Origin of the sequence: Aurantimonas endophytica (assembly GCF_014196845.1) — a bacterium.
Classification (GTDB): domain Bacteria; phylum Pseudomonadota; class Alphaproteobacteria; order Rhizobiales; family Rhizobiaceae; genus Aurantimonas; species Aurantimonas endophytica.
In genome coordinates this window covers 670,983-785,458 of the sequence record NZ_JACIEM010000001.1, presented here as the reverse complement: position 1 = coordinate 785,458, position 114,476 = coordinate 670,983, and the positions used below count along the sequence as shown (strand labels likewise).

Annotated in this window: 101 protein-coding genes and 3 tRNA genes (2 of these 104 cut by a window edge); 66 read left to right on the top strand and 38 right to left on the bottom strand. The window is 66.3% G+C overall.

Annotated features, from left to right (window positions below; all coding sequences use genetic code 11):
* The 4 genes in view from secDF to GGR03_RS03890 are tightly spaced (at most 56 nt apart) and all read left to right on the top strand, a layout consistent with a single transcriptional unit that may run on beyond the window.
* A protein-coding gene (gene secDF / locus GGR03_RS03905) for a protein translocase subunit SecDF (RefSeq protein WP_183206220.1) crosses the window boundary here: on the top strand, nt 1–2,147 show its 3' portion. The gene continues 418 nt to the left of window position 1, outside the view; the window shows 2,147 of its 2,565 coding nt (coding positions 419–2,565); the start codon falls outside the window, past its left edge; its stop codon occupies nt 2,145–2,147.
* A gap of 4 nt (nt 2,148–2,151) precedes the next feature.
* A complete protein-coding gene (locus tag GGR03_RS03900) occupies nt 2,152–2,541 on the top strand; it encodes an Mth938-like domain-containing protein (RefSeq protein WP_183206219.1) in 390 nt (129 codons plus the stop codon).
* A 36-nt stretch (nt 2,542–2,577) separates the two neighbouring features.
* Nucleotides 2,578–3,411, top strand: coding sequence for a phytoene/squalene synthase family protein (locus tag GGR03_RS03895; RefSeq protein ID WP_183206218.1), 834 nt, complete (start codon nt 2,578–2,580; stop codon nt 3,409–3,411).
* Nucleotides 3,412–3,467: 56 nt separating this feature from the next.
* Nucleotides 3,468–5,276, top strand: coding sequence for a DUF4153 domain-containing protein (locus tag GGR03_RS03890; protein ID WP_183206217.1), 1,809 nt, complete (start codon nt 3,468–3,470; stop codon nt 5,274–5,276).
* A gap of 25 nt (nt 5,277–5,301) precedes the next feature.
* Here GGR03_RS03890 and trmFO read toward each other — a convergent pair whose 3' ends face one another.
* Entirely contained in the window at nt 5,302–6,723 is a 1,422-nt protein-coding gene (gene trmFO, locus GGR03_RS03885; protein ID WP_183206216.1) for a methylenetetrahydrofolate--tRNA-(uracil(54)-C(5))-methyltransferase (FADH(2)-oxidizing) TrmFO, read from the bottom strand.
* A 451-nt stretch (nt 6,724–7,174) separates the two neighbouring features.
* Entirely contained in the window at nt 7,175–7,318 is a 144-nt protein-coding gene (locus tag GGR03_RS03880; protein ID WP_183206215.1) for a DUF1127 domain-containing protein, read from the bottom strand.
* 390 nt (nt 7,319–7,708) lie between these two features.
* On the opposite strand from GGR03_RS03880, the gene GGR03_RS03875 reads away from it, so the two are divergent.
* The 7 genes from GGR03_RS03875 (at nt 7,709) to hupB (ending at nt 17,173) form a co-directional block, all read left to right on the top strand.
* A tRNA-Leu gene (locus tag GGR03_RS03875) sits at nt 7,709–7,793 on the top strand.
* Between the two features lie 77 nt (nt 7,794–7,870).
* On the top strand, nt 7,871–9,235 hold the full coding sequence (tig, locus tag GGR03_RS03870) for a trigger factor (protein WP_183206214.1): 1,365 nt from the start codon (nt 7,871–7,873) through the stop codon (nt 9,233–9,235).
* 190 nt (nt 9,236–9,425) lie between these two features.
* Nucleotides 9,426–11,792, top strand: a complete 2,367-nt coding sequence (locus tag GGR03_RS03865) for a mechanosensitive ion channel domain-containing protein (protein ID WP_183206213.1) — start codon at nt 9,426–9,428, stop codon at nt 11,790–11,792.
* Between the two features lie 171 nt (nt 11,793–11,963).
* A complete protein-coding gene (locus tag GGR03_RS03860) occupies nt 11,964–12,596 on the top strand; it encodes an ATP-dependent Clp protease proteolytic subunit (protein ID WP_163041866.1) in 633 nt (210 codons plus the stop codon).
* A gap of 219 nt (nt 12,597–12,815) precedes the next feature.
* Nucleotides 12,816–14,084 carry an ATP-dependent Clp protease ATP-binding subunit ClpX gene (gene clpX, locus GGR03_RS03855; protein ID WP_163041865.1) on the top strand — a complete coding sequence of 423 codons (1,269 nt, stop codon included), beginning with the start codon at nt 12,816–12,818 and terminating at the stop codon, nt 14,082–14,084.
* Between the two features lie 225 nt (nt 14,085–14,309).
* Nucleotides 14,310–16,730, top strand: a complete 2,421-nt coding sequence (lon, locus tag GGR03_RS03850; RefSeq protein WP_183206212.1) for an endopeptidase La — start codon at nt 14,310–14,312, stop codon at nt 16,728–16,730.
* A gap of 164 nt (nt 16,731–16,894) precedes the next feature.
* Nucleotides 16,895–17,173 (top strand): DNA-binding protein HupB, encoded by a 279-nt coding sequence (gene hupB / locus GGR03_RS03845; RefSeq protein ID WP_163041863.1) that lies wholly within the window; start codon nt 16,895–16,897, stop codon nt 17,171–17,173.
* Nucleotides 17,174–17,322: 149 nt separating this feature from the next.
* Here hupB and GGR03_RS03840 read toward each other — a convergent pair.
* Nucleotides 17,323–17,398, bottom strand: a tRNA-Val gene (locus GGR03_RS03840).
* A 288-nt stretch (nt 17,399–17,686) separates the two neighbouring features.
* Here GGR03_RS03840 and GGR03_RS03835 point away from each other — a divergent pair.
* Nucleotides 17,687–17,763, top strand: a tRNA-Asp gene (locus GGR03_RS03835).
* A 94-nt stretch (nt 17,764–17,857) separates the two neighbouring features.
* Here GGR03_RS03835 and GGR03_RS03830 read toward each other — a convergent pair.
* Entirely contained in the window at nt 17,858–18,184 is a 327-nt protein-coding gene (locus GGR03_RS03830; RefSeq protein WP_183206211.1) for a hypothetical protein, read from the bottom strand.
* A 317-nt stretch (nt 18,185–18,501) separates the two neighbouring features.
* Between GGR03_RS03830 and GGR03_RS03825 the strand changes: the two genes are divergently transcribed.
* From GGR03_RS03825 to dnaE, 24 genes are all read left to right on the top strand, one after another.
* Nucleotides 18,502–18,867 carry an NADH-quinone oxidoreductase subunit A gene (locus GGR03_RS03825; RefSeq protein ID WP_183206210.1) on the top strand — a complete coding sequence of 122 codons (366 nt, stop codon included), beginning with the start codon at nt 18,502–18,504 and terminating at the stop codon, nt 18,865–18,867.
* Entirely contained in the window at nt 18,858–19,445 is a 588-nt protein-coding gene (locus GGR03_RS03820) for a NuoB/complex I 20 kDa subunit family protein (protein WP_163041860.1), read from the top strand. The genes GGR03_RS03825 and GGR03_RS03820 overlap by 10 nt, the downstream gene beginning before the upstream one ends.
* A gap of 9 nt (nt 19,446–19,454) precedes the next feature.
* On the top strand, nt 19,455–20,060 hold the full coding sequence (locus tag GGR03_RS03815; protein ID WP_183206209.1) for an NADH-quinone oxidoreductase subunit C: 606 nt from the start codon (nt 19,455–19,457) through the stop codon (nt 20,058–20,060).
* Nucleotides 20,061–20,077: 17 nt separating this feature from the next.
* Complete coding sequence (locus GGR03_RS03810; protein WP_183206208.1) at nt 20,078–20,515, top strand: GFA family protein; 438 nt, start codon at nt 20,078–20,080, stop codon at nt 20,513–20,515.
* The gene (locus GGR03_RS03805; RefSeq protein ID WP_183206207.1) at nt 20,508–21,698 is read left to right on the top strand and encodes an NADH-quinone oxidoreductase subunit D; all 1,191 of its coding nucleotides are present in this window, start codon (nt 20,508–20,510) and stop codon (nt 21,696–21,698) included. Before GGR03_RS03810 ends, GGR03_RS03805 begins: the two co-directional genes overlap by 8 nt.
* A 232-nt stretch (nt 21,699–21,930) precedes the next feature.
* Nucleotides 21,931–23,421, top strand: a complete 1,491-nt coding sequence (gene nuoE / locus GGR03_RS03800; protein WP_183206206.1) for an NADH-quinone oxidoreductase subunit NuoE — start codon at nt 21,931–21,933, stop codon at nt 23,419–23,421.
* Between the two features lie 20 nt (nt 23,422–23,441).
* Nucleotides 23,442–24,752 (top strand): NADH-quinone oxidoreductase subunit NuoF, encoded by a 1,311-nt coding sequence (gene nuoF / locus GGR03_RS03795; protein ID WP_183206205.1) that lies wholly within the window; start codon nt 23,442–23,444, stop codon nt 24,750–24,752.
* A gap of 14 nt (nt 24,753–24,766) precedes the next feature.
* Nucleotides 24,767–26,842 (top strand): NADH-quinone oxidoreductase subunit NuoG, encoded by a 2,076-nt coding sequence (nuoG, locus tag GGR03_RS03790; protein ID WP_183206204.1) that lies wholly within the window; start codon nt 24,767–24,769, stop codon nt 26,840–26,842.
* A gap of 21 nt (nt 26,843–26,863) precedes the next feature.
* Complete coding sequence (nuoH, locus tag GGR03_RS03785) at nt 26,864–27,910, top strand: NADH-quinone oxidoreductase subunit NuoH (protein ID WP_210292032.1); 1,047 nt, start codon at nt 26,864–26,866, stop codon at nt 27,908–27,910.
* Entirely contained in the window at nt 27,907–28,128 is a 222-nt protein-coding gene (locus GGR03_RS03780) for a hypothetical protein (protein ID WP_183206202.1), read from the top strand. Before nuoH ends, GGR03_RS03780 begins: the two co-directional genes overlap by 4 nt.
* A gap of 4 nt (nt 28,129–28,132) precedes the next feature.
* Nucleotides 28,133–28,624 (top strand): NADH-quinone oxidoreductase subunit NuoI, encoded by a 492-nt coding sequence (gene nuoI, locus GGR03_RS03775; protein WP_163041851.1) that lies wholly within the window; start codon nt 28,133–28,135, stop codon nt 28,622–28,624.
* Between the two features lie 123 nt (nt 28,625–28,747).
* A complete protein-coding gene (locus GGR03_RS03770; protein ID WP_418885040.1) occupies nt 28,748–29,368 on the top strand; it encodes an NADH-quinone oxidoreductase subunit J in 621 nt (206 codons plus the stop codon).
* 19 nt (nt 29,369–29,387) lie between these two features.
* Nucleotides 29,388–29,696, top strand: a complete 309-nt coding sequence (gene nuoK / locus GGR03_RS03765) for an NADH-quinone oxidoreductase subunit NuoK (RefSeq protein ID WP_183206200.1) — start codon at nt 29,388–29,390, stop codon at nt 29,694–29,696.
* A gap of 6 nt (nt 29,697–29,702) precedes the next feature.
* A complete protein-coding gene (gene nuoL / locus GGR03_RS03760) occupies nt 29,703–31,691 on the top strand; it encodes an NADH-quinone oxidoreductase subunit L (RefSeq protein WP_183206199.1) in 1,989 nt (662 codons plus the stop codon).
* Nucleotides 31,691–33,199 carry an NADH-quinone oxidoreductase subunit M gene (locus GGR03_RS03755; protein ID WP_183206198.1) on the top strand — a complete coding sequence of 503 codons (1,509 nt, stop codon included), beginning with the start codon at nt 31,691–31,693 and terminating at the stop codon, nt 33,197–33,199. Before nuoL ends, GGR03_RS03755 begins: the two co-directional genes overlap by 1 nt.
* 19 nt (nt 33,200–33,218) lie before the next feature.
* Nucleotides 33,219–34,661 carry an NADH-quinone oxidoreductase subunit NuoN gene (nuoN, locus tag GGR03_RS03750; protein WP_183206197.1) on the top strand — a complete coding sequence of 481 codons (1,443 nt, stop codon included), beginning with the start codon at nt 33,219–33,221 and terminating at the stop codon, nt 34,659–34,661.
* A 2-nt stretch (nt 34,662–34,663) separates the two neighbouring features.
* Nucleotides 34,664–35,473: a biotin--[acetyl-CoA-carboxylase] ligase gene (locus GGR03_RS03745; RefSeq protein ID WP_183206196.1), complete on the top strand. Its 810-nt coding sequence runs from the start codon at nt 34,664–34,666 to the stop codon at nt 35,471–35,473.
* 39 nt (nt 35,474–35,512) lie between these two features.
* On the top strand, nt 35,513–37,195 hold the full coding sequence (locus tag GGR03_RS03740) for a ribonuclease J (RefSeq protein WP_183206195.1): 1,683 nt from the start codon (nt 35,513–35,515) through the stop codon (nt 37,193–37,195).
* A gap of 9 nt (nt 37,196–37,204) precedes the next feature.
* Complete coding sequence (gene mce / locus GGR03_RS03735) at nt 37,205–37,609, top strand: methylmalonyl-CoA epimerase (protein ID WP_183206194.1); 405 nt, start codon at nt 37,205–37,207, stop codon at nt 37,607–37,609.
* 2 nt (nt 37,610–37,611) lie between these two features.
* Nucleotides 37,612–37,878 carry a DUF1467 family protein gene (locus GGR03_RS03730; RefSeq protein WP_183206193.1) on the top strand — a complete coding sequence of 89 codons (267 nt, stop codon included), beginning with the start codon at nt 37,612–37,614 and terminating at the stop codon, nt 37,876–37,878.
* Nucleotides 37,879–38,288: 410 nt separating this feature from the next.
* Nucleotides 38,289–39,611 carry a proline--tRNA ligase gene (gene proS / locus GGR03_RS03725; RefSeq protein ID WP_183206192.1) on the top strand — a complete coding sequence of 441 codons (1,323 nt, stop codon included), beginning with the start codon at nt 38,289–38,291 and terminating at the stop codon, nt 39,609–39,611.
* Between the two features lie 74 nt (nt 39,612–39,685).
* Nucleotides 39,686–40,912, top strand: coding sequence for a lipoprotein-releasing ABC transporter permease subunit (locus GGR03_RS03720; protein ID WP_183207017.1), 1,227 nt, complete (start codon nt 39,686–39,688; stop codon nt 40,910–40,912).
* Nucleotides 40,912–41,604 (top strand): ABC transporter ATP-binding protein, encoded by a 693-nt coding sequence (locus GGR03_RS03715; protein WP_183206191.1) that lies wholly within the window; start codon nt 40,912–40,914, stop codon nt 41,602–41,604. The genes GGR03_RS03720 and GGR03_RS03715 overlap by 1 nt, the downstream gene beginning before the upstream one ends.
* Nucleotides 41,605–41,981: 377 nt before the next feature.
* Complete coding sequence (dnaE, locus tag GGR03_RS03710; protein ID WP_183206190.1) at nt 41,982–45,452, top strand: DNA polymerase III subunit alpha; 3,471 nt, start codon at nt 41,982–41,984, stop codon at nt 45,450–45,452.
* A gap of 49 nt (nt 45,453–45,501) precedes the next feature.
* Here dnaE and GGR03_RS03705 read toward each other — a convergent pair whose 3' ends face one another.
* From GGR03_RS03705 to GGR03_RS03695, 3 genes are all read right to left on the bottom strand, one after another.
* A complete protein-coding gene (locus tag GGR03_RS03705; RefSeq protein WP_183206189.1) occupies nt 45,502–46,848 on the bottom strand; it encodes a DNA polymerase IV in 1,347 nt (448 codons plus the stop codon).
* A 78-nt stretch (nt 46,849–46,926) separates the two neighbouring features.
* Nucleotides 46,927–47,610, bottom strand: a complete 684-nt coding sequence (locus GGR03_RS03700; RefSeq protein WP_183206188.1) for a hypothetical protein — start codon at nt 47,608–47,610, stop codon at nt 46,927–46,929.
* On the bottom strand, nt 47,607–47,885 hold the full coding sequence (locus tag GGR03_RS03695; protein ID WP_183207016.1) for a DUF3572 family protein: 279 nt from the start codon (nt 47,883–47,885) through the stop codon (nt 47,607–47,609). Before GGR03_RS03695 ends, GGR03_RS03700 begins: the two co-directional genes overlap by 4 nt.
* A gap of 144 nt (nt 47,886–48,029) precedes the next feature.
* On the opposite strand from GGR03_RS03695, the gene GGR03_RS03690 reads away from it, so the two are divergent.
* Nucleotides 48,030–48,401, top strand: a complete 372-nt coding sequence (locus GGR03_RS03690) for a response regulator (protein ID WP_163045462.1) — start codon at nt 48,030–48,032, stop codon at nt 48,399–48,401.
* Nucleotides 48,402–48,409: 8 nt separating this feature from the next.
* Nucleotides 48,410–49,777, top strand: coding sequence for a PleD family two-component system response regulator (locus tag GGR03_RS03685; protein WP_183206187.1), 1,368 nt, complete (start codon nt 48,410–48,412; stop codon nt 49,775–49,777).
* 469 nt (nt 49,778–50,246) lie between these two features.
* Here the strand turns inward: GGR03_RS03685 and rpmG are convergent, their stop codons facing one another.
* The 10 genes from rpmG to GGR03_RS03635 form a co-directional block, all read right to left on the bottom strand.
* Nucleotides 50,247–50,414 (bottom strand): 50S ribosomal protein L33, encoded by a 168-nt coding sequence (rpmG, locus tag GGR03_RS03680; protein ID WP_163045463.1) that lies wholly within the window; start codon nt 50,412–50,414, stop codon nt 50,247–50,249.
* A gap of 191 nt (nt 50,415–50,605) precedes the next feature.
* On the bottom strand, nt 50,606–51,805 hold the full coding sequence (locus tag GGR03_RS03675) for an MFS transporter (protein ID WP_183206186.1): 1,200 nt from the start codon (nt 51,803–51,805) through the stop codon (nt 50,606–50,608).
* Nucleotides 51,806–51,822: 17 nt separating this feature from the next.
* Nucleotides 51,823–52,578 carry an NUDIX hydrolase gene (locus GGR03_RS03670; RefSeq protein WP_252920099.1) on the bottom strand — a complete coding sequence of 252 codons (756 nt, stop codon included), beginning with the start codon at nt 52,576–52,578 and terminating at the stop codon, nt 51,823–51,825.
* Nucleotides 52,575–53,012: a DUF983 domain-containing protein gene (locus GGR03_RS03665; protein ID WP_246367574.1), complete on the bottom strand. Its 438-nt coding sequence runs from the start codon at nt 53,010–53,012 to the stop codon at nt 52,575–52,577. Before GGR03_RS03665 ends, GGR03_RS03670 begins: the two co-directional genes overlap by 4 nt.
* Nucleotides 53,009–55,273, bottom strand: a complete 2,265-nt coding sequence (gene rnr / locus GGR03_RS03660; RefSeq protein ID WP_183206184.1) for a ribonuclease R — start codon at nt 55,271–55,273, stop codon at nt 53,009–53,011. Before rnr ends, GGR03_RS03665 begins: the two co-directional genes overlap by 4 nt.
* Nucleotides 55,274–55,276: 3 nt before the next feature.
* Complete coding sequence (gene topA, locus GGR03_RS03655; RefSeq protein ID WP_183206183.1) at nt 55,277–58,021, bottom strand: type I DNA topoisomerase; 2,745 nt, start codon at nt 58,019–58,021, stop codon at nt 55,277–55,279.
* Nucleotides 58,022–58,431: 410 nt separating this feature from the next.
* Nucleotides 58,432–59,562: a DNA-processing protein DprA gene (dprA, locus tag GGR03_RS03650; protein WP_183206182.1), complete on the bottom strand. Its 1,131-nt coding sequence runs from the start codon at nt 59,560–59,562 to the stop codon at nt 58,432–58,434.
* Nucleotides 59,559–60,146, bottom strand: a complete 588-nt coding sequence (gene plsY, locus GGR03_RS03645) for a glycerol-3-phosphate 1-O-acyltransferase PlsY (RefSeq protein ID WP_183206181.1) — start codon at nt 60,144–60,146, stop codon at nt 59,559–59,561. The genes dprA and plsY overlap by 4 nt, the downstream gene beginning before the upstream one ends.
* A 21-nt stretch (nt 60,147–60,167) precedes the next feature.
* Nucleotides 60,168–61,469, bottom strand: a complete 1,302-nt coding sequence (locus GGR03_RS03640; protein ID WP_183206180.1) for a dihydroorotase — start codon at nt 61,467–61,469, stop codon at nt 60,168–60,170.
* A complete protein-coding gene (locus tag GGR03_RS03635; RefSeq protein ID WP_183206179.1) occupies nt 61,466–62,419 on the bottom strand; it encodes an aspartate carbamoyltransferase catalytic subunit in 954 nt (317 codons plus the stop codon). Before GGR03_RS03635 ends, GGR03_RS03640 begins: the two co-directional genes overlap by 4 nt.
* 72 nt (nt 62,420–62,491) lie before the next feature.
* On the opposite strand from GGR03_RS03635, the gene GGR03_RS03630 reads away from it, so the two are divergent.
* The 3 genes from GGR03_RS03630 (at nt 62,492) to GGR03_RS03620 (ending at nt 65,136) form a co-directional block, all read left to right on the top strand.
* Nucleotides 62,492–64,141: an acyl-CoA dehydrogenase family protein gene (locus GGR03_RS03630; RefSeq protein WP_183206178.1), complete on the top strand. Its 1,650-nt coding sequence runs from the start codon at nt 62,492–62,494 to the stop codon at nt 64,139–64,141.
* A 165-nt stretch (nt 64,142–64,306) separates the two neighbouring features.
* The gene (locus GGR03_RS03625) at nt 64,307–64,849 is read left to right on the top strand and encodes a hypothetical protein (RefSeq protein ID WP_183206177.1); all 543 of its coding nucleotides are present in this window, start codon (nt 64,307–64,309) and stop codon (nt 64,847–64,849) included.
* Nucleotides 64,849–65,136, top strand: coding sequence for a DUF6105 family protein (locus GGR03_RS03620; RefSeq protein ID WP_183206176.1), 288 nt, complete (start codon nt 64,849–64,851; stop codon nt 65,134–65,136). The genes GGR03_RS03625 and GGR03_RS03620 overlap by 1 nt, the downstream gene beginning before the upstream one ends.
* On the opposite strand, the gene ruvX is transcribed toward GGR03_RS03620, so the two are convergent.
* The gene (ruvX, locus tag GGR03_RS03615) at nt 65,133–65,603 is read right to left on the bottom strand and encodes a Holliday junction resolvase RuvX (protein ID WP_183206175.1); all 471 of its coding nucleotides are present in this window, start codon (nt 65,601–65,603) and stop codon (nt 65,133–65,135) included. The two genes, GGR03_RS03620 and ruvX, sit on opposite strands and share 4 nt — an antisense overlap.
* A gap of 142 nt (nt 65,604–65,745) precedes the next feature.
* Between ruvX and GGR03_RS03610 the strand changes: the two genes are divergently transcribed.
* The 4 genes from GGR03_RS03610 (at nt 65,746) to gatA (ending at nt 68,788) form a co-directional block, all read left to right on the top strand.
* Nucleotides 65,746–66,447, top strand: coding sequence for a metal-dependent hydrolase (locus tag GGR03_RS03610; RefSeq protein ID WP_183206174.1), 702 nt, complete (start codon nt 65,746–65,748; stop codon nt 66,445–66,447).
* A gap of 98 nt (nt 66,448–66,545) precedes the next feature.
* Nucleotides 66,546–66,833: an Asp-tRNA(Asn)/Glu-tRNA(Gln) amidotransferase subunit GatC gene (gatC, locus tag GGR03_RS03605; protein ID WP_183206173.1), complete on the top strand. Its 288-nt coding sequence runs from the start codon at nt 66,546–66,548 to the stop codon at nt 66,831–66,833.
* Nucleotides 66,834–66,839: 6 nt separating this feature from the next.
* Entirely contained in the window at nt 66,840–67,310 is a 471-nt protein-coding gene (locus GGR03_RS03600; RefSeq protein ID WP_183206172.1) for a GNAT family N-acetyltransferase, read from the top strand.
* On the top strand, nt 67,307–68,788 hold the full coding sequence (gene gatA, locus GGR03_RS03595) for an Asp-tRNA(Asn)/Glu-tRNA(Gln) amidotransferase subunit GatA (RefSeq protein ID WP_183206171.1): 1,482 nt from the start codon (nt 67,307–67,309) through the stop codon (nt 68,786–68,788). The genes GGR03_RS03600 and gatA overlap by 4 nt, the downstream gene beginning before the upstream one ends.
* Before the next feature lie 140 nt (nt 68,789–68,928).
* On the opposite strand, the gene GGR03_RS03590 is transcribed toward gatA, so the two are convergent.
* A complete protein-coding gene (locus GGR03_RS03590) occupies nt 68,929–69,207 on the bottom strand; it encodes a YjiS-like domain-containing protein (protein WP_246367572.1) in 279 nt (92 codons plus the stop codon).
* A gap of 103 nt (nt 69,208–69,310) precedes the next feature.
* Here GGR03_RS03590 and GGR03_RS03585 point away from each other — a divergent pair, with 103 nt between their 5' ends.
* From GGR03_RS03585 to GGR03_RS03565, 5 genes are all read left to right on the top strand, one after another.
* Nucleotides 69,311–70,729 carry an aminotransferase class I/II-fold pyridoxal phosphate-dependent enzyme gene (locus tag GGR03_RS03585; RefSeq protein WP_183206170.1) on the top strand — a complete coding sequence of 473 codons (1,419 nt, stop codon included), beginning with the start codon at nt 69,311–69,313 and terminating at the stop codon, nt 70,727–70,729.
* A gap of 106 nt (nt 70,730–70,835) precedes the next feature.
* Entirely contained in the window at nt 70,836–72,335 is a 1,500-nt protein-coding gene (gene gatB / locus GGR03_RS03580; RefSeq protein WP_183206169.1) for an Asp-tRNA(Asn)/Glu-tRNA(Gln) amidotransferase subunit GatB, read from the top strand.
* Complete coding sequence (locus GGR03_RS03575) at nt 72,332–72,832, top strand: GNAT family N-acetyltransferase (RefSeq protein WP_183206168.1); 501 nt, start codon at nt 72,332–72,334, stop codon at nt 72,830–72,832. The genes gatB and GGR03_RS03575 overlap by 4 nt, the downstream gene beginning before the upstream one ends.
* A 76-nt stretch (nt 72,833–72,908) precedes the next feature.
* Nucleotides 72,909–73,289, top strand: a complete 381-nt coding sequence (locus GGR03_RS03570) for an NADH:ubiquinone oxidoreductase subunit NDUFA12 (protein ID WP_163045485.1) — start codon at nt 72,909–72,911, stop codon at nt 73,287–73,289.
* 167 nt (nt 73,290–73,456) lie between these two features.
* Nucleotides 73,457–73,861, top strand: a complete 405-nt coding sequence (locus tag GGR03_RS03565; RefSeq protein ID WP_183206167.1) for a DUF2155 domain-containing protein — start codon at nt 73,457–73,459, stop codon at nt 73,859–73,861.
* Here the strand turns inward: GGR03_RS03565 and aat are convergent.
* The 6 genes from aat to GGR03_RS03535 form a co-directional block, all read right to left on the bottom strand.
* Nucleotides 73,801–74,469 carry a leucyl/phenylalanyl-tRNA--protein transferase gene (gene aat, locus GGR03_RS03560; RefSeq protein WP_183206166.1) on the bottom strand — a complete coding sequence of 223 codons (669 nt, stop codon included), beginning with the start codon at nt 74,467–74,469 and terminating at the stop codon, nt 73,801–73,803. The two genes, GGR03_RS03565 and aat, sit on opposite strands and share 61 nt — an antisense overlap.
* 2 nt (nt 74,470–74,471) lie before the next feature.
* Nucleotides 74,472–75,821: an acetyl-CoA carboxylase biotin carboxylase subunit gene (accC, locus tag GGR03_RS03555; RefSeq protein ID WP_183206165.1), complete on the bottom strand. Its 1,350-nt coding sequence runs from the start codon at nt 75,819–75,821 to the stop codon at nt 74,472–74,474.
* Nucleotides 75,822–75,831: 10 nt separating this feature from the next.
* Nucleotides 75,832–76,296, bottom strand: a complete 465-nt coding sequence (gene accB, locus GGR03_RS03550) for an acetyl-CoA carboxylase biotin carboxyl carrier protein (protein WP_183206164.1) — start codon at nt 76,294–76,296, stop codon at nt 75,832–75,834.
* 31 nt (nt 76,297–76,327) lie between these two features.
* Nucleotides 76,328–76,765: a type II 3-dehydroquinate dehydratase gene (gene aroQ, locus GGR03_RS03545; protein WP_183206163.1), complete on the bottom strand. Its 438-nt coding sequence runs from the start codon at nt 76,763–76,765 to the stop codon at nt 76,328–76,330.
* Nucleotides 76,766–76,876: 111 nt separating this feature from the next.
* Nucleotides 76,877–77,641: a DsbA family protein gene (locus GGR03_RS03540; protein ID WP_252920100.1), complete on the bottom strand. Its 765-nt coding sequence runs from the start codon at nt 77,639–77,641 to the stop codon at nt 76,877–76,879.
* Nucleotides 77,642–77,661: 20 nt separating this feature from the next.
* Nucleotides 77,662–79,041 (bottom strand): M48 family metalloprotease, encoded by a 1,380-nt coding sequence (locus GGR03_RS03535; protein ID WP_183206161.1) that lies wholly within the window; start codon nt 79,039–79,041, stop codon nt 77,662–77,664.
* A 281-nt stretch (nt 79,042–79,322) separates the two neighbouring features.
* Between GGR03_RS03535 and GGR03_RS03530 the strand changes: the two genes are divergently transcribed.
* Nucleotides 79,323–80,432 carry a pyridoxal phosphate-dependent aminotransferase gene (locus GGR03_RS03530; RefSeq protein WP_183207013.1) on the top strand — a complete coding sequence of 370 codons (1,110 nt, stop codon included), beginning with the start codon at nt 79,323–79,325 and terminating at the stop codon, nt 80,430–80,432.
* A 96-nt stretch (nt 80,433–80,528) separates the two neighbouring features.
* Here GGR03_RS03530 and GGR03_RS03525 read toward each other — a convergent pair whose 3' ends face one another.
* Complete coding sequence (locus tag GGR03_RS03525; RefSeq protein WP_183206160.1) at nt 80,529–83,315, bottom strand: Rne/Rng family ribonuclease; 2,787 nt, start codon at nt 83,313–83,315, stop codon at nt 80,529–80,531.
* 693 nt (nt 83,316–84,008) lie between these two features.
* Here GGR03_RS03525 and GGR03_RS03520 point away from each other — a divergent pair.
* The 3 genes from GGR03_RS03520 (at nt 84,009) to prfB (ending at nt 89,179) form a co-directional block, all read left to right on the top strand.
* The gene (locus tag GGR03_RS03520; protein ID WP_210291985.1) at nt 84,009–85,235 is read left to right on the top strand and encodes an N-acetylmuramoyl-L-alanine amidase; all 1,227 of its coding nucleotides are present in this window, start codon (nt 84,009–84,011) and stop codon (nt 85,233–85,235) included.
* A 236-nt stretch (nt 85,236–85,471) separates the two neighbouring features.
* Nucleotides 85,472–87,922: a penicillin-binding protein 1A gene (locus tag GGR03_RS03515; protein WP_183206159.1), complete on the top strand. Its 2,451-nt coding sequence runs from the start codon at nt 85,472–85,474 to the stop codon at nt 87,920–87,922.
* A gap of 128 nt (nt 87,923–88,050) precedes the next feature.
* Nucleotides 88,051–89,179 (top strand): peptide chain release factor 2 gene (gene prfB, locus GGR03_RS03510; protein WP_183206158.1). Its coding sequence is split into 2 segments (ribosomal slippage): nt 88,051–88,119 and nt 88,121–89,179, totalling 1,128 coding nucleotides; the frame shifts between segments, so codons are not numbered across the junction.
* Between the two features lie 38 nt (nt 89,180–89,217).
* Here the strand turns inward: prfB and GGR03_RS03505 are convergent.
* The 3 genes from GGR03_RS03505 to GGR03_RS03495 form a co-directional block, all read right to left on the bottom strand.
* Entirely contained in the window at nt 89,218–90,498 is a 1,281-nt protein-coding gene (locus tag GGR03_RS03505; protein ID WP_183206157.1) for a M23 family metallopeptidase, read from the bottom strand.
* 95 nt (nt 90,499–90,593) lie between these two features.
* Entirely contained in the window at nt 90,594–91,430 is an 837-nt protein-coding gene (locus tag GGR03_RS03500) for a ferritin-like domain-containing protein (protein ID WP_183206156.1), read from the bottom strand.
* Nucleotides 91,427–91,903, bottom strand: a complete 477-nt coding sequence (locus tag GGR03_RS03495; protein ID WP_183207011.1) for a peroxiredoxin — start codon at nt 91,901–91,903, stop codon at nt 91,427–91,429. The genes GGR03_RS03500 and GGR03_RS03495 overlap by 4 nt, the downstream gene beginning before the upstream one ends.
* A 254-nt stretch (nt 91,904–92,157) precedes the next feature.
* On the opposite strand from GGR03_RS03495, the gene GGR03_RS03490 reads away from it, so the two are divergent.
* The gene (locus GGR03_RS03490) at nt 92,158–95,409 is read left to right on the top strand and encodes a hypothetical protein (protein WP_183206155.1); all 3,252 of its coding nucleotides are present in this window, start codon (nt 92,158–92,160) and stop codon (nt 95,407–95,409) included.
* Between the two features lie 11 nt (nt 95,410–95,420).
* Here GGR03_RS03490 and tyrS read toward each other — a convergent pair whose 3' ends face one another.
* Nucleotides 95,421–96,674, bottom strand: coding sequence for a tyrosine--tRNA ligase (tyrS, locus tag GGR03_RS03485; protein ID WP_183206154.1), 1,254 nt, complete (start codon nt 96,672–96,674; stop codon nt 95,421–95,423).
* A 99-nt stretch (nt 96,675–96,773) separates the two neighbouring features.
* On the opposite strand from tyrS, the gene GGR03_RS03480 reads away from it, so the two are divergent.
* Nucleotides 96,774–97,928, top strand: coding sequence for an anhydro-N-acetylmuramic acid kinase (locus GGR03_RS03480; protein WP_281378951.1), 1,155 nt, complete (start codon nt 96,774–96,776; stop codon nt 97,926–97,928).
* 13 nt (nt 97,929–97,941) lie between these two features.
* On the opposite strand, the gene GGR03_RS03475 is transcribed toward GGR03_RS03480, so the two are convergent.
* On the bottom strand, nt 97,942–98,616 hold the full coding sequence (locus tag GGR03_RS03475; RefSeq protein ID WP_183206152.1) for an alpha/beta hydrolase: 675 nt from the start codon (nt 98,614–98,616) through the stop codon (nt 97,942–97,944).
* Nucleotides 98,617–98,817: 201 nt separating this feature from the next.
* On the opposite strand from GGR03_RS03475, the gene GGR03_RS03470 reads away from it, so the two are divergent.
* The 10 genes from GGR03_RS03470 to GGR03_RS03425 all read left to right on the top strand — a co-directional run bounded on the left by GGR03_RS03470 (nt 98,818) and on the right by GGR03_RS03425 (nt 107,122).
* Nucleotides 98,818–100,008 (top strand): cysteine desulfurase family protein, encoded by a 1,191-nt coding sequence (locus GGR03_RS03470; RefSeq protein ID WP_183206151.1) that lies wholly within the window; start codon nt 98,818–98,820, stop codon nt 100,006–100,008.
* Nucleotides 100,009–100,148: 140 nt separating this feature from the next.
* Nucleotides 100,149–101,672, top strand: coding sequence for a Fe-S cluster assembly protein SufB (gene sufB / locus GGR03_RS03465; RefSeq protein WP_183206150.1), 1,524 nt, complete (start codon nt 100,149–100,151; stop codon nt 101,670–101,672).
* On the top strand, nt 101,669–101,986 hold the full coding sequence (locus tag GGR03_RS24175; RefSeq protein ID WP_183206149.1) for an antibiotic biosynthesis monooxygenase family protein: 318 nt from the start codon (nt 101,669–101,671) through the stop codon (nt 101,984–101,986). Before sufB ends, GGR03_RS24175 begins: the two co-directional genes overlap by 4 nt.
* A 14-nt stretch (nt 101,987–102,000) precedes the next feature.
* Nucleotides 102,001–102,756, top strand: coding sequence for a Fe-S cluster assembly ATPase SufC (gene sufC, locus GGR03_RS03455; RefSeq protein ID WP_183206148.1), 756 nt, complete (start codon nt 102,001–102,003; stop codon nt 102,754–102,756).
* Nucleotides 102,757–102,758: 2 nt separating this feature from the next.
* The gene (gene sufD / locus GGR03_RS03450) at nt 102,759–104,000 is read left to right on the top strand and encodes a Fe-S cluster assembly protein SufD (RefSeq protein ID WP_183206147.1); all 1,242 of its coding nucleotides are present in this window, start codon (nt 102,759–102,761) and stop codon (nt 103,998–104,000) included.
* A 91-nt stretch (nt 104,001–104,091) separates the two neighbouring features.
* A complete protein-coding gene (locus tag GGR03_RS03445) occupies nt 104,092–105,351 on the top strand; it encodes a cysteine desulfurase (protein ID WP_183206146.1) in 1,260 nt (419 codons plus the stop codon).
* Between the two features lie 80 nt (nt 105,352–105,431).
* On the top strand, nt 105,432–105,785 hold the full coding sequence (locus tag GGR03_RS03440) for an SUF system Fe-S cluster assembly protein (RefSeq protein WP_183207010.1): 354 nt from the start codon (nt 105,432–105,434) through the stop codon (nt 105,783–105,785).
* A gap of 14 nt (nt 105,786–105,799) precedes the next feature.
* On the top strand, nt 105,800–106,216 hold the full coding sequence (locus tag GGR03_RS03435; protein WP_183206145.1) for a VOC family protein: 417 nt from the start codon (nt 105,800–105,802) through the stop codon (nt 106,214–106,216).
* A 118-nt stretch (nt 106,217–106,334) separates the two neighbouring features.
* Nucleotides 106,335–106,712, top strand: a complete 378-nt coding sequence (gene sufA, locus GGR03_RS03430) for a Fe-S cluster assembly scaffold SufA (RefSeq protein WP_183206144.1) — start codon at nt 106,335–106,337, stop codon at nt 106,710–106,712.
* Between the two features lie 32 nt (nt 106,713–106,744).
* Nucleotides 106,745–107,122, top strand: coding sequence for a TfoX/Sxy family protein (locus GGR03_RS03425; RefSeq protein ID WP_183206143.1), 378 nt, complete (start codon nt 106,745–106,747; stop codon nt 107,120–107,122).
* 8 nt (nt 107,123–107,130) lie between these two features.
* On the opposite strand, the gene mazG is transcribed toward GGR03_RS03425, so the two are convergent.
* The 7 genes from mazG to GGR03_RS03390 form a co-directional block, all read right to left on the bottom strand.
* Entirely contained in the window at nt 107,131–107,982 is an 852-nt protein-coding gene (mazG, locus tag GGR03_RS03420; protein WP_183206142.1) for a nucleoside triphosphate pyrophosphohydrolase, read from the bottom strand.
* Between the two features lie 217 nt (nt 107,983–108,199).
* Complete coding sequence (locus GGR03_RS03415; RefSeq protein ID WP_183206141.1) at nt 108,200–109,009, bottom strand: MBL fold metallo-hydrolase; 810 nt, start codon at nt 109,007–109,009, stop codon at nt 108,200–108,202.
* Between the two features lie 107 nt (nt 109,010–109,116).
* Nucleotides 109,117–109,917, bottom strand: a complete 801-nt coding sequence (locus GGR03_RS03410) for a TatD family hydrolase (RefSeq protein ID WP_183206140.1) — start codon at nt 109,915–109,917, stop codon at nt 109,117–109,119.
* Nucleotides 109,917–111,464 carry a methionine--tRNA ligase gene (gene metG, locus GGR03_RS03405; protein ID WP_183206139.1) on the bottom strand — a complete coding sequence of 516 codons (1,548 nt, stop codon included), beginning with the start codon at nt 111,462–111,464 and terminating at the stop codon, nt 109,917–109,919. Before metG ends, GGR03_RS03410 begins: the two co-directional genes overlap by 1 nt.
* A gap of 98 nt (nt 111,465–111,562) precedes the next feature.
* Nucleotides 111,563–112,624, bottom strand: coding sequence for a DNA polymerase III subunit delta' (locus GGR03_RS03400; protein ID WP_183206138.1), 1,062 nt, complete (start codon nt 112,622–112,624; stop codon nt 111,563–111,565).
* Nucleotides 112,621–113,295, bottom strand: a complete 675-nt coding sequence (gene tmk / locus GGR03_RS03395; RefSeq protein WP_183207009.1) for a dTMP kinase — start codon at nt 113,293–113,295, stop codon at nt 112,621–112,623. The genes GGR03_RS03400 and tmk overlap by 4 nt, the downstream gene beginning before the upstream one ends.
* A gap of 22 nt (nt 113,296–113,317) precedes the next feature.
* On the bottom strand, nt 113,318–114,476 hold the 3' portion of the coding sequence (locus tag GGR03_RS03390) for a D-alanyl-D-alanine carboxypeptidase family protein (RefSeq protein WP_183206137.1). The gene runs 23 nt beyond the window's last position; the window shows 1,159 of its 1,182 coding nt (coding positions 24–1,182); the start codon falls outside the window, past its right edge; the stop codon is at nt 113,318–113,320.

Sequence of the window (114,476 nt, the reverse complement as noted above, 5' to 3'; positions counted from 1 at the left end):
AGCCTCAGCCGGGCGTGATCACGCTGACGCTCACCGAAGCCGGCGTGAATTACCGGCTGACTAATGCCGTCGCCCAGTCGATCGAGGTAGTGCGGCGACGCGTCGACGAGCTCGGGACCACCGAGCCGCTCATCCAGCGCCAGGGTGACGACCGGATCATGGTCCAGGTGCCGGGTCTGGAGGATCCGCAGCGCCTGAAGTCGCTTCTGAACCAGACCGCCAAGCTGAGCTTCCGTCTCGTCGACCAGACGGCGTCCGCCGACGAGGTGGCACGCGGCACCCGGCCGCCGGCAGGCTCCGAGCTTCTCTACACCAACGACAACCCGCCTCTGCCGATCCTGGTCCAGCGCCAGATCATGGTCTCCGGCGAGAACCTGACCGACGCGCAGGCGGGTTTCGACAGCCAGACCAACCAGCCTGTCGTCAATATCCGCTTCGACAGCCAGGGCGCGCAGCGTTTCGGCGCGGTCACCCAGCAGAATGTCGGCAGTCCCTTCGCCATCGTCCTCGACGAGGAGGTTCTGTCCGCGCCGAACATCCGCGAGCCCATCCTCGGCGGCCAGGCGCAGATCAGCGGCAATTTCACCGTCCAGAGCGCCAACGACCTGTCGGTACTGCTGCGCGCCGGCGCTCTGCCTGCCACGCTCAACATCATCGAGGAGCGGACCGTCGGGCCCGGCCTTGGCGCCGACTCGATCGCAGCTGGCGAGACGGCCGGCGTCATCGGTTCGATCTTCGTCGTCCTCTTTATGCTGGCGGCCTACGGCTTCCTCGGCGTCCTGGCCAATATCGCTCTTGTCGCCAACGTCCTGATCCTCTTCGCCATCCTTACAGCCATCGGCGCGACGCTGACGTTGCCCGGCATCGCGGGCATCGTGCTGACCGTCGGCATGGCGGTCGACTCGAACGTCCTCATCTTCGAGCGCATCCGCGACGAACGACGCCAGGGCAGGTCGGTCATCCAGTCGATCGACACCGGTTTCCAAAAGGCGCTCGGCACGATCGTCGACGCCAACATCACAACGCTGATAGCGGCCGTCGTGCTGTTCTTCCTGGGCTCCGGCCCCGTCCGCGGCTTCGCGGTGACGCTGGCCATCGGTATCGTCACCACGGTCTTCACCGCCTTCACTCTGACCCGACTGCTCGCCTCGGAATGGGTTCGGCGCCGGCGGCCGAAGGAGCTGCCGCGCGGCTTCATCAAGCTCGTGCCGGACGTGACCGCGATCCGCTTCATGAAGATCCGCCTGCAGGTCTTCGCCCTGTCGATCTTCCTGTGCCTTGCATCCATCGCGATGCTGTTCACGGCCGGGCTCAATTTCGGCATCGACTTTACCGGCGGCACGGTCATCGAGGTCCAGGCGAAATCGGGTGCTGCCGATGTCGGGGACATCCGCGAGCGACTCAATGCTGTCGGGATTCAGGAAAGCCAGGTCCAGGAGTTCGGCTCCGAGAGCGAAGCGCTGATCCGGGTCGGCACGGCAGAGGGCGGTGACACCGCCCAGACCGCGATCGTTCAGTCGGCACAGCAGGCGCTTGCCGCCGACTACGACTTCCGGCGAACCGAGGTCGTCGGGCCGACAGTATCGGGCGAACTCGCCTGGGCCGCCGTCATCGGCGTCCTCGCCTCTCTGCTGGCCATCCTGATCTATGTCTGGATCCGGTTCGAGTGGCAGTTCGCCGTCGGCGCCATCATCGCGACGGTCAACGATGTGATCCTGACGCTGGGCTTCCTTGCGGTGACCCAGCTGGAGTTCAACCTGTCCACCGTCGCGGCGATCCTGACCATCGTCGGCTATTCGCTGAACGACACGGTGGTCATCTACGACCGGATTCGCGAGAATCTCCGGCGTTTCAAGAAGATGCCGATCGGCGACCTGCTCGACCTCTCCGACAACGAGATGCTGGCGCGTACCGTCATGACGACGATGACCACGCTCCTGGCACTGTTCGCGCTGTTCATCTTCGGTGGCGAGGTGATCCGTTCCTTCGTCGCGTCGATGCTGTTCGGCGTCGGTGTCGGCGCGTTGTCGACGATCTTCGTGGCCGCGCCCGTCCTGATCTTCTTCAAGCTGCGTCCCGCCGACTTCGCAGCGAAGAAGGAAGATGAGGAAGCCGAGCGCGCGGGTTCTGCGGCGGGCAAGGCCTGACCGCATGGTCAGCGGAACCGAGATCCGTGCCGCCCACTTTCCGGGGCGGGCGCCCATCGAAGCCTATGGCAATGGGGGATTTCGCTTTGCCGACATGTCGCACCGCGGCTCGATCCTCTGCCTCCCATCCGGGATCTATGGTTGGGACGCGACGGCCGAGCAGCCCTTCCACGGCGAGCGGCTGCTCAAGGTGTTCGAAGAGGCCGATGACATCCGGTTTCTGTTGTTCGGGACGGGACGCGACATCAGGCGGTTGCCGCCGGCGCTCGCCGACCGGCTGCGCCAGGCAGGCATTTCCTGCAATCCGATGTCGACGGGAGCGGCCGTGCGGACGTTCAACGTCATGCTCTCCGAGGGCCGACCGGTGGCGGCTGCGCTCGTGGCGGTCGACTGAGACTCGCCCGGCGGTAACCGCCGACGGCGACGCGGCATGAGCGCGAACGCCGCCGAGTGCCTGCGCCTCGTGGAGTTGCACGACCGCGACCGAGCGCTCTCGCTGGCTTTCGCGCCAGCGGCGGCAAAGGATGATCTCGCCGCTCTCTACGCGTTCAATTACGAAGTGGCGCGGGTGCGCGAGCAGGTCAGCCAGCCGCTACCCGGCGAGATCCGGCTGCAATGGTGGCGGGATACGATAGAAGGCGCGTCGCCGGGGGAGGCGGCGGCGAATCCGGTCGCCGCGGCGCTGCTGGAGACGATTGAGCGGCATCAGCTGCCGCGTGATGCCTTCGATCGGATGTTGGAGGCGCGGATCTTCGATCTCTACGACGACCCGATGCCGTCGCGCGATGCCTTCGAGGCCTATGCCGGCGAGACGGCGTCGACGTTGATCATGCTGGCGGGTCTGGTGCTGTCGCGTGGCGAGGCCGGCGAAGTGGCGGATGCCGCCGGGCATGCGGGTGTCGCGCAATTGGTGGCCGGGACATTGCTGCTTCTGCCGCTCCACCGCGCGCGGCAACAGGTGTTCCTGCCGGCCGACATGCTGCAGGCGGCGGGCTGCACGCCGGAAGAGCTGTTGCGGGGCGATGCCGGACCGGCGACTCGTGCGGTTTCTGCGATGGTGGCGCTTGGCCGGGAGCATCTTGTGGCGTTTCATCGCCATGCCGCGGACATGCCCCGCGCCATCCGACCGGCCTTTCTGCCGGCCACGCTCGCCGGCCGGTACCTCGACCGGGTGGAGGCGGCTGGGTCGTCGGTGCTCGACCGCCCGGTCACAATCGCGGCGCCACGCAAGAGCTTCGACTATTGGCGCTGGATGCGTCACTAGAACCGGACAGGCCGGGATCATCAGGTTCCTCGGCTCGAGGGAACAGGCATATCAGGATGGCGAGCAGGATCTTCGAGGCGGGGTCGGTAAGATTCCGGCGCGTGACGGCCGGGCTGGCCCGCGGCGCCGGAACCGCCGCTGCGCGTTTCCCTGTGACGACGCTGCTGATCGTCGCCATCTCGCTCCTGTCCAATCTCGCCGTCCGCGATTATTTCCTCCCGAACGAAGCGGATCTTCCCTGGCTGCTCGCCTCGCTCTACGGCGGAGCGGCCAGCGCCGTCGTGGTCACCCTCGCTTCGGAGGCGCGCGGTCTGGCCTCGCTCATCAGACACGGCAGCGCGCTGGCCGCGGCGCTGGCTGTCGGCCTGGCGATCTGGTTCGGACCGCGCTTCGGCGTCTATCCGCCGGCCTTGATCGCAGCGGTAACCCTCGCCGTGCCGCTGGCGCCCTTCATCCGGCGCGGCGACGGCATGCGCTTCTGGACCTACACGCTCTGGACCAATGTCGGCGTCGTCCTGGCCTTCCTGTCGGTGCTGCTGTTCACGCTCGGGCTTTCGGCAATCCTCGAGATGATCCGCTTCCTCTTCGCCGTCGGACTGTCGAACACCGCCTACGAGCACATCTTCGTCACGGCCTTCACCCTGATCGGTCCACTCTTCGCCCTAGGACGCGTGCCGGCGGGATTCGAGGAAGCGATGCCCGGGCCGGAGGATCGCCTGGTGGCCGGCGTCAGGATCATGGTCGGCTGGATCGCGGCGCCGCTCGCGCTCGTCACAGCGCTGGTGCTTCACCTCTACGCCGTGAAGATCCTGGCGACCGCCAGCCTGCCGGCCAACGAGATCGGCTGGATCGTCACCTTCTTCGCGCTGCTCGTGCTCGCGCTCCGGATCGCGATCGCGCCCTTCCTGGCAGAGGAGACCCTGCCGATACGGCTGTTCAGGCGGAGCTTCGTCGCAATACTCGTCGTACCGCTGGTGCTGTTGGCCATTGCCGCGACGATCCGCATAGCGGCGGAGGGAGTAACGCTGCCGCGCTATTATCTGGCGCTCGGCGTCCTGGCTGCCGGCGTCGTCGTCCTGATGCAGGCGGTGAAGCGGTTGCGCGGCGACATCCGCGTCATGGCATCCGTCCCGCTGCTGCTGCTCGCGCTCTCGTCGTTCGGGCCGTGGGGCGCCGCCAGCACCGTCGGCCGAAGCCAGACGGCGCTCATCGTCGCGGAGGCGGATGCGACCGGCGCCGAGGGGGATGCAACGCTCGTTGCGGCGGATCGCGGCGGCAATGCCGATCGCCGCCTGCGATCGCGGCTGTACGCGCTCGAGGATGCCGGGCAGATCCATCGTGTCCTGCCCTATCTCGATCCGGCGCTGCGCGAACGAGTGGCAGAAGCGCAGGGCAGAGACAATTCGGCATTCGACATACTGATGGCGGGGCTCGGCCTGTCTCGGCCCTCCACCTTGCAGGCGGTCCGCAGCTTCACCGCGGGTTCTACCCTCGTCGTCGACACCGATGGCTACGACCGCGCCACGACCGAACTGTCCGTTGCTGCCGGCGAGGTCGACGAAAACGCGCCCGACGCCCGATCGCCGATTCCCGTGGCCGCCCGGATCGAGGGCAATCAACTCGTCGTGCGTGTCGGTACGGCGGAGGACCAATTCGATCTCACGGCGGCCATCGCGGATCTTCCCGAAGCAGTTTTCGCCACTCCGCCGGAGCGGCTCGCGCCCCCTGTGCTGGATCTGCAGGGCGTGGGCGGGCGTCGACTGCGACTGGTGTTGCGGCAGGTCATCCAGGAGGGCGACGGCGGCGCCATCAGCGCCGCGACGATGAGCCTTCACTTCCGCGCCAGCGAATGGGATCCGGCCTAACCTGATCCTCGCATCGTCGGCAGGATCACTCCGCCGCGTCGGCGAGCGCCCGGGGCGAAAGCCATGCGGCGAAGTCCGCCAGTGCCCGTGCCGACATCGCTTTCTTGCGAGCGGCAGATTTCTCCTTGCCGCGGAAGCGTTTCATCCCTTCCGGCTTCTGGACCGCACCCGGCTCGAGCGGCGGAAACAGACCGAAATTGACGTTCATCGGCTGGAAGGAGCGCTTGCCGCCTTCCTCCTCGTGGGCGAGGTGACCACCGGTGATGTGGGCGAGCAGCGCGCCGGTCGCCGTGGTCTGCGGGGGCGGCGCGATCTCCGTACCCAGCGCCTCGGCAGCAGCGAAGCGTCCCGCGATAAGGCCGATCGACGCCGATTCGACGTAGCCCTCGCAGCCGGTGATCTGGCCGGCGAAGCGTACGTGCGGCATCGCCTTGAGCCGCAGGCGCGCATCGAGATGCACCGGCGAGTTGAGATAGGTGTTGCGGTGCAGGCCGCCCAGCCGGGCGAACTCGGCGTTTTCGAGCCCGGGGATCATCCGGAAGATCCCGGCCTGGGCGCCGTGTTTCAGCTTCGTCTGGAAGCCGACGATATTGTAGAGCGTGCCCAGCGCATTGTCCTGGCGCAGCTGCACCACGGCATAGGGCTTGATGTCCGGCTGATGCGCGTTGGTGAGGCCCATCGGCTTCATCGGCCCGTGACGCAGCGTCTCCGGCCCGCGCTCCGCCATCACCTCGATCGGCAGGCAGCCGTCGAAATAGGGCGTGCCTTCCCATTCCTTGAATTCTGTGCGGTCGCCCTCGACCAGCGCCGCGACGAAGCGCTCGTAGGTTTCCTTGTCGAGCGGACAGTTGATGTAGTCCTTGCCGGTCCCGCCCGGCCCGACCTTGTCGTAGCGCGACTGGAACCAGGCCTTGTCGAGGTCGATCGAATCGAAATGCACGATCGGCGCTATGGCGTCGAAGAACGCCAGCGCGTCGGCACCTGTAGCAGCGCGGATGGATTCCGCGAGCGCCGGAGCAGTCAGCGGCCCGGTCGCGACGATGGACGAGCCCCATTCGGCCGGAGGCAGGCCGTCGACCTCACCGCGCTCGATCCGGATCAGCGGATGCGACTCGATCGCCGCGGTGACGGAAGCGGCGAACCCGTCGCGGTCCACTGCCAGCGCGCCGCCGGCGGGCACCTGATGGGAATCGGCGGCCCGCATGATCAGCGAGCCGGCCAGTCGCATCTCGGCGTGCAGCACGCCGACGGCATTCGACTCGGCGTCGTCCGAACGAAACGAGTTGGAGCAGACGAGTTCGGCGAGATGCTCGGTCTTGTGCGCCTCGGTGCCGCGGGTGGGGCGCATCTCGTGCAGCACCACGGGCACGCCCTGTTCGGCGATCTGCCATGCGGCTTCCGAGCCGGCGAGGCCGCCGCCGACGATGTGAATGGGCTTGTTTGACATCGGCAGAGTCTAGCAGCGCGGCGCGCTTGCCGGAAGGGCCGACGGGTCGCACCAGGACACCACAAACGAAAACGCCCGTCAGGGGGAGGACCTGACGGGCGTCGCTACTGTACCTGCGCTGGGAGGAGGATGCGCAGGCCACTATCCGCTCGGGCCCGGGAGGAGGTGGGCCGTCGCGAAACCAATTTCCCGGCACGCTCGCCGGGGGGAGGACCCGGCGAGCGACCAAGAAAAACCCGCGCGCTTGGGAGGAGGATGCGCGGGTCGACATTCGCCTTAAGCCCAGGGAGGAGAGGGCTCTCGGCGAAATCTGCAATTCTGTGCGCCCGCCGGGGGGAGGACCCGGCGGGCGACTTAGGTGAGACTGCCGATTGGGAGGAGGAGTGGCAGCCCCGTATCCGCTAGGACCCGGGAGGAGGTGGGCCGTCGCGAAACTCGATGTCGTCAGGCGTCAGCCGATTGCGCGGCGAGCCAGGGAAGGGATGTCGGCACGCGAGATGCCGAGGTCGGACAACTCGCGCTGGGACAGTCGGTTCAACTCATTGACCGTCTCGCGGTAGCGCCGCCAGTTGCTGTAAGAGCGCATGATGTTCATGTCGTATCGCCTGTATGCGATTTCAATCGATTGAAGCGGTTTCGCTGATTTGGCTGCGCCGCTTCGGTGTTTGGAAGTTAGGTGGCCGGCGCCGCCGTCGCTAGACACGAATGCGCATAACAGCCTTGCGCTTGGTGCAATGCAACATAGCCTTGGTTCGCATAAGCGAATCAGCAGCTTGCGCGAATGTCGCAGGAAGCTGCCGTCGGCGGCATCCCTCGCCGGCCGCCCCCGCCGCCGCGGCGGCGGGTATTATTCGGCGCCGCCTGATCCGCAAACCGGTCTTTTTCGGCGATATCTCCCGGAATTTCCCGGGAGATTGCCCTTTCGTGCCCCGGACACGGGTGATATAGAGGCCGGCGCCTCGCGTCGCCCTTTGTCGGCGCTCCTGCGGGTGTGGCGGAATTGGCAGACGCACTTGGTTTAGGTCCAAGCGCCGAGAGGCATGGGGGTTCAAGTCCCTCCACCCGCACCAGTCTGCTGCTGACGAATTCGTGACAAGCCCGACCGCGTGACGGATCGGCTCTTATCAAGATCAAGAAGGTATCGAGAATGCAGGTAACGGAAACCAAGGCCGAGGGCCTGAAGCGCGAGATCCAGATCGTCGTGCCGGCTTCGGACCTTGAAGCGCGCCTCCAGACACGGCTCTACGAAGCCAAGGACCGGGTGCAGCTGAAGGGTTTCCGGCCGGGCAAGGTGCCGATCTCGCACATGCGCAAGATGTACGGCAAGTCGATGATGGCGGAGATCGTCAACCAGATCATCAACGAGACGCCGCGCAACGTTATCGCCGAGCGCAACGAGCGCTCCGCGATGCAGCCGGAAATCGTGATGACCGAGGACGAGGGCGAGGCCGAGAAGGTTCTCGACGGCAAGTCCGACTTCAGCTTCACGCTCTCCTACGAGACGCTGCCGACCTTCGAGCTGAAGGATACGAGCGGCATCAAGATCGAGCGGCCGATCGTCGAGATCGCCGACGAGGAAGTCGACGAGCAGGTCAAGCGCATCGCCGACAGCGCCAAGACCTACGAGCCGAAGGACGGCAAGGCCGAGACCGGCGACCGCGTGACGATGGACTTCGTCGGCAAGGTCGACGGCGAGCCCTTCGACGGCGGGACGGCGAGCGACTCCAATCTCGTGCTCGGCTCCGGCCAGTTCATCCCAGGCTTCGAGGACCAGCTGATCGGTCTTGCCGCCGGCGACGAGAAGGTCGTCGAGCTGACCTTCCCCGAGGATTACGGCGCCGCGCATCTCGCCGGCAAGGCTGCGACCTTCGACGTCACCATCAAGTCGGTGGCAGCTCCGCTCGAGACCGAGATCGACGACGAGCTGGCCAAGAAGCTCGGCATCGAATCCGTCGCGCGCCTCAAGGAAGTGGTGCGCGAGCAGATCGAGAGCCAGTACGGCGTCGCGACCCGCCAGAAGGTCAAGCGGCAGCTGCTCGACGCGCTGGACGAGACCTACGATTTCGAGCTGCCGGAGAAGCTGGTCGAGGCCGAGTTCGGCAACATCTGGACGCAGGTCCAGAACGAGCTGACGCAGGCCGGCAAGTCGTTCGAGGACGAGGACACGACCGAGGACGAGGCGCGCGCCGAATATCGCCGCCTCGCCGAGCGCCGGGTCCGTCTCGGGCTGGTGCTCTCGCAGATCGGCGAGAAGGCCAACGTCCAGATCACCGACGAGGAACTGCAGCGGGCGATGTTCGAGCAGCTTCGTCGCTATCCGGGGCAGGAGCAGCAGCTCTACGAATATTTCCAGAAGAACCCCGACGCGCTCGCCAGCCTGCGTGCGCCGATCTACGAGGAGAAGGTCGTCGACCACCTCCTGGCGGAAGCCGACGTCACCGACAAGACGGTCACCAAGGAAGAGCTGATGGCCGAGGACGAGGACGACAAGGCGCTGACCGCCGCGTCCTGATCCCTGCCACTCAAGAAATGAGCTTGAAAGGGCCGGCGCAAGTCGGCCCTTTTCGTTAGGCGCCTCAGTCTCGTCAAAGCGCCCCGAAATAGGAATGTGGCTTCCGGCGAGACCATGCCGGCGGCGGTCGGAACGGAATCTGCCGCTCCCCGCACCTCTCTGGCACCGAGGCAAATACGGTTCTTCCTGCATGACGCATCTTCGCCCTGTCGCTCTTCTCGCCGGTCTCATCGCGCTGCTCCTCTGGACGGGCGCGGTACAGGCGCAGATGCCGAGCCTGTCGCTCGGCACCGGTACGGAGGAGGCGGCTGGCGCCGACGAGCCATCGCTCGACGAGCTGATCCGGATCCTCGAGAGCGACGACACGAGAGCCCGCCTGATCGAATCGCTCAGGGCGGCTGCCTATCGCGCGCCGGCTGAGGCCGGGGCGGGGGATCCTGTCGCCGAGGCCGCGGCGTTGACGTTGCCCGGCCGGATCGCCGTCTACACCCGCGCCGTCGTCGGCAGTCTCGGGGAGACATGGACGCATCTGCGCGACAGCGGCTCGGCATCGCTCGCCATGCTCTCGGGCGCAGGGCGCATCAACATTCCGCGGATTTTCGAGGCGGTGGCGCCGGTCGGGCTGGTGGCCGTCATGGTCTTCCTGATCCTGGCGCTCGGGCGGCTTGCCAAAACGCCGATGTTCCGACGGCTGGCGCGCGGCGCCGAGCATGCCGGGCCGCTGCGGAAGCTGGCGTTGCTCGTCGTCTCGGCGCTGGCAGACGCGCTGTCGATCTTTCTCTGCTGGGCCGGCGGCTATCTCGTGGCGACGATCTTCAACGACGGCCGCCCCGGCATCAACCAGGCGCTGTTCCTCAACGCGTTCCTGCTGATCGAGATGATCAAGGTCGGCGTCGCCGCCTTCGTGTCCCCGGGCTACCCGCAGCTGCGTCTGACGCCGTTCTCCGACCGGCAGGCGCGATATTGGTATTTCTGGATATCCCGGCTGATCTCGATCCTCGGCTATACGTTCCTATTCGTGGCCCCGATCGTCCAGCAGGCCTCCAGCGACGCCGCCGCCGACGCGGTGCGCTTCGTCGTCGTGTTCGTGACGCTCGGTCTGACGATCGGGCTCATCCTGCGCAATCGCGGCGTCGTCCGCGAGCGGCTGAAGCGGGCGAAGCACCGCGGCGACAAGAGCTTCGGTGCACGCGTCAACGCCTTTCTCGGGCAGATCTGGTGGCTGCTCGCCATCGGCTTCGCGCTGACCGTGTTCATTGTCTGGCTGCGCAGCCCGGAAACGGGCCTCGCCTTCCTGGCGACGGCGTCGCTCAAGTCCGTGGCGGCGATGGCTGTCGGCGGGCTGATCGTCTCGGTGCTGTCGCGGGTGATCGCCAGCGGCATTCCTATCCCGCAGACCGCCAAGGATCGGTTGCCGCTGCTCGAGAAGCGGGTCAACTCTTTCATTCCGAACGCCCTGACGGTGATCCGGGTGATCGTGATCCTGATCGTCGTTGCGTATATTCTCGAGGCGTGGAGCCTGCTCAGCGTCAGCGGCTGGCTGGCGACGTCGCTCGGCCAGCTCTTCGTCGGCAGTATCATCGGAGCCGGGATCGTGCTGGTGCTCGGCGTCGGGGTCTACATCGCCGTCTCCTCTTGGGTCGAGTACCGGCTCAACCCGCATTACGGCACCGTCCCCACCGCGCGGGAGCGCACGCTCCTGTCGCTGTTCCGCAACGCCTTCACCATCACCATGGTGGTGGTGGTGACCATGCTGGTGCTTTCGCAGCTCGGCATCAACATCGCCCCGCTGCTCGCGGGTGCCGGCGTCGTCGGTCTCGCCGTGGGTTTCGGCGCGCAGAAATTCGTCCAGGACATCATCACCGGGGCATTCATCCAGGTTCAGAACGCGATGAACGAGGGCGATATCGTCGAGGTGAACGGCATTTCAGGAACGGTGGAGCACCTGACGGTGCGCTCGGTCGGCCTCAGGACCGTCGAGGGAACGTGGTACCTGATCCCGTTCTCGTCGGTCGACCAGGTGGCCAATTTCTCCAAGGACTTCGCCTATTACGTCGCCGACGTCGGCGTCGCCTATCGCGAGAACATCGACGACGTGAAGCAGATGATGCACGACGCCTTCGACGAGCTGAAGCAGGGCGCGGTGGGCGAGAACCTGATCAGCGAGTTCGACATGTGGGGCGTCCAGGAGCTCGGCAATTCGGCCGTGGTTATTCGTGGTCGGGTGATGACCAAGCCGGGTACCCAGTGGGGTATCGGTCGCGCCTACCGCGAGATCGTCAAGCGCATGGCGGACGAGCGCGGCATCGAGATCCCGTTCCCGCAGACGACGGTCTGGTTCGGCGAGGACCGCAAGGGCAGGGCGCCGCCGGTGCGGGTCGAGGCGCAGGACGCTCCGGAGGGTGCCCGGCCGGTCGAGAGCCTGCCGCCGGTGTTCGAACCGGGCGAGCCGGCGGAGCGCGGCGGCGGCTCGCAGCATGGTTCGGTGGACGCCGCCGGTAAGCCAATTCCGCCCGGCGAAAGCGATATCGACAGCTCGGGCGATGGGCGCGGCTGATCCCCGGCGGCATGGACGGACCGGCGACACGGCAGAGGCTAAAAGCGGCTGCTTCCAAGCCGCCTTGCACTGGCCGATTGCAAAGCCCTATCTACGGGGTCACAGGCCCAACCCGATTCTGTGGTGCCACCGTCCGGTGATCGCCATCCGACCAAGCAGCGAGACGCTTCCATGACACATCCCGTCGAAACCGCGATGAACCTCGTCCCGATGGTGGTCGAGCAGACCAACCGCGGCGAGCGCGCCTACGACATCTTCTCCCGGCTGCTCAAGGAGCGGGTGATCTTCATCACCGGTCCCATCGAGGATTCGATGGCGACGCTGGTCTGCGCCCAGCTCCTGTTCCTCGAGGCCGAGAATCCGAAGAAGGAAATCGCCCTCTACATCAACTCGCCGGGCGGCATCGTGACCAGCGGCATGGCGATCTACGACACGATGCAGTTCATCCGGCCCGCCGTGTCGACGCTGTGCATCGGCCAGGCCGCCTCGATGGGTTCGCTGCTGCTCTGCGCCGGCCACAAGGACATGCGCTTCGCCACCCCGAACGCCCGCATCATGGTGCATCAGCCGTCGGGCGGCTTCTCCGGACAGGCGTCGGACATCGAGCGCCATGCCCAGGACATCATCAAGCTGAAGCGCCGGTTGAACGAGGTCTATGTCGAGCACACCGGCCAGGATTACGAGACCATTGAACGGACGCTCGATCGCGACCACTTCATGACGGCGGAAGAAGCGCGGGAGTTCGGCATCGTCGACAAGGTCTACTCCTCGCGGGTGGCCCTCGAGACCGAGGTCAAGAGCTAGGACGCCACGTCACGGCCACACTTGCGGGCGGATAATGCCGGCCAGGGTGTTAAGCGCCACTCAAGCATTCGCCACTACGCTGTAATGTGCGACAATGTGCGGTGCGAAATCGCAGTCCTGCCCCGGCAGGTCCTATGCGAGCCGGTGAAGTGGCAGTAGGCTCGACGCGGAAGCGATAAACGGATTCCCTGGAGGGGACCGGATCGGAAGGAAAGACGAATGAGCAAAACGAGCGGCGGCGATTCCAAGAACACGCTCTATTGCTCTTTCTGCGGAAAGAGCCAGCACGAAGTCCGTAAGCTGATCGCCGGGCCGACGGTTTTCATCTGCGACGAATGCGTCGAACTCTGCATGGACATCATCCGCGAGGAAAACAAATCCTCGATGGTGAAGTCGCGCGAGGGCGTGCCGACGCCGCAGGAGATCATCGCGGTTCTCGACGACTACGTTATCGGCCAGTCCTTCGCCAAGAAGGTCCTGTCGGTCGCCGTGCACAACCACTACAAGCGTCTCGCGCACGCGGCGAAGAACAACGACGTCGAGCTTGCGAAGTCCAACATCCTGCTGATCGGTCCGACCGGCTGCGGCAAGACGCTGCTGGCCCAGACGCTGGCGCGGATCCTCGACGTGCCCTTCACGATGGCGGACGCAACGACGCTCACCGAAGCCGGCTATGTTGGCGAGGACGTCGAGAACATCATCCTGAAGCTGCTGCAGTCGGCCGACTACAACGTCGAGCGGGCGCAGCGCGGCATCGTCTATATCGACGAGATCGACAAGATCAGCCGCAAGTCCGACAACCCGTCGATCACCCGCGACGTGTCGGGCGAGGGCGTGCAGCAGGCGCTCTTGAAGATCATGGAAGGCACGGTCGCTTCCGTGCCGCCGCAGGGTGGCCGCAAGCATCCGCAGCAGGAGTTCCTGCAGGTGGATACGGCCAACATCCTGTTCATCTGCGGTGGCGCCTTTGCCGGTCTCGACAAGATCATCTCGGATCGCGGCCGCAAGACCTCGATCGGCTTCGCGGCGAACGTCGCCTCGCCGGACGAGCGGCGCACCGGCGACGTTTTCCGCCAGGTCGAGCCCGAGGATCTCCTGAAGTTTGGCCTGATCCCCGAGTTCGTCGGCCGTTTGCCGGTCCTGGCGACGCTCGAGGATCTCGACGAGCCGGCGCTGGTGCAGATTCTGGAGCAGCCGAAGAACGCGCTGGTCAAGCAGTACCAGCGGCTGTTCGAGATGGAGAATGTCGAGCTAACCTTCCATTCGGACGCGCTGACGGCGATCGCCCGCAAGGCGATCGAGCGCAAGACCGGGGCGCGTGGCCTGCGGTCGATCATGGAGGCGATGCTACTCGATACGATGTTCGACCTGCCGACGCTGGAAGGCGTGCAGGAGGTCGTTATCTCCGAGGACGTGATCGAGGGGAATGCGCGGCCGCTCTATATCTACGCGGATCGCAGCACCGAGAAGGAGAACGTCAGCGCCTGACGTTCCTCCATTTCGGGATTCTCTGAGGACGGACCGGAGCCCGTCCCGGCTTCCCGCCGGGGCGGGCTCTTTGGTGACGGTTTGATGACCGGTGCGTAGCCTGCAACCGCTTGAATGGCAGGGGGTCCCTGCCCAGATAGTGATCATTGAGGCGTTCGCCGCGGATGCTTGATGAAGGTCTGCCGCGGACGGCCTGCACGGCGTGATGCCGTAGAAAGGAACACCATGTCCCATACATCCGAACGTTCCGGCGGGGGCGAGGCCAGTCTCTACCCGGTCCTGCCTCTTCGCGACATCGTCGTGTTCCCGCACATGATCGTCCCGCTCTTCGTCGGCCGCGAAAAGTCGATCAAGGCGCTCGAGGAAGTGATGGGCGCGGACAAGCAGATCCTGCTTGCCACCCAGAAGAACGCCGGCGACGAGGATCCGGCCGCCGATGCGATCTACGAGGTCGGCACGGTGGCAAACGTCCTGCAGCTGCTCAAGCTGCCCGACGGGACCGTCAAGGTGCTTGTCGAGGGCATCGACCGCGCGCGGATCGAGAGCTTCACCGCTCGCACCGAGTGGCACGAGGCCTATGCCGACATCATCGAGGAAGCCGACGAGGATCCGGTCGAGATCGAGGCGCTGGCGCGCTCGGTGGTCTCCGAGTTCGAGAACTACGTCAAGCTGAACAAGAAGATCTCGCCGGAAGTCGTTGGTGCCGCAGGGCAGATCGACGACTATTCCAAGCTTGCCGACACGGTCGCGTCGCATCTGGCGATCAAGCTGCCCGAGAAGCAGGAAATGCTGAGTCTCGTCAGCGTGCGCGAGCGGCTGGAGCGCGCACTCGGCTTCATGGAGTCCGAGATTTCGGTTCTTCAGGTGGAGAAGCGCATCCGCTCGCGCGTCAAGCGCCAGATGGAGAAGACGCAGCGCGAGTACTACCTCAACGAGCAGATGAAGGCGATCCAGAAGGAGCTCGGCGACGGCGAGGACGGTCGCGACGAGATGGCCGAGCTGGAAGACCGCATCAAGAAGACCAAGCTCTCGAAGGAAGGCCGCGAAAAGGCCAACGCCGAGATGAAAAAGCTGCGGCAGATGTCGCCGATGTCGGCCGAGGCGACGGTGGTTCGCAACTATCTCGACTGGCTGCTCGGCCTGCCGTGGGGCAACCGCTCGCGCGTCAAGATCGACCTGAAGAAGGCCGAGGAGATCCTCGACACCGAGCATTACGGTCTGGAGAAGGTCAAGGAGCGGATCATCGAGTATCTGGCGGTGCAGAGCCGGCAGTCGAAGCTCAAGGGTCCGATCCTGTGCCTCGTCGGACCTCCCGGCGTCGGCAAGACCTCGCTGGCGAAGTCGATCGCCAAGGCGACGGGGCGCGAATATGTCCGCATGGCGCTTGGCGGCGTACGCGACGAAGCGGAGATCCGCGGTCACCGGCGGACCTATATCGGCTCGATGCCCGGCAAGGTCATCCAGTCGATGAAGAAGGCCAAGAAGACCAATCCGCTCTTCCTGCTCGACGAGATCGACAAGATGGGCCAGGACTTCCGCGGCGATCCGTCGTCGGCCCTGCTCGAGGTGCTCGATCCGGAACAGAACGCCACCTTCATGGACCACTATCTGGAGGTCGAATACGATCTGTCGGCGACGATGTTCGTGACTACCGCGAACACGCTGAACATCCCGGCGCCGCTGATGGACCGGATGGAGATCATCCGGATCGCCGGCTACACCGAGGACGAGAAGGTCGAGATCGCGCGACGGCATCTGCTGCCCAAGGCTATCAAGGACCACGCCCTGAAGCCGGAGGAGTTCTCGGTCAGCGAGGACGCCCTGCGCGAGATCGCCCAGCGGTACACCCGCGAGGCGGGGGTGCGCAGCTTCGAGCGGGAACTGACGAAGCTTGCCCGCAAGGCGGTGACGCAGATCCTCAAGGGCGAGGCGACGAAGGTCGAGGTCACGGCGGCGAACCTGTCGGACTATCTCGGGGTCACCCGCTACCGCTATGGCGAGGCGGAATCCGAGGACCAGGTCGGTGTCGTCACCGGTCTTGCCTGGACCGAGGTCGGCGGCGAGCTGCTGACGATCGAAGGCGTGATGATGCCGGGCAAGGGCAAGATGACCGTTACCGGCAACCTCAAGGAGGTGATGAAGGAGTCGATCTCCGCGGCGGCGTCCTACGTCCGCTCGCGCGCGCTCGACTACGGCATCAAGCCGCCGCTGTTCGAGAAGCGGGACATCCACGTCCACGTGCCGGAGGGCGCGACGCCGAAGGACGGTCCGTCCGCGGGCGTCGCGATGGCGACCGCCATCGTGTCGGTACTGACCGGCATTCCGGTTCGCCGGGACATCGCGATGACCGGCGAGATCACGCTGCGCGGTCGAGTCCTGCCGATCGGCGGCTTGAAGGAGAAGCTGCTGGCGGCGCTGAGGGGCGGCATCAAGACGGTGCTGATCCCCGAGGAGAACGCCAAGGATCTCGCCGAGATCCCGGACACCGTGAAGAACCGGATGGAAATCATCCCGGTCTCGCGCATGGGCGAGGTGCTCAAGCATGCCCTCACGGAGCCGCTCGTGCCGGTCGAGTGGTCCGAGAAGGAGGAGCCGATGACGGGCACTCCGCTGGTCGACGACGGCGCGACGGCTGTTGCCCACTGAGCGCATCTGGCGCTTTTATCGAAAATGCCGCCCTCCGGGGCGGCATTTTTTTTGCAAAGTCCCCGGAATCCGGCACTTTGCCGTTGCCGAAGCGTTGACGATCCGCGAAAGTCGACCACCGTGCTCACGGAGTCGTTACGACTTTCGAATCAGGAGGGTATCCAATGAACAAGAACGAACTCGTGTCTGCCGTGGCAGACAAGGCCGAGCTGTCCAAGCAGCAGGCAGGAACGGCCGTGGATGCGATCTTCGAGATCATCCAGGGTGCGATGGCCAAGGGCGACGACATCCGTCTCGTCGGCTTCGGAACGTTTTCCGTCTCGCACCGCGCAGCCTCCAAGGGCCGCAATCCTTCGACCGGCGCCGAAGTCGACATTCCGGCACGCAACGTGCCGAAATTCGCCGCCGGCAAGGGTCTGAAGGACGCCGTCAACAACAAGTAGGCGTCACCGCCTGCAGCGTCGAACGGCCGGGCTTGTCCCGGCCGTTCGCGTTTCTGGGGGTGGAAATGTCTGGAGGCGCGCAGGCCATGAGGACGTGCGTTCGCGAGCGTGCGCCGCGGGATGCGTTCTGATGGCTTCTGCGGTGGGAATGGTGGGCGATGACAGGCTCGAACTGCCGACATCCTCGGTGTAAACGAGGCGCTCTACCAACTGAGCTAATCGCCCGCCGGCTTTCGTCTAGGACTTTGCCAGCCGGCTGGCAAGAGTCGGTGGTAGCGGCGCAGGGCGGCGGAAACGCCTCCGCTCTCGGATCTGCCCTTCGTTCGGCATCGTGATTCGCGCTCGGGCGGTTAAGCCGTCTCAAGCTCGCTCGCAAAAATCGGCGCTTTTCGGCCGTTTGTGACGGGTTGGCGACGGTCTTCCAATTGTGCCGGCATTCTCGCCGGCTTTCGCTTGACAGCCCCCGGGGATGCCCGTAAACGACCGCTCACAAGCCGCCGCAAGCGGTCGAGCGCGGGTGTAGCTCAGTCGGTTAGAGTGCCGGCCTGTCACGCCGGAGGTCGCGGGTTCGAGCCCCGTCACTCGCGCCATTTCTACTTGGCCGATCGGTCATTTTCCCAAACATCATCATCGCAGAAGCGGATCGTGGCGCAGTCGTTGCCTGCGAGGCCCCGTGGCCCGGGTTCAGATGCCCGAGCCCTGCTCCTCCTCGAAGTCGCTTTCCAGCGCCGGATCCGGCCACAGCGGCGCGGCGGCGGTCCCGCGACCGGCCGGCGGCTCGGGGAAGGGCATCCATGCCAGCAGCTCGTCATCCTGATAGGCGACCGGCGAATCGGCGTCGGTGTCCGTCGCCACCCATGCCTTCTCGGGCGCGCCCCGCACGCTGGTCCAGCGCACCGTGTCGACCTCGGCGGGGCCTTGTTCGCCGGCGCGCACCGTCACGAGGATCCGCGCGCCGTCGCGCTGGACACTCGACATGGGCTGCCAGGGGCCGGGTTCATGTTCAACCATGATGCTCTCTCCTCTGCGCGACATCGGTCGCATGCCCGCGCCGCTGGCGGGCGTCCATCGCGAGCCTACCCGAGGCGGCGGCGGAGCGCGACGCCCGGGCATTCGGATGACGCGTTCCCGGCACCGTTTCGGTCTCCCGCGGCTTCTTGCTTCGCTGCGAGGAAGGGGATAGTCCTCGCCGCATTGCGGCAAGTGCCGCCGACATGCTGGTCGTGGACGATCCGAGCACTGGTAGTGATCAGTAGACATGCAAGTGAACCGCGACGATCCGCCCGTTGCGGGTGTTCAGCGGCAACCCAATATGAGGTCCCGAGGCGATGAACGAGCTTCTCGCATCCTACCTGCCGATCGTGATCTTCGTTGGGGTCGCCCTGTTCATCGGTCTGGCGCTGCTGGTCTCGCCGTTCCTGGTGGCGTTCAGGGCGCCGGACGACGAGAAGCTCTCCGCCTACGAATGCGGGTTCGACGCGTTCGACGATTCGCGGATGAAGTTCGACGTCCGGTTCTACCTGGTGTCGATCCTGTTCATCATCTTCGATCTCGAAGTGGCGTTCCTGTTTCCCTGGGCGGCGACCTTCGGGACGCTGGGCTGGTTCGGCTTCTGGTCGATGATGGTATTCCTCGGCGTGCTGACCATCGGCTTCATCTACGAATGGAAGAAAGGCGCGTTGGAATGGGATTGATCAAGGGTTCCGAGCCGCTGCTGCTGCGTTCGCCGGCCGTCGATGCCGGGGCCGCGCCGGCGCGGCCGCTGGCGCCGGCTCCTGCCGACCCCTTCGTCACCGACATCAATGACGAGCTGGCCGACAAGGGCTTCCTCGTCACCTCGACCGACGAGCTGATCCACTGGGCCCGGACTGGGTCGCTGATGTGGATGACGTTCGGTCTCGCCTGCTGCGCCGTCGAGATGATGCAGATGTCGATGCCGCGCTACGACGCCGAGCGCTTCGGCTTCGCGCCGCGCGCCTCGCCGCGCCAGTCCGACGTGATGATCGTCGCCGGCACGCTGACCAACAAGATGGCCCCGGCGCTGCGCAAGGTCTACGACCAGATGCCCGAGCCACGCTACGTCATCTCCATGGGCTCCTGCGCCAATGGCGGCGGCTACTACCACTATTCCTATTCGGTGGTGCGCGGCTGCGACCGGATCGTGCCGGTGGACATCTATGTTCCGGGCTGCCCGCCGACCGCGGAGGCGCTGCTGTATGGCGTGCTGCTGCTGCAGCGCAAGATCAGGCGCACCGGAACGATCGAACGCTGAGCGGGACCCATGCGTGAATTTGCGACCACCGATCTGGCCGACTACGTGGCCGAAACGCTCGGCGAGCACCTGATCGACCGCCGCTTCGCCTTCGGCGAACTGACGCTGACGGTCGCGCCGGAGGCCATCGTGCGGGTGCTGAGCTTCCTGCGCGACGATCCGCAGACGCAGTTCGTCAACCTCGTCGATCTGTGCGGCGTCGACTATCCGGCGCGGGAGAAGCGGTTCGAGGTGGTCTACCATCTCCTGTCGCCGCGCCAGAACCAGCGGGTCCGCGTCAAGATCTCCGCCGGCGAGGACGAGCCGGTGCCGTCGATCTGCGACGTCTATCCCGCCGCCGACTGGTACGAGCGCGAGGCCTACGATTTCTACGGCATCCTCTTCACCGGCCATCCGGACCTGCGGCGGATCCTGACCGACTACGGATTCGAGGGCTATCCGCTGCGCAAGGACTTCCCGCTGACCGGCTTCGTCGAGGTTCATTACGACGACGAGAAGAAGCAGGTGGTCTACGAACCGGTCGATCTGCGGCAGGAATTCCGCAGCTTCGACTTCCTTTCACCCTGGGAGGGGACGGAATACGTCCTTCCGGGCGACGAGAAGGCCAAGCAGTAGGACCGGAGGTGGGCGAGATGACCCGGAAGCGCTTGCAGGCCAGATGCCTCTGCGGCGGCGTCAGGATCGATGCGGATTTCGACGAGGTCGAGATCGGAGCATGCCATTGCGACTCATGCCGGCGGTGGACGGCAGGGCCGTTCCTGACCGTCGACGGAGCCAAGAACGTGGTCCCGGCAGGCGTCGACGCGCTCGGCATCTATCGATCGTCGGATTGGGGCGAGCGCGGCTTCTGCCGCAATTGCGGCACGCCGCTGTTCTGGCGGAGCGTTGACGGCGAGCATTACGCGCTGTCGGCGACTGCCATCGATAACCTCGGCGAGCCGCCTTTCGTCCGCCAGATCTTCGTCGACTCCAAGCCGCACTGGTACGCCTTCGCCAACCAGACCGAGATGATGACCGGCGCCGAATTCTTCGCAAAGGTGGCGCCCACGCAGGAAGAGCCGCATGGCTGAGATCGACGTCCGCAACTTCAACATCAATTTCGGCCCGCAGCATCCGGCCGCGCACGGCGTGCTGCGCCTTGTGCTGGAACTCGATGGCGAAGTGGTGGAGCGGGTGGACCCGCATATCGGCCTCCTGCATCGCGGCACCGAGAAGCTGATCGAGCACAAGACCTATCTGCAGGCGCTGCCGTATTTCGACCGGCTCGACTATGTCGCGCCGATGAACCAGGAGCACGCCTTCTGCCTCGCCATCGAGCGGCTGGTCGGGGTCGACGTGCCGAAGCGCGGCCAGCTGATCCGTGTCCTCTACAGCGAGATCGGGCGGATCCTGTCGCATCTGCTGAACGTGACGACCCAGGCCATGGACGTCGGCGCCCTGACGCCGCCGCTCTGGGGCTTCGAGGAGCGCGAGAAGCTGATGGGCTTTTACGAGCGGGCCTCGGGTTCGCGGCTCCACGCCGCCTATTTCCGTCCGGGCGGCGTCCATCTCGACCTGCCGCCGCAGCTGGTCGACGACATCGGCGCCTGGTGCGACCCGTTCCTCAAGACCTGCGACGACATTGAGGGGCTGCTGACCGAGAACCGCATCTTCAAGCAGCGCAATGTCGACATCGGCGTCGTTACGCTGGAGGACGCCTGGGCGATGGGATTCTCCGGCGTCATGGTGCGCGGCTCGGGCGCAGCCTGGGACTTGCGCAAGTCGCAGCCCTACGAGTGCTACGACGAGATGGATTTCGACATCCCGATCGGCAAGAACGGCGACTGCTACGATCGCTACCTCATCCGCATGGTCGAGATGCGCGAGTCGGTGAAGATCATGAAGCAGTGCGTCGAGCAGCTTCAGGGGGCGCACCGCGTCGGGCCGGTCTCGGCTTCCGAGGGCAAGGTCGTGCCGCCGAGCCGCGCCCACATGAAGCGCTCGATGGAAGCGCTGATCCACCACTTCAAGCTCTATACCGAAGGCTTCCACGTGCCGGCGGGCGAGGTCTATGCGGCCGTCGAGGCGCCGAAAGGTGAATTCGGCGTCTATCTCGTCGCCGACGGTACCAACAAGCCGCATCGCTGCAAGATCAAGGCGCCGGGTTTCGCCCATCTCCAGGCCATGGACTTCCTCTGCAAGGGGCACATGCTGGCGGACGTGTCGGCGATTCTCGGCACGCTCGACATCGTCTTCGGCGAGGTCGACCGCTAGGAGACCGGGAGACCAACTCGAGCTTTTGCGGCGCTGAAGCCGGCGCCGTTTGAAGGTCTTTCCCTGCGTTTCGGGGGGAGATCGGACTGCAACCTGCTGCCATCATCCGAACGCCGAGGCGGCAGGCCATGAGGCCTGTTCGCGCGGCTTTCGGCCACTGGCCTTTTGTCATTCATGTGATAGAACGCGCCGCAACATCGCAATGTTGAACCGGTTCTAAAGTCGAGGTCCGATGTCTGTCAGACGTCTCGCGGAAGATACCGTCCAGCCGGCCGGGTTCGCCTTCTCCGAAGCGAACGCGCGCTGGGCCGAGGCGACGCTCCGTAAATATCCCGAGGGTCGTCAGCAGTCGGCAGTGATCCCGCTCCTGATGCGCGCGCAGGATCAGGATGGCTGGGTCACCAAGGCAGCGATCGAGTACGTCGCCGACATGCTGGGGATGCCGCTGATCCGCGTTCTCGAGGTCGCGACCTTCTACACGCAGTTCCAGCTCAAGCCGGTCGGGAGGCGGGCGCACATCCAGGTTTGTGGCACCACGCCGTGCATGCTGCGCGGCGCCAACGACCTGAAGGATGTCTGCCGCAGCAAGATCCATCCCGAGCCGTTCCACACCAACGCCGACGGGACGCTTTCCTGGGAAGAGGTCGAGTGCCTCGGCGCCTGCGTCAACGCGCCGATGGTCATGGTCTTCCATGACACCTACGAAGACCTGACACCCGAGCGGCTCGAGGAGATCATCGATCTGTTCGAGGCGGGGCGCGGTGCAGAGGTTGCGCCCGGCCCGCAGAACGGCCGCCATCTTTCGGCACCGCTCGGCGGCCTGACCAGCCTCACCGGCGACTATGACGACCTCATCGCCGATGGGGCGACGGCGGGTGCGGGCGGTTCGGAAGCCATCACGCGCGGACCGGCCTCGGGCGCCGCGCCGCAGGGGAGCGGTGCCGGTTCGGCTGTGACGGAGGACGACTCCAAGGCGGGCCGTCCCGACAGCTATGCCGAAGAGACCGATCCGAGCATATCCGCACCTGGCAAGGCCGATGCAGCGAACGACTCGCAGGCTGTCGAGCAGGACGTGACGGACGAACTGGTGGACGAGGCCGGGCGACCGGGTTCCGGCCAGGAGGGCGGCACGGTCGATGCGCGCCCCAGCGACCAGGCGGGTCGCGACGCCGCCGAGGCGGACCAGGTTTCAGGCGACACGCCGGCGGCCGATGCCCCAAAGGGTGGCAATCTGCGTGCCCAGGAAGCGGATGCCGAGGACGCGACGATCGCCGGCAAGTATCGGCCCGAGAAGGCAAGCCCGTCGCGCGATCGTGGCCGCGGCGAGCCGGGGATGGTCGACGGCGTGTCGCTCGATCCTTCCGAGATCGAGGGCGACCGCACGGATACGTCCGACACCTCGCCGGGACCTGTCGCGAAGGATCACTTCGCCAGCCGGGGCGAGGGCGGTGACGCGGCGAAGGAGGCCGGGGAACGGCCCGCCGACCTCCTGCCCGAACCGCGCGGCGACAAAGACGATCTGAAGCGGATCAAGGGCATCGGCCCGGTGATCGAGAACAAGCTCAACGCGCTCGGCGTGTTCCACTACTGGCAGATCGCCGAGTGGCGCGAGGCCGAGCTGGTATGGGTCGACAACTACCTGAACTTCCGGGGCCGCGTCCTGCGCGACCGCTGGATCGACCAGGCGCGCGCGCTGCAGGGCGACGTCGCGGGCCGCGCATGACGCGGGCGAGGAGACGATAGATGCTTCAGGATAAAGACCGCATCTTCACCAACATCTACGGCCTCAGGGACAAGAGCCTGAAGGCCGCGATGAAACGCGGGCATTTCGACGGCACCGCCGATATCATCGGCAAGGGCCGCGACTGGATCATCAACGAGATGAAGGCCTCGGGCCTGCGCGGGCGCGGCGGCGCCGGCTTTCCGACCGGTCTCAAATGGTCCTTCATGCCGAAGGAGGCCGATCCCGCCCGCCCGCATTACCTCGTCATCAACGCCGACGAATCCGAACCCGGGACCTGCAAGGACCGGGAGATCATGCGCAATGACCCGTTCACGCTGATCGAGGGCTGCATCTACGCCGGTTTCTCGATGGCGGCGCACACCTGCTACATCTACGTTCGCGGCGAGTATGTGCGTGAGCGCCAGGCCCTGCAGCAGGCGATCGACGAGTGCTACGAGGCAGGCCTGCTCGGTCGCGACAACAAATGCGGCTGGGACTACGACATCATCGTGCACCACGGCGCCGGCGCCTATATCTGCGGCGAGGAGACCGCCCTTCTCGAAAGCCTCGAGGGCAAGAAGGGCCAGCCGCGGCTGAAGCCGCCGTTCCCTGCGAATGTCGGCCTCTATGGCTGCCCGACGACGGTCAACAACGTCGAATCGATCGCGGTCGCGCCGACCATCCTGCGCCGCGGCGGTGCCTGGTTCGCCGGCATCGGTCGCCAGAACAACACCGGCACCAAGCTCTTCTGCATCTCCGGCCATGTCGAGCGGCCCTGCACGGTGGAAGAGGCCATGGGCGTCTCCTTCCGCGAGCTGATCGAAAAGCATTGCGGCGGCATTCGCGGCGGCTGGGATAATCTCCTGGCGGTCATTCCCGGCGGCTCCTCGGTGCCGCTGGTGCCGGCGGCCGACATCATCGATGCACCGATGGATTTCGACGGGCTGCGTGACATCAAGACGTCGCTCGGCACCGCCGCGGTGATCGTCATGGATCAGTCGACGGACATCGTCCGGGCGATCTCGCGGCTTTCGTATTTCTACAAGCATGAGAGCTGCGGCCAGTGCACGCCGTGCCGCGAGGGCACCGGCTGGATGTGGCGGGTGATGGAGCGGCTGGCGACGGGCAACGCGCAGAAGCGCGAAATCGACATGCTGCTGGACGTGACCAAGCAGGTGGAAGGCCACACGATCTGCGCCCTCGGCGACGCGGCCGCCTGGCCGATCCAGGGCCTGGTGCGGCACTTCCGCGCCGAGATCGAGCGGCGGATCGACGAGTTCACGCGCAACGCGGATGCCGACCGCCGGCCCGTGCTCGAAGCGGCCGAATAGGCAGGATCTGGCAGATGACGAAGCTGAGAGTCGACAATATCGAGGTCGAGGTACCCGATCATTTCACGCTGCTGCAGGCTTGCGAGGCTGCCGGCGCCGAGATCCCGCGCTTCTGCTTCCACGAGCGGCTGTCGATCGCCGGCAATTGCCGGATGTGCCTCGTCGAGGTGAAGGGTGGACCGCCGAAGCCGGCGGCGTCCTGCGCCATGGGTGTGCGCGACCTGCGGCCGGGGCCGAACGGCGAGCTGCCGGAAGTCTTCACCACCACGCCGATGGTCAAGAAGGCCCGCGAGGGCGTGCTCGAGTTCCTGCTGATCAACCATCCGCTGGATTGTCCGATCTGCGACCAGGGCGGCGAGTGCGACCTGCAGGACCAGGCGATGGCGTTCGGCGTCGATCGCTCGCGCTACCAGGAGAACAAGCGCGCGGTCGAGGACAAATACATCGGTCCGCTGGTCAAGACGATCATGACCCGGTGCATCCACTGCACCCGCTGCGTGCGCTTCACTACCGAAGTCGCCGGCATTTCCGAGCTCGGCCTCGTCGGCCGCGGCGAGGACGCGGAGATCACCACCTTCCTCGAGCAGGCGATGACCTCCGAGCTGCAGGGCAACGTCATCGACCTCTGCCCGGTCGGCGCGCTGACCTCGCGGCCCTACGCCTTCCAGGCGCGGCCGTGGGAGCTGTCGAAGACCGAGACCGTCGACGTGATGGATGCGGTCGGCTCGGCGATTCGGGTGGACACGCGCGGCCGCGAGGTGATGCGGATCCTGCCGCGGACCAATGACGAGATCAACGAGGAGTGGATCTCCGACAAGACACGCTTCGTTTGGGACGGCCTGCGCACCCAGCGCCTCGACCAGCCCTACGTCCGCCAGGACGGGCGGCTGCGTCCGGCCAGCTGGGCGGAAGCGTTTGCCGCCATCAAGGCGCGGGTCGAGGGTGTCGACGGCAGCCGGATCGGTGCCATCGCCGGCGACCTCGCCGCCGTCGAGGAAATGTGGGCGCTGAAGCGGCTGATGGCCGAACTCGGCTCGACCAGCCTCGACTGCCGGCAGGACGGCGCGCAGCTCGATCCCGCCAACGGCCGCGCTTCGTATCTCTTCAACACCACCATCGCCGGCATCGAGGATGCCGATGCGCTGCTGATCATCGGCGCGAATCCACGCTTCGAAGCCTCGGTGCTCAACGCCCGGATCCGCAAGCGCTGGCGGCTGGGCGGCTTCCCGATCGGGGTGATCGGCGAGGCGATCGACCTTCGCTACGACACCACCTATCTCGGCGCTGGCAGTGACACGCTCTTAGACATCGAAGGAGCCAGCAAGGGCTTCTTCGACGCGCTGATGGCCGCCGAACGGCCGATGATCATCCTCGGCCAGGGCCCGCTCGCCGGGCGTGACGGTGCCGGCGTCCTCGCCGCGGTCGCTGCGCTCGCCCGCCAGGTCGGCGCGGTCAGTGAGGGCTGGAACGGCTTCAACGTCCTGCACACTGCGGCTTCGCGCGTCGGCGGGCTCGATATCGGCTTCGTGCCGGGCGGGGCCGGGCAGGATTTCGCCGCCATGGCGTCCGGTGGCGTCGATGTGCTGTTCAATCTGGGCGCCGACGAGGTCGACGTCTCGGCGGGACCGTTCGTCGTCTATATCGGCACACATGGCGACCGCGGCGCACACCGCGCCGACGTAATCCTGCCGGGCGCGGCCTACACGGAGAAATCCGGTACCTGGATCAACGTCGAGGGCAGGGCGCAGATCGGCAGCCGGGCGTCCTTCCCCCCGGGAGATGCGCGGGAGGACTGGGCGATCCTGCGGGCCCTGTCGGCGGTGCTGGGACGCACGCTGCCCTTCGATTCCCTTGCGGCGCTGCGGCGGGACTTGTATCAGTCGCACCCGTGGATGCAGTCCGATTTCATCGAGCCGTCGGACCCTTCGGGCATCCTGGCGCTCGCCGATCGGGCAACCACGCTCTCGGGTCTCTCCTTCTCCTCGCCCATCGGCGATTTCTACCTGACCAATCCGATCGCTCGCGCCTCGAAGGTGATGGCCGAATGTTCGCAGCTCGCGCATGACGCGCAGCTCGAAGCCGCAGAGTAAGGGACGGCGACCGTGGCAGACATGTTTTCCCTCTACGTCATCCCGGGCCTGATCATCCTGGCGCAGAGCGTCCTGTTCCTGGTCGTCCTCCTCGTCCTGATCGCCTATATCCTGCTCGCCGATCGCAAGATCTGGGCGGCGGTTCAGCTACGCCGGGGTCCCAATGTCGTCGGGCCCTGGGGCCTCTTCCAGTCCTTCGCCGACCTTCTGAAGTTCGTGCTGAAGGAGCCGGTGATCCCGGCGAGCGCCGACAAGATCGTCTTCCTGCTGGCCCCGCTGGTGGCGGTGACGCTGGCGCTGGCGACCTTCGCGGTGGTGCCGGTCGCCGACGGCTGGGTGATCGCCGACATCAATCTCGGCATCCTTTACGTCTTCGCCATCTCCTCGCTCGAGGTCTATGGCGTGATCATGGGCGGCTGGGCGTCGAACTCGAAATACGCCTTTCTCGGCGCGCTGCGCTCGGCGGCGCAGATGGTGTCCTACGAGGTCTCGATCGGCTTCGTCATCGTCACCGTGCTGCTCTGCGTCGGGTCGCTCAACCTGACCGACATCGTGCTGGCGCAGCAGACCGGCATCGGCACCATGGTCGGCCTGCCGGGCACGTTCCTCGACTGGCACTGGCTCGGCCTGTTCCCGATGTTCATCGTGTTCTTCATCTCGGCGCTGGCCGAGACGAACCGGCCGCCCTTCGACCTGCCGGAGGCCGAATCCGAGCTCGTTGCCGGCTTCATGGTCGAGTATGGCTCGACCCCGTACATGATGTTCATGCTCGGCGAGTACGCGGCCATCACCCTGATGTGCTGCCTGATGACCATCCTGTTCATGGGCGGCTGGCTTCCACCCTTCAACTTCGCACCGTTCACCTGGGTGCCGGGCGTCATCTGGTTCCTCGCCAAGGTCGCGCTGTGCTTCTTCATGTTCGCGATGGTGAAGGCCTTCGTGCCGCGCTACCGCTATGACCAGCTGATGCGGCTCGGCTGGAAGGTGTTCCTGCCCATCTCGCTGGCGATGGTGGTGATCGTCGCCTTCGTGCTGCAGTTCATGGGCTGGGGCCCGGTGGGCGCATGAGCGATCCGGCTGTCATCGGCGCATTGGTGGGTCTTGTGATCGGCGTCGCGGACTTCTTCGTCCTCGGCTACATGCGGGACATGATGGCGCGTCGGCGCTCGTCGGAGCCGGTCGGCCCCAGCCTGGCGCTGAACGTGGCGCGATATTCGCAGCTGTTACTTTTTCCCATCGTCGGCTGGTTCGTCGGACCGGTCGTTGCCTCGAGCTTGGGAGGCTAGGTTCATGAACGCCATCGCCCAGACCGTCCGGTCGTTGTTCCTCGTCGAGTTCGTGAAGGCCTTCGGCCTGTCGATGCGGTATTTCTTCGCGCCCAAGGCGACCGTGAACTACCCGTTCGAGAAGAACCCGGTCAGCCCGCGCTTTCGCGGCGAGCACGCGCTGCGGCGCTATCCGAACGGTCAGGAGCGCTGCATCGCCTGCAAGCTCTGCGAGGCGATATGCCCCGCCCAGGCGATCACCATCGAGGCCGGGCCCCGCCGCAACGACGGAACGCGCCGGACGGTGCGCTACGACATCGACATGGTGAAGTGCATCTATTGCGGCTTCTGCCAGGAGGCGTGCCCGGTCGACGCGATCGTCGAGGGGCCGAATTTCGAGTTCGCCACCGAGACCCGGGAGGAGCTCTACTACGACAAGGAACGGCTGCTCGCCAACGGCGATCGCTGGGAGCGGGAACTCGCCCGCAACATTGCGCTCGACGCGCCTTACCGCTAATCGGCGGGGGCGTTTCCGCCCCGGCCGGTCACCCGAATCTGCCTGCGGAACCCGTTTCCGCTAGCACCGACTTCCGAGAAGGCGGCCCGAGGGCGGCCTGGCAGCACCACCACAAGGAGCCCGATCATGCTGGGCCTTCCGGCACTGTTCTTCTACGTCTTCGCGCTGATCGCGATCGGTGCCGCGCTGATGGTCGTGTTCGCGCGCAATCCGGTGCACTCGGTGCTGTTCCTGATCCTCACGTTCGTCGCAGCTGCCGGCCTGTTCCTGCTCGTCGGGGCGGAGTTCCTGGCGCTGATCCTCATCGTCGTCTATGTCGGCGCCGTCGCGATCCTGTTCCTGTTCGTGGTGATGATGCTCGATCTCGATTTCGGTCGGATGAAGCAGGGTGCGCTGAAATACGCGCCGATCGGGGCGATCATCGGCATGGTGCTTCTGGCGCAGCTCATCATCGCGGTAACCGGCAGCTACTACGATCCCGCGCTCTCCGCGGCGACGGCGATGCCGATGCTGCCGGTGGCCGAGATGTCGAACATCGAGCAGATCGGGACCGTGCTCTACACGCGCTACGTGCTGTTTTTCCAGCTGGCCGGGTTGATCCTCTTCGTCGCGATGATCGGAGCTATCGTCCTGACGCTTCGCCACAAGGAAGGGCTGAAGCGCCAGTCGATCCCCACGCAGGTCGCGCGCAATCCGGCAACCGCCATCGAGATCCGCAAGGTCGAGAGCGGCGAGGGTATCTGAGAGCGAAGGAATCAGGGCAATGGAAGTCGGTCTCGGACACTATCTCACAGTCGGCGCGATCCTGTTCGTCACGGGCGTCTTCGGCATCTTCATGAACCGCAAGAACATCATCACGATCCTGATGTCGGTCGAGCTGATCCTGTTGTCGGTGAACATCAATTTCGTGGCGTTCTCCGCCTTCCTCAACGATCTCGTCGGACAGGTCTTCGCCCTCTTCGTGCTGACCGTCGCAGCCGCTGAGGCGGCGATCGGGCTTGCCATCCTCGTGGTCTTCTTCCGTATTCGCGGCTCGATCGCCGTCGACGACGTCAACACGATGAAAGGCTGATCGAGCGTGTATCAGATCATCGTCCTGCTGCCGCTCGCCGGCTTCCTGGTCGCCGGGCTGTTCGGCAACGCCATCGGGGCCAAGGCCGCCGAATACATCACCTCGGCGTTCCTGATCGTCGCGGCGGCGCTGTCCTGGTTCGCCTTCATCACCTTCGGTTTCGGCGAGGGCGAGACGCTTCGCGTCACGTTGCTGACCTGGATGCAATCCGGGGGTCTCGATATCGCCTGGTCGCTCCGTATCGACCGGCTGACGCTCGTCATGCTGGTGGTCGTGAACACCGTCTCGGCCTTGGTGCACGTCTACTCGATCGGCTACATGCACCACGACCCGCATCGGCCGCGTTTTTTCGCCTATCTGTCGCTGTTCACCTTCGCCATGCTGATGCTGGTGACGTCGAACAACCTCGTGCAGATGTTCTTCGGCTGGGAAGGCGTGGGCCTCGCGTCCTATCTGCTGATCGGCTTCTGGTACAAGAAGCCCTCGGCCAATGCCGCCGCGATGAAGGCCTTCATCGTCAACCGGGTCGGTGACTTCGGCTTCATCCTCGGCATTTTCGGCGTCTACGTCCTGTTCGGCTCGGTCAATCTCGACACGATCTTCGCGGGCGCGGCCGACCTGATGGCCCAGATGGGCGGGGAGGGTGCGGAAGCCGCCACGGCGGTCGGCGAGCCGGTGCTCAGCTTTGCCGGCTACGCGCTCGGCATGGGCGCGGCGCTGACGACCGTCTGCCTGCTGCTGTTCATGGGCGCCATGGGCAAGTCGGCGCAGCTCGGCCTCCACACCTGGCTGCCCGACGCGATGGAAGGCCCGACCCCGGTCTCGGCGCTCATCCATGCGGCGACGATGGTCACCGCCGGCGTCTTCCTCGTCGCGCGCATGTCGCCGCTGTTCGAGCTCAGCCACACGGCGCTGACCGTCGTCACCTTCGTGGGGGCCACCACGGCGATCTTCGCCGCCACCGTCGGGCTCGTGCAGAACGACATCAAGCGCGTCATTGCGTATTCGACCTGTTCGCAGCTCGGCTACATGTTCGTCGCCCTCGGTGTCGGCGCCTACAGCGTCGCGATCTTCCATCTCTTCACCCACGCTTTCTTCAAGGCGCTGCTGTTCCTCGGCGCGGGCTCGGTCATCCATGCCGTTTCCGACGAACAGGACATGCGCCGCATGGGCGGGCTGCGGAAGCACATCCCGAAGACCTACTGGATGATGGTGATCGGGACGCTGGCGCTGACGGGCTTTCCGTACACTGCGGGCTATTTCTCCAAGGACGCCGTGATCGAGGCGGCCTTCGTCGGGCATAACAGCATGGCCATGTATGGCTGGGGCCTGACCGTGCTCGCCGCGCTTCTGACCAGCTTCTATTCCTGGCGGCTTATCTTCATGACGTTCCACGGCAAGCCGCGGGCATCGGCCGACGTCATGCACCACATTCATGAATCTCCGCCGGTCATGCTTGTGCCGCTCTACGTGCTCGCCGTCGGGGCGCTCCTGGCCGGCATCGTCTTTGCCGACTTCTTCATCGATGGTGGCTACGACGCCTTCTGGCGCAGTGCCCTGTTCACCGGGCCGGAGAACCACGTTCTCCACGACATGCACGAGATCCCGTTCGCGATCGTCTTCCTGCCGACCGTGATGATGGCTCTCGGCTTCGTCCTCGCGTGGCTGTTCTACATCCGCTCGCCGGAGCGGCCGCGGCAGCTCGCTGAACGCCATCACGGCCTCTACCGGTTCCTGCTCAACAAGTGGTATTTCGACGAGCTCTACAACTTCCTGTTCGTCCGACCGGCGATCGCGTTCGGCCGTATCCTCTGGCGGGTCGGTGACGGGCGGATCATCGACGGGCTCGGGCCGGACGGCGTTTCGGCACGGGTGCTCGACGTCACCAATCGCGTGGTGCGGCTGCAGACCGGCTACCTCTACCACTATGCCTTCGCGATGCTGATCGGCGTTGCAGCGCTGGTCACCTGGACGATGCTCGGGGGAGCCAATTGATGACCGACTGGCCGATCCTCTCGACCGTCACGTTCCTGCCGCTGGTCGGGGCGCTGCTGATCCTGTTCATCCGCGACGACAATGATCTGGCGCGGCGGAACATCCGCGCGGTGGCGCTGTGGACGACCGCGTTCACCTTCATCCTGTCGCTGTGGATCTGGGTGGATTTCGACCCGACCGTCGCCGGCTTCCAGATGGTCGAGCAGGCCGACTGGCTGGGCGGCGGCATCACCTATCACATGGGCGTCGACGGCATTTCGATGCTGTTCGTCATTCTGACGACGTTCCTGATGCCGATCTGCATTCTCGCCAGCTACGAGTCGGTGCAGTTCCGGGTGAAGGAGTACATGATCGCGTTCCTCGTCCTGGAGACGCTGGTCATCGGCGTCTTCTGCGCGCTCGATCTCGTGCTGTTCTACGTCTTCTTCGAGGGCGGCCTGATCCCGATGTTCCTTATCATCGGCGTGTGGGGCGGCAAGCGGCGGATCTACGCCAGCTACAAGTTCTTCCTCTACACCTTCCTCGGCTCGGTGCTGATGCTGGTCGCCATCATGGCGATGTACTGGGATGCCGGCACAACCTCGATCCCGGATCTCCTGGCGCATGACTTCCCGGCGTCGATGCAGCCCTGGCTGTGGTTCGCCTTCTTTGCCTCCTTCGCGGTGAAGATGCCGATGTGGCCGGTGCACACCTGGCTTCCCGACGCGCACGTGGAGGCGCCGACGGCGGGTTCGGTCATCCTCGCGGGCATCCTTCTGAAGCTGGGCGGTTACGGCTTCCTGCGCTTCTCGCTGCCGATGTTCCCGCTTGCGTCCGCCGACTTCGCGCCGCTGGTGTTCACCCTGTCGGTCGTCGCGATCATCTACACCTCGCTGGTCGCGTTGGTGCAGACGGACATCAAGAAGCTCATCGCCTATTCGTCCGTCGCGCATATGGGCTTCGTGACGATGGGCATCTTCGCCGCCAACCAGCAGGGCGTCGAAGGCGCGATTTTCCAGATGCTGTCGCACGGCCTGGTCTCGGGCGCGCTGTTCCTGTGTGTCGGCGTCATCTACGACCGCATGCACACGCGGGAAATCGCCGCTTATGGCGGGCTGGTCAGCCGCATGCCGAACTACGCGGTGGTGATGCTGATCTTCACCATGGCCAATGTCGGCCTGCCGGGCACCAGCGGCTTCGTCGGCGAGTTCCTGACGCTGATCGGCGTGTTCCAGGTAAATTCCTGGGTCGCGATCTTCGCGGCGACTGGCGTGATCCTGTCGGCCGCCTACGCGCTCTGGCTCTATCGCCGGGTGATCTACGGCGTGCTCGAGAAGGAGAGCCTGCGCTCGATCCTCGACCTGTCGCGGCGCGAGAAGCTTCTCCTCTATCCGCTGGTGATCCTGATCATCTTCTTCGGCGTCTATCCGATGCCGGTCTTCAACGTGACAGCCGTCTCCGTCGAGAACCTCGTCAGCGGCTACACGGCAGCGCTCGAAGCCGCCTCGGCGGTCGCTCGGGCACAGTAACAGCGGGAACGGAACGCCTATGCTTTCGGACATGTTGGCCACGAGCCTTCCGATCGTCGCGCCCGAGCTGATCATGGCGGTCGGCGCTATGCTGCTGCTGATGTACGGCGTCTTCGCCGGAGAGCGCAGTGCCCAGACCGTCACCGGCCTTTCGGTGGCACTGATCATCATAGCCGGCCTGTGGCTGGTGCTGGTCACGCCACTCGGCACGGCGTTCGGCGGATCCTTCATCCTCGATCCGTTCGCCGTGTTCATGAAGGTGCTGGTGCTAATCGGCGCGGCGGCGGCCGTGGTGATGTCGGTGGGCTTTGCCGAGAGCGAGCGCTTCAACCGCTTCGAATTCCCGGTGCTGATCGTCCTGTCGACCACCGGCATGATGATGATGGTCTCGGCCGGGGACATGATCGGCCTCTATCTCGGGCTCGAGCTGCAGTCGCTGGCGATCTACGTGCTCGCCGCGATCAACCGCGATTCCGTCCGTTCCACGGAGGCGGGCCTCAAATATTTCGTCCTCGGCGCACTGTCCTCGGGCATGCTGCTCTACGGCGCATCGCTGATCTACGGCTTTACGGGCCAGATCGAATTCCAGGCGATCGCCGCGTCGGTCGCGCTCGGCGAACGCTCGCTCGGCGTCATCATCGGCCTGGTCTTCGTCCTCGCCGGCCTCGCCTTCAAGATCTCCGCCGTGCCGTTCCATATGTGGACCCCGGACGTCTACGAGGGTGCCCCGACGCCGATCACGGCCTTCATGGCCGGGGCGCCGAAGGTCGCCGCGATGGCCATCCTCACCCGCTTCACGGTGCAGGGCTTCCAGCCGCTTTCCGTCGACTGGCAGCAGGTGCTGGTTTTCATCTCGATCGCCTCGATGGCGTTCGGTGCGTTCGCGGCGATTGGTCAGCGCAACATCAAGCGGCTGATGGCCTATTCGTCGATCAGCCATATGGGCTACGCGCTGGTCGGCCTGTCCGCCGCGACGGCCGAGGGCGTGCGCGGCGTGCTGCTCTACATGGCTATCTACCTGGCCATGACGCTCGGCAGCTTCGCGGTCATCCTTGCCATGCGCCGCAGGGACGGCATGGTCGAGGACATCGACGACCTGGCTGGCCTGTCGAAGACCAACCCCGCCATGGCGCTGTTCCTGACCATCCTGATGCTGTCGCTCGCCGGCCTGCCGCCGCTGGCCGGATTCTTCGCCAAGTACTTCGTCTTCATGGCGGCGGTCGAGGCGGGGCTCTATGCGCTCGCCGTGATCGGTGTCCTCGCGAGCGTCGTGGGCCTCTATTACTACCTGCGGATCGTCAAGGTGATGTGGTTCGACGACGCCTCGGAGGATTTCGTCCCGATGGCGATGGAACTGCGGGTCGTGCTCGGTGTCTCGGCGCTGTTCATCTTCCCGGTCTATCTGCTCGTCGGCGGCCCGATCTTCGCGGCGGCCGAGGCCGCCGCCCGGACCTTCTTCTAGGGGTGGCCGCGGCGTCTTCAGGGCTGCGGCGGCTGGCGCTGGGCGAGGTCACCTCGACCAACAGCATCGCGCTCGAAGCGGCGCGATCAGGCGATCCCGGCCCGCTCTGGGTGACGGCGGAACGGCAATCCGCCGGGCGGGGCAGGCGGGGACGTAGCTGGGCCTCCGAAAGAGGCAACCTCTACGCCAGCCTGCTGACCATCGATCCGGCACCACTGGAGCATTTGTCCAAGCTGCCGCTCGTCGCCTCGCTCGGGATTCGCGACGGGCTGGCGCGGCTTTTGCCGGACCGGTCGGCTGTCGCGGTGAAATGGCCGAACGACGTGCTGATCGGTGGCGCCAAGGCGGTCGGTATCCTGCTGGAGAGCGAACGGCTGCCCGATGGTCGAATGGCGGTGGTGATTGGTTGCGGGGTCAACGTTTCACTGATACCCGGTGAGGCTCCCTATCCGGTCACCAGCCTGGCGCGGGAAGGGGCTCCCGATCTTGCGCTCGATACCGTCTTCGGCGCCGTGGCCGGAGGTCTCGCCGACGCGCTTTCACGCTTTGATCGCGGACGTGGCTTCGATGCCGTTCGGCGGGAATGGCTGGGTGTCGCGGTTGGCGTGGGCGCCGATTGCCGTGTCGCCATGGCGGACCGGACGCTGACTGGGCGGTTCGAGGCGCTCGACGAGGACGGACGGCTGATCCTCCTGCGCGATGATGCGACCCGCACGGCGATTTCCGCCGGCGACCTTTTCTTTCTGGAGGCAGACGCCCGAAAGGCGCCCTCCGATTTTGCGGCTCCTGCCGCCACGACGAATTTGGACTGAGAACGAAACCCATCGCGCGCGGCCTTGCCGCGCCGTGACATGACGCGAAAGAAGAAAAGTTTGAGTGAGCTACTGTTCGTGCCGCTAGGCGGCATCGGCGAGATCGGTATGAATCTCGCCCTCTACGGCTATGGTCCGGAAGAAGACCGCGAGTGGATCATGGTGGATTGCGGCGTCTCCTTCGCCGGGCCGGATTTCCCGGGCGCCGATCTGATCTTTCCCGACACGCGTTTTCTCGAGGAAGAGAAGCACGCGCTGAAGGGCATCGTCATCACCCATGCCCATGAGGACCATTACGGCGCGCTGCTCGACCTCTGGCCGCGGCTGAACAAGGTACCGGTCTATGCGACGGCCTTCACGGCAGCGCTGCTCGCGGCCAAGCGGGAAGGCGAGGCGGGGGCGCCAAAAATCCCGGTCGAGATCTTCGCGGCGGGCGACCGATTCAAGGTCGGACCATTCGAGATCGAGGCGATCAACGTCACCCACTCGATCCCCGAACCGGTCGCGCTGGCCATCCGCTCGCCCGCCGGCACGGTCGTCCACACCGGCGACTGGAAGATCGACGCGACGCCCGTCCTCGGCAAGCCGACCGACGAGAAGCGTCTGCGCGAGATCGGCGATGAGGGCGTTCTGGCGATGGTCGCCGATTCGACCAACGCCATGCGCGAAGGCATCAGCCCCAGCGAGAAGGAAGTCTCCGCTTCGCTCGGCGACATCATCCGCAGCGCCAAGGGCCGCGTCGCGGTGACCACCTTCTCCTCCAATGTCGGCCGGATCCGGTCGATCGCGGCCGCCGCGCGCGATGCGGGCCGTCAGGTGCTGCTGATGGGCCGGTCGATGCGGCGGGTGTGCGACGTCGCGGGCGAACTCGGCTATCTGGAGGGGATCCCGCCATTCCTCGGCGAGCAGGATTTCGGCTACATACCGCCGGAAAAGGCTGTGATCATCCTCACCGGCAGCCAGGGCGAGCCCCGCGCGGCATTGGCACGCCTGTCGCGCAACGAACATCCCTCGGTATCGCTCTCCAAGGGCGACCTGGTGATCTTCTCCTCCCGATCGATCCCTGGCAACGAGAAGGGCATCATCGAGATCAAGAACGCCCTGATCGAACGCGGCATCGAGGTGCTGGAGGACGGCGCCAAGCTCGTCCACGTCTCCGGCCATCCGCGCCGCAGCGAGATGCGCCAGATGTACGAATGGGTGCGTCCGAAGATCGCCATCCCCGCCCATGGCGAGGCGGCGCATCTGACGGCGCACGCGCTGCTGGCGAGCGAACTCGGCGTTCGTGAAGTCATCCCGGTGCGCAATGGCGGCGTCGTCCGTCTGTCGCCGGGGGCTGCCGCGATCATCGACGAGGTCCCGGTCGGCCGCCTCTACAAGGACGGCCGCCTGATCGGCTCGGCCGAGGAGATGGGCATCAACGAGCGCCGCCGGCTGTCGAATGTCGGCCAGGTCTCGGTGCTGGTCGAATTGACCGCCAAGCTGCAGATGCGCGAGGATCCCGATCTCGTCGCGCTGGGCATGCCGAAGGACGACGCGGGCGGCGAGGAGATCGAGGAGATCATGATCGACGCCGCCGCGGGCGCCGTCGAGAGTATCCCGCCCAACCGGCGCAAGGACCTCGACCTCGTTGCCGAAGCGGTGCGGCGTGCCGTTCGCGGCGCAGCCTTCGAGGCCTGGGGCAAGAAGCCGATCGTGACGGTGTTCGTCACCCGTTCCTGAGGACCTGCCATGCTCGGTCGCCTGAACCATGTAGCGCTCGCCGTCCCGGATCTTTCCGCGGCGGTCGAGCGCTACCAGGCTATGCTCGGTGCCGAGATTTCGGCACCGGTGGCGCTGCCGGAGCATGGCGTGACGGTGGTGTTCGTCGATCTCGGCAACACCAAGATCGAGCTGCTTGAACCCCTCGGCGACAATTCGCCGATTGCGGCTTTCCTGGCAAAGAGCCCAAAAGGCGGCATGCATCATGTGTGCTATGAAGTGAACGACATTCGCGCGGCGCGCGACCGGATCCTGGCCGCTGGTGGCCGGGTCGTCGGAGACGGGGAACCCCGGACCGGGGCCCACGGCAAGCCGGTGCTTTTCGTGCATCCGGGCGACCTGTTCGGGACACTCACCGAACTAGAGGAGGCGTGACGATGGGCTGGATCTCGGCACTCGCCGTTTATTTCATCATCTGGTGGACGTCGCTTTTCGTCATCCTGCCGCTCGGCCACCGCTCGCAGATCGAAAACGATCAGGTGACGCTCGGCACCGACCACGGGGCGCCGTCCGAGGCCCGCATGGGACGCAAGTTCGTCCAGACGACGCTGCTGGCGAGCGTGATCTTCGTCGTGTTCTATCTGGTCACCCAGGTCTGGGGACTCAGCCCCGACGACTTCCCCAACTTCATCCCGCATAGCTGAGCCCGAGGCGCTGATCGGCCGATGGCCGACCAGGAGGCGGACTTGGCAAAGCCGGGGGCAAAAAAAATGCAAGGCTTTCGCCTTGCATCATGAAGTTGCGTGCCTGGATTTCACACCGAAGACTTTGTTCGGGGCTGCAACAATATGTCGCGCCGGAAACCGCGTCCTCCCGAGACTAGACCGCAGTCGGCGCCTCACGGGCGCCTTCTTTATAGGGCCGAACGTTAGCCAGACCGCCGCGTCTTGTCACGCGAAATTTGCGGCGTTGTGAAATTTTGATGTCATGACGTCGGTCTTCGTTCCGCGCGCTCGGTGCCGGGCCATCCCGCCTTCCCATTCTCCAGTCTAACGGTTATGAGGCGGCTCCGTGGCCCCTCGTGCTGCCGACACCGACTCTGACCGGACTCATCATGCGCCTGTCGCGATATTTTCTGCCCATTCTCAAGGAAACGCCGAAGGAAGCCGAGATCGTATCGCATCGGCTGATGCTGCGGGCCGGCATGATCCGGCAGCAGGCGGCGGGGATCTATTCGTTCCTGCCGCTCGGCAAGCGGGTCCTCGACCGGGTGTGCAAGATCGTCCGCGAAGAGCAGGACCGCTCCGGCGCGATCGAACTGCTGATGCCGACCATCCAGTCGTCCGACCTGTGGCGCGAGAGCGGGCGCTACGAGGATTACGGCAAGGAGATGCTGCGCATCGAGGATCGCCACGGTCGCGACCTCCTGTTCGGGCCGACCAACGAGGAGATGGTCACCGACATCTTCCGCTCGTCCGTGCGCTCCTACAAGGACCTGCCGCTCAACCTCTACCACATCCAGTGGAAGTTCCGGGACGAGGTCCGGCCGCGCTTCGGGGTGATGCGCAGCCGCGAATTCCTCATGAAGGATGCCTACTCCTTCGACCTCGACTTCGAGTCCGCCCGCGTTTCCTATGACCGGATGTTCGTCGCCTATCTGCGGACCTTCGAGCGCTGCGGCCTGAAGGCGATCCCGATGCGTGCCGACACCGGCCCGATCGGCGGCGATCTCAGCCACGAGTTCATCATCCTCGCCGCCACCGGCGAGAGCGAAGTGTTCTGCCATCGGGACTATCTCGAACTGCCGGTTCCCGGCGCCGACGTCGATTTTTCCGATCCGGCCGCCCTGAAGGCGATCGTCGATACCTGGACGACGCCGTATGCGGCGACGGACGAGATGCACGACACCACCGCCTGGGATGCCTTGCCGGAGGACGAGCGCCTGGCCGCCCGCGGCATCGAGGTCGGCCATATTTTCCACTTCGGCACGAAATATTCCGAGCCGATGAATGCTGTCGTCACCGGCCCGGACGGGAAGGACGTTCCCGTCCACATGGGATCCTACGGAATCGGTCCGAGCCGTCTGCTCGCGGCGATCATCGAGGCCTCGCATGACGAGAACGGCATCATCTGGCCAAAGTCGGTCGCGCCCTTCGATGTCGGGCTGATCAACATGAAGCCGGGCGACGCCGACTGCGACCGCGTCTGCGACGAGCTCTACGCGCAGCTCGAGGCGGCAGGCGTCGAGGTGCTCTACGACGACCAGGAAACGCGCGCCGGCGCGAAGTTCGCGACCATGGACCTGATCGGCCTGCCGCTGCAGCTGATCGTCGGACCGCGCGGCGCCAAGGCGGGCGAGGCCGAGATCAAGAACCGGGCGACCGGCGAGCGAGAGACCCTGCCGATTGCCTCGGTCCTGGACCGGGTGCTGGCTTGACGGAAGCAACCCTCGCACCGGCGAGCTCGACACAAAAGCGCGGCTCGACGCGGCCGTTCTCGCGATTCGAGTGGATGATCGCCGGGCGTTATCTGCGCGCCCGTCGGCGGGACGCCGGCGTCTCGGTGATCGCCGGCTTCTCCTTCATTGGCATCATGCTGGGCGTTGCGGCGCTGATCATCGTCATGTCGGTGATGAACGGTTTTCGCGGCGAGCTGCTGACCCGCATCCTCGGCGTCAACGGCCACGTCATCCTCTATCCGATCGACCAGCCGCTGCGCGACTTCGACGCCGTCGCACAGCGCGTCGCGACGGTCCCGGGCGTCGATTTCGCCATGCCGCTGGTACAGGGGCAGGTGCTCGCGTCCGGTCCCGCCACCACCAGCACGGGCGCCCTGGTGAAGGGTGTGAGGGGTGACGATCTCGACGAACTGGCACCGATCTCCGAGAACATCCGCCAGGGAACGCTGGCGGATTTCGATACCGGCGGCGGCGTCGCCATCGGCATACGTCTCGCGGAGGCGCTCGGACTGCGCCTCGACGACAACATCACCCTCGTCTCGCCGGAGGGCGACGTCACGCCGCTCGGGACGACCCCGCGGGTCAAGGCCTATCCGGTCAAGGCGATCTTCGAGATCGGCCTGTCGGAATACGACGCGGCCTATGTCTACATGCCGCTTACCGAAGCCCAGCTGTTCTTCAATCAGGAAGAGCAGGCCCAGTCGATCGAGCTCTTTGTCGACGATCCCGACGCGGTGGGACTGTTGCAGCCGCAGATCGAGGCCGCGGCGCAACGACCGGCCTATACGGTCACCTGGCAAACCCAGAACGAATCGTTCTTCTCGGCGCTGCAGGTCGAGCGGAACGTGATGTTCATCATCCTGACGCTGATCATCCTCGTCGCGGCGCTGAACATCATCTCCGGTCTCTTCATGCTGGTGAAGGACAAGGGCAGGGACATCGCCATCCTGCGCACGATGGGCGCCACCAAGGGCGCGGTGATGCGGGTGTTCCTGATCACCGGCGCCTCGATCGGGCTGGCGGGCACGCTGGCCGGACTGATCCTCGGCACGGCCTTCTGCCTCAACATCGAGAACATCCGGCTGTTCTTCTCCTGGCTTTCGGGGACGACGCTGTTCAACCCGGAGTTCTATTTCCTCAGCCAGCTGCCGGCGGAGATCGACGCCTCCGAGGTCGTGCTGGTCGTCCTGATGGCCGTCGGCCTCTCCTTCGTCGCGACGATCCTGCCGTCCTGGCAGGCGTCCCGGCTCGATCCGGTCGAGGCATTACGGTACGAATGATGACGGACAACGTTGCGCTGCGGCTCGAAGCGGTCGGTCGGCATTTCAAGGAGGGCGAGGGCAAGCTCACCATCCTCGACGGCGCCGAGGTGGAGGTCCGCGCTGGCGAGATGATCGCGCTCGTCGCGCCGTCCGGCGCCGGCAAGTCGACCCTCCTGCACATTGCCGGCCTGCTCGAGCGGCCCGACACCGGCGAGGTGTATGTCGGTGGCGAGGCGTGCGGCAGTCTGGGCGATGATCGTCGGACCCAGATGCGGCGCCGGTCGATCGGCTTCGTCTACCAGTTCCACCACCTGTTGCCGGAGTTCTCAGCCATCGAGAACGTCATGCTGCCGCAGATGATTCTCGGCCTCGGTCGCAGCGACGCGCAGCTTCGGGCGCAGGAGCTCCTCGACTACATGCGGATCGGCAAGCGCGCCTTGCACCGCCCCGCCGAACTTTCCGGCGGCGAGCAGCAGCGCGTGGCGATCGCCCGGGCGGTTGCCAATTCGCCGCATGTCCTGCTCGCTGACGAGCCGACCGGCAATCTCGATCCAACGACGGCGGGCTACGTCTTCGACGCACTCACCGCGCTGGTCCGCCAGTCGGGGGTCGCGGCACTGATCGCGACCCACAACCATGAGCTGGCTGCCCGGATGGACCGCTCCATCACGATCGAGCAGGGGCGGATCGTGCCCCACCGGTTCGGCTGAAGCCTGCGTCCCCAGGCGCTGCCGGGGTTGCCGGCGCAAGAAATCCCTCGAAGAAAATCCTGCCTCTCGCCGGGCGGCGCCTTTTCGCGCCCGGCGCTTGACATTTCCGCTAGGATAGGAACAAATCACGAACATAGAACAGAGAGGGAACGAAGATGCTCGATTTCGCCAAGGATCTCCTGTCGCTGGTCGTCATGTCCGGTTTCGTGTTCAGCCTGACGCTTCTCGTCCACGCCGTCTGATCGCCGCTTTCCTGGGGACGGGTTGGCCGCCACTCTTACCGGCCGAAGGTTGAGCGGGTAGGACTGCTGACACCAATGCCGCAGCGGGCTCCTCGGTACGCCGCCGGGTAGTCTCGATGACCCAGGAGCAACCGGATGAGCGATCCCATCGGTGACGGCCCCCGCTTCATTCACCTGCGGGTGCACAGCGCCTATTCGTTGCTCGAAGGCGCGCTGAAGCTCGACCAGATCATCAAGTTCGCAATCGCCGACGAAGCGCCGGCGATCGGCATTGCCGACACGAACAATCTGTTCGGGGCATTGGAATTTTCCGAAAAGGCGGCAAAGGCCGGGCTGCAGCCGATCGTCGGCTGCCAGCTCGACGTCGATTTCGGCGATACGGTCACCGACGGTCGCGGCGGGCGGGGCGACCGCAACGCGCTGCCGATGGCGCCGCTGGTGCTGATCGCGACCAGCGAGGCCGGCTATGCCAACCTCGTCGAGATAGTGTCGCTGGCCTATCTCGGGCATCCCGATACACAGCGGCCGCACGTGCCGGTCGAGTGGATCGAGGCATATTGCGGCGACGTGATCTGCCTGACCGGCGGCCCGCTCGGGCCAATCGGTCTCGCGCTTGCCGCAGATCGCGGCCCGCTTGCCCGTGCCCGGCTCGAGCGGCTCGCTGCGTGCTTCGGCGACCGGCTCTATGTCGAGCTGCAGCGCCAGGAAGGGCGAAGCCGCCGGGTCGAGGCGGAAACGATCGAGCTCGCCTACGACATGGCGCTGCCGCTGGTCGCGACCAACGAGCCGTTCTTCTACTGTCCCGACGATTTCGACGCTCATGACGCGCTGCTCGCGGTGGCGAGCAACCGGCTGGTCAGCCAGGAGGACCGCCGCCGTCTGTCGCGCGACCACTGCCTGAAGACACAGGGCGAGATGGCGGTGCTGTTCGCCGATCTGCCGGAAGCGCTGCAGAACACGATCGAGATCGCCCGGCGTTGTTCCTACCGGCCGCGTACGCGCGCGCCGATCCTGCCGCGTTTTGCCGGCGCCGATGCGGACCCGATAGAGGCCGACGCGGCCGAGGTCGGCGAACTGCGCCGCCAGGCCTTCGAGGGGCTGGACAAGCGGCTGGCGACGCTCGGGCTTGCTCCGGGCGAGAGCGAGGAGAGCTATCGCGCCCGCCTGGACTTCGAGCTGACGATCATCGAGCGGATGAAGTTTCCGGGCTACTTCCTGATCGTCGCGGACTTCATCAAATGGGCCAAGGCGCAGGGGATCCCGGTCGGTCCCGGCCGCGGTTCGGGTGCGGGCTCGCTGGTCGCCTATTCGCTGACCATCACCGATCTCGACCCGCTGCGCTTCTCGCTGCTGTTCGAGCGCTTCCTCAACCCGGACCGCGTGTCGATGCCGGATTTCGACATCGACTTCTGCCAGGACCGGCGCGAGGAGGTCATCCGCTACGTCCAGGGCAAATACGGCCGCGACCAGGTCGGGCAGATCATCACCTTCGGAACGCTGCAGGCACGCGCCGTGCTGCGCGACGTCGGGCGCGTGCTCGAGATGTCCTACGGCCATGTCGACAAGCTCTGCAAGCTGGTGCCGCAGAACCCGGCCAACCCCGTGACGCTGGCGCAGGCGTTGGTCGAGGAGCCGCGGCTGCAGGAAGCGCGCGAGAAGGAGGAGGTCGTCGACCGGCTGATCTCGATCGCGCTGAAGCTCGAAGGGCTCTACCGCCACGCCTCGACCCACGCCGCCGGCATCGTCATCGGCGACCGGCCGCTGTCGAAGCTCGTGCCGATGTACCGCGACCCGCGCTCCGACATGCCGGTCACCCAGTACAACATGAAGTGGGTGGAACCGGCGGGCCTGGTCAAGTTCGACTTCCTCGGCCTGAAGACGCTGACGACGCTGCAGAAGGCGGTGTCGCTGATCGCCCGCCGGGGCATCGAGATCGATCTCGCCGCGATCCCGCTGGATGACGCCAAGAGCTACGAGATGCTGACCCGCGGCGAGACGGTCGGTGTGTTCCAGGTGGAATCGGTCGGCATGCGCAAGGCGCTGATCGGCATGCGGCCCGACCGCTTCGAGGACATCATCGCCCTCGTCGCGCTGTACCGGCCGGGCCCGATGGAGAACATCCCGACCTACAACGCCCGCAAGCACGGCGACGAGGAAGTCGACGTCATCCACGAGAAGATCGTGCCGATCCTCAAGGAGACGCAGGGCGTCATCATCTACCAGGAACAGGTGATGCAGATCGCCCAGGTCCTGGCCGGCTATTCGCTCGGCGAAGCCGACCTGCTGCGCCGCGCGATGGGCAAGAAGATCCGCGCCGAGATGGACCAGCAGCGCGTGCGCTTCGTCGAGGGCGCGGTCGCCAACGGGCTCGAGAAGGCCCACGCGAACATGATCTTCGATCTGCTCGCCAAGTTTGCCGACTACGGCTTCAACAAGAGCCACGCGGCGGCCTACGCGCTGATCGCCTACCAGACGGCCTATCTGAAGGCGAACTACCCGGTCGAGTTCCTTGCCGCGTCGATGACGCTCGACTGCGGCAACACCGACAAGCTCAACGATTTCCGCATGGACGCCCAGCGTCTGGGGATCAAGGTGTTCGCGCCCTCGGTGCAGACCTCGCACAAGGCGTTCGAGGTCGGGGAGAACCGGATCTTCTACGCGCTCGCCGCGATCAAGGGCATCGGCGAGCAGGCGGTCGAACACATCGTCGAGCGGCGCGGCGACGGCGAGTACGCGTCGCTGGAGGATTTCTGCGCACGTATCGACCCGAAGATCGTCAACAAGCGCACGCTGGAGTTCCTGATCGCCGCCGGCGCGCTCGACTGCTTCGGACATGACCGGGCGGTGCTGACGGCCAATATCGAGCTGATGACCTCCTATGCCCTGCGGGTCCACGAGGGCCGCACCTCCGGCCAGCACGACATGTTCGGCTCTGCGGGTGATGCGCCGGAGCCGCTGCGGCTCAACCCGGCACCGCTCTGGACATCCGCGGAAAAGCTGCTGCGCGAGTTCCAGGCGATCGGCTTCTACATCTCGGCGCATCCGCTCGACGAGTACAAGGCGACGCTGAAGCGCCTGCGCGTCCAGACCCATGCCGAGGTCACCGCTGGCGTGAAGCGCGGCGCCAGCGCCGGCAAGCTCGCCGGGACGGTCACGTCGCGCCAGGAGCGCAAGACGCGGACCGGCGGCAAGATCGGCATCGTCCAGCTCTCCGATCCGAGCGGCCAGTACGAGGTCGTCTTGTTCTCCGAAGTGCTCTACGCGTTCCGCGACATGCTGGAGCCGGGCGCCTCGGTGATCGTCACGGTCTCCGCGGAGGAACGGCCGGAAGGCATCTCGCTGCGCGTCCAGTCGGTGCAGTCGCTGGAGGACGAGGCGGTGCGCATGCAGAAGGCGCTGCGCATCTTCATGCGGGATGCCGCGCCCCTGCAACTCGTCCGCAGCCAGCTTCAGACCGATGGCGACAGCGAGGTTTCGGTGATCCTGGTGCGCGACGCCGGCGAGCGGGAGGTGGAGATCACGCTGCCCGGCCGCTACCGGGTCTCGCCGCAGATGGCGAGCGCCGTGAAGGCGGCGCCCGGCGTGCTCGACGTCGAGCTTCTGTAGGCGCAGTCATTCCGAGGACGCGGGACGGTTTGGGCCGCGCCGCCAGGCGTCAATCCACGTCGTCGTCCGGCACTTCGACGGGCTTCGAGCGATAGGTGCCCGAGGTCGCGACGTGCTTTCGTGCCGTCCGGCCGAATGTGTAGCCGGTCTCGATGGCGCTTTGGCCGAAGCGGTCGCGAAGACGGTCGAGCGCCGCTTCCGCCTTGGCGCGCTTGGCGGCGCCCGGATCGACGAGATCGTCGGGGTCGGCCATTACTGCAGGGTGGAAATCGGAGCAGCCGATGCCGATCAGCCGGAATCTGGTGCCGTCGATCTCCTTTTCCAGCAGCATCCGGCCGGTGGCGAAGATCCGGTCGGCAAGGCGGGTCGGCTGGCCGAGCTTGAAGTTGCGCGTCCGGATACGGAAGTCAGCGCTCTTCAGTTTCAGGACGATCGTCGTCGCCGAAAGGTCCGTCGCCTTCAGGCGCCGCGCCACCTTTTCGCTGAGGGCGCGCAACAGCGGCACCAGGTCGGCGGCGGCGGACAGGTCGCTGTTGAAGGTGGTCTCCGCGGAGATGCTCTTCATCTCGCTGCTCGGATCGACCTTGCGCGTGTCGATGCCGCGCGACAGCCGATACAGGCGTTGGCCCATCTGGCCGTAGCGCCGCATCAGTCCGGCCTCGTCCATGGTCTGCAACTGGCCGATGCTGGTGATGCCGTCGCCGGCGAGCGAGCGCTCCATGGCGCCGCCGACGCCCCAGATCTTCGTCACCGGCTTGTCGGCAAGGAAGGCGAGGGTCTCCTGCCGGCCGATCACCGAGAAGCCGCGCGGCTTCTCGAGATCGCTCGCGACCTTGGCGAGAAACTTGTTGTGCGAGAGGCCGATCGAGACGGTGATCCCGAGCTCTTTCTCGACGCGGGCGGCGAGGCGGGCGAGCGTCATCGCCGCGGGCTCGCCATGCAGGCGCTCCGTTCCGGACAGGTCGAGAAACGCCTCGTCGATCGACAGTGGCTCGACCAGCGGCGTGACCGCCAGCATCATCGCCCGGACTTCGCGGCCGACGCCGGCATATTTCGCCATGTCGGGCGATAGCACTACGGCGTCTGGGCAGAGCTTAAGTGCCTTGAACATCGGCATGGCGGAGCGCACGCCGCGGATGCGGGCGATGTAGCAGGCGGTCGAGACGACGCCGCGCTGGCCGCCGCCGATGATCACCGGCCGGTGCAGCAATTCCGGCCGATCGCGCTTCTCGACGCTGGCATAGAATGCGTCGCAGTCGAGATGGGCGATGGCGAGATCGGCGAGTTCCGAGTGATCCGCGACCCGCGGGCTGCCGCAGGACATGCAGCGCCTTCCGACCGCGCCCTGGCGGACGAGGCAGTCCCGGCAGAAGCGCAAGGGGGATGGGGCGGACATGGTCGACTCGGGGCGAGTTGCTGGCCGGCAGGATAGCCCAGCCGCCTCCGGAGGGAAATCGCGGCGAGGGCAGCGCTGCTATGCGGCGCCGCGGGTCCGGGCCGGTTTGCCGTCGAGGATCGCGAGGATCAACGATTCGGCCTCACCCCAGTCGGCGGCGGCGAGGGCACCGTTCGGCAGCGGCGGCAGATGCGGGCGAAAGGCTTCGTTCGCCATCAGATGGATCAGGTGGGCAGCCGGATAGCTGCGCTGCACCGAGACGAGATTGGGCGGCAGGTCGTCGGCGAAGATCAGCGGGCCGTCCCAACGCGCCCCGAGCTCGGCGACGACGGCACCCTTGGAGCGCTCCGTCGCAATCATCGGGAAGGTGAGCCCCTCGCGATCGAGCAGCGTCCGACGGCGGGGATAGAACGAGGGCGTCATGGCGGTGAGGAAGACGATGTCGGCCATGCCGGCGAGACGCCCGAGCGATTCGGCCGCGCCTTGCACGACCTTCTGGCGCGCCTCCTGGTCCTCGTAGAGCCGCATCGTGACTTGGTCGAGTTCGGAGCCACTCAGCGCCGCGCCGGTCGAGAGCGAGCGGACATTGCCGGTCAGCCGGAAGCTGTCGGCCTGCAAGCGTGCTCCATACTCGGCCAGGAGCTCCTGGAACGGCGCGATGAACTCCAGAACCACCTCGTCGATGTCGAGGACAAGCAGCGCCTTGTGTGCCTGCGAGAGCTCGTCGACTCGCGGTCCTTCCGTTACGCTGCGACGGCTCATCGGGACGGCACGCCGAAGCTGTCGGCAAGGGCCTCGCGCGCGGCGGCCACGCGGGCGGGGTCGAGCGACTGGTCGGCGGCGAACGCCATGAGCGTCGGCTCGTGCGCGAGAACGAAGTCCAGCACGCCCGCCAGGAAACCCGGAGTCGCGGCGGCGGCGCGCAGCTCGGCGACGTTGATGCCGGTCACGGCCAGGAAGCGGTCGAGCAGGGGGCGGTCCGCGGCGATGAAGCCAAGTGCCTGAACCGCAACGGAATCAGCATCCTCGCGACTAATTGAGGCTGGTCGGGAAGCGCCGCGTAACCGATTGTTATCGTTAAGAGACCGCAACCGATCGATTCCCACTTCTTAAATCAGTTTCCGCTAGAAGAGACCCTGGATAGCCGAAGACCATGTGAGGGTCGAGGCGAGGAGTGCCCGATGGCCAAGACCGTGATGATCGTCGAAGACAACGAGCTCAACATGAAGCTCTTCCGTGACCTCATCGAGGCGCACGGCTACGCGACGGTGCAGACGCGCAGCGGCCTGACCGCTGTCGACCTGGCACGGGAGCACAGGCCCGACCTGATCCTCATGGATATCCAGCTCCCCGAAATCTCGGGGCTGGATGTCACGCGCCAGCTGAAAAGCGATCCGGAGCTGTTCAAGATCCCGATCATCGCCGTCACGGCCTTCGCCATGAAGGGCGACGAGGAGCGGATCCGCCAGGGGGGCTGCGAAGCCTACATCTCCAAGCCCATCTCGGTGGTGAAGTTCATCGAGACGATCCGTTCGTTCCTGGGTGAGAGCTGAGATCTGCGATGACGGCCCGTATTCTCCTCGTCGACGACGTCGAGCTGAACCTGAAGCTCCTCGATGCGCGTCTGACGGCGGAATACTATCAGGTCGTCACCGCCACGAATGGTCCCGATGCACTGCGGATCTGCCAGACCGAAACCGTCGACCTCGTGCTCCTTGACGTGATGATGCCCGAAATGGACGGTTTCGAGGTCTGTCGCCGGCTGAAGGCCGATCCCCGCACGGCGCATCTGCCGGTCGTTCTGATCACTGCTCTCGACCAGGCATCCGACCGGCTGACCGGGCTCGAGGCAGGCGCCGACGACTTCCTGACCAAGCCGGTGCGCGACCTTGCGCTGTTCTCGCGGGTCCGCAGCCTGACGAGGCTGAAATTCGTCACCGACGAGCTGCGTCGCCGCGCCGAGACCGCGGTCAGCCTGATGGCCGCCGATACGCACTTCCGGCCCGACCTCCTTGAGCCGCCGCCGCACGTGCTGCTGTTCAGCGAATCGGCCGAGCACGGGCAGCGCGTCCGCCGGCATCTGAGGGGCGTAGCATCCGTCGGCATCATCGATGACGTCGCGGGGTTCGGCGATGCCGCCGCCGCAGGCCTGGCGGACGTTCTGCTGATCGACATGGACGGCAAGGGGGTCGATCCGCTGCGGCTGATCTCGCAGCTACGCTCCAACGAAGCCAGCCGGCTGACTCCGATCCTCGCCAGCGCGCGACCGGACGACGAGGAGAAACTGGCGCGTGCCCTCGAACTCGGCGGCAACGACTACATCCACCGGCCGATCGACCGCAACGAACTCGTCGCCCGGGTCAGGACGCAGATCCGGCGCAAGCGCTACGACGACGGGCTGCGCAACTCTGTCCAGCGGACCATCCAGCTCGCCGTGTCCGATCCGCTCACCGGTCTGCACAACCGGCGGTTCCTAGAAACCCACATGGCGCGGGCCGTGGCCGCAGCGCAGCACAACGGCGTCGGCTTTGCCCTGCTGATGGCCGATATCGACCATTTCAAGCGTATCAACGACAATTGGGGACACGACGCCGGCGACCGCGTGCTCAAGGAGTTCGCCACGCGCCTGTCGCAGTGCCTGCGCTCCAGCGACCTTGCCTGCCGCTTCGGTGGCGAAGAATTTGCCATACTGATGATCGAGGCAGACGCCAACACTGCGGTCGGCATTGCCGAGCGCATCCGCCAGAGCGTCTGCGAAAGGCCCTTCATCGTCGATGGCAAGGCGATCACGGTCACAGTCAGCGAAGGGCTGGCGGTCTTCGAGCCCGGCAGCGACGACAACCTGTCGCTGCTGAAGCGGGCGGATGCCGCGCTCTACGCCGCCAAGCGGGCAGGGCGCAACCGCGTGGAAGTCCGCGACGCCGCCTGAGCCTCACCCACGGATTGGGCGCGCTGAAACGTCCTTAACCATTAATTAAAGTTCACACGACAGAGCGACCAATCTCGTTGCATTCGATTCGGTTCTGGGCGAGTGTCACTCGAAATCGGAGGTCAAGGTCCATCCCCTGATCTTCACAGCTACCCCATGGAATGCTCAGGTCCGCCGCATCTCCTGGGTCCCGTGGGGGGCCGGTCGGCTTCATGCAATGACGGTTTCCTCGTACCGTCGCAATGAGGCCGGCCGGCCATTTCGCTCCACCCTGCTGGAGCGTGGGACTGCCTTCCCGACCAACGACGCATCGCCCTGTGCCATGGCGCCCGATGGCCACGCCCAGACCCGGTGCGTCGCCTGCTGCCGCCGAACCGGCTCAAAGGCAACGCCTGCTCCATCGTCGGCGCACGAAAAAGCGCCGCCCCGTTGCCGGAGCGGCGCCATGATCTGGCAGACGAAAGAGGCCCTACTTGATCTTGGCTTCCTTGAACTCGACGTGCTTGCGCGCGATCGGGTCGTACTTCGTCTTGGTCATCTTGTCGGTCATCGTACGGCTGTTCTTCTTCGTCACGTAGAAGAAGCCGGTGTCGGCCGTCGAGAGGAGCTTGATCTTGATCGTCGTTGCCTTGGCCATCGCCCTGTCCGTTCGCTGATGCGCGCCGCGCCGACTGGACCCCAAGGTCCCGCCCGTTTGCCGAAAGCGCGGCTGAAAACTTCTGTCGACCCGTGCGCGCGCCGCAGATACGGCGGGCGCGCCACGCGCCAATGCGCCGTCGCGACGCGCCGGCGGATTTCAGCGGGACCATAGCCACGCGCGCCGCCAAGTCAAGTGCGGTAACGGCTATTGGCGAGGCGAGCAAGCGTCAGCAGCAGGTACGCGGTGAAGAACACGGCGAGAGCCCAGGAGAAGCCGTTATTGCCGAAGAGGTCCATCGAGGAGCCGATCGCCTGGGGGCCGATCAGCATGCCCGCCGAATAGCAGAAGATGAAGGCGGCGTTGGCGGAGGCGAGTTCCGAGCCCGAGAGCTTCGAGCCGAGATGCGCCAGCCCGACCGTGTAGAGGCCGGCTACGACGCCGCCCCAGACGAACAGGACGCCCGCCATCAGCCACCAGTTTTCCGCGAGCAGCGGCAGGCAGAGCGTTCCCGCCAGTCCGACGAAGGCGAAGAGCGAAAGCAGCGTCCGCCGGTCGGCGACCTTGTCCGATACGAGACCGATCGGGATCTGCATGAGGACGTTGCCGAGGCCGATTGCCGTCAGCAGCAGTGCCGCCGACCCTTCGGTGAAGCCGATGCGCTCGCCATAGATCGGGAAGAGCGCGAATCCGCCGGCCTCGACCGCACCGAACACCAGCACGGCGCCGGTGGCGGTGGGAACGGAGAAGATGAAGCGCCAGAAGGCGCCGCTCCGGTGCTTTCCCAGAAGCGGCTGCCGATTCCAGGCGAAGAACAGCGGGATGGCCGAGGCGAAGATCACGCCGGCGCCGATCCCGAAGGGCAGGAAGCCGCTGGAGCCGACCTGCGAGAAGATCCACGGACCGGCCGCAAAGCCGAGCGAAAGGACGGTGGCGTAGATGCCGAGAATGAAACCGCGCCTGCCGGGCGGCGCGGCCGCATTGATCCAGAACTCGGACAGGACGAACAGGGCGGTGATCGAGAAGTGGAAGACCAGCCGCAGCGGGAACCACATCCAGAAAGCAGTAGCCAGATAGAAGCCGATGGCCGAGACGCCGCAGAGGACGATGGCCGCGAGCATCGCGACGCGCACGCCGATCACCCGCGCGATCGGCGTGATCAGCGGGGCCGCCAGGAGCGAGGCCGCACCAGCGACCGCCGTGTTCGCACCGATCATCGTCGCCGAGATGCCGCGTCGCTCGAGGATGACGCTGAGCAGCGGCAGGCCGAGACCGAGCGCGATACCGACAGCGCTGATCGAGGCGATCGCGGCGCCCGCCGCGATCCAGTCGATCTCGGTAATCTCCGCCTCTGCCTCGGCGACGATGTCGGCCGGCGTCCACTTGTCCATCGCCCGTGGGCCCTCGTTCAGAGCAATTCGCGGACGAACCGACCGCGCACCACACGGTAGAACGGCATTGGACGCGACGCGTCCAGCCAGGAATCGTTGGCGAGCCGTTGCTCCAGGTCGACCAGCACCCGCCGCGTGATCGTCGCGATCGGCAATTGCCTTATCTCGTCGAGTGTGAACCAGCCGACGGCCTCGAGTTCGTCGGTCGGCGGAGTCTCCGAAACAGGGCCGTGGGCGAGGGCGGTCGCATCGACGCAAAAGAAGCGGGTGTCATATCGACGCGGCGGTCCGGGAGGGGTGATCGCACGAGCCAGCGGCACCAGCATCTCCGGACTCGGCCGAATCGCACGCTCAGCGAAGGGCCGCCAGTAGCCGGATCCGATGACCAGGGATCCTGGCGCGCCCACCATCGTGCCGGTCTCCTCGAAGGTTTCCCTGATGGCCGCCAGCGCGACGGCCGTGGCGCGGCGCGGATCGAAGCGCGACGGCGGTCCGGCACAGAGGCGTCCCACGGCGTCGTCGGAGAGCGCGAACGATGCGGCAAGGCGCAGATCCGCCGGGTCGACCCCGCCGCCAGGGAAGACGTAGTGACCGGGCATGAAGACGTGACCGGGAGATCGTCTGCCCATCAGCAGGCGAGGCATCGGCCCGGTTCGGTCGACGACGATCAGCGTGCCGGCATCGCGGGGCCGCAGAAGCGGCCCGTTCGGGCGGATCAGGCTCAGGCGCGCACGCTCGGCTTCGAGCGATTCCAGCGCCGCCTCCGTGGTCACCCGACCCGGTCCGCGTCTTCCTCGCCGCCGAAGCCGCCGAGGCGCAGCGACCATTGCAGGGCGATCGTTGCGCCCTTCAGCGGCTGCATCAGGGCCAGCGACATCGCGACCGTGATCGGGACCCAGATCGCCAGCTGCGTCCACATCGACAACGCGACCGTCTCGTCCAGCGCCATGAAGCCGGCGACGACGACGTGGCCGACGATGAAGATCGTGAGGTAGGGCGGCAGGTCGTCTGCGCGGTGGTGATGGATCTCCTGCCCACACTCGGAGCAAGAATCAACGCTCTTCAGGAAGCCCTTGAAGAGCTTGCCCTTTCCACAGTTCGGGCAGCGGCTGCGAAAGCCGTTGACCAAAGCCGGCCAGAGCGGCCGCTCGCCCTCGCGGCTGTTGGCGCGCGTCTCGAAGGTGCCGGCGCTCATGGGCTGGTTCATCGTCTTTTCCTCGTCTTTGCGGCCACGTTCTTGTCGCGTCCCTTGGGGCCCCGCCGTTGGGCCTTATGGAAGGACGCGGTCGATCCCGGCAACCGGCGCGGCTCGGTGAGCATCTCGAACTGCATCGAGCCCGCCAGCGGCAGGGCGTTGACCAGCTTGATCTCGACCGCGTCGCCCAGCCGGTAGCCATGGCCGCTGCGTTCGCCGATCAGCGCATGGCCAACCTCGTCGTGGTGGAAATATTCCGCCCCAAGCGTCGATATAGGTACGAACCCGTCCGCACCGTAGGCCGGCAGCACGACAAACAGCCCGGCCCGCGTCACGCCGGTGATGCGCCCGGCAAATTCCTCGCCCAGCCGCTCGGCCAGATGATGGGCGATCAGCCGGTCGACCGTATCGCGTTCCGCCGCCATGGCGCGGCGCTCGGCGCGCGAGATCTCCTCGGCGGTCTGCTCCAGGCTCTCCTCGTCCTCGCGGCTGAGGCCGCCGTCGCCGAGGTCGAGCGCGGTGATCAGCGCCCGGTGGACGATGAGGTCGGCATAGCGGCGGATCGGCGAGGTGAAATGCGCGTAACGTACCAGGTTGAGGCCGAAATGGCCGATGTTCTGGGGTGAGTAGGCGGCCTGCGACTGCGAGCGCAGCACCACCTCGTTGACCAGGGTCTCGTGCTCGCTGGCCTTTACCTGCCGCAGGATGCTGTTGAAATGCGACGGCCGGAGCGAGCCGGCCTTGGCCAGCGAGATCTCCAGCGTCCGCAGGAAGTCCCGCAGCGCCTCGAGCTTGGACAAGGAGGGGGAGTCGTGGGCGCGGTAGATCAGCGCCTGGCGCTTCTGCTCGAGCGTCTCGGCCGCCGCGACATTGGCGAGGATCATGAACTCCTCGATCAGCCGGTGGGCGTCGAGGCGCTCCGGGACGAGAACGCGATCGACGCGGCCGTTCTCGTCGAGCTTGATCTTCTTTTCCGGCAGGTCGAGGTCGAGCGGCTGGCGACGCTCGCGCGCCCGGCCGACCAGCCCATAGGCCTTCCACAGCGGCTTCAGGACAGGCTCGAGCATCGGTGCCGCTGCGTCGCCCGGCTGACCGTCGATTGCCGCCTGGGCTTCCTCGTAGGCGAGCTTGGCGTGGCTGCGCATCATGATGCGGTGGAAGTCGTGGCTGCGCTTCTCGCCGTCCGCGCCGATCACCATCCGCACGGCCAGGGCAGGGCGATCGACGCCCTCCTTCAGCGAGCAGAGATCGTTGGAGATCCGCTCGGGCAGCATCGGGATGACGCGGTCGGGGAAATAGACCGAGTTGCCGCGCAGCCGCGCCTCGGAATCAAGCTTCGAGCCGGATCTGACATAATAGGCGACGTCGGCGATCGCCACGGTGACGATCATGCCGCCGGGATTGGCCGGGTCGGGATCGTCGGTCGCATGGACGGCGTCGTCGTGGTCCTTGGCGTCCGCCGGGTCGATTGTGATGAGCGGCAGGTCCCGCCAGTCCTCGCGCGACTGCATCGACGCGGGGCCGGCCTTGTCGGCTTCTGCCAGGACACTCTGCGGGAAAATATGGGGAATCGAATGGACGTGGAGCGCGATCGTCGAGATCGCACGCTCGGAGTTCATCGAGCCGACAACTGCGACGACGGACGCCGTCGGCAGTCCGATGCGGGTGCGCTGGCCGGGCTCGACCTCGACCAGGTCGCCGTCCTTGGCGCCTTTTTCGTCGCCTGGCGCGACGGTATATTCCGGCTGCTTGCGCTCGACCGGCTCGATCCTGCCGCCGCCGCCCGGGCGCGACCGGAACACGCCGACCGACAGCGACTTGCGGCGCTCCAGCACGCGCACGACGCGGGCGCTGCGAAGGCCGGCCTCGTCGGTCTCGATGCGCGCGAGGATGCGTTCCCCCAGACCCGCCGCGGGACCCTTGTCACGCTGCTGGATGACGGCGATGCGGGGGCGTTCGCCGTCCTGTGCTTCGTCCCAAGTCACCGGTTCGGCCAGAAGCCCGCCGTCTTCGTCGCGGCCGCGGATCTCGAGGACCGCGATGCTGGGCAACGCACCGGGGGTTATGAAGCGCTTGCGCCCGCCCGCCAGCACGCCCTCGGCCTGCAGGTCGCTGAGGAGGTTCTTCAGGAACAGCCGGTCGTCACCCTTGATGCCAAACGCCTTGGCGATATCGCGCTTGGACGCATGGCCGGGGTTCTCCGCGATGAAGCGCAGCACGGCCTCGCGGGTCAGTTCCGGCCGGGCATCGGCCCCGGGCTGTCGCCTCGCCATGGCTCAATCCGCGTCCCAGGGCACGGTGTCGCCGCCGACGGCAGCGACCTTGGCCGGCTTTTTAGCCGCACTCTTGCCGGCCGTCTTGGCAGGTGCCCTGGCCGCAGCCTTCTTCGCCGGCGCCTTGCGATCCGTCGCGGCCGCCTTCTTGGCAGGGGGCTTCTTCGCCGCAGGCTTCTTCGCGGCGGCCTTCTTGGCCGGTCCGCCCTTGCCGGTCTTCTCGGCGCGCTCGTTCAAGAGGATGATCGCTTCGGCCAGCGTGACGCTCGCCGGGTCCTTGCTCTTCGGCAGTGTCGCGTTGATCTTGCCGACATTGACGTAGGGGCCGAAGCGGCCGTCGCGGACGGTGATCTGGCCACCGAAATCCGGATGCTCGCCCAGCGTGGCCAGCGCAGCCGGGGTGCCACGCCCGCGGCCGCCCTTTTCCTTCTTCTCGGCGATCACCGTCACGGCGCGGTTGAGACCGACCTCGAATACGTCCTGGATGGTCTCGAGGTTGGCGTACATGCCGTCATGCTGCAGGAACGGACCGTAGCGGCCCAGCCCGGCGAGGATCGGCTTGCCGGATTCGGGATGCAGTCCCACCTCGCGCGGCAGCGACAGGAGCCGCAGCGCCTTCTCGAGGTCCATGTCGGCGACCTCCCAGCCCTTCGGCAGGGACGAGCGCTTGGCTTCCTTGCCCTCGCCGCGCTGGACATAGGGGCCGAACCGGCCGCTGCGCAGCGTCACCATCTCTTCGGTGGCGGGATCGGCGCCGAGTTCCTTCGGCCCGTCCGGCTGATCCTCGCCCGCCGCATCAGCGGAGAAGCTGGTGCCGAGCTGCCGGGTGAAGCCGCAATCGGGATAGTTGGAGCAGCCGACGAACGCGCCGAACTTGCCGAGTTTCAGCGACAGCTGGCCCTGGCCGCAGCGCGGGCAGGCGCGCGGATCGGTGCCGTCCTCGCGCGCCGGGAAGACCAGCGGCCCGAGTTCGACGTTCAGCGCGTCGAGGACGTTGGAGACGCGCAGTTCCTTGGTGCCGTCGACATGCGAGGAGAAGTCCAGCCAGAACTCCCGCAAGACGTCCTTCCAGGCTAGTTCACCGGCGGAGATGCGGTCGAGCTTCTCCTCGAGCCCGGCGGTGAAGTCGTACTCCACGTAGCGCTCGAAGAAATTATGCAGGAAGGCGGTGACCAGCCGGCCCTTGGCCTGGGGCAAGAGCTTCCGCTTGTCCTGGACGATGTAGTCGCGGTCCTCCAGCGTCTGCAGCGTCGCGGCATAGGTGGAAGGCCGGCCGATGCCGAGCTCCTCCATCTTCTTGATCAGCGACGCCTCCGAATAGCGCGGCGGCGGCTCGGTGAAATGCTGCGAGGCATCGACCGCGCGACGGTCGAGATCCTCCTCGGCGCGGATCTCGGGCAGCCGCGCCGACTCGTCGTCGTCCTCGCCGGCCGCCGGTGCAACGCTGTCGTCGCGATGATCGACATAGGCGCCGATGAAACCGTCGAACTTGATGACAGAACCGGTGGCGCGCAGGCGCGCGGTCTTGCCGTCACCCTCGGCGACGACCTCGGCGGTGGTGCGCTCGATCTCGGCCGCCGCCATCTGGCTCGCGATGGTGCGCTTCCAGATCAGGTCGTAGAGCCGTGCCTGGTCGCGATCGAGGAAGCGCTCGACGTCCTTCGGCGAGCGGCTGAACTCGGTCGGGCGAATCGCCTCGTGCGCCTCCTGAGCGTTCTTCGCCTTGGTGGCGTAGAAGCGCGGCTTGTCCGGGACGTAACGGGGGCCGAAGGTCGATGCGATCGCCTGGCGCGCCGACTCGATCGCCTCCGGGGCGATCTGCACGCCGTCGGTTCGCATGTAGGTGATCAGGCCGACGGTCTCGCCGCCGACATCGATGCCTTCATAGAGACGCTGCGCGACCTGCATGGTGCGGGAAGCCGAGAAGCCGAGCTTGGCGGAGGCCGCCTGCTGCAGCGTCGAGGTGGTGAAGGGCGGGCCGGGATTGCGGCGGGTGGGCTTCGCCTCGATGCTGTCGACTCGGTAGGTCGCGCCTTCCAGCATGGTGCGCATCAGCGCCGCCCGGGTCTCGTCGCCGATCGACATCTTCTGTAGCTTGTCGCCGTCGAACGCCGTCAGCCGGGCGCGGAACTCGTCGCCGCGCGGCGTCGCCAGCAGCGCGCTGAGCTGCCAGTATTCCTGCGGCTTGAAGACCTCGATCTCGGCCTCGCGGTCGCAGACGAGGCGGAGCGCCACGGACTGGACGCGGCCGGCCGAGCGCGCACCAGGCAATTTGCGCCAGAGCACGGGGGAAAGCGTGAAGCCGACGAGATAGTCGAGGGCACGGCGGGCGAGATAGGCGTCCACCAGCGGCTCGTCGATCTCCCGCGGGTTTGCCATCGCATCCAGCACCGCCTTCTTGGTGATGGCGTTGAAGACGACGCGGCTGACCGGCTTGGTGCCGATCACCTTCTTCTGGCGCAGCACCTCGAGCACGTGCCACGAGATCGCCTCGCCCTCCCTGTCAGGGTCGGTGGCGAGGACGACCCGGTCGGCCTTCTTCACCGCCTGGGCGATTTCGTTCAGCCGCTTCTGCGAGAGCTTGGCCACCTCCCAGTCCATGGCGAAATCCTCGTCCGGCCGGACGGAGCCGTCCTTGGCGGGAAGATCGCGCACGTGTCCGTAGGAAGCGAGAACCTGGAAGTTGCCGCCGAGATACTTGTTGATCGTCTTCGCTTTGGCCGGCGATTCGACGATGACGACATCCATGAGAAAACGGTCCCGAGAGCTGAGGAGGCGACGCGTGACAGCGAGCTAAGCTGCCGAATGATGGAAGGCGTGCGCCGCCCCGTCACATGGACAGTCGCGGCCGCAGGGTCAACCCCGCCGCTTGCGAGCCCCGATTCCGGTTGCAACCTAGAGGCGAATAACCTTAAGTATATAACCATGGCGCGTAATTGCGCCGCCGCAACCGGCGCACCGGGAACCCCTCGTTTCAGGAAGTTGCACCGTCCATGTCATCGAACTCCCGTGATACGCGAGCGAATCTCCAGTATGTACGCGACATGCTGGAGCAACTTCGGGTGGTATCCGGCGCCCCCGAGGGTTCGGTCCTCGGATATCTCATGGATATGGCGCGGCTGGAGGCAGAGCGACAGCTCGCTGCTCGCAGCAAACGATCAAAGCAGTAGCGAGACCTTTCCGTCGGCGTGACGTTCGAGGCGCCCTGCCAGGTCGAGTTCGAGCAGCACCAGCTGGACGGCGCCGGGCCGAGCGCCAGTATGGGCAATGATGTCGTCAACGGCGATGGGCGTGGGCCCGAGGGTCTCGACGATCCGCTCGCGCTCGCCCTGCGCCGGCTCGTCCGGCGGTTCATGACCGCCCGGCTCCTCAAGAGCCACGTCATCGCTTCGCATGCGTTCGTCGAGTGGCCGCAGAGCGGCGATGATATCGGCCGCCTCCGTGACCAGCGTGGCGCCATCCTTCAGCAGCCGGTTGGTTCCGGCGGCCCGGGGGTCGAGCGGCGATCCGGGAACGGCGAAGACCAGCCGGCCCATCTCGGCGGCGAGGCGGGCGCTGATCAGCGAGCCTGACCGCATCGCCGCCTCGACCACGACCAGACCGAGACAGAGGCCGGCGACCAGCCGGTTGCGACGCGGAAAATCGATGGCGCGCGGCTCCCACCCGAACGGCATCTCGGAGACGAGGCAGCCGCCACCGTCGACGATCCGCCGCATCAGGGGGCGGTGCTCGCTCGGATAGGGCTTGTCGAGGCCGCCGGCGAAGACGCCGATCGTGCCGGTATCGAGCGCTGCCTCGTGGGCAGCCGCGTCGATGCCGCGGGCAAGGCCCGACACCACCGCGTAGCCGGCTGCCCCGAGTTCGGATGCCAGCGTACGGGTCAGCTTGATGCCGGAGAGCGAGGCGTTGCGGGCGCCGACCATCGCCACCGCAGGAAGCTGGGCGGTCTCCAGGTCGCCCATGACGGCCAGCACCGGCGGGGCCTGATCGAATGATCGCAGCAGCGCTGGATAGTCGGGTTCGCCGAGGCATACGAAGCGTGCGCCGAGCCGCGTCGCCCGTGCGAGTTCCTCTTCGGCTGCGCCGCGGCTCGCGACGCGGACGCGCCGGCCGCCGCGCGCGGCAAGGTCGGGGAGAGCCGCCAGGGCGGCTTCGGCGCCGCCGAAGCGGTTGATCAGGGTGCGGAAGGTAACAGGGCCGACATTCTCGCTGCGGATCAATTGCAGCCATGCCAGGCGCGTCTCGTCCGGCAACCGGACGCCGCGCCGCGAGGCCGCATCCCCGCTCATCCCTTGGCCCCGATCTTGCCCTCCGTGCCGGCCAGCAGCCGACGGATGTTGGCGTGATGCTTCAGATAGACGATGAGCGTCAGGACGGCGGTGAGTACCGCTGCGGCGTTGTAGCCGAGGAGGAGGCAGGCGAGCGGCACGACCAGCGTCGCGGCAAGCGCGGCGAGCGAGGAGTAGCGCCAGATCGCGGCGACCGACAGCCAGACGGCGGCGAAGACGAGAACGCCGATCGGTGCCATGCCGAGCAGTATGCCGAGATAGGTGGCGACACCCTTGCCGCCCTTGAAGCCGAGCCAGACCGGGAAGATATGGCCGAGAAAGGCGCCCAGCCCTGCAATGGCGGCCGCCTCGTTGCCCCAGCGCGAGGCGACGAGCACGGGGACGGTGCCCTTGAGGACATCGCCGGCCAGCGTCAGCGCTGCCATCGCCTTGTTGCCGGTGCGCAGCGCGTTGGTCGCGCCGATATTGCCCGAGCCGATCTTGCGCAAATCGCCGAGGCCGAACAGCCGGGCGAAGACCAAGCCGAACGGTATCGAGCCGGAAAGGTAACCGCCGGCGAGGCACGCCAGCGCGATCAGCCACATCTGTTCCCCGCTCCCCAACGCTCAGTCCCCGCCTGTCGCGTCGAAGACTGTGCGGCCGGCGACGATCGTCCGCAAGACCCGGCCCTGGAAGCGGGCATTCTCGAACGCGGTATTCTTCGACTGCGAGCGGATGTCGGCCTTGCCGTAGATGAACGGCGCATCGAGATCGACGATCGCGATGTCGGCCGGACGACCGGGCCGCAGCGTCCCGCGATCGAGCTTGAGCAGCCGGGCCGGCGCTGCCGTCAGCGTCTCGACCACCCGCATGAGCGGCAGTGACCCGTCATGGTGCAGGCGCAGCGCCGCGGCGAAGAGTGTCTCCAGCCCGATCGCGCCGACCTCGGCCTCGGCGAAGGGATGGCGCTTGCCGTCCTCGTCATGCGGGTCGTGCGAGGAGACGATGATGTCGACGGTCCCGTCGGCGACCGCCTCGACCATGGCGACGCGGTCGTCCTCGCAGCGCAGCGGCGGCGACAGGCGGAAATAGGTGCGATACTCGCCGATGTCGTTCTCGTTCAGCGCCAGATGGTTGATCGAGACGCCGGCGGTGATGGCAAGGCCGCGCTGCTTGGCGCGCCGGATCGCATCGGCCGAGGATGCGACCGAGATTTTTGCGGCGTGGTAGCGGCAGCCGGTGAGTTCGGCGAGGCGCAGATCGCGCTCCAGCGGGATCACCTCGGCTTCGCGCGGCACGCCGGGCAGTCCGAGCCAGGAGGCGAGCAGCCCCTCGGTCATCACGCCCGCGCCGGTGAGGTCGGCATCCTGCGTCTCGTGCATGACGAGCGCGTCGAAATCGCGCGCATAGGTCATGATCCGGCGCAGCAGCGCGGGGTTGGCGATGGTCTTGCGCCCTTCCGTGAAGGCCCGGACGCCGGCAGCGCCGAGAAGCCCGATCTCGGTCATCTCCTGGCCGAGCAGGCCGCGCGTCAGCGCCGCGGCGGGAAAGACGTTGATGTCGGCGGTCTCGCGCGCCGTGCGCATGACGAATTCTGCGAGCGCGACGTGGTCGACCACGGGATCGGTGTCCGGCATGGTCAGGATCGAGGTGACGCCGCCGGCGGCGGCGGCGCGGCTCGCCGAGCGGATCGTCTCGCGGTGCTCGCCGCCGGGCTCGCCGATAAAGACGCGCGCATCGATCAGACCGGGCAGGGCGGTGAGCCGCCGCCCGTCGACGACTTCCGCTCCCTCGGGATGCCCCTGATTGAGCGCCTCGGCGCCGGCCGCCGCGATCATGCCGTCGAGGACGACGATCGTGCCGGAGGCATCGATGCCACGGTCGGGATCGACGATGCGGATGCCCTCGATGACGAGCGGGCGCGTCATGCGTTGCTCCCAAGGCCCGGCAGCAGCGCCTGGATCACCGCCATACGGACGGCGACGCCCATCTCGACCTGCTCCTCAATGACGCTCTGCGGCCCGTCGGCAACCTCGGAGGAGATCTCGACGCCGCGGTTCATCGGGCCCGGATGCATCACCAGAGCGTCCGGTCGGGCGAAGGCGAGCTTCTCGGCATCGAGGCCGAAATAATGGAAATACTCGCGCACCGAGGGCACGAAGGAACCGGCCATGCGCTCGCGCTGCAGTCGCAGCATCATCACCACGTCGGCGTCCTTCAGCCCTTCGCGCATGTCGCGAAACACCGTGACCCCCATCTGCTCGATGCCGGCCGGCAGCAGCGTCGACGGTGCGACGACGCGGACGCTGGCGCCGAGCGCGTTGAGCAGAAGGATGTTCGAGCGGGCGACGCGGCTGTGCAGCACGTCGCCGCAGATCGCCACCGTCAGGCGCGCGATCCTGCCCTTGTGGCGGCGGATCGTCAGCGCGTCGAGCAGGGCCTGGGTCGGGTGTTCATGCGCGCCATCGCCGGCATTGATGACCGAGCAACCAACCTTTTGCGCCAGCAGCGCCACGGCACCGGCGGCATGGTGGCGCACGATCAGCACGTCCGGGCGCATGGCGTTGAGCGTCATCGCCGTGTCGAGCAGGGTCTCGCCCTTCTTCACCGAAGAATTGGCGACCGACATGTTCATGACGTCGGCGCCGAGACGCTTGCCGGCGAGCTCGAACGAGGCCTGGGTGCGGGTCGAAGCCTCGAAGAAAAGGTTGATCTGCGTGCGCCCCTTGAGGACACTCTTCTTCTTGTCCTGCCGCCGGCTCACCTCCACCTCCAACTCGGCAAGATCGAGCAACTGGTCGATCTCGTGGGGCAACAGATTGGCCATGCCGAGAAGGTGGCGGTGCGGGAAGATCGGGGGGGTGTCTGGCGCGTTCATCAGAACGACGCCTATAGGCAATTGCGGGATTAGCGGCAAGGATCGCGCTGTTACATCCGAAGGGAAGAGCGCGTGGCCGAGACGGAATTCCAGACCCACAAGGTATTCAACCAGTCGTCGGACTATCCCGGCTTTAATGCCTATCGGAGCGACCCGCTGCTGCAACTGCTGACGGCGGACCTTGCGGAGCCGACGCGCCAGTCGCTGGCACAACACGGCCGCTTTTGCGGCTCCTTCGAGGCGCACGATCTGGCGCGGCTCGCCAACACCGAGATTCCGAAGCTGCGGCGATTCGACGAGAAGGGCCGGCGTCTTGAACTCGTCGACTATCACCCCGCCTACCATGCGCTGATGCGCCGCTCGATCGCCGACGGGCTGCACGCCTCGGTCTGGAGCGGACCCGAAGAGGAGGAGGGCTGCCGCCATCGTGCCCGCGCCGCCCGCTTCTACATGACTGCCGGGGTGGAATGCGGCCACCTCTGCCCGGTGACGATGACCAGCGCCTCCGTCGCCGCCATAGCCGCCACGCCGGCGGTGCGCGCCGCCTGGATGCCGGTGATCGCGACCCGGAAGTACGATCCGGGCGTGAAGCCGCCGCTGAGCAAGGCGGGCGTGACGCTCGGCATGGGCATGACCGAGAAGCAGGGCGGCACGGACGTGCGCTCGAACACCACGACGGCAGTGGCGGACGGCGACGGCCACTACCGCATAACCGGCCACAAATGGTTCACCTCCGCGCCGATGTCGGACGGCTTCCTGGTCCTGGCGCAGACCGGGGAGGGGCCGACCTGCTTCCTGATGCCGCGACGGCGGGACGACGGATCGCTCAACGGGCTGCACTTCCAGCGCCTGAAGGACAAGCTCGGCAACCGCTCCAACGCCTCCTCGGAAGTCGAGTTCGTCGATGCCGACGCGACCCGGCTCGGGGCGGAGGGCGCCGGCGTCCGGACGATCATCGAGATGGTGACCTTGACCCGCCTCGACTGCGCGTTGGCCTCGGCCGGGCTGATGCGCGGCGCGCTCAGCGAAGCGGTCCATCACTGCCGCGAGCGCAGCGTGTTCGGCAAGGTGCTCATCGACCAGCCGCAAATGACCCGCGTGCTCGCGGACATGGCGCTCGATGTCGCTGCCGCATCGGTGCTGGCGTTCCGCCTCGCCGAGGCGTTCGACGGGGCGGCGGCACGGAATGAAGCCGATGTCGCCTATGCGCGGGTCATGACCCCGGTCGCCAAATACTGGATCTGCAAGATGGCGCCGGCCCTGACCTACGAGGCGATGGAGTGCCTCGGCGGCAACGGCTATGTCGAGGACGGGCGGCTCGCCCGGGCCTATCGCGAGGCACCGGTGAACGCCATCTGGGAAGGCTCCGGCAACGTCATCGCGCTCGATCTGGCAAGGATCCTGCGGCGCGATCCCGCCGCCTTCGAGGCGGTCATCGCGACGATCGATGCGGATATGGGGGAGACGGCGGGCCAGACGCCAGGCGTGCTCAGGGCAGCCATGGCCATGGCGGCGTCGGACGAGGGTGCCTGCCGGTTGCTGGCGGAGCAGATGGCGCTGGCGGCCGCCACCGCGGCGATGCGCCGGCTGGGCCTGGGCCGAGCTGCCGAAGCCTTTGCCGAGACGCGACTTGGCGGGGTCTTCCGTCACACCTACGGCATGCTTGATCTCCGGCACGATTCCCGCGCCCTGATCGACGATCTGTTCCCGCCGATCCGCTGAGCGGCGATCGGGGAACTTTTCCGACGCAGCGGCGTCAACGACCCTGCAGATATCTCACCACGCGAAGTGGCCGTTAAGGTTAACGAAGGGTTTCGATTGCGGCCTGGCCGACTGGCGACGAGACTGTCGTTAACGGATCGGTAACCATGTCGGCAGGAGGGTCCCATGCAGCGCATGCCGTCCACCCTCGCACTCAGCGCCTGGGCGGGCTTCGGCGCGGTCAGCTCCGCGCTCCTGCTGCGCGAGGCAGGTCTCCTGGCTGAGGGTTCGGGCGGCGCTGCCGGAACGATTACCGCAGCTTTGCCGCTTCCTCTCGGGCTGGCTACGCCGGATGCCGCCGCCTTCGCGGCCATTCTCGCCGCTCTTGTGGTCGGACTGGGTGCGACCATAGCCTGGCTGCATGCCGAGTCGGGAGGGCCGGCTGGACCGGCGGAGACGGTCGCGGCAAGCCTGCTGACCGCGATATTCGGCCTCTATGTGGCCGCCTCGGTCTCCGGCTCGCCGCTTGCCAGCCTGTTCGGCGATGGCCCCGGCTTCCTGTTTGCTCTGGCGCTGAGCTTCGGCGCGCTGTTGTTCGATCATCTGGTCGCCCCTGACGACACGGGGGACCGGGAATTCGAAGCCGCCATGCGGGCGATCGAAGCCGCGCGGCGCGATGCGCTGGCGCGGCGCGAACAGCGTCACTCCAGCGAAAGCGACAAAGGCTGATGCGCACCCTCCTCGTTCTCTGGCTGGCACCGCTCGCGATCTTCTGGAGCTGGTATTTCCTCTCGCTCAACGACGCCAGCGACCTGGTCTTCTCACGAGCGCTGCATGATCACGTGTTCGGCGTCTACGGCGAGATGCTCGGCATCGACCCCGTGGCGATCCCGCCGATGATCGCCAAGGCACTCCTGGTCGACAGTCTGATCCTCGGCGCGATCATCGCGTTCCGCCGCCGCCGCCGCATCGCGGACTGGTGGCGTCAGCGCCGGTCGGCGGAGCCAGTCGCCTAGGACCTCAAGAGCGTAAGGCGGTCCAGCGCGCCCTGCAGGATGAATGCCGCCGCAGCTGAGTCGATTCGCGTCGCCCGCTTGGCGCGCGATACGTCCGCCTCCAACAGGCCGCGCTCGGCCGCCACGGTCGACAGGCGCTCGTCCCAGAACATCAGGGGCCGTTCGTCCAGCCGGACATAGTTGCGCACGAAGGCCCGCGTCGATTGCGCGCGGGGGCCTTCCGACCCATCCATGTTGAGCGGCAGACCGATGACGATGCCGGCGACGCGGTCGGCCGCGAGAGCCACCTGCAGCGCGGCGACGTCGGCGGTGAACTTCGTACGCGCGATCACCTTGCGCGGAGTGGCAAACCGCTGGCCCAGGTCGGAGATGGCGAGGCCAATTGTCTTGGTGCCGAGGTCGAATCCCGCGATCGTCCGGCCGGACGGCACGGTGGCGGCGAATTCATCGAGCGTCAGTACCGGCATGGGACGCACTGTCTCCGTCTGGTCGGCGAAGACGCCAGAACGGGCCCGTTCGCCTTGACGCCAGGCCCCTGGCGCGCACTTAGCACGCGCAGCGGCGGCTCGGACAGGGCGCCCGCCTCGACCAGCCGCAGGGAGCACCCCCATGAAGATCACCTATTTCGGCCATTCCGCCTTCCGGATCGAGGCGGGGTCTGCCGTCATCCTGATCGACCCCTTTCTCACCGGTAATCCGCATTTCAAGAGCTCGGTCGAGGAAGCGGCCCGCGGGGTCACCCACATCGTCCTCAGCCACGGCCACGCCGATCACGTCGGCGACACGGTCGACATCGCCCGGCGGCACGGCTGCAAGGTGGTGGCGACCTTCGAACTGGCGAGCTGGCTGAACGCCAAGGGCGTCGAAGCTGTCGAGCCGATGAATACCGGCGGCACCGTCAGCTTCGACGACTTCACCGTCACCCTGACGCAGGCCTTCCACTCGTCCGGAAATATCGAGGAGGATGGCAACGTCACCTATCTCGGCATGCCGAACGGCCTGGTCTTCCACTTCAATGACGCGCCGACCGTCTACCACATGGGCGACACGGACATCTTCTCCGACATGGCGCTGATCGAGGAACTGCATGCTCCGAAGATCGCCATGGTGCCTGTCGGCGACCGCTTCACCATGGGGGCGGCCGTCGCCGCGCTCGCCTGCCGCCGCTATTTCAACTTCGACACGATCATCCCGATCCACTGGGGGACGTTTCCGCCGCTCGACGCCAGTCCCGACAAGTTCGTCGAGGCGATGGAAGGCGATGCCGGCAAGGTGCGTAACCCGACGATCGGCGTTCCCTTCGAGGTCTGACGGCAGCTGCGGTGATAGCGTCCGCAGCCGGCGTTGCCTCGCCCCGGCCGCGTCGCTATAGCTCGCGCGACATCATCAGACAGTTCGCAAGGGGCGCCATGTCCGTCGATACAGCCACCGTCCGCCGGGTCGCCCGCCTGGCCCGCATCGCCGTCACCGACGAGGATGTGACGGCCATGGAGGGCGAACTCAACGCCATTCTCGGCTTCGTCGAACAGCTCGGCGAGGTCGATGTCGAGGGGGTGGAGCCGATGACGTCGGTAACCCCGATGGCGATGAAGAAGCGCCAGGACATGGTGACCGACGGCGGCAAGGCGGACGACATCGTCGCCAATGCGCCGGCGAGCGAGGATCACTTCTTCGTCGTGCCGAAGGTGGTGGAGTAGCGCCGCATGGCCGTGACCATCGCCGTCGAGACGCCCTTGCAGGACGCAATCCGGGCGCTGGTTGCCGATCTCAATGCCCATCTCGAACCGCTGTCGCCGCCGGAGTTTCAATTCCAGATGACGGCGGAACAGATGGCGGGGGATGACACGACCGTCTTCGTCGCCCGTGACGACACCCGGACCGTCGTTGGAATGGGCGCGCTGCGCCGCCACGATGCCTCGCTCGGCGAGGTCAAGCGGATGTTCTCGATCCCCGCGGCACGCGGAACGGGGATCGGCTGGCGTCTGCTGCAGGCGATCGAGGCGGAGGCAGGGCGCCAGAAGCTCGAACGACTCGTCCTGGAGACCGGCGGCACGGAGGGGTTCGAGCCCGCCTGGGCGCTTTACGAGCGTGCCGGCTTTACCCGCTGCGGGGTCGTCCTCGACTATCCCGATTCAGAATACAGTCGCTTTTACGAGATGATGCTGCCCCGATGACCGATCTGACCTCCCTGACCATCGCCGAGGCACGCGACGAGCTGAAGGCGAAAGCGTTCTCCGCGACCGAACTCACCCAGGCCTATGTCTCGGCTATCGAGGCCGCCAACGGTCAGCTCAACGCCTACGTGATGCCGACGCCCGAGAAGGCGATGGCGATGGCGGCGCAGTCCGACGCTCGTCTGGCGAAAGGCGAGGCAGGCGCTCTCGAAGGCATCCCGCTCGGCGTCAAGGATCTCTACGCCACGGAAGGCGTCCACACGCAGGCCTGCAGCAGGATCCTCGAAGGCTTCGAGCCACGCTACGAATCCACCGTGACGGCCAATCTCTGGGCGGACGGCGCGGTCATGCTCGGCAAGCTTAACATGGACGAATTCGCCATGGGCTCGTCCAACGAGAGTTCGTGCTACGGACCGGTGAAGAACCCATGGCGCCGGAAGGGCTCCAATCTCGACCTCGTGCCTGGTGGTTCTTCGGGCGGCTCGGCGGCCGCCGTCGCGGCGCATCTCGCGGCAGGCGCCACGGCCACGGACACCGGCGGGTCGATCCGCCAGCCGGCCGCCTTCACCGGCACGGTCGGCATCAAGCCGACCTACGGGCGCTGCTCGCGCTGGGGAATCGTCGCCTTTGCCTCCTCCCTCGACCAGGCGGGCCCGATCGCTCGCGACGTCCGCGACGCGGCCATCATGCTGCGCTCGATGGCCTCGGTCGACGCCAAGGATACGACCTCGGTCGATCGGCCGGTGCCGGACTACGAAGCCGCCATCGGCCGCTCGGTGAAGGGGCTGCGGATCGGCGTGCCGAAGGAGTACCGGGTCGACGGCATGCCCGGCGAGATCGAGGCGCTCTGGCAGCAGGGCATCGCCTGGCTGAAAGACGCCGGCGCCGAGATCGTCGACGTATCGCTGCCGCACACGAAATACGCGCTGCCGGCCTACTACATCGTCGCCCCGGCCGAAGCCTCGTCCAACCTCGCGCGCTACGACGGCGTGCGCTACGGCCTGCGGGTGCCCGGCAAGGACCTGACGGAGATGTACGAGCGGACGCGGGCCGAGGGCTTCGGCCGCGAGGTCAAGCGCCGCATCATGATCGGCACCTACGTCCTCTCGGCCGGCTATTACGACGCCTACTACCTGCGGGCCCAGAAGGTCCGGACGCTGATCAAGCGCGACTTCGAGACGGTCTATGCGGACGGCATCGACGCGCTGCTGACGCCGGCGACGCCCTCGGCGGCCTTCGGCATCGCCGACCAGGACATGGCGTCCGACCCGGTCAAGATGTACCTGAACGACATCTTCACCGTCACCGTGAACATGGCGGGCCTGCCCGGCATCGCGGTGCCGGCCGGGCTGACGGAGGAGGGGCTGCCGCTCGGGCTGCAGCTGATCGGCCGGCCTTTCGACGAGGAAACGCTGTTCTCGCTCGGTTCGGTCATCGAGCAGGCGGCCGGCCGGTTCGAGCCGGCCAAGTGGTGGTGAAGACGCGCGAGCGGTGCCGCTCCCGTGGAGCGGCACCGGTTCTCGTCAGCACTAATTGAGACGGGACGGCTTATCGACTGCCGCTCCTTGGGTCGTCGTCCCTCCTGAGGTTGTCGAGCTGCCGGCCGGATGGCGAGCGCTCACTTCCAGTCGCAGCGCCATTCTATGCGCTCGGCGGCTCTGAGCGCCTCGTCCCGCGTCAGCCCCAGATCCTTCAACTGGAAATCGTCCAGATCGAGAAGGTCGCGCCGCATCCTGGCGCGCCCCGATAGAGCGCGCAGGCGGAAAGCGAGCGAAGCCCTTGCCTCGCGGATCTTGCGGCCGACCGCTTCCAGCAGTTCGGCAGACGTGCGAGGCCGATCTTTCCGCCAAGGGGAGCGATCCGCGTTCTGAGCGATCTTCGAATAATGCCCTGACATGGCAACCATCCAATCTCTGTATTGTGACCGTTGATCTACTTGAACCCATGACGGGAACGGGTACAATGCAAATGAAGTGAGGGTGACAAAGGAAGGTGTCAGGGTGACATTGCAGCTGAAGATCGCGGAAGACGCCGATCTGCCGTTCTATCTGCGGCTCGCCGACGCCATCGACCGGGCTATCGTCGATGGCCACCTCGAACCGGGCGCGAAGCTGCCGCCCCAGCGGGACCTCGCCTTCGACCTGAAGGTCACCGTCGGCACGATCGGACGAGCTTACAAGATCGCCCGAGAGCGAGGCCTGACAACCGGCGAAGTCGGTCGCGGGACCTATGTCCGCCGGATCGACGGGATCACGGAAAAGGCGGGAGCTGCCGTGGCAGCCCGCGACGCCGTCGTTGATCCTCGGCCGGGCCAGGAGACGAGCGATGCCAAGCTCGATTCAACCTCTGCGGCTGACATCGGGCAGAGCGAGATCGTCTCGAAGACGTTCTCGGCCGTCATGACGGACTCGCCGGGCCGCGTGCTCGACTACGTGCGCGGCGTTCCTGCGAGCTGGCCGAAGGCCGGCGCCGAATGGCTGGCGACGGGCGGGTGGTCGCCGGATCCGAGCCACGTCGTTCCGACCCTCGGCGTCAACGCGGCCATTCAGGGCATCATCGCGGCCATGACTCATCCGGGCGATCGGATCGTCTTCGAAGCATTGTCCTATGCCGCGGTGGCGCGCGCCGCGACGATGATCGGCCGCCTGCCGTTGACGGTCGGCATGGACGAGGAGGGGATGCTGCCGGATGAACTTGATCGCTGCGCCGCCCGACAACATCCGCGGATGATCTTTCTGATGCCGGCAGTCAACAATCCGACCGGGCGCGTCATGTCGTCGAAGCGCCGGGAAGAGATTGTATCGATCGCCCGGCGGCACAATCTTCTCATCATAGAGGACAATGTCTACGGCAAGATCACGCCGAGCGACCTTGCCCCCATCGTGTCGCTTGCACCGGAGCGGACCTTCTTCCTCGGCGGGCTGTCGAAGAGCGTGGCGGCGGGATTGCGCGCCGGCTGGGCGGTCTGTCCGCGCGGCCAGGCGGTTCGCGTCACCGTCGCCCACAACCAGCTCACCGGGGGGCGGCCCTTCCTGAACATGGAAGTCGCGGCAAGGCTGGTCCTGTCGGGTGAGGCCGAACAGGTGCGACAGAAGGTGACGGCGGAAATCCAGGCGCGGATCGCCACGTTCGACCTGATCTTCGGCCTGGGCACGGCCGAGGAGCTCGCGCCGGTTCCCTATCGGTGGCTGCAACTGCCGTCGCCCTGGACTTCGCCGGCCTTCCTGCTTGCGGCACGCAACCACGGGATCCGCATCGATGGCGAGGACGAGTATCAAAGCGTCAGAAATGATCGGGCGCGTCACTGTGTCAGGATCGGCCTTTCCGCCGTTCGCGAACGCGAGACGCTCTCCAATGCCCTGACGACGCTCAAGGGCCTGATGGACAGTGGCAGCATCTCCTATGACAGCGTCGCCTGAACCGGCCGCCGTTGGGGCAGCGAGGAGACCGTCGGCCGCTTGAACCCCCCGAGGCTTTGCTCTAGCCAAACGGCAAGCCAATTTCATAGGTTTCCGGACCAAGCTCATGACCCTCGTCGATACCCGTACGCCCGAACCCAAGAACTTCATTTCCGGTGCCACCGGGGATTGGGAGATCATCGTCGGCATGGAGGTGCACGCCCAGGTCCTGTCGGAGTCCAAGCTCTTCTCCGGCGCCTCGACGAGCTTCGGTGGCGCGCCGAACGACCATGTCAGCCTCGTCGATGCGGCGATGCCCGGCATGCTGCCGGTTATCAACGAGGAATGCGTGCGCCAGGCGATCCGCACCGGCCTCGGCCTGAAGGCCGAGATCCGGCACCGCTCGCTGTTCGACCGCAAGAACTACTTCTATCCGGACCTGCCGCAGGGCTACCAGATCTCGCAGTACAAGGATCCGATCGTAGGGGAAGGGATCGTGTCCGTTGCGGTCGGCCCCGATTCCAAGGGCGAGTTCGAGACGATCGAGGTCGGGATCGAGCGGCTGCATCTCGAACAGGACGCCGGCAAGTCGCTGCACGATCAGCATCCGACCATGTCCTTCGTGGATCTCAACCGCTCCGGCGTCGCGCTGATGGAGATCGTCTCCAAGCCGGACATGCGCTCGGCCGACGAGGCCAAGGCCTTCCTCACCAAGCTGCGGACCATCCTGCGCTATCTCGGCACCTGCGACGGCAATATGGACGAAGGGTCGATGCGCGCCGACGTCAACGTGTCGGTGCGCCGTCCCGGCGGTGCCTTTGGCACGCGGTGCGAGATCAAGAACGTCAATTCGATCCGCTTCGTCGGCCAGTCGATCGAATCGGAGGCACGTCGGCAGATCGCGATCATCGAGGACGGCGGCACGATCGACCAGGAGACGCGCCTGTTCGACCCGGTGAAGGGCGAGACGCGCGCGATGCGCACCAAGGAAGACGCCCACGACTATCGCTACTTCCCCGATCCCGATCTTCTGCCGCTGGAATTCGACCAGGCCTATATCGACGCGCTGCTGAAGGAACTGCCGGAACTGCCGGACGACAAGCGAAACCGGCTGATCGCCGATGCCGGCCTGTCTCCCTACGACGCCTCAATCCTCGTTTCCGAGAAGGCGATCGCGGACTTCTTCGAGAAGGTTGCCAAGGGCCGCGATGCCAAGCAGGCGGCGAACTGGGTGATCAACGACCTGCTCGGGGCGCTCAACAAGGACGGCAAGTCGATCGAGGCGAGCCCCGTCTCCGCGGATCAGCTCGGCGCGATACTCGATCTCATCCGCGAGGACGTGATCTCCGGCAAGATCGCCAAGGAGCTGTTCGAGATCGTCTGGGCCGAAGGCGGCGACCCACGGGAAGTCGTCGAGGCGCGGGGAATGCGGCAGGTCACCGACACCGGCGCCATCGAGGCTGCGGTGGATGAAGTGATCGCCGCCAACCCGGACAAGGTCGAGCAGGCGAAGGCGAAGCCGTCGCTGGCGGGCTGGTTCGTCGGCCAGGTGATGAAGGCGACCGGTGGCAAGGCAAGCCCGGGCGCAGTCAACGCGCTGGTCAAGGCGAAGCTCGGCGTCGAATGACCTTCTACGTCCGCACCGCCGGCCTGCGCGACCTGGAAGCCGTAAGCGCGCTGCTCGGCGAGACCTGGCACGCCACCTATGACGGCATCTATGGCGCCGAGCGCGTGGCGGAGATCACCGGCTCGTGGCACTCTGTGGACGTGCTCAAGCCGCGCCTCGGCAGGCTGAACGCCGAGTTCGTCGTCGGCGACGACGGCGAGCGGATCGGCGGCATGGCATTCGCCGCGGCTGCCGGAGCCGACGGCAAGACGGTCGTGCTGCACCAGCTCTACGTCCACCCCGACTGCCAGGGCAGCGGGTTGGGCAGCGCGCTTCTCGCCGAGATCATGGAGTCGTTTCCGCAGGCGGAGCGGTTGCGGCTCGAGGTGGAGGAGGCGAACGAACCGGCGATTGCCTTCTACCGCGCCAAGGGGTTCACAAAGACCGGCTCGACGGCAAATTGCGGCGCCGCGGATTCGGGCATTCCGGCGGCGATCTACGAGAAGCCGCTCGGCTGAGGCAACGCGCCCGGCGATGGACATTTCACCGACGGGGCAGCATAAGGTCCCGGCATCGAGACGGATTGGGATCGCCATGAAAGACTGGCTGCTGCAGATCTTCACCTGGTGGAACGGTCAGACGATCGGCACGAGGTTCTACACTTGGCGGTTCGGCCGGAATGTCGGCACCGACGAGTTCGGCAACGTCTACCACGAGAATGCCGACGGCTCGAAACGCTGGGTCATCTACAACGGTCCGGCGGAGCCCTCGATGATCCCCCCCGGCTGGAACGGCTGGATGCATCACCGCGTCGACACGCCGCCGACCGTCGAAGACTATCGCCCACACGCCTGGGAGAAGCCGCATCTGCCGAACTTCACCGGCACCGGCAAGGCCTATCGGCCAAAGGGCTCGCTGCTCAACCCGGCGGATCGTCCGCGGGTCACCGGCGACTACGACGCCTGGACGCCCTGACTAGGCTGGCTGCTTTACAGAATGGACGCAGAACCCTTTTGGGCAGGGCAGCGGTTCGTTCCGGTTCGAGGCCACGCCTTCGGACTGTCCGTCCCAGCCTCCGCCGCAATTGCGTGGCACGCCCTTGACGCAGGCCTCACCGGCCCGTGCCGACTGAAGGTCATCTGATGAACCGCCGCCTATCGACCTCGATCCTCGCCGCGCTGATGGCCATGGCATGCGCCCCTGTCGGCGCGCAGCAGCGCGTCGAGAACCCCGTCGCGGTGTTCTCTGGGCTCGACAAGATCACCGGCCGGATCACCAGCTTCGACGTCTATATCGACGAGACGGTGCAGTTCGGCTCGCTGCAGGTGACGCCGAAGGTCTGCTACACCAGCGCCGAAGGCGAGGCGACCCGGACCGATGCGTTCATCGAGGTGGACGAGATCACGCTCGACCGCGAGATCCGGCAGATCTTCTCCGGCTGGATGTTCGCCGATTCCCCGGGTCTCAATGCCGTGGAGCACCCGGTCTACGACGTCTGGCTGAAGGACTGTAAGACCGATTCGGCGGTTCCCGCGCCGGAAGGGTGAAACGTCGCGTCGGCGGCGACGGCATCCTCGAGCAATAGCTGATAGTCGTCCCGGGGAATCTCGATCGCCCCGAAGCTCGCAAGGTGTTCGGTCAGGAACTGTGTGTCGAGCAGCTGGTAGCCGCCGCGCTTCAGCCGGTCGCAGAGATACGCAAGCGTGACCTTCGAGGCGTCGGTGCGGCGCGAGAACATGCTTTCCCCGAAGAACGCCGCGCCCAGCGACACGCCGTAGAGTCCGCCGACCAGATGGTCGCCCTCCCAGGCCTCGACGGAGTGCGCAAAGCCTTCCCGATAAAGAGCCAGATACAGCGAGCGGATCTGGCTGTTGATCCATGTCTGGGTTCGCCCGGGCGCGGGCTCGGCGCAGGCATCGACCACGGCGGCCAACGCCGTGTCGACCCGGATATCGAACGGCTGCCGGCGGATCGTCTTGCGCAGGCTGCGCGACAGATGGAACTGCTCGAGCGGCAGGATGCCGCGCTCCGTCGGGTCGATCCAGAAGATGCGCGGATCGTCGGCGCTTTCGGCCATCGGGAAGATGCCGCACGCATAGGCTTTCAGGAGGATGGCCGGCGTGATCTCGAACCGCTGCCCACCCCGCCGAACCATGATTACCCGGCTCCGCCTGCGGCCAGATAGTTCTCCAGCCAGTGGATGTCGTAGTCGCCGGTACCGATGTCGGGATTGTCGACGAGATCGCGGAACAGCGGCAGCGTCGTCTTGACCCCGTCGACGACGATTTCGTCGAGCGCCCGGCGCAGGCGCATCATGCACTCCGCCCGGTTGCGGCCATGCACGATCAGCTTGCCGATCAGGCTGTCGTAGAAGGGCGGGATCGCATAGCCCTGATAGACGCCCGAATCGACGCGAACGCCGAGGCCACCCGGCGTGTGGTAGTGGGTGATCGTGCCCGGCGACGGGGCGAAGGTCTTCGGATCCTCGGCATTGATCCGACACTCGATGGCGTGACCGGAAAAGACGATCTCCGACTGCGTGATCGACAGGCCCTGGCCGGCGGCGACGCGGATCTGCTCATGAACGAGATCGAGGCCGGTGATGGCTTCCGTCACCGGATGCTCGACCTGGAGCCGGGTGTTCATCTCGATGAAGAAGAACTCGCCGTTCTCGTACAGAAATTCGATCGTGCCGGCGCCGCGATAGCCGAGCTTGGCGATCGCATCGGCGCAGATCCCGCCGATCGAGGCGCGCTGCTCTTCGGTCAGGGCCGGCGAGTTGGCCTCTTCCCAGACCTTCTGGTGGCGGCGCTGCAGGGAGCAGTCGCGTTCGCCGAGATGGATCGCGTTGCCCTTGCCGTCGCCGAAGACCTGCACCTCGATATGCCGCGGCTTCTCGAGATATTTCTCGATATAGACGGCGTCGTCGCCGAAAGCGGCGCCTGCTTCGGTACGGGCGGTCGACAGCGCCACCGAGAGATCCTCGCGAGAACGGGCGACCTTCATGCCGCGGCCACCGCCGCCGGCTGATGCCTTGACGAGTACCGGGAAGCCGATCTCGTCGGCGATCCGCAGCGCCTCGTCGTCGTTGGTCACGGCACCGGGCGAGCCCGGCACGACCGGGATGCCGAGACGCATCGCCGTGCGCTTGGCCTCGATCTTGTCGCCCATGATCCGGATGTGCTCCGCGGTCGGGCCGATGAAGGTGATGTTGTGGGCGTCGAGAATGTCCGCAAAGCGGGCATTCTCCGACAGGAAGCCGTAGCCGGGATGCACCGCATCGGCGCCGGAAATTTCGCAGGCCGCCACGATCGAGGGAATGTTGAGATAGCTGTCGCGCGATGGCGGCGGGCCGATGCACACGCTCTCGTCGGCCAGGCGCACGTGCATCGCTGTGTTGTCGGCGGTGGAGTGGACCGCCACGGTGGGTATGCCGAGTTCCTTGCAGGCCCTCAGGACCCGCAGCGCGATCTCGCCGCGGTTGGCGATCAGGACCTTCTTGAACATGCCCGGTTCCTCAAGCGATCACGACGAGCGCTTCGCCGTATTCCACGGGTTGGGCATTCTCGACGCAGATGCGGGTGATCCGGCCGGCACGCGGCGCCGGGATCTGGTTCATGGTCTTCATCGCCTCGATGATCAGCAGCGTCTCGCCTTCGGCGACCTGCTGCCCGACCTCGATGAAGTTCTTGGCTCCCGGTGCGGAGGCGAGATAGACCGTGCCGACCATCGGCGAGGGGACGGTGCCGACCTCCGGACCGGCGGGCGCTGCCGGCCCTGGCAGGGGAACGGGGGCGGGAGCCGCCTGTGTCGGCGCCGGACCCTGCATGTAATGCATCGGCTGCGGATAGTCCTTCTGGCGCGACACGCGCACCCGTACCGACCCGCGCTCGATCTCGATCTCCGTCAGATCGGTGTCGTTGAGGATGGTCGCCAGCTCGCGCACCAGCGCGGGGTCGAGATTGTGATCTTCTCTGGACATCTTTTTCCTTCGGCCGCTCGGACCCGATGCTCTAGGTGAGGCGCGACTTGAGGGCGGCGATCGCGAGTTCGTAGCCAACCGGCCCGAACCCGACGATCATGCCCAGCGCGATCGGCGCGATGAGGCTCTTGTGCCGGATCTCTTCGCGCGCATGAATATTGGAGATGTGCACTTCCACGATCGGCTTGTCGAAATAACGAAGCGCGTCGTGGATGGCGAGGGACGTGTGGGTGTAGGCCGCGGCATTGATGATGATCGCCACCGCTTCCTCGCGGGCCTGCTGGATCCAGTCGACGAGTTCACCCTCGTGGTTGGACTGCCGGAAGACGATCTCGAACCCGGCAGCTTTGCCGACCTCGATGCAGCGACGCTCGACATCGGCGAGCGTGGCCGAGCCATAGATCGCAGGTTCGCGCCGGCCGAGCGTGTTGAGGTTCGGTCCGTTGAGGATGTAGATCGTCGAGGTCATCGACCCTCGTTCGGTTGCGGATCGGCCGCGCGTCGCGGACGCGCTTGCCTGTCCTATAGAGCCATAGCGGCGCTGGGGAAAGCGCCAGCTGCGGGTTTGCCGGGTCGGGCGTCAGCAGGCGGTGCTTCCGCATTCGCGGACATTGGCAATCCCGGCGGCGAGCGCATCCTTGCCGACCGCACCGGCCAGGATACCGTCAGCAACGACGTAAGTCGGCGTGCCGTTGATCGCCAACCCTTCGGCGAGTTCGTTCGATTCGGCGAGGGCTTCGGCGACGGCGGGGGAGTCCATGGCGGCACGCAAGGCGGCAGTCTCTATGCCGAGATCCTCGGCCACTCCGAGCGCGACAGCCTCGTCGGCAACGCCGCGCGATCCCAGCAGCGTGCGGTGGAACTCGGCGTAGCGATCCGGCGCCACTTCCCGGACGGCGAGGCTTACCCGCGACGCCGCCAGCGACTGCGGGCCGAGAACAGGGATTTCCTTGAGTACGAAGCGGATGTTGGGATCCGCCGCCAGAAGGGCGTCCATGTCCGCCTGAGCCTGTTTGCAGTAGCCGCAATTGTAGTCGAAGAACTCGACTAGGGTGACGTCGCCCTCGGGATTGCCGAGGACCGTTCCTTCGGGTGAGGCAAAGAGTTCGGCGCCGTGCTCCTCGATCGCGGTCTTCTGCGACGCCATCTGCTCCGTCGCGCGTTTGGCCTCCAGCGAGTCGAGCGCCTCCAGCAGCACTTCCGGGTGCTCGACCAGATATTGGTGGACGATCGATTCGATTTCCTGCGTCGCTTCGGCGTCGAACCGAGACTGGGCGGTCTGGGCCGCGGCAGGCAGGGCGAATGCGAGGCCTGCGGCGGCCGCGAGAAGGGTCTTTCGTGTCACGTGGGGTGAATTCCTTGTGGTCATGACCGCGGCTTGGTCTGGATGATGTCCTGGGCCTGGAGCCAGGAGGGCGAGCCGCGCTTGAGCTTCTGCTGCGCCCGGGTGGCGAAGATCTGTGCCTGACGGATGTTGCCGCCGTGCCAATAGCCTTCGGCCGTCGCGAGCTCGGCCTGTCCGACTTCGCCCAGGTGGCCGTACGCCATGGCGAGGAAGCGGTAGGCCGCCGCGTTGGCAGGGTCGGACTGAAGGCCGGCGCGGATCATCTCGATGGCTTTCGGCATCTGCGACCGGTCGCCGCTGGAGACGATAGCCTGGCCGACCTGCGCCTTGAGGATGCCGGAGTTGGTGCCGTCGAGCTGGACGGCCCTGGCGTAGGCGGCAGCAGCTTCCGAAGCCCTGCCAGCCGCCATCAGCGTCTCGCCGCGCATCTCGTGGAACCAGGGATTGTTCGGACGAGCCGCAATCAGCGCATCGATCTTCTGGAGACCCGAGGCGGTCGAGCCGGCAAGCTGCGTGGCGATGGCGTCGCCATAGAGCGCTGGCAATCCCCGCGGGTCGCGGGCGAACAGCCGGCGCACGTCGGCCATGCCGCCGTTGTAAGCGGCAATCTTCGCGCGGGCGAAATTGTGTCGCTCGACCAGGGCAGGCGGGTCGGCGCGGCCGAAATGCCGGCTTTCGCGGGCTGCGGCCTCCAATGCCGCAATGCGGTCCCGCGGCATCGGGTGCGAAGACAGATAGTTCGATCGCGCGGAGGCAAACAGGTTGTTGCGGTCGAGCGTCGAGAAGGTTTCGAGCAGACCTTTTCCGGACTGGCCGGTTCGGTCGAGATAGGTGAGGGCGGTGCGATCGGCAGCCGATTCCTCGCCCCGCTGGTAGCTCAGGAGGCTGCGCTGGGCCGCCGCGCTGCCGCCGGTCATCAGGCCCGCGCCGGCCTGCGCGGCGCCCCCCGCGCCGGTGCTGGCGCCCGCCACGGCGATGCCGGCACCGAGCAGGCCCGCGACGATGGCGATCGTCTGCGATCGTTCGAGCTGCTCGCGCAGCCGCTGTTGGTGCCCGCCGGCCAGATGGCCGATCTCGTGGGCGATGATGCCGATCAGCTGGTTCGGCGTCTCCGTCGCGGTGATCGCGCCGGTGTTGATGAAGATGCGGCGCCCCGCAACGAAAGCATTGAAGCCGGAGGAATTGATCAGGACGATCTGGATGCCGGATCGCGAAAGCCCCGCCGCCTGGAGTAGCGGGCGGGCATAGTCGGCGACCAGCGCCTCGATCTCGGCGTCGCGCACTACCGGCAGTCTGGTCTTTTCGCTGCGGGACTGGGCAGCAACCGGCGTCAAGGTGACCGAAAGCGCCGTGAAGAACACGGCGAGGTGCCGGCAGAGGCGAAGCAGAGGGCGTTTCATCAAAAGGACCTCGATGTCGGCCGTTTTTCGAACGACGTTTGCTGCTTGAGCACGCAGCGTCTTTCGATGTTTCGTCACGGCAATCCGGCAAATTTGAGGGGAGGCAGGGCGGATGGCGCGGTCTGTCGGCCACTACCCTAGCTGACGATGACCGATCGCGTCTATGAACTCGGCCCGTCGGCATCCGCCGCGATCGCCATCAATCCGACAGGAACCGCCCCGTGACCCCAGCCCGCGCGCTCACCGCCTCCCGCCGCTCCGAGATCGATCCATTCCGGGCGATGGACGTGCTCGCCGAGGCGAACCGGATGATCGCCCGCGGCGAGAAGGTGATCTCGCTCGCAGTCGGCCAGCCGGCCGCTCCGGCGCCGCAGGCCGCGCGCGATGCGGCGAGGCGGATGCTCGACCATGGCCGCGTCGCCTACACCGACGCGCTCGGCCGCGCGGACCTGCGCGAGCGGATCGCCCGGCATTATCGGGACGCGTACGGCCTGGGCATCGAACCCGAGCGAATCATGGTGACGACGGGTTCCTCCGCCGGCTTCAACCTGGCGTTTCTCGCGGCGTTCGATCCCGGTGACCGGATCGCCATCGCCGCGCCCGGCTATCCGGCCTACCGGAATATCCTGAAGGCGCTGGGGCTCGTTCCCGTGGAGTACGAGGTCGATGCCTCGACCGGCTACGTCTTCACCGCCGACCATTTGCGGCATCTGCACGAGGCGGGCCCCGTCGCCGGCGTGCTGGTCGCCAGCCCGGCCAATCCGACCGGTACGATGACACCGCGCGACGAACTGCGGCGGCTGGTGGACTATGCCGATGGCGCCGGCATCCGCTTCATCTCCGACGAGATCTATCACGGCCTGAGCTATGGCCAGGCGGAGGAGACGGCGTTGGCGTTCTCGGACAGCCCGTTGGTCGTCAACTCGTTCTCGAAATATTACTGCATGACCGGATGGCGCATCGGATGGCTGGTGCTGCCGCCGAGCCTTGTGCGGGCCGCCGAGCGGATCGGCCAGAGCCTCTACATCTCGGCGCCGGAGATGTCGCAGGTGGCGGCCACCGCGGCCTTCGACTCGCGCAACGAGCTCGACGCGGTCCGCGAGGGCTATGTCCGCAACCGCGATCTCCTGGCGGCACGTCTGCCGGTGCTTGGCTTTCAGGACATCGCGCCGATCGACGGCGCCTTCTACGCCTATGCGGAGATCCCCGGCGGCGCGACGAGCTCTACGGAGTTTGCCAGAGCAATCCTCGAAGGATGCCACGTCGCGATCACGCCGGGCACGGATTTCGACCAGCGCCGGGGCGAACGCTTCGTGCGGATTTCCTATGCCTGCGACCATGCAAGCCTCGGCGAGGCGCTGGACCGCATGCAGGCGATGCTGCGCGGCTGACCGGAGGCCGTGCGGGGGCCACGGCGCTCAGCGCCGACGGCGCAACGAAAAAGGGCGGCCCACGGGCCGCCCTTTTGGTTTCGATGTCCGATGCGGTCAGAAGAAGCTGCGCCGTGCCCACCAGCCGGTGCGGCGTGGCTTTTCTTCTTCCTGGCCGGGTTCGGCAGTGTTTCCGGAGGTAACGACCGGCTCCTTCGGGGTCGATGTCGGCGCGGCTTCGACGGCCGGCAGGTCATCATTGGCGGCAGTCGCATCGCCGTCATGCTCGCCGGACGGCGATGCGATCGGAGCATCTGCGCGATCGTCCTCGACGACCGGTTCAGCCGCGATCTCGGCGTGGGCTTCGTCGACCTCCTGCGTGGCTGCCGCAGGCGCGGCTTCGGCCGCCAAGGCATGAGCCGGTTCGGCTTGGCGTTCGACCGCGACCGAAGCTTCCGGGAAGAACTGGTCGGCATTGGCCCGATCTTCTGCCGCGTCCGCCACGAAGCCCGTCGCGGCTAGCGGCGTTTCGGATTCGCCCTCTTCACCGTTCTCCGGCAGATCGTCGCGGTTGCGGCGGCCGCCACGGCGCCCGCGCCGACGCCGACGCCGCCCGCGCTCGTCATCGTCGCTGCTCACCGCATGGTGCGGCTCGCCCGAGTCGGCCTCCGTCTCGTCGTCCTCTGCGAAGGAATCGCCGTTGTCGTCCGACGAGGCAGCCGCCGTCTCGGTTTTGTCGCCATCCCGCCGGCGGCCCCGGCGCCTGCGGCGCCGCGGCCTGCCGCTCTCGGCGCTGTCGGCCGATTGCTCGATCTCGCCCTCGGCTCCGGGCTCATCCGAGGCCGCGATGTCGACCGCCGCGGCGCGCGCGGCCTCTTCATCGGCGGCCTCTTCCGCGGCATCGATCGCTGCGACCGCGTCGGACCGGATCGCTTCCATGGGCATCGGCGCCCTCGGCGCCTCGGCGCCATGGTCGATCTGGATGCCCTGGCGTCCGGCGCTCTCGTCCGCCTCGATCATGATCCGCAGGCCATAGAGCCGCTCCAGCTCCTCGATGCGCTTGCGCTTCTCGTTGAGCACGTAGAGCGCCGTCGCCGTCGGAACCTTGACGATGAGGTCATGGCTGGAATGCTTCTGCAGGTGCTCCTCGATCGTGCGCAGCACGTGCAACGCCAGCGACGAGGCGGAGCGGATATGCCCCGTGCCTTCGCAGACCGGGCAGGTCTGCATGGTCGATTCGAGCACGCTGGCGCGGATGCGCTGGCGGCTCATCTCCATCAGGCCGAAATGCGAGATCCGGCCGACCTGGATGCGGGCGCGATCGCTCTTCAGGCAGTCCTTCATCTTCTTCTCGACGGCGCGGTTGTTGCGCTTTTCTTCCATGTCGATGAAGTCGATGACGATGAGGCCCGCGAGATCGCGCAGCCGCAGCTGGCGTGCGACTTCCTCCGCCGCTTCCAGATTGGTCTGGTAGGCGGTGTCCTCGATCGAGTGCTCCTTGGTGGAGCGGCCCGAGTTGACGTCGATGGCGACCAGCGCCTCGGTCTGGTTGATGATGATGTAGCCGCCGGACTTCAGCGTCACATGCGGCTGCAGCATGCGGTCGAGCTGTCCCTCGATGCCCTGGCGCGCGAAGATCGGCGTCGGGTCGCGGTAGGGCTGCACGGCCTTCGCCTGGCTCGGCATCAGCATCCGCATGAAGTCCTTGGCTTCGCGGTAGCCACCTTCGCCGGCGACGAGGATCTGGTCGATGTCCTTGTTGTACAGGTCGCGGATCGACCGCTTGATCAGGCTCCCCTCCTCGTAGACGAGGGCAGGGGCGATCGACGACAGCGTGACGTTGCGGACCGTCTCCCACAGCCGCATCAGATATTCGTAGTCGCGCTTGACCTCGGCCTTGGTGCGGTTGGCACCGGCCGTGCGCAGGATGATGCCCATGCCGCGCGGCACTTCGAGCTCGCGCACCACGTCCTTGAGGCGCTTGCGGTCGACGGCGTTGGTGATCTTGCGGGAGATGCCGCCACCGCGTGCGGTGTTCGGCATCAGCACCGAATAACGTCCGGCCAGCGACAGATAGGTGGTGAGGGCGGCGCCCTTGTTGCCGCGCTCTTCCTTGACGACCTGCACCAGCAGGATCTGGCGGCGCTTGATCACCTCCTGGATCTTGTACTGGCGGCGCGGGCGGACCTGGCGGACGGGGACTTCCTCCATCGCGTCCTCGGAGCCGACTTCGTCGATCTCCTCTTCCTCGCCGTTCTCATCGGCATGATCATCGTCGCCGTTGCGCGAACGGTTGCGACGACCGCGGCCACGCCGACGGTTGCGCTGCTCGCGTTCGCCGCCAAGGTCGCCGGATTCGGTATCGGCCTCGTTCGAGCCCGACGCTTCCTCGCCGCCGTTCTCTTCGGCGTCGCTGGAGCCCGGCTCGTGGTCCTCGCCGTCGCGATGGTCCTCGCCGGAATGGCCGGTCTCGGACGCGTTGCCGGCCTCCTCGACCTCCTCGGAGACGCTGTCGCCGTCGCTGTCATCGCGCTCGGCCGCGCGGCTGCGCGGCGGGCGCTTGTTCTGCTGGCTGCGGGCGACCTTGGCGTCCTCGGCGATCTCCTCTTCCTCGGCCCGAGCGAGGTCTTCCTCGATCAGCGCCTGCCGGTCGGCCTTGGGGATCTGGTAGTAGTCGGGATGGATCTCGTTGAAGGCGAGGAAGCCGTGGCGGTTGCCGCCATACTCGACGAAGGCGGCCTGGAGCGACGGTTCGACCCGCGTCACCTTGGCGAGGTAGATGTTTCCCTTGAGCTGCTTCTTGTGTTCCGACTCGAAGTCGAATTCCTCGATCCGGCTACCGCGTACGACGACGACGCGGGTCTCCTCCGGATGGGAAGCGTCGATCAGCATCTTGTTTGCCATGCAAATTCTCCCGGGCGCTCGCGCGGGATCGCGGGTTGGCAATGCGTGCCGGACCGTCGATCGCTGGGCGCGAGCCCGTATCGGCCGCAAGGGTCAACCGCGTCCGTCCCCGACAAGACGCGAGAACCGGCCGTGAGGTCCGGGCTGGCTGCGTCGATGGGGTTCTGGAGGCTGGCGACAAAATCACGACCTGCAACAACTGGATGGCCGCTGAAGCGGCCGACGGAACGAGCGGACCGTTGCTGTTGGCACAGTGCATGTCCGCATCGCTGAACAATCGGCTGGATGAAGGCCCCAGCATCGATCGAAAATCTTCCACGAGGCCCGATGACGTGGTCGAATGCCGCGGGGGGTCGTAGCGCCCAGAAAGTTCGCCGTCGGACAGTTGGAAATCCGTTGCGGCAGGGCCTCCGACTCGGCGACGACACATATCCGTGTCACACTAAGCCTCACTTCCGCTTTTAGGCTGCGCAGCACCAAGAGACAAGGGCGATCCCGTGACGGGGCTGGCGTGAAGGCCGGGAAGCCAAGCCCGGGGCAAGTTCCGGTGGGTACTGGCTGCCGGGGTGGCGCTCGATCCCGTTCGCTGATGCGTCGTCCGCCCCAGTCCGATCATCTTTATCGGGTTTCGGGAGATGGCCAGGCCGAGCGATTCGACGCCGGCGTCCGCGGCGATCCGACGTAATGGTGGGAATGACCTCGTATATCCGCTCCTGTGCCACCCGCTTCGGCTACGCGATCGCAATCGCGCTGGCGCTCATCGCTGCCGGTTCAGCGCCTACAACACAGGCGCACGCTGAAGAGCGGGTCATCACCCGGATCGACCAGAACGTGGATGCTTCAGGGTACATCGTGAGTTTCGACCTGAACGGGGCCGTCGAGACGCGGCTCCTCCGGCTCGTCAACCCGGATCGGGTCGCCATCGACTTCATCGACGCGCTGCCAGCCGTAGAAGTCGTCTCGCCCCCGGACAACGCCTTCGTCGATACCGTCCGTCACGGGCTGGCCGCGGCCGACCGGTACCGGTTCATCTACCGGCTGAAGCGGGACGCGGTGGGTTCCATCGAGCGGCAGGAGCGATCCGGCGGCGAGATCGTGACGCTGAAGATCGGACCCGGGGGTAGTGCCGCCCCATCGTCCGCGCCGGTTGCCGATGCCGCGCCAGAGCCTTCGCAGGATCCGCCGTCGCCGCGCCGCGACATCGACGCCGACCGGGAACTGACGATCGTCATCGATCCGGGTCATGGCGGCGTGGACAATGGCGCCGTGTCGAAGTCCGGCACCTACGAGAAAGAGATCAATCTTGCCGCGGCATTCTCCCTGCGCGACGCGCTTCTGACGCACCCAAAGGTAAGGGTCGTTCTCACCCGTGAGTCGGACGTGTTCATTCCGCTCGACGAACGGGCCGCCATCGGCAGGCGGGAGCAGGCGCATCTGTTCGTCTCCATCCATGCCGATTCGATCAGGGCTGCGGCGCTGCGCGGAGCCACGGTCTACACGCTGTCGGAAAACGCCTCGGACGAGCTCTCACGCCAGATCGCGGCGAACGAGAACGCTGCCGATCGCTTCGCGGGCGCACAGTGGCAAGGGGGTGCGCCGGACGTGGTGGACATATTGGTCGACCTGACGCGCCGCGAGACCGTGAGCTTCTCGGAGCACTTTGCCGCTTCTCTGGTCAGGGACCTGGCTCGCAACGACGTCCGGCTGATCAAGAACCCGAAACGTTCGGCGGGTTTCCAGGTGCTGAAGGCGCCGGACGTGCCTTCGGTGTTGGTCGAGATGGGGTTTCTTTCGAACCGCGAGGACGAAAAGCTGCTGACGGACGCGGCTTGGCGTGCCGATGTGTCGGCGGCGATCGCCGACGCGATCGTCGGTTTCTTTCGCGGCGAAGAGGCAGCGCGTGCTGCCGGCACAGAGTGAGCCGGTCGTGGCGGGAAGCTGTCCGTCTGTGATAAATTCATCACGATCGCAGCTTTGCGATTGCCGAACACAGTGGCATCCATGGGCTTGCCGTATTTGGCGCCCACAGGTTAGCCAACGGAGTGCATGATCCGCGTCGAGAGCGATGCCGGGTCACGGAGCAGCCGGTCGATCCCTGATGGGTCGACACGTTGGGGACCGGCAGGAGCCATCAGGCCCGACCGGACGGAGTTTCGATGATCAGACTGCTCGGCTATTTCTTCGGGATAGGCGCGGTGTTCTTCCTCCTCGTCGCCGGCGGCATCGCCTGGTACCTGGAGCGGACGGCGCAGGACCTCCCCGACTACCAGGTGCTGGCGAACTACGAGCCGCCCGTGACGACACGGGTGCATGCGTCGGACGGGTCCCTGATGGCCGAATATGCGCGCCAGCGGCGGCTGTTCCTGCCGATCCAGGCCATCCCGAATCTCGTCAAGAACGCCTTTCTCTCCGCCGAGGACAAGAATTTCTACAGCCATCCCGGGATCGACATCGAGGGTGTGGCCCGCGCCGTGCTGGTGCTGGCCAAGGGCGGCCGCATGCAGGGCGCCTCGACGATCACGCAGCAGGTCGCGAAGAACTTTCTCCTGACCAACGAGCGGACCTTCGATCGCAAGATCAAGGAGGCGATCCTGTCGCTGCGGATCGAGCAGGCCTATTCCAAGGACAAGATTCTCGAACTCTATCTCAACGAGATCTATCTCGGCCTCGGCGCCTACGGCGTCGCCGCCGCCTCGCTGGCCTATTTCGACAAGTCCGTGAACGAGCTGACCATCGAGGAGGCCGCCTATCTGGCGGCGCTCCCCAAGGCGCCCGAGAACTACAATCCGTTCCGCAATACCGACAGCGCGCTCGAGCGCCGCAACTGGGTCATCGACCAGATGACCTCGAACGGCTTCATTGAAGTGGCCGAGGCGCAGGAGGCACAGGACAAGCCGCTGGACGTCAATCCGCGTCCGACCGGCACCTATCTCGCTTCTTCGGAATTCTTCACCGAGGACGTGCGCCGGGAGATCGTCCAGCGTTACGGTGTCGACGCGCTTTACGAAGGCGGGCTCTCGGTCCGGACCACGCTCGATCCCGATCTCCAGGCACATGCCCGGACGGCTCTGCAGCACGGGCTGGTGACGTTCGACCAGGCGCGCGGTTTCCGTGGACCGGTAACGCATGTCGATGTCGGCAGCGACTGGGGCGCGGCGCTGGGCAAGGTCGAGCCGCTCGCAGACGTGCCCGAGTGGCGCCTCGCGGTGGTGCTCTCGACGGATTCGGACCGGGTCGACATCGGTCTGCAGGCCGCGCGCGGCGCGTCAGGAGCAAGAGGCTCCGAGCGCGAGATCGGCACGATCGCGCTGCCCGACATGAAATGGGCGCTCCGCCTGGACACTGAGGAGCGCAAGGGCAACGTCAGGACTGCTGCCGACGTTCTGTCGCGCGGCGACGTCGTCTACGTGGAGTCGAAAGGCGAGGGGTCGGCATGGCTGCTTCGCCAGCCGCCGAAGGTCCAGGGTGCCCTGGTGTCGATGGAGCCGAAGACCGGCCGCGTCGTCGCCATGGTCGGCGGATTCTCGTTTGCCGAGTCCGAATTCAACCGCGCTTCGCAGGCCTATCGCCAGCCGGGCTCCTCGTTCAAGCCGTTCGTCTACGCGGCGGCGCTCGACAACGGGTACACGCCGGCCTCGGTGGTGCTGGATGCACCGATCTCGCTGCCGGACGGCAATGGCGGGTTCTGGGAGCCGTCCAACTATGGCGGCGGCTCGGCCGGCCCCTCCACCCTGCGCCTCGGCATCGAGAAAAGCCGCAACCTGATGACTGTCCGCCTCGCCAAGGACATGGGCATGGATCTCGTCGCCCAGTATGCGGAGCGATTCGGCATCTACGACAAGCTCGCCCCCTATCTTCCCATGGCGCTTGGCGCCGGCGAGACGACGGTTCTACGCCTGGTTTCGGCTTACGCGGTCATCGCCAATGGCGGTCGTTCCCTGCAGCCGTCGCTCATCGACCGGGTGCAGGACCGGTACGGGCGCACCATCCTGAAGCACGACCAGCGCCAGTGCGCCGAGTGCAATGTCCGCGACTATAACGGCCAGGCGGAACCCGAGCTGGTCGACGAGCGCAACCAGGTCCTCGATCCGATGACCGCCTACCAGATCACCTCGATGATGGAAGGCGTCGTGCAGCGCGGTACCGCGACTCAGGTCAGGGACGTCGGCGTGCCGGTCGCGGGCAAGACCGGCACCACCAACGACGAGAAGGACGTCTGGTTCGTCGGCTTCACGCCCGATCTCGTCACCGGCGTCTTCATCGGCTACGACAATCCGCAGCCCATGGGTAAAGGCGCTACGGGCGGTGGCCTGGCAGCACCGGTCTTCGTCGAGTTCATGAAGCACGCCGTCGACGGCAAGACACCGGTGGAGTTCAAGGCCCCCGAGGGCATGGAACTCCTCGCCGTCAACCGCACGACCGGCATGCGCGCCGGATCAGACGGCGGACCGGACGTGATCATGGAAGCCTTCAAGCCCGGGACGGGGCCGGCCGACGATTACGAGATCATCGGCATGGACGAGGTCGCATCGGACTTCGGCACCGGCGAAGTCTCGCCGGAAGCCGAGCAGGCGATCGTCCAGGGCGGCGGCGGCGGCCTGTTCTAGCCACAGGCAGCGAACGGCGTTATAGACGCCGCCGGCGACGCGCGCTGCGGCTGGTGTCGCCGGATCGAAGCGCGGCCGCGGCACGAAGCCCGCGTCACGCCCCCACCAGAACCTTAGGAGACTGCGGCGTGCGAGCCGAGATCGAGACCATTGTCGACGAGACCAAGCAGGCCATAAGCCTGCTGAGGAGGCATCTTTGACTGGGATAGCTCCCTCAGGCGTCTCGACCATCTGAACAACAAGGCGGAGGATCCCACAATCTGGGATGATCCGGCCGAGGCGCAGGCGCTGATGCGCGAGCGCCAGCAGCTCGAGACCTCCATCGCGTCCATCCGCCGTCTCGAACAGACCATTGCCGACAGCGTCGAACTCATCGCCATGGGCGAGGAGGAGGGCGACCCGGAGATCGTCTCCGAGGCCGAGAAGGCGATCCGCGACGTCAAGGCCGAGGTCGCCAAGCGCCAGATCGAGACCCTGCTGTCCGGCGAAGCCGACGCGAACGACACCTATGTCGAAGTGCATTCCGGCGCCGGCGGGACCGAGAGCCAGGACTGGGCGGCGATGCTCGAGCGCATGTACATGCGCTGGGCCGAACGCTCCGGCATGAAGGTCGAGGTGCTGGAGGAGCATGCGGGCGAAGAAGCCGGCATCAAGTCCGCGACGCTCCTGTTCAAGGGCCACAATGCCTACGGGTGGATGAAGACCGAATCCGGCGTCCACCGGCTGGTTCGCATCTCGCCCTATGACAGCCAGGCGCGTCGCCATACCTCGTTCGCGTCGGTCTGGGTGTACCCGGTCGTCGACGACTCGATCGAGATCGACGTGTCGGAATCCGACGTGCGCATCGATACCTATCGGGCGTCGGGCTCGGGCGGGCAGCACATCAACACCACCGACTCGGCGGTGCGCATCACGCATCTGGCGACCGGCATCGCGGTCTCGTGCCAGGCCGAGCGGTCGCAGCACAAGAACAAGGCCAAGGCCTGGGAAATGCTGCGCTCACGGCTCTACGAGGAAGAGCTGAAGCGGCGCGAGGAGGCGGCGAGCGCGACCGAAGCGTCGAAGAGCGACATTGGCTGGGGTCACCAGATCCGCTCCTACGTGCTGCAGCCCTACCAGATGGTGAAGGATCTGCGGACCGGAGTGGAAAGCACCTCGCCGCAGGATGTCCTCGACGGCGAGATCGACGAGTTCATGGAAGCTGCGCTTGCGCACCGCGTCCGTGGCGGCGACGAAGCCGCCGGCGACCTCGACTGACAGACGCATCAGAAGGGGGCCGGTTTGGCCCCCTTCGTTCAGGTGAGATTGCCGATCCGGTCGCCGATGCGGAAGAAGCGCTCGGGATCGACGGCCTTGCCGCCGCGGCGGATTTCGTAGTGCAGGTGCGGACCCGTGCTGCGGCCCGTCGAGCCGACCGCTCCGATCGGCGCGCCCTTTGCCACTGACTCGCCGACCCGAACATCGATACGCGCCATGTGCCCGTAGCGGGTGGTGATGCCGCGTCCGTGGTCGATCTCGACCATGTTGCCGTAGCCACCGGCACGGCCGGCCCGAACAACCTTGCCAGGGGCAGAAGCGGTGACCGGCGTGCCTTGGGGCAAGGCATAGTCGACGCCCGCGTGCAGCGCCGTCCGCCCGAGAAAGGGATCGGGCCTGACGCCATACGTGCTGGAGACGTAGCGGCGCGCCATCGGCGGGTTGAGCGGAAGGCTGGCAGCGAGTGATCCGACCGCATGCAGCGCCGTCAGCGCCGTGTCGAGTTCGGAGACAGTTGCGTCGAAATCGAAACCGGCGGGAACCGGCTCGAAGGGGCCACCGGTCGCCGCCTCCGGTTCGCTGTCGCCGAGCGCGATGCCGGCGGTTTTGAGGACCGTCGCAATCTTCACCGTCCGTACGCGGGCTTCATCGGCAAGCCGCTGCAGCTCGGCGATCTGGCGAAACTCGACCATGTCGATGGAGCGGCCGATCTCGCGCAGCGTGGCTTCGGCGATGCGCCCCGCCAAAGGACGTTCCGTGATCGGTCCCGTGCGCAGCTGATTATCGATATCGTCGCCATGGGGCGTGGCCGCCGCGGTGTCGTCCGATACGGGGACGAGGTCAGCCGAGAGCTCCTGTTCGCCTGGCGCGGTCGGCTTTGCCGTCGGCAGCGGAATGGGCTTGGCGATCAGGCCTGTTGCCTCGGCGCGGTCGAAAAGTGGCCGCAGCGCGTCGTAGCGGGCCGCCAGTTCCTCCTGCTGTTCGAGCAGGACATCGACCTTGGTCTCCACCAGCCGTTGCGACAGGGCATGGCGGCTGGTGAGCGAATCGACCTGCGTCCGCAGGGCCGCTATCCGCTGCTCGTATTCGCGCTGCAGGACGGTCGGAGCATCGCTCTCAGGTGCGCCCTTCTGGGCCTGCAGCACATACCAGGCAGGCGTCGCGACGGCCGAGGCGGCGAGCGTCGCCGCAAGCACGATGCCCACGGCCAGACGACGCGGGGTGAGCGTGAAGTGCCGGACCTGCTCGCCGCGAGCGATGATCACGGTGTGGGGCTGCCGGAACGCGCCGAATGTCCGTTCGTGTCGTGCTGCCGCCATCGCCCAATCCAGTGTCGATGCAGGGGATAGGCCCCGCGCCTGACGGTTGGATTAGAGATTGTTAGGGTTAACAATCCGTCTGCGGGGCCGCCCGATCAGCGCGAAAGTGGCGACAGAGCACGATAGAAGGTCGGCGTCAGTCCGGCCTCGGCGCGCGCCCGGTCGTTGAACGGGGCCTTCACCTCGCCGCGGAAACAGGCGCGCACCAGCTCCTGGAATCGGTCGGCGGGATTGTGGCCCTGGCGGGCGCAGAGAAAGCGAAACCATTTGGCGCCGATGGCCACGTGCTTCTTCTCGTCCCGATAGATGATCTCGAGGATCGCCGCGGTCTCGACGTCTCCGACGGCGTGGAGCTTTTCGAGCAGCGACGGCGTCACGTCGAGACCACGCGCCTCGAGGATCAGCGGCACGACGGCCAGCCGGGCGCCGAGATCGTGCGACGTCGCCTCCACGGCCTGCCATAGGCCGTCATGGGCGGGCAGTGCGCCGTAGTGCGAATCGAGGCTCGCCAGCCGCCGGGACAGCAATCCGAAGTGCTTGGCTTCCTCCAGCGCCACCGTCATCCAGCCGTCGAAGAAGGAGCGGGGCACTTTCTCGGAGGCGAAGCGCGCGACGATGTCGAGCGCGAGGTCGATGGCGTTCAGCTCGATATGTGCCAGCGCATGGATCAGGGCGATGCGTCCCTCCGGCGTATGGACGGAACGGCGCTTGACGGTGCGGGGCGAGACGAGATGGGGCTCGGCGGGCCGTCCGGGACGGTCGGGCAGCGCCGGGTCGGACGGCGCGTGAACGCCCAGCCGCCGCCCGAACCACAGCCGGCAGGCGGTGTTGGTCCGGGCGACCTTGCGGTCGAGATCGGCCTCCTGCAGCGCCTCGATCGCCGCCTGGCGCAGCGTCGACGGCATCCGGTCGATGGCGCCGGTATCGCTCATGCGTCAGCGGCCATCTGACGCGCGGCTTCCAACACGTCCTCGGCGTGGCCCGGCACCTTCACCTTCGGCCACGAACGAACGATGACTCCGTTCGAATCGATCAGCGCCGTCGCCCGCTCGACGCCCATATACTTCCGGCCGTACATGCTCTTCTCGACCCACAGGCCGAACGCGCCGATCAGCGATTTCTCCTCGTCAGACAGGAGCCGAACCTGCAGATCATGCTTGTCGCGGAACTTGCCGTGTTTCTTGACCGGATCGGGCGACACGCCGAAGACCGGCACCCCGATCGCGTCGAATTCCTGCTTTAGGGCACCGAATTCGACAGCTTCGAGCGTGCATCCGGACGTATCGTCCTTGGGATAGAAATAGAGGACGAAGCCCTTGCCCTTCATCTGTTCGAGCGAGACGATCTCGCCGCGGTCGTCGGGCAGGGAGAAGGCGGGACAGGGATCGCCCACGGAAAGCACCATGATGTCATCCTTTCGGCATAATGGGGAACGACGGAAGGTCATGTCGGACAGATCGACCCCGATCCGCAAGTCGCGAAAGGGGCGACATGCGGTCACCGGCGTCGAAGCGACCCGTTTCACCCGGGTTCTGTCAGTTGCCGTCCGATGCCTGACGCGTTCAGGCCGGCGATGAAAGGAACTGCCGGAGTGCGGCCAAGCCTGAATACCGCGCTGCCTGCCTACGGCATCCCGTCGCCCTTGCCGGCGCAGGCCCGATGAGGCGCGCCGTCCGCCTGATGGCGGGCGTTGCCAGTTTCGGGGGCATCCTGCTCGTCGTCGCGGCAGGGGCCATCGGCCTGCTGCTCTGGACGGATACGGGCCGGGAACTGCTTGAGGCGCAGACCGAAAGGATTGTCTCGACGGCGCTCGGTCCCGATTTCATCGTCGAGATGGACCGGCAACGGGTGGGCTTCGATCCGAACGCCGGGCTCGGCTTGCGCTTCGCGGACGTCACGCTGCGCGACCGGGACAGCGGGGCGGTGATGGCCACCGCACAGCAGATCGGCGTCGGCATCGGTCTGGGCGCGATTTTCACGGATGGGCTGGTCGTCGACAGGGTCGGCGTTTCGGGCGTACGCATCGCACCGGAGGTCACCGCCAATCGCCCGTCGGGCGCGCTGCCCACTCCCGCGGCGGTCTTCGCCGCCCTCGACCGCTCGATCCGCGACATCGACCAGACGGGCCTGCGGCGGCTCCGGGTTTCCGACCTCTCTATCATCGATGCCCCGGAAGCCGGCGGGATCGTGGATCTGACGATCCGGAAAACCGCCGACGGGCACTTCACGCTGGAGACGAGCGGGACGTTTGGCGGGCAGGACGTTGCCGCGTCGGGAGAGGCGCAACTCGATGCGGCGGGCCAGTCCGTCACGGCGCTGAGTTTCGAGACATCGCGGGTGACGCTAGGCACCGCGACGCGAAAGCCGTCAGCCGAGCCACCCGGTCCAGAGCTTGATATCCCCGCGACGCTGCGCGTGACGATGCGAACCGATGCGGTGGGTCGCCAGCTCGATGCGACGATTGCCATGCGGGACGGCACGTTCACGGGTCGTCAGACGGTGCAGATCCCGTCGGGGTCGGTAACGCTCGTCATGAAGGAGAGCGGCGACGAGATCGTCCTGCAGGACGGCGCTTTCGATTTCGGCGACGCACATGCCGAATTCGGCGGGAGGATCCACCTCGTCGCCGACGAGAATGGCGCATTGCCGGTACAGGTGGCAACGACCCGGCTGACTTCGACAGTGGGCAGCGAGACGGGGGAGGTGCGATCGGCAGCGTTCGACCTTGCGGGCCGGGTGCATCCGACGACCGGCGGGATCGACCTGGAACGCCTGGCCCTCAAGGTTGGCGCCGGAGAGCTTTCGGGCCATGCCGAAGTCAGCGGTTTCGAAGCCACCGACCGGCTTGAACTCAAGATGGTCGCGCGCGACCTCACCGTCCCCGACGTCAAGGCATTCTGGCCGTTCTTCCTTGCCGACGGCGCCCGAAACTGGGTGCTGGCCCATCTCGAAGCTGACGGAACGGTGACAAGCGGTTCGGTCGGGCTTGACCTCGGCATGAAGCGGCTGGCTGCGATCATGACGCCGGACACCGGACCGACCGACGAGGAGTTCCAACTGGCGCTCGATCTCGAGGGCGTGTCCTTTCGCACCATCGGCGAGATGCCGACGGTGGAAGCTGCGTCCGGTCGCATCGAGGCCAAGGGAAGCACGACCGTCGTCAGCATCGAATCGGCGGCATTGCGCGACGAAGCCAAGGTCGCCCTCATGCCATCCTCGATCGAGTTCGGACGGACGGATGAGGGCACCGTCGCCTTGCTTTCGCTGAACCTCGCTGGCGACGCCACAGCGCTTGTGGGACTGGCAAACCGCGAACCGGTGCGGGCGCTCCGGCAACTCGACTGGCGCGCCGATGAAGTTTCCGGGCGTGCCGAACTGGGTGTCGGTGTCGCCTTTCACTTGCCGAGACCACCCTTGCGGGCCGACCTGGCCGCGCACCCGGCGCCCAGCCCGGTCAGGCTCGAAAGCTGGTCCGTCGTTGCCGATCTCGATTCCGTCGAGCTGAAGCGCAAGATTGCCGGACACGCCATTTCGGCCGTCTCCGGTATCGTCAGCCTGGCCCCGGGTTCGGCTATCGGCGAGGTCGATGCTTTGGTCGACGGCGTTCCGGCGACCATCAATTTCTCGCAGCCGTTGGCGCCGAACCCGGTGGGCGAACCCAGCCTGACCCTGACAGCCTCGCTCGAAGGCGCTGAGGTCAAAGCACTGCTGCCAAAACTCGGCGAGATGCTGGACGGACCGGTCTCGGCCCGCCTGACCAGATCCGGCGAGCGCTTCATCGGCTCGGTCGATCTCGGCTCCGCCCGTCTCTCGGTGCCGACGATCGGCTGGAGCAAGGGCCCGGGCGTGCCGGCAACGCTCGATTTCGAATTGGCGATGGAAGGCGACCGCATCGTGCTGCCGACCGCCGAACTGAAAGGCGAGGGTTTCTCCGCGCAGGGCACGGTCGAGGCGGATTCTGCCGGCCTGCGTCGACTCGACCTGAAACGCGCTTCCTTCAACCGCGACGACTCGGTGGCGGCGACGATCGAGCGCAGCGACTCTGGCTACGCGATCGCGGTGTCCGGCAGCAGCCTCGATGCCCGCGCCATGCTGGGACGCTTGAAGACGGATTGGTCGGGTTCGAGCGGCGGCGGCTCCGCCGGCAATCTGACCGTCTCGGTCAAGGTCGATCGACTTCTGGGCTTCGATGGCGAGGAGCTGCGTGACGCCGCCATCAGCTACCGTAACGGTGGCCGGGGGGGCCTCGCGGCTTCGCTGACCGGCACGACGCCGCGCGGCAACCCGGTGAACCTGACGATCGAACCCGGGGAGCAGGGCCGCGCCATCCGACTCGACGCCGGAGATGCGGGTGCCTTGCTGCGCTTCGCCGGGCTCTACAAGCGCATGGCGGGCGGCTCCCTCGGCCTCCGGCTGACGGGAAACCCGGAAGGCCGGATCAGCGGGCCGCTGCAGCTGCGCGACTTCACGCTCGTGGACGAACCCCGATTGGCCAGCCTTGTCGGGACGTCGCGCGCGGACCCCAACAGTCTGGCGGGAGCGCTGGGGCGGGACCTTGAAGTCTCGCAGGCCTATTTCGACACGGCCTCGATGGGCCTCTCCTGGGACGGCAGCCGGCTGGTCGCCTACGACGGGATCCTGCGCGGTCCGATCTTCGGCTCGAGCTTCGAAGGCGTGCTCTACGACACCGCCCGGCAGATCGACATGTCCGGCTCGTTCATGCCGGCCTATGGGGTCAACCGGCTGTTCGGCGCGATACCCTTCGTCGGCGGCATTCTCGGCAACGGCGCCGAAGGCGGGCTGATCGGGATCACCTACCGCCTCGCCGGTCCGTTCGGCGACCCGACGCTCGCCGTCAACCCGATCTCGGCGATCGCGCCGGGAATCTTCCGGCGGATCTTCGAGTACTGATCGACGGCGTCTCAGCCCGCAGGGCGGACGAGCACGTGCTTCTTGCGCCCGACCGACAGCTTGGCAACGCCGTCGTTCAGGTCGTCGGGACCAATGGTGAGACGTTCATCCGCCACCGGCTGATCGTTGAGGCGGACGGCCCCGCCCTTGATCGAGCGGCGCGCCTCGCCGTTCGATGCGGCGAGACCCGCCGAGACGATCAGCGACAAGATGCCGATGCCATTCCGCAGCTCCGCCGCATCGACCTCGATGGTCGGCAGCGTGTCGGCGACCGTGCCCTCCTCGAAGGTCTTGCGCGCGGTTTCCGACGCCTCTTGCGCGGCGGCCTCGCCATGCAGCATGGCCGTCACCTGGCTCGCCAGCACCTTTTTCGCCTCGTTGATCTCCGAGCCGCCGAGCGCCTCGAGGCGGGCGATCTCGTCCAGCGGCAGGGTGGTGTAGAGCTTGAGGAAGCGCCCGACATCGGCGTCCTCGGTGTTCCGCCAGTACTGCCAGAAATCGTACGGGCTCAGCATGTCGCCATTCAGCCAGATGGCGCCGCTGGCGGTCTTGCCCATCTTGGCGCCGGACGAGGTAGTAAGCAGCGGCGAGGTCAGGGCATAGAGCTGCGGCGTGCCCATGCGGTGGCCGAGATCGATGCCGTTGATGATGTTGCCCCACTGGTCGGAGCCGCCCATCTGCAGCCGGCAGCCAAAGCGCCGGCTCAGCTCGACGTAGTCGTAGGCCTGCAGGATCATGTAGTTGAATTCGAGGAACGACAGCGACTGCTCGCGGTCGAGCCGCAGCTTCACCGAATCGAAGGAAAGCATGCGGTTGACGGAGAAGTGCCGCCCGACGTCGCGCAGGAACGCAACGTAGTTGATGTCGAGGAGCCAGTCGGCGTTGTCGACCATCAGCGCATCCTGCGGCCCGTCGCCGAAGCGCAGGTAGCGCTCGAAGGAGCGCTTGATCCCGGCGAGATTCTCGGCGATTCCCTCCGGCGTCTGCAGCTTTCGCGCCTCGTCCTTGAAGGACGGGTCGCCGATCATACCGGTGCCGCCGCCCATCAGCGCGATCGGGCGATGGCCGGTCTTCTGCATCCAGTGCAGCATCATGATCTGCATCAGCGAGCCGACATGCAGGCTGGCGGCCGTCGGGTCGAAGCCGATATAGCCGGTCACCGTCTCGCGGGCGAAGAGGTCGTCGAGACCGGTCTCGTCGGAAGCCTGGTGGATGAAGCCACGTTCCGCGAGCGTCGCCAGGAACTCGGACTTGAAGCGGGCCATGGGATGATGATCCTGTATGGTTCACGGGAACGACTGGTTCCCTCGTCGGTCGAAGCCGTTTACCAGCCCTGAGCGACATTTCCAGATGCGGAGCCGATTTTGACCGGAACGAGACAACGCCGCGCGATCGGCCTGATGAGCGGCACGTCCCTCGACGGCATCGACGTCGCGCTGCTCGACACCGACGGCGCGGCGAGCGTGATTCGTGGGCCGGCGCGAGTCTATCCCTATGAGGCTGCCTTCCGGCGGCGGCTCGCGGCCGGGCTGGAGACGGCCAAGAGCATGACGCGCCGTGACGAACGTCCGGGCGACATGGGGCCGCTGGAAACCGAGCTCACGCTTCGCCACGCCGCCGCGGTGGAGCGGTTTCTCGCCGACCAAGCAATTGACCCCGCCACGATCGACGTCGTCGGCTTCCACGGACAGACCGTGCTGCACCGGCCGGAGCAGGCGCTGACCGTGCAGCTCGGCGACGGCGAGCTGCTGGCCGAGCGGCTCGGCCGACCCGTCGTCTATGACATGCGGGCCCGGGACATGCAGGAAGGCGGGCAGGGCGCGCCGCTGGTCCCGGCCTACCACGCGGCGCTGGCGGCGAACCGGCCGGCGACCTATGCCGCGCTGCCCGTCGTCTTCGTCAATATCGGCGGCATCTCGAACGTCACCTATCTCGACGGCGAGCATGATCCCATCGCCTTCGACTCCGGCCCCGGCAACGCGCTGCTCGACCAGTGGCTCGAGCGCGAGGCCGGCATCGCCTTCGACCAGAACGGCGCCATCGCCAGCGAGGGCGGGATCCTGCGCAAGCTCGCCGACGGCTATCTCACGGCCGATTTCTTCGACCGGAAGGTACCGAAATCGCTCGATCGCTTCGACTTCGCCGTCCCGTCGCCGGGCGCGGGGTCGCTGGAGGACGTGACGCGGACGCTCTGCTTCGTGTCGGCGCAGGCCATCCTGAAGGCTGCCGTGCATTTCCCGGAGAAGCCGAAGCTCTGGATCATCTGCGGTGGCGGGCGCCGCCATCCGGCGATCATGGCCGATCTCGCCGAGGGAGCGGGCCCCGACGCCGACGTGATCAGCGCCGAGGCTGCCGGTTTCGACGGCGACGCGATGGAGGCCGAAGCCTGGGCCTATCTGGCGGTCCGCTCGCTCGACGGGCGCCCGCTGACCTGGCCGACGACCACCGGATGCCGGGTGCCGACTTCCGGCGGCGTGCTCGCGGTGCCTGCGCCGGCACCGCGACGCGCCGCCCTTTAAGGCCGCTGCCGGGTCAGCGCAGGCGCTTCGGCCGCGGGTCCGACAGCTCGCCGGCGAGGCGCCGGTCCAGATAGTCGGAGCACTCCGCCATCAGCTGCTCGGTGTGGTCCGTGTAGAAGTGGTTGGCACCCTCCAGCGTCTTCTGGGTGATGATGATGCCCTTCTGGGTCTTCAGCTTGTCGACGAGGGTCTGCACGTCCTTCGGCGGGCCGACCTTGTCCTTGTCGCCATGGATGATCAGGCCCGAGGACGGGCAGGGCGCCAGGAACGAGAAGTCGTAGGAGTTGGGCTGCGGCGAGATCGACATGAAGCCCTCGATCTCCGGCCGGCGCATCAGAAGCTGCATGCCGATCCAGGCGCCGAACGAATAGCCGGCGACCCAGCACTGCTTGGAATCGGGATGCAGGCTCTGCACCCAGTCGAGCGCCGACGCCGCATCCGAGAGTTCGCCGCTGCCGTGGTCGAACTCGCCCTGGCTGCGGCCGATGCCGCGGAAATTGAACCGCAGCGTGGTGAAGCCGCGCTCCACGAACATGTAGAACAGCTGGTAGACGATCTGGTTGTTCATCGTCCCGCCGAACCGCGGGTGCGGATGCAGTACGATCGCGATGGGGGCGTTCTTCTCCTTGGCGGCCTGATAACGGCCTTCGAGGCGGCCGGCAGGGCCTGTGAAGATCACTTCGGGCATATTATTCTTCCTTGGCGAGCATCATTGCTCGGCGGGACGCTGCTTGACGCGGCCTAACTGGTCCCGTACAGTCCAGTTTAGAACGATTATAAACTACAGCGCGTCCTTGAAGGCGTCTTGTAGTCTGGCCGCTCGTGAAAATTCAAGAATTTTGCGCTGCTGCCTGTTGTTTCGGTTGATCAGACCCGCAAGAGAGAGCGCATGACCGCAGGTGAGCCGCGCCTCTATCTCGACTTCAATGCCGGCGCCCCGCTGCTGGCCGAAGCGCGCGCGGCCGCGATTGCGGCGCTGGATGCGGCAAACCCGTCTTCCGTCCATGTCGAAGGGCGGCGCGCACGCGCGCTCGTCGAGGACTCGCGCCGGGCCGTCGCACAGGCGGTCGGCGCGGTGCCGCGGAATGTCGTCTTCACCAGCAGTGCCACCGAGGCGGCAACGACGGCACTCTCGCCGCATTGGCTGATCGACGGGGTCGATACACGGATTTCGCAACTGGCCGTGCTGGATACCGATCATCCCTGCATCCGGGAAGGCGGGCAGTTTCCAACCGATGCCATGACGCGTCTTCCGGTCGATGCGAACGGCATCGTCGATCTCGGCGCGGTCAACGAATTCGCGGCGCGGTGCGACGCGGATCGGCCTGGACTGCTCGCTCTGACGCTGGGCAATTCCGAAACCGGCGTGATGCAGCCGATGGACGGTATTCGCGCCGCCCTTGCCGGGCAGAACGTGCGGCTCGTGGTTGATGCCGTTCAGGCACTCGGGCGGGTTCCTTTGGACATCGCCGAAACAGGCGCCGACGCGCTGCTCCTGTCGGGCCATAAGCTGGGCGCCCTGAAGGGCGTCGGGGCATTGATCCTGCAGGACGAATCGACCCGGCCGCTGCCGCTGCTGCGCGGCGGTGGCCAGGAAGGCGGCCGCCGGGCCGGCACCGAAGCGGTCACGGCGATCGTCAGTCTGGGCACCGCCATCCGGGTCGCCATGGCACGGCTCTCTGCCGAGCCCGATCGGCTGCGGGACCTGCGCGACCATCTGGAGGCGGTGATACGGCAGCGATTGCCTGATGCCTCCGTGCTGGGGGCCGGCGCCGAACGGCTGCCGAACACCGTTGGCCTGGCGTTGCCGGGGCTTCGCGCCGAGACGGCGCAGATGGCGCTCGACCTCGCCGGCATCGCGGTGTCGTCCGGTTCGGCCTGCTCCTCGGGCAAGGTCGGCCGCAGCCATGTCATCGAGGCGATGGTGGCCGGCGGCCTCGCCATCGCGGCGGACGAGGGTGCGTTGCGCGTCAGCTTCGGCTACGACACGAGCGAAGCCGAGCTCGACCGGTTCGTCGATGCCTATGTCGCTCTCGCCGGGAGACGGCGCGGGCAGGGGAGCCAGGATCGGGCGGCATGATGCCGCCAACTATGCGTGACGGTGCGACACCCTAAAAACACGGGTGCATCGTCGCTATGTACAGCGTCGCGGCGGGGCCTGCCTGGCCACGACCGCACCGACCACCGGACCTTGAATCCGGCGAGGATGGAGACTTACGAATGCCAGCAGTCCAGGAAACCATCGACCAGGTCCGACAGATCGACGTCGACCAGTACAAATACGGCTTCGAGACGCTGATCGAGATGGACGTCGCCCCGAAGGGGCTGAACGAGGACATCATCCGCCTGATCTCGGCCAAGAAGCGCGAGCCGGAATGGATGCTGGCATGGCGGCTGGAAGCCTTCGAGCGCTGGAAGACGATGGAGAGCCCGTCCTGGGCGCGCCTCGACTATCCGGAGATCGATTTCCAGGACATCCATTATTACGCGGCGCCGAAATCGATGTCCGGTCCCGCTTCGCTCGACGAGGTGGATCCCGAGATCCTGCGGACCTACGAGAAGCTCGGCATCCCGCTGCGCGAGCAGGAGATCCTTGCCGGCGTCGTAAAGGCGGCGCCTGCGCCGCGGTATGACGACGATGGCGAGCTGATGGCGCCCGTCGAGCACCGGGTCGCGGTCGACGCCGTGTTCGACTCGGTCTCCGTCGCGACGACCTTCAAGAAGGAGCTGCAGAAGGCCGGCGTGATCTTCATGCCGATCTCCGAGGCGATCCGCGAGCATCCCGAGCTGGTGAAGAAATATCTCGGCTCGGTCGTGCCGGTGTCGGACAATTTCTTCGCGACGATGAACTCGGCGGTCTTCACCGACGGGTCGTTCGTCTACGTGCCGAAGGGTGTTCGCTGCCCGATGGAGCTATCGACCTATTTCCGCATCAACGAGCGGAACACCGGCCAGTTCGAGCGGACGCTGATCATCGCCGACGAGGGGTCCTACGTCTCGTACCTAGAAGGCTGCACGGCGCCGCAGCGCGACGAGAACCAGCTGCATGCGGCGGTGGTCGAGCTGATCGCGCTGGACGACGCCGAGATCAAGTACTCGACGGTGCAGAACTGGTATCCGGGCGACAAGGAAGGCAAAGGCGGCATCTACAATTTCGTCACCAAAAGGGGTGACTGCCGCGGGAAGAACTCGCGGATCTCGTGGACGCAGGTCGAAACCGGCTCGGCGATCACGTGGAAGTACCCGTCCTGCATCCTGCGCGGCGACAATTCCCGCGGCGAGTTCTACTCGATCGCCGTATCCAACGGCCGCCAGCAGATCGACAGCGGCACCAAGATGATCCATCTCGGCAAGAACACCACCAGCCGGATCATCTCCAAGGGCATCTCGGCGGGCCAGTCGAACAACACCTATCGCGGCCAGGTCACCGCCAACCGCAAGGCCTCCAACGCCCGCAACTTCACCCAGTGCGATTCGCTGCTGATCGGCAACGACTGCGGCGCCCACACCGTGCCCTATATCGAGGCGCGCAACGCCACGGCGCAGTTCGAGCACGAGGCGACCACGTCGAAGATCTCCGACGACCAGCTGTTCTACTGCATGCAGCGGGGCATCCCGGAGGAGGAGGCGGTCGCTCTGATCGTCAACGGCTTCGTCAGGGACGTCATCCAGCAGCTGCCGATGGAGTTCGCCGTCGAGGCGCAGAAGCTGATCGGCATCAGCCTCGAGGGCTCGGTGGGATGATCAAGCGGATCTGGCATGGATATACGACGCCGGAGAACGCCGACACATACGAATCTCTCCTCCGCTCGGAGGTGATCAAAGGCATCGAAGGCAAGGCCATTCCCGGGTTCAGCCGCATCGAGGTGCTGCGTCGCCCGCTTGCCGACGAGGTCGAGTTCATCACCATCATGGAGTTCGATTCCATCGACAACGTGAAGGCCTTCGTCGGCGACGACCACGAACGCAGCTACGTCCCGGACGAGGCGAGGCGGGTCCTGAAACGGTACGACGAACGCTCCCAACACTACGAATTGCGCGATCTGCGCAGCTATTGATCGCAGGAACGAAAATGCTGGAAATCAAGAACCTTCACGCCCGCGTCGCCGACGAGGGCACCGAAATCCTCCGGGGCGTCGACCTGACGGTGGCCGCCGGCGAAGTCGCCGCGATCATGGGCCCCAACGGCTCGGGCAAGTCGACGCTCTCCTACATCATCGCCGGTCACGACGACTACGAGGTCACCGAGGGCGACATTCTCTACAACGGTCAGTCGATCCTGGAGATGGACCCGGCCGAGCGCGCCGCGACCGGCGTGTTCCTCGCCTTCCAGTATCCGCTGGAGATCCCGGGCGTGCCGACCATGACGTTCCTGAAGACCGCGCTCAACTCGCAGCGCAAGGCGCGCGGCGAGGGCGAACTGACGACCCCGGACTTCATCCGCCGGGTCAAGGCGGCCGCGGCCGAGCTTCATATCGACATGGCCATGCTGAAGCGGCCGCTGAACGTCGGCTTCTCCGGCGGCGAGAAGAAACGCGCCGAGATCCTGCAGATGGCACTGCTCGAGCCGAAGCTGAGCGTCATGGACGAGACCGATTCCGGCCTCGACATCGACGCGCTGAAGATCGTCGCCGACGGCGTCAACGCGCTGCGTTCGCCGGAGCGTGCCTTCCTGGTCATCACCCATTACCAGCGCCTGCTCGACTACATCGTGCCGGACACGGTGCACGTCCTCTACAAGGGCCGCATCATCCGCTCGGGTAGCAAGGACCTCGCACTGCAGTTGGAAAACGAAGGCTACAGCCAGATCATCGGCGAGGCTGCGTGACCATGACGGTTCATCAGCTGAGACCCCGGACAGCCGCCGAGTCGGCGCTGATCGAGAGTGCCGAAAGTGGCGCGGCCAGCGTCGCGTCGCAGGCGGCCACCGAGGCACTGCGCCGTGAAGGCCTGCCGCATCGCCGCATCGAGGCGTGGCACTATACCGACCTGCGTGGCCTGATGGGCCGGCAGGCCGAGACGGCCGTTCCGCCGGTCGCCGACGCATCGGGCGCGATCCTCGCGCCGTTGCTGGCGAACAGCCACGTCGTCGATTTCGACGCGCCGGAGGCGGGCCATGCGCTCAACGGCCTGACGGTGACCGCGTCGGCCGAGACGGCCGACTGGCAGACGACGCCGAACCATCTCGATCGCGGCCTTGACACGGTGCGGATGCTGAACGCCGCCTTCGGCGCGTCGGCAGTCGACATCTCCGTCGACAGTGGCGTGGCGCTTGCCGCGCCGGTGGAACTGCGGGCTCGGGCGGGCAGCCGCTCCCATGGCTTCGCGCGCTGCACGGTGGGTGCCGGGGCGACGGCGACGTTCGTGGAGCGGCTCGAAGGCGAGGGCGGTTCTGCGCCGTCCACCGGCGTGTCGCATCTCGAAATCCGTGCTGGTGCCCGGGTCACCTGGATCGTCGACCAGGAGAAGGGCGCAGCCGCAACCCATCTCGGCCAACTGAACGTCACTGTCGGCGAAGGCGCGCTGTTCACGCTCTTCGTCCTGAATGCCGGTGGTGCGCTGGTGCGCTACGAGGTGCATGCGGAGACGGCGGGCGAGGGCGCCGAGATCAAGATGCGCGGCATCAACCTGCTCGAGGCCGGCCAGCACATCGACGTCACCACGACGCTGCGCCACACCTTCGAGAACACCACGGCAACCGAGACCTTCCGCAACATCCTGACCGGCGGCCGCGGCGTCTTCCAGGGCATGATCAAGGTCGCCCGCGAGGCGCAGAAGACCGACGCAAAGATGGCGTGCAACACGCTGCTCCTCTCGGATGACGGCGAATTCCTGGCCAAGCCCGAGCTCGAGATCTTTGCCGACGACGTGCAGTGCGGCCACGGCGCGACGGCCGGCGAGATCAATGCCGACCACCTGTTCTACCTGATGTCGCGCGGTATCCCTGAGTCGATCGCGCGAGCGCTGCTGGTCAAGGCATTCGTCGCCGAAGTGGTGGAAGAGCTCGAGGACGAGGCGGTCGAGGATGCGCTGATGCAGCGCATCGACGCCTGGCTCGCCCGCAGTCATTGATCGGGTTACCGCCCGCGACACTGCGTGCGGGCCGCGAGGCCCCGCGCGGACTGGCGGCCAATGCCGCAGCCGCAACCGGAGTTCATCGACCATGAAGGCCGAAGCCATCGCCCGAGACAGCGCCGCCACCGTCGCCTACGACGTCGCGGCGGTGCGTCGCGACTTCCCGATCCTGTCGACGCAGGTCTACGGCAAGCCGCTCGTCTATCTCGACAGCGGCGCCTCCGCCCAGAAGCCGAAGGCAATGCTCGACGCCGTGCAGAAGGCCTATGCCGAGGATTACTCCAACGTCCATCGCGGCCTGCATTTCCTGTCGAACCGCGCCACCGAGGAATTCGAGGCGGCGCGCGGCAAGGTCGCCGCATTCCTCAACGCCCCGAGCCCGGATGAGATCGTCTTCACCCGCTCTGCGACCGAGGCGATCAATCTTGTCGCCTATGGCTATGGCATGCAGGAGATCGGCGAGGGCGACGAGATCGTGCTCACGATCATGGAGCACCACTCGAACATCATCCCGTGGCACTTCATCCGCGAGCGCAAGGGCGCCAAGCTGGTCTTCGTGCCCGTCGCCGACGACGGCTCGATCGACATCGCCGATTTCGAGCGGGCGATCACGCCGCGCACCAGGCTGATCGCCACCACCCACATGTCCAACGTGCTCGGCACGGTTGTCGACGTGAAGGCGGTCGCGGCGCTGGCGCATTCGAAGAACATCCCGGTTCTCGTCGACGGCAGCCAGGGCGCGGTGCACCTGCCGGTGGACGTCCAGGACCTCGACTGCGACTTCTACGTCTTCACCGGCCACAAGCTCTACGGGCCGACCGGCATCGGCGTGCTGTACGGCAAGCGAGAGATTCTGGATCGCATGCAGCCCTTCAATGGCGGCGGCGAGATGATCGTCGAGGTGACCGAAGAAATGGTTACCTACAACGCCCCGCCGCATCGCTTCGAGGCGGGGACGCCGCCGATCGTGCAGGCGATTGGCCTCGGCGCCTCGCTCGACTACGTCAATGGCATCGGCCGCGAGGCGATCGCCGCGCACGAGGAAAGCCTTCGCGACTATGCGCACGAACGGCTGCGGGCGGTGAACTCGCTGCGGATCTACGGCGAGGCGCCGGGGAAGGGTGCCATCGTCTCCTTCGACCTCGAAGGCATCCATGCACACGACGTGTCGATGGTGATCGATCGCGAGGGCGTCGCCGTGCGCGCCGGGACGCATTGCGCCCAGCCGCTCTTGAAGCGCTTCGGCGCGACTTCCACATGCCGGGCATCGTTTGGTATGTACAACACGCTCGACGAAATCGACCTTCTCGCCGAGGCGCTGGAGAAGGCACGGCGATTTTTCGCCTGAGGATGAATGGCATGACCGACGAAGCCGACACCAAGTTCGTAGCACCCATCGCCGAGGATACGGCCGCCGCCAACGTCGCCATGGCATCCGGCGCGCCGGCGACGGAATCCTCGATCCCGGCCGAGGAACTGACGCGGCTGACCGACGATATCGTCGGTGCGCTGAAGACGGTCTTCGACCCTGAAATTCCCGCCGACATCTACGAGCTTGGCCTAATCTACAAGATCGACATCGACGACGAGCGCAATGTCGACGTCGAGATGACCCTGACGGCCCCAGGCTGCCCGGTGGCCGGCGAAATGCCGATCTGGGTGGAGAACGCCGTCAGCTCGGTCGACGGCGTCGGACAGGTGAAGGTGGAACTGGTCTTCGACCCGCCCTGGACGCCGGAGCGCATGAGCGAGGAAGCCCAGGTCGCCGTCGGCTGGTACTGAGCCGGTCGACGACCATGGCACCGCCGCTCTCCGGGCTGCTCGAGACCTGTCTCTACGTCGACGACATGGAGCGCGCCAAGCGTTTCTACCGTGAGGTGCTGGGCCTTCCGACGCTTCTGGAGGAGGAACGTATCACCGTTTTCCGAATGCCGGACAACACGGTGCTGATCCTGTTTTCGCGCGGGTCGACGCTCGAACCAGTCGAAACGCCGGGCGGCGTCATCCCGCCGCATGACGGTAGCGGCCCCACCCATTTCGCTCTCGGCATCCCGGTTGACAGTGTCGACGCCTGGCGGCGCCACCTACGCGATTGCGAGATCGAGATCGAAAGCGAGGTCGCCTGGCCGAAGTGCAGGGGCCACAGCCTCTATTTTCGCGATCCGGACGGCCACGCGGCCGAACTGGCGACCCGCGAACTCTGGGTCCGCTGACCGCGGCACGGTCGTGTTACCCGAATCCCGAACGATCCGTCCGGCTTGCGACACCTCGCCGGACCACCCATCTTTCTGCTAACATCAGACGATCGCAGACCGCCGAAAGGATGCCGCCATGGGCCGCTTCACCGTCATGAGCATGACCGACAGTGCCGCCGACCGGGTGAAGGCGATCCTTGCTGCCCAGGGCGCGGACGCGCTCGGACTGCGCGTCGGCATCAAGAAGGGTGGCTGCGCCGGCATGGAATACACGATCGACCTCGCCAAGGAAGCCAAGCCGAACGAGGACGCGATCGAGCATGACGGTGCGCGGGTGTTCGTCGCGCCGGAGGCGGTGCTGTTCCTGCTCGGCACTGAGATGGATTACGAGGAGACGGTGCTGCGCTCCGGCTTCACCTTCCGCAACCCGAACCAGACGTCAGCCTGCGGCTGCGGCGAGTCCGTCGAACTGAAGCAGGCGGACCTCGCCGCGCTCGCCGGTCGCGGCGCCTGAGCCCCACTCGCCAGAGACGGTGACGAGGCCCGATGGACGAGGACTATCTGCACGATCTCTTCGCTTCGCTGGGCGATACCAGGATCCGGCGGATGTTCAGCGGGCAGGGCATCTATAGCGGCGAACGGATCGTGGCCATTGTCATCCGCGACGAACTTTATCTGAAGAGTGACGCGGAAACCGACGGTCTCTTCGAGGCGGTCGGGTCCGCGCGCTGGACCTATACGCGTCCCGGCCGAGCGCCCACGCGCATGCCATATTTCCGCATCCCTGACAGTGCTCTCGACGATCCCGACGAGGCGGCGCGGTGGATCGAAGTCGCCAATGCGGCTTCGCGGCGTGCGGCGGCAGCACCCAGGTCACGGTCTAAACGTGCCCGCAATGCCGTCGCAGACAGGGCTTCTTCCTAAAGCGCAGATCAGCCCGCCGTGCCGCTTGGCCGGGTCTTTGCCGCGATCCACAGTGCTTCCATTTCCTCGAGGCTCGCCGCCTGCAGCGAGCGGCCACTGGCGGCAAGCTCCGTCTCGATGAAGCCGAAGCGATCGCGGAACTTCAGCACGCAGCGGCGCAGCGCGACTTCCGGATCGATGCGGTGGAACCGGGCGAGATTGACGACGCTGAACAGGAGGTCGCCGAGCTCCGCCTCGCTGGCGTCGGCATCCCGTGCCGCGACCGCTTCGGCGAGTTCCGCCAGTTCCTCGTCGATCTTGGCGATGATCGGGCCGGCACTATCCCAGTCGAAGCCGATTTCGGCGGCCTGTTTCTGGACTTTCAGCGCCAGCGTCAGCGCCGGGAATGCCGTCGACACACCGTCGAGATGGCGGGCTCCCGTATCGGTCCCGGCATCGTTGGTAGGTGAGCCATTCGCCTGGCGAAGAGCGGCTTTCTCGGCGCGCTCTTCGGCCTTGATCCGCTCCCAATGCACCTGCGCGGATCCCGCCGAGCGCGCTTCGGCGTCGCCGAAGACCTGCGGATGGCGGCGGATCATCTTGCGCGTCACGCCGTCGACGACGTCGCCGAAATCGAAGCTGCCGGCCTCGGCGGCGAGCTGGGCGTGATAGACGACCTGCAGCAGGAGATCGCCGAGTTCCTCGCGCAGATCGACCATGTCGTCGCGCTCGATCGCGTCGGCGACCTCGTAGGCTTCCTCGACCGTGTACGGCGCGATCGTCGAGAAATCCTGCTCAAGGTCCCAGGGACAGCCGCTGGCCGGATCGCGCAACGCCGCCATGATCTCGATCAGCCGGGTGATTTCGCGAGAGGGAGTCATTCCGGGTCTCCTTGCGCCGACAGGCCGGTCTCCATAGCCCCGTTACCGGAAAGGGGGAAGGGATCGGCCGCGTAGGATCACGAGGGTGCGCCGCAGACCCGCACCAGCCACGGCCCCCACATATCAGAGTGGCATAAGATAGATTATGGAACCAATTATATTGACCAATGGGCGCAGCGGCTTGCAGCCCAGGCTTTATCCCGTCTCACCGCGGTCTTCATGCGATCATCTGCTCGATGACGAGCCCGTCATGCGCCGGACGGACATGCGGCGGAAGTTCGTCGCAGAGCGTCGCGTAGTCGAGCGGCGTGTGCATGTGGGTCAAGCTCGCCGCCTCGGCGCCGAAGCGCTCGATCCAGCCGAGGGCCTGGTCGACGGTCAGATGGCTCGGGTGCGGCTTGTACTGCAACGCGTCGATGACGATGTGCCGTACGCCCGCCAGCGCCGCGACCGCGGCGTCCGGAAAGTCGCTAACGTCACTGCAATAAGCCAGATCGCCGATCCTGAAGCCAAGTGAGTGGATCGAACCGTGCGCCATATGGATCGGCAGGACCCGCAAGGGCCCGCCGGCGCCGGTGATCTCGAACGGCCGCCCGCCTTCGATGCCAACATGATCGGCGATCGGCGGATAGTTGCTGCCGGCGGGCGTTTCGAAGCAATAGCGGAAGGCTTCGAAGACCCGGGCGTGCGTGGCTTCGTCCGAATAGACCGGAATGCGGGACCGCTGGACGAGCATGTAGCCGCGCAGATCGTCGATCCCGTGGATATGGTCGGCATGCGGATGCGTCAGCATCACGGCGTCGAGACGTGGTACGCTAGCCCGCAGCATCTGGGTCCGAAAATCCGGCCCGCAATCGATGGCGACTGTGGTTCTTCCGGTCGGGCTGATCCGCTCGATAAGCGCCGCGGCACGGCTGCGGACATTCCTGGGATTTGCCGGGTCGCAGGCGCCCCAGTCGCCATTGATGCGCGGGACACCGGGCGATGAAGCGCAGCCGAGGATCGTCAGGCGGAGAATATCGCTCAATGCTCTGATCCGGGCCTTAGGCGGCGTTCGCCAAGGCGTCGAACGGCGCCGTGGCAATCATGGCTTGAAGGCTGGTCACCACGTCCACCATCTCCCTTGATGACGGTCTATTGGCCACGCGGATCGGGTACCTTGCTGAACAGCGCGAAGAAATTGTCCGACGTCGTCCGGGCAATCTCCGCCAGGTCGACGCCCTTGGCCTGCGCCAGAACCTCGGCCGTATGCCGCACATAGGCCGGCTCGTTGCGCTTGCCGCGATACGGCGGCGGCGCGAGGTAAGGCGCATCCGTCTCCACCAGCAGGCGCTGCATCGGCACGTCCGCGGCGATCGCGCGGATCTCCTCGGAATTCTTGAAGGCGAGGATGCCGGAAAAGGAGACGTGACCGCCCAATGCGACGCCTGTTTCCGCGAGAGCCCGTCCCGCCGAGAAACAGTGCAGGATGAAGGGGAAGGCCCCCTTCCCGCTTTCATCTTCTAGGATGCGGATCATGTCGGTGTCGGCATCGCGCGAATGGATGACCAGCGGCAGGCCGGTCTCTCGGGCGGCAGTGATATGCGTGCGGAACACCTTCTCCTGCACGTCGCGCGGCGCCTTGTCGTAGAAATAGTCGAGCCCGGCCTCGCCGATCGCCACGATCTTCTCGTCCTGGCTCAGTCGCACCAGCGTCTCGACCGTCGTATCGGGCTCGATCGCGGCGTTGTGGGGATGCGTTCCGACGGACGCAAACACCTCGGCATGATCCCGGGTGATCGCCCTCAGCCGGTCGATCCGCGAGACATAGGTCGAGATTGTCACCATGAGCCCGACGCCTTCGGCGCGCGCGCGGGTCAGGACTGCGTCGCGTTCTGCCTCGAAATCCGGGAAATCCAGATGGCAGTGGCTGTCGACAAGGAACGGCAAGGCCATCACCCGGACTCTGGTTCCGGCTCGACGAAGCGCGGGAACACCGGCTGCGGCGCCGGCAACGGCATGTCGGCGCGAAGCGCCACGTCGGGAGTCAGTTCGGTGAAGCTGCGTTCATCCGCCTCGATGCCCAGGGCGTCCAGCAGCTTGCCGGCGCTCTCCGGCACGAAGGGCTGCAAGAGGATCGCAACGCGCCGGATCACCTCGGCCGTGACATAGAGCACGGTGCCCATACGGGCCGGGTCGGTCTTGCGCAGCGCCCACGGTTCCTGGCCTGCGAAATAGCGGTTGGCTTCGCTGACCACCGCGATGATCGCCGCGAGGACGGCGTGCAGTTCCTGCCGGTCGATGGCGACCCGGGCTTTCGCCAGCAGCTCCTTCGCGGCGTCGAGAATGGCGGTGTCGGCTTCGGTCAAATCACCCGGCACCGGGATCTTGCCGTCGCAGTTCTTGGCGATCATCGACAGCGACCGCTGGGCGAGATTGCCGAGATCGTTGGCGAGCTCGGAGTTGGTCCGGTTGACGATCGCCTCGTGCGAATAATTGCCGTCCTGGCCGAACGGCACCTCGCGCATCAGGAAATAGCGCAGCCGGTCGAGGCCGTAGACGTCGATCAGCGCGAACGGGTCGATGACGTTGCCGACCGATTTCGACATCTTCTCCCCGCGGTTGAACAGGAAGCCATGGGCGAAGACCCGGCGCGGCAGCGGTAGGCCTGCCGACATCAGGAACGCCGGCCAGTAGACGGTGTGGAAGCGGACGATGTCCTTGCCGATGACGTGCAGGTCGGCGGGCCAGAACGCCGAGCGCTCGCCCTCGCCGGGAAATCCCGTCGCCGTCAGATAGTTGGTGAGGGCGTCGACCCACACATACATCACATGCTTCTCGTCGCCCGGAACCGGAATGCCCCAGTCGAAGGTGGTGCGGGAGATCGACAGGTCGCGCAGGCCCGAGCGCACGAAGGAGAGCACTTCGTTGCGGCGCTCTGCGGGGCCGATGAAGTCCGGGTTGGCTTCGTAATGGGCGAGCAGCCGGTCCTGGAAGTCGGACAGCTTGAAGAAGTAGCTCTCTTCCTCGTTCCACTCGACCGGCGAGCCGAGCGGTTCGCGGCGGACGCCGTCCTCGCCTGCAATCGTCTCGGACTCATCGAAATAGGCTTCCTGGCGAACCGAGTACCAGCCCCGGTAATGGTCGAGATAAATGTCGCCGCTGGCTTCCATCCGTGCCCAGATCGCAGCCGACGCCTTCGCATGGCGCTCCTCGGTCGTACGGATGAAATCGTCGTTGGCGCAATTCAGCGCCGTCAGTAATCGCTGGAAAACTGCCGCATTCCGGTCCGCAAGCTCGAGCGGTGTGATGCCTTCCTTCTCTGCGGTCTGCTGCATCTTCTGGCCATGCTCGTCCGTCCCCGACAGGAAGAAGACGTCGTAGCCATCCAGTCGCTTGAAGCGCGCCAGGATGTCGGTCGCGATCATCGTGTAGGCATGGCCTATATGCGGCGCGCCGTTGGGATAGAAGATCGGTGTCGTCAGATAGAAGCGTTCGGCCATCGGGCTTTCAACGAATGCGGGAAAGGCAGGGTCACCCGCGGACATAGAGCATTCGGCGGGCCTGCTCAATCGGCGGCTCCCGTGCGGCGAGCGCAGGGTCAGGCGGCGTCGCTGGCCGCGCGCTCGGCATAGAAGCCGTCGAACAGCGTCAGCAGGGTCTGCTTGCGGTCGAGATTGTACGCCGCCGCCTCACGCAGGCGCGAACACTCCGCCTGCCAGAGTGCTGCCAGCAGCGCTGCGCCCTCCCCGTCGCCGGCATCGAGGCGCGCCTCGCTCGCTTGTGCGATCGATGCCAGCAGAGCAGCCAGCAGGAGGTCATACGCGGCTTCGCGACCCTTCAGCGTCAGCGCGTCGGCCATCGCGTGGATGGCGTTCCAGTCCGGCCGATCCGCCTTCAGGAGAGTCGCCAGGGTCGCATTGATCTCGATGCCGCCGCTGCCGATCAGCATCAGCGCCTGCCGCACGCTGCCTTCGGCGAGCGGCGTGGCGGCCTTGATCGCCGCGGCGTCGGTTCCCGGACGGCTGGCCTCTATGGCCAGTGCCAGATCCGGCGGCTCCAGCGGGTCGAAGCGCAGCAGCCGGCAGCGCGAGCGGATCGTCGGGAGGAGCCGTCCCGGCGCATGGCTGGTGATCAGGAAGGTCGAACGCGGCGGCGGCTCCTCCAGGATCTTCAGGAGGGCGTTCGCGGCGCTGCGGTTCATGTCGTCGGCCGGATCGATCAGCGCGACGCGCCATCCCGACCCCGAGGCGGTGGCATGGAAGAACCGGTTCAGCCGGCGCACCTCGTCGACGGTGATTTGCGTGCGGAAGCCGCCGGTGCGCTCGTTGCCCGGCCGCACGATGTGGATCAGTCCGGGATGGGTGCCCTGGGCGATCTGCCGGACCACCGGATCATCGGCGAGAAACGCAACGGTCGCGCCGTCCCGGCGCTCGGGACGTGCGCCCAGCAGGGTTCGTGCAAACGCATAGGCCGTGGTAGCCTTGCCGATGCCGACCGGCCCCTGCAGCAGCCAGGCATGGTGGAACCGCTCCCCGGCGCGCGCCGCAAGCAGTTCTTCCCAGGCCGGGTGGTGGCCAAACAGCCGCAGCGTCGAAAGCGGCCCCGTGACGCCGTCGATGTCGTCATGCGCCGCTGCCGCGCCGAGGTTCGCATCACTCATCGAACCCGCCGGCTGGCATCGAGCGACTGGCCGACGGCCTCGAAGCGCGCCGCCTCCAGGCGGTCGTCGACGATCTCGGCGACCTCGGCGGCCACGGCGTCGACCGACTGCGTGCCGTCGACGACGACGCAGCGCTCCGGCTCTTCGGCGGCGATCTTCAGGAAGGCCTGGCGCCGTCTCTCGTGCAGCGCCTCGGCCTCCTTCTCGAAACGGTCGATCGCGCCGCCGCCGCGGCGCTCGCGGGCCCGGGCAGCGCCGAGATCGGCCGGCACGTCGAGGATCAGCGTCAGGTCGGGATAGACATCGTCGAGGGTCGAGCGCTCGAGGCGCTGCATCAGGCCCTGATCCAGCGGGCTGTCGAGGAACTGGTAGACCCGCGTGGAATCGTGGAAGCGGTCGCACAGCACGATGTCGCCGCGCGCCAGCGCCGGGCGGATCACCAGCGCGATGTGATCGGCGCGGGCCGCCGAGAACAGGATCGCCTCCATCTCGGGCCCAAGCGCCTCGGCCGCGCCGGAAAGGATGACGTGGCGGATCGCGTCGGCGCCGGGCGAGCCGCCCGGCTCGCGCGTCGTCACGACCGTGTGGCCGTCACGCCGCAGATGCTCGGCCAGGCGCATGATCTGCGTGGTCTTGCCGCTGCCTTCGCCGCCTTCGAAGGTGATGAACATGCGTGTCACTGCCGCTCCGCCGTCAAAACGCCCGGACCCAGCCGAAGGCGAGCTCCTTGGCCGCCCCGAGTGCACGGTCTGTGAAGCTGCCTGCGGAAGAGTCATTTCCGGCGACGAGTTGCTGCGACAAGACAGGCTCGCCGTCCACCAGCACGTCCAGCGCCGCCACAGGGTCGCCCTTGGCGACCGGCGCGATCAGCGGGCCTTCGTAACGGATCCGGGCGCGGACGCGCTCCCCGGCCTCCACCGGCAGCAGCACGGTCACCGGCGTCTCGGCGACGGCGGGGACCCAGCCGGCAGTGCCGCCGAAGACACTCGCCGAGCCGATCATCGCGCCGGCATCGAACAACTGGACCTGCTCGAAGGAATCATGCGCCCAGCGGAGCAGCTTGGTCGCCTCCGCCGCACGCTCCCGTTCGCTTTCCAGGCCGCTCATGGCGAGAAACGTCACCCGCCCGTCCTGTTCGGTGACCCCGAGCAGCGCGTAGCCGGACGCGTCGGTATAGCCGGTGCCCAGACCGTCGGCGCCGATGCCGGCCGACAGCAGCGGGTTACGGTTGCGCTGGAAGATCTTGTTCCACTCGAAGGAGGGCTCGGCATAGATCGTGTAAAGCTCCGGATAGCTGGCGCGCAGATGCCGGGCGAGCTTGACCAGGTCCGTGACCGTCACCTGCTGGCCCTCCGCCGGCAGGCCCGTCGGATTGACGAAGCGCGAATTGTTGAGACCGAGTTCCGCCGCCCGCTCGTTCATGCGCGCCGCGAAGGCCGCTTCGGAGCCCTCCATGCCCTCGGCGAGGATGATCGCTGCGTCGTTGGCCGCCTGCACGATCGTGCCCCGGATGAGGTCCGCGACCGGCACCTGCGAGTTCAGCGCGGCGAACATCGTGGAGGTGCCGGACGGCGCGCCGCCCGTCCGCCAGGCGTGCTCGCTCACCGGAAAAGTCGTCTCGAGGCTGATCTCGCCGGCGCGGAGCGCCGCGAAGACGATCTCCATCGTCATGATCTTGGCGAGAGAGGCCGGCGGGAACGGCTCGGCCGGGTTCTTCTGGTACAGGATCGTGCCCGTCTCGCCATCGACCAGCAGGACCTCGACGGCCGTGGTCTCCACCGCGGGCGGTAGAGCCTCCTGCGCCGTCGTGGACGACGCCGGAAATACCAGCACGGTCGCGGCGGCGAGCGCC

Excerpts from the sequence above, each read along its gene's own strand:
- topA (WP_183206183.1), bottom strand. The coding sequence starts at position 58,021 with ATGGATGTCGTCATCGTCGAATCGCCGGCCAAAGCGAAGACGATCAAC.
- rpmG (WP_163045463.1), bottom strand. The coding sequence starts at position 50,414 with ATGGCCAAGGCAACGACGATCAAGATCAAGCTCCTCTCGACGGCCGAC.
- gatB (WP_183206169.1), top strand. The coding sequence starts at position 70,836 with ATGACCCTCGTCGATACCCGTACGCCCGAACCCAAGAACTTCATTTCC.
- GGR03_RS03815 (WP_183206209.1), top strand. The coding sequence starts at position 19,455 with ATGCGTGAATTTGCGACCACCGATCTGGCCGACTACGTGGCCGAAACG.
- nuoF (WP_183206205.1), top strand. The coding sequence starts at position 23,442 with ATGCTTCAGGATAAAGACCGCATCTTCACCAACATCTACGGCCTCAGG.
- nuoI (WP_163041851.1), top strand. The coding sequence starts at position 28,133 with ATGAACGCCATCGCCCAGACCGTCCGGTCGTTGTTCCTCGTCGAGTTC.
- aat (WP_183206166.1), bottom strand. The coding sequence starts at position 74,469 with ATGGTTCGGCGGGGTGGGCAGCGGTTCGAGATCACGCCGGCCATCCTC.
- GGR03_RS03500 (WP_183206156.1), bottom strand. The coding sequence starts at position 91,430 with ATGAGCGATACCGGCGCCATCGACCGGATGCCGTCGACGCTGCGCCAG.
- tig (WP_183206214.1), top strand. The coding sequence starts at position 7,871 with ATGCAGGTAACGGAAACCAAGGCCGAGGGCCTGAAGCGCGAGATCCAG.
- GGR03_RS03755 (WP_183206198.1), top strand. The coding sequence starts at position 31,691 with ATGACCGACTGGCCGATCCTCTCGACCGTCACGTTCCTGCCGCTGGTC.
- GGR03_RS03400 (WP_183206138.1), bottom strand. The coding sequence starts at position 112,624 with ATGAGTGATGCGAACCTCGGCGCGGCAGCGGCGCATGACGACATCGAC.
- GGR03_RS03830 (WP_183206211.1), bottom strand. The coding sequence starts at position 18,184 with ATGGTTGAACATGAACCCGGCCCCTGGCAGCCCATGTCGAGTGTCCAG.
- GGR03_RS03520 (WP_210291985.1), top strand. The coding sequence starts at position 84,009 with ATGACCTCGTATATCCGCTCCTGTGCCACCCGCTTCGGCTACGCGATC.
- GGR03_RS03490 (WP_183206155.1), top strand. The coding sequence starts at position 92,158 with ATGAGGCGCGCCGTCCGCCTGATGGCGGGCGTTGCCAGTTTCGGGGGC.
- sufD (WP_183206147.1), top strand. The coding sequence starts at position 102,759 with ATGACGGTTCATCAGCTGAGACCCCGGACAGCCGCCGAGTCGGCGCTG.
- GGR03_RS03820 (WP_163041860.1), top strand. The coding sequence starts at position 18,858 with ATGGGATTGATCAAGGGTTCCGAGCCGCTGCTGCTGCGTTCGCCGGCC.
- GGR03_RS03590 (WP_246367572.1), bottom strand. The coding sequence starts at position 69,207 with ATGTCAGGGCATTATTCGAAGATCGCTCAGAACGCGGATCGCTCCCCT.
- nuoE (WP_183206206.1), top strand. The coding sequence starts at position 21,931 with ATGTCTGTCAGACGTCTCGCGGAAGATACCGTCCAGCCGGCCGGGTTC.
- proS (WP_183206192.1), top strand. The coding sequence starts at position 38,289 with ATGCGCCTGTCGCGATATTTTCTGCCCATTCTCAAGGAAACGCCGAAG.
- GGR03_RS03525 (WP_183206160.1), bottom strand. The coding sequence starts at position 83,315 with ATGGCAAACAAGATGCTGATCGACGCTTCCCATCCGGAGGAGACCCGC.
- GGR03_RS03890 (WP_183206217.1), top strand. The coding sequence starts at position 3,468 with ATGGCGAGCAGGATCTTCGAGGCGGGGTCGGTAAGATTCCGGCGCGTG.
- hupB (WP_163041863.1), top strand. The coding sequence starts at position 16,895 with ATGAACAAGAACGAACTCGTGTCTGCCGTGGCAGACAAGGCCGAGCTG.
- GGR03_RS03705 (WP_183206189.1), bottom strand. The coding sequence starts at position 46,848 with ATGTCCGCCCCATCCCCCTTGCGCTTCTGCCGGGACTGCCTCGTCCGC.
- GGR03_RS03730 (WP_183206193.1), top strand. The coding sequence starts at position 37,612 with ATGGGCTGGATCTCGGCACTCGCCGTTTATTTCATCATCTGGTGGACG.
- accC (WP_183206165.1), bottom strand. The coding sequence starts at position 75,821 with ATGTTCAAGAAGGTCCTGATCGCCAACCGCGGCGAGATCGCGCTGCGG.
- tyrS (WP_183206154.1), bottom strand. The coding sequence starts at position 96,674 with ATGGCCCGCTTCAAGTCCGAGTTCCTGGCGACGCTCGCGGAACGTGGC.
- GGR03_RS03780 (WP_183206202.1), top strand. The coding sequence starts at position 27,907 with ATGAGCGATCCGGCTGTCATCGGCGCATTGGTGGGTCTTGTGATCGGC.
- lon (WP_183206212.1), top strand. The coding sequence starts at position 14,310 with ATGTCCCATACATCCGAACGTTCCGGCGGGGGCGAGGCCAGTCTCTAC.
- GGR03_RS03810 (WP_183206208.1), top strand. The coding sequence starts at position 20,078 with ATGACCCGGAAGCGCTTGCAGGCCAGATGCCTCTGCGGCGGCGTCAGG.
- tmk (WP_183207009.1), bottom strand. The coding sequence starts at position 113,295 with ATGTTCATCACCTTCGAAGGCGGCGAAGGCAGCGGCAAGACCACGCAG.
- GGR03_RS03685 (WP_183206187.1), top strand. The coding sequence starts at position 48,410 with ATGACGGCCCGTATTCTCCTCGTCGACGACGTCGAGCTGAACCTGAAG.
- GGR03_RS03700 (WP_183206188.1), bottom strand. The coding sequence starts at position 47,610 with ATGAGCCGTCGCAGCGTAACGGAAGGACCGCGAGTCGACGAGCTCTCG.
- rnr (WP_183206184.1), bottom strand. The coding sequence starts at position 55,273 with ATGGCGAGGCGACAGCCCGGGGCCGATGCCCGGCCGGAACTGACCCGC.
- GGR03_RS03690 (WP_163045462.1), top strand. The coding sequence starts at position 48,030 with ATGGCCAAGACCGTGATGATCGTCGAAGACAACGAGCTCAACATGAAG.
- GGR03_RS03665 (WP_246367574.1), bottom strand. The coding sequence starts at position 53,012 with ATGAACCAGCCCATGAGCGCCGGCACCTTCGAGACGCGCGCCAACAGC.
- GGR03_RS03475 (WP_183206152.1), bottom strand. The coding sequence starts at position 98,616 with ATGCCCGAAGTGATCTTCACAGGCCCTGCCGGCCGCCTCGAAGGCCGT.
- nuoG (WP_183206204.1), top strand. The coding sequence starts at position 24,767 with ATGACGAAGCTGAGAGTCGACAATATCGAGGTCGAGGTACCCGATCAT.
- nuoK (WP_183206200.1), top strand. The coding sequence starts at position 29,388 with ATGGAAGTCGGTCTCGGACACTATCTCACAGTCGGCGCGATCCTGTTC.
- GGR03_RS03530 (WP_183207013.1), top strand. The coding sequence starts at position 79,323 with ATGGACGTGCTCGCCGAGGCGAACCGGATGATCGCCCGCGGCGAGAAG.
- metG (WP_183206139.1), bottom strand. The coding sequence starts at position 111,464 with ATGGCCGAACGCTTCTATCTGACGACACCGATCTTCTATCCCAACGGC.
- GGR03_RS03900 (WP_183206219.1), top strand. The coding sequence starts at position 2,152 with ATGGTCAGCGGAACCGAGATCCGTGCCGCCCACTTTCCGGGGCGGGCG.
- clpX (WP_163041865.1), top strand. The coding sequence starts at position 12,816 with ATGAGCAAAACGAGCGGCGGCGATTCCAAGAACACGCTCTATTGCTCT.
- GGR03_RS03435 (WP_183206145.1), top strand. The coding sequence starts at position 105,800 with ATGGCACCGCCGCTCTCCGGGCTGCTCGAGACCTGTCTCTACGTCGAC.
- GGR03_RS03720 (WP_183207017.1), top strand. The coding sequence starts at position 39,686 with ATGATCGCCGGGCGTTATCTGCGCGCCCGTCGGCGGGACGCCGGCGTC.
- GGR03_RS03640 (WP_183206180.1), bottom strand. The coding sequence starts at position 61,469 with ATGACGCGCCCGCTCGTCATCGAGGGCATCCGCATCGTCGATCCCGAC.
- GGR03_RS03410 (WP_183206140.1), bottom strand. The coding sequence starts at position 109,917 with ATGGCCTTGCCGTTCCTTGTCGACAGCCACTGCCATCTGGATTTCCCG.
- gatC (WP_183206173.1), top strand. The coding sequence starts at position 66,546 with ATGTCCGTCGATACAGCCACCGTCCGCCGGGTCGCCCGCCTGGCCCGC.
- GGR03_RS03635 (WP_183206179.1), bottom strand. The coding sequence starts at position 62,419 with ATGAACGCGCCAGACACCCCCCCGATCTTCCCGCACCGCCACCTTCTC.
- GGR03_RS03895 (WP_183206218.1), top strand. The coding sequence starts at position 2,578 with ATGAGCGCGAACGCCGCCGAGTGCCTGCGCCTCGTGGAGTTGCACGAC.
- dnaE (WP_183206190.1), top strand. The coding sequence starts at position 41,982 with ATGAGCGATCCCATCGGTGACGGCCCCCGCTTCATTCACCTGCGGGTG.
- GGR03_RS03805 (WP_183206207.1), top strand. The coding sequence starts at position 20,508 with ATGGCTGAGATCGACGTCCGCAACTTCAACATCAATTTCGGCCCGCAG.
- ruvX (WP_183206175.1), bottom strand. The coding sequence starts at position 65,603 with ATGCCGGTACTGACGCTCGATGAATTCGCCGCCACCGTGCCGTCCGGC.
- GGR03_RS03620 (WP_183206176.1), top strand. The coding sequence starts at position 64,849 with ATGCGCACCCTCCTCGTTCTCTGGCTGGCACCGCTCGCGATCTTCTGG.
- accB (WP_183206164.1), bottom strand. The coding sequence starts at position 76,296 with ATGTCCAGAGAAGATCACAATCTCGACCCCGCGCTGGTGCGCGAGCTG.
- trmFO (WP_183206216.1), bottom strand. The coding sequence starts at position 6,723 with ATGTCAAACAAGCCCATTCACATCGTCGGCGGCGGCCTCGCCGGCTCG.
- GGR03_RS03610 (WP_183206174.1), top strand. The coding sequence starts at position 65,746 with ATGAAGATCACCTATTTCGGCCATTCCGCCTTCCGGATCGAGGCGGGG.
- GGR03_RS03505 (WP_183206157.1), bottom strand. The coding sequence starts at position 90,498 with ATGGCGGCAGCACGACACGAACGGACATTCGGCGCGTTCCGGCAGCCC.
- mazG (WP_183206142.1), bottom strand. The coding sequence starts at position 107,982 with ATGACTCCCTCTCGCGAAATCACCCGGCTGATCGAGATCATGGCGGCG.
- nuoH (WP_210292032.1), top strand. The coding sequence starts at position 26,864 with ATGTTTTCCCTCTACGTCATCCCGGGCCTGATCATCCTGGCGCAGAGC.
- mce (WP_183206194.1), top strand. The coding sequence starts at position 37,205 with ATGCTCGGTCGCCTGAACCATGTAGCGCTCGCCGTCCCGGATCTTTCC.
- plsY (WP_183206181.1), bottom strand. The coding sequence starts at position 60,146 with ATGTGGCTGATCGCGCTGGCGTGCCTCGCCGGCGGTTACCTTTCCGGC.
- GGR03_RS03445 (WP_183206146.1), top strand. The coding sequence starts at position 104,092 with ATGAAGGCCGAAGCCATCGCCCGAGACAGCGCCGCCACCGTCGCCTAC.
- GGR03_RS03625 (WP_183206177.1), top strand. The coding sequence starts at position 64,307 with ATGCAGCGCATGCCGTCCACCCTCGCACTCAGCGCCTGGGCGGGCTTC.
- GGR03_RS03740 (WP_183206195.1), top strand. The coding sequence starts at position 35,513 with ATGACGCGAAAGAAGAAAAGTTTGAGTGAGCTACTGTTCGTGCCGCTA.
- GGR03_RS03470 (WP_183206151.1), top strand. The coding sequence starts at position 98,818 with ATGACCGCAGGTGAGCCGCGCCTCTATCTCGACTTCAATGCCGGCGCC.
- gatA (WP_183206171.1), top strand. The coding sequence starts at position 67,307 with ATGACCGATCTGACCTCCCTGACCATCGCCGAGGCACGCGACGAGCTG.
- GGR03_RS03880 (WP_183206215.1), bottom strand. The coding sequence starts at position 7,318 with ATGAACATCATGCGCTCTTACAGCAACTGGCGGCGCTACCGCGAGACG.
- GGR03_RS03715 (WP_183206191.1), top strand. The coding sequence starts at position 40,912 with ATGACGGACAACGTTGCGCTGCGGCTCGAAGCGGTCGGTCGGCATTTC.
- GGR03_RS03565 (WP_183206167.1), top strand. The coding sequence starts at position 73,457 with ATGAACCGCCGCCTATCGACCTCGATCCTCGCCGCGCTGATGGCCATG.
- aroQ (WP_183206163.1), bottom strand. The coding sequence starts at position 76,765 with ATGACCTCGACGATCTACATCCTCAACGGACCGAACCTCAACACGCTC.
- sufB (WP_183206150.1), top strand. The coding sequence starts at position 100,149 with ATGCCAGCAGTCCAGGAAACCATCGACCAGGTCCGACAGATCGACGTC.
- sufA (WP_183206144.1), top strand. The coding sequence starts at position 106,335 with ATGGGCCGCTTCACCGTCATGAGCATGACCGACAGTGCCGCCGACCGG.
- GGR03_RS03675 (WP_183206186.1), bottom strand. The coding sequence starts at position 51,805 with ATGGACAAGTGGACGCCGGCCGACATCGTCGCCGAGGCAGAGGCGGAG.
- dprA (WP_183206182.1), bottom strand. The coding sequence starts at position 59,562 with ATGAGCGGGGATGCGGCCTCGCGGCGCGGCGTCCGGTTGCCGGACGAG.
- GGR03_RS24175 (WP_183206149.1), top strand. The coding sequence starts at position 101,669 with ATGATCAAGCGGATCTGGCATGGATATACGACGCCGGAGAACGCCGAC.
- GGR03_RS03425 (WP_183206143.1), top strand. The coding sequence starts at position 106,745 with ATGGACGAGGACTATCTGCACGATCTCTTCGCTTCGCTGGGCGATACC.
- GGR03_RS03495 (WP_183207011.1), bottom strand. The coding sequence starts at position 91,903 with ATGGTGCTTTCCGTGGGCGATCCCTGTCCCGCCTTCTCCCTGCCCGAC.
- GGR03_RS03825 (WP_183206210.1), top strand. The coding sequence starts at position 18,502 with ATGAACGAGCTTCTCGCATCCTACCTGCCGATCGTGATCTTCGTTGGG.
- GGR03_RS03575 (WP_183206168.1), top strand. The coding sequence starts at position 72,332 with ATGACCTTCTACGTCCGCACCGCCGGCCTGCGCGACCTGGAAGCCGTA.
- GGR03_RS03515 (WP_183206159.1), top strand. The coding sequence starts at position 85,472 with ATGATCAGACTGCTCGGCTATTTCTTCGGGATAGGCGCGGTGTTCTTC.
- sufC (WP_183206148.1), top strand. The coding sequence starts at position 102,001 with ATGCTGGAAATCAAGAACCTTCACGCCCGCGTCGCCGACGAGGGCACC.
- GGR03_RS03600 (WP_183206172.1), top strand. The coding sequence starts at position 66,840 with ATGGCCGTGACCATCGCCGTCGAGACGCCCTTGCAGGACGCAATCCGG.
- GGR03_RS03865 (WP_183206213.1), top strand. The coding sequence starts at position 9,426 with ATGACGCATCTTCGCCCTGTCGCTCTTCTCGCCGGTCTCATCGCGCTG.
- GGR03_RS03860 (WP_163041866.1), top strand. The coding sequence starts at position 11,964 with ATGACACATCCCGTCGAAACCGCGATGAACCTCGTCCCGATGGTGGTC.
- nuoN (WP_183206197.1), top strand. The coding sequence starts at position 33,219 with ATGCTTTCGGACATGTTGGCCACGAGCCTTCCGATCGTCGCGCCCGAG.
- GGR03_RS03570 (WP_163045485.1), top strand. The coding sequence starts at position 72,909 with ATGAAAGACTGGCTGCTGCAGATCTTCACCTGGTGGAACGGTCAGACG.
- GGR03_RS03440 (WP_183207010.1), top strand. The coding sequence starts at position 105,432 with ATGGCATCCGGCGCGCCGGCGACGGAATCCTCGATCCCGGCCGAGGAA.
- GGR03_RS03535 (WP_183206161.1), bottom strand. The coding sequence starts at position 79,041 with ATGAAACGCCCTCTGCTTCGCCTCTGCCGGCACCTCGCCGTGTTCTTC.